This is a genomic window from Chondromyces apiculatus DSM 436 (genome assembly GCF_000601485.1).
Taxonomy (GTDB): Bacteria; Myxococcota_A; Polyangia; order Polyangiales; family Polyangiaceae; genus Chondromyces; species Chondromyces apiculatus.
This window is the reverse complement of sequence record NZ_ASRX01000062.1, coordinates 1-94379: the sequence shown is the minus strand read 5'-3', so window position 1 is coordinate 94379 and position 94379 is coordinate 1. Positions and strand designations below refer to the sequence as shown.

76 protein-coding genes and 1 pseudogene are annotated in these 94379 nt (G+C 70.5%); 44 read left to right on the top strand and 33 right to left on the bottom strand.

Translation table 11 applies throughout. The features are described 5' to 3' along the window. The 12 genes and pseudogenes from CAP_RS52770 to CAP_RS45965 form a co-directional block, all read left to right on the top strand. Positions 1 to 707: pseudogene (locus CAP_RS52770) on the top strand (hypothetical protein); the annotation flags it as partial. 6 nt (positions 708 to 713) lie between these two features. Then, a complete protein-coding gene (locus CAP_RS32080; protein ID WP_044247813.1) occupies positions 714 to 1388 on the top strand; it encodes an OmpA family protein in 675 nt (224 codons plus the stop codon). Then, positions 1385 to 2152, top strand: coding sequence for a DUF2894 domain-containing protein (locus CAP_RS45980; protein WP_052376416.1), 768 nt, complete (start codon positions 1385 to 1387; stop codon positions 2150 to 2152). Before CAP_RS32080 ends, CAP_RS45980 begins: the two co-directional genes overlap by 4 nt. Before the next feature lie 13 nt (positions 2153 to 2165). After that, complete coding sequence (locus CAP_RS32070; RefSeq protein WP_044247811.1) at positions 2166 to 2609, top strand: hypothetical protein; 444 nt, start codon at positions 2166 to 2168, stop codon at positions 2607 to 2609. A gap of 235 nt (positions 2610 to 2844) precedes the next feature. Further along, the gene (locus CAP_RS32065) at positions 2845 to 3720 is read left to right on the top strand and encodes a PP2C family protein-serine/threonine phosphatase (RefSeq protein WP_044247810.1); all 876 of its coding nucleotides are present in this window, start codon (positions 2845 to 2847) and stop codon (positions 3718 to 3720) included. Positions 3721 to 3837: 117 nt separating this feature from the next. After that, a complete protein-coding gene (uvrA, locus tag CAP_RS32060; protein ID WP_044247808.1) occupies positions 3838 to 6759 on the top strand; it encodes an excinuclease ABC subunit UvrA in 2922 nt (973 codons plus the stop codon). A 96-nt stretch (positions 6760 to 6855) separates the two neighbouring features. Continuing rightward, positions 6856 to 8262 carry a GH25 family lysozyme gene (locus CAP_RS45975; RefSeq protein ID WP_052376415.1) on the top strand — a complete coding sequence of 469 codons (1407 nt, stop codon included), beginning with the start codon at positions 6856 to 6858 and terminating at the stop codon, positions 8260 to 8262. Positions 8263 to 8515: 253 nt separating this feature from the next. After that, a complete protein-coding gene (locus CAP_RS45970; RefSeq protein WP_156041327.1) occupies positions 8516 to 10498 on the top strand; it encodes a hypothetical protein in 1983 nt (660 codons plus the stop codon). Between the two features lie 312 nt (positions 10499 to 10810). Next, a complete protein-coding gene (locus CAP_RS32045) occupies positions 10811 to 11695 on the top strand; it encodes a hypothetical protein (protein WP_044247806.1) in 885 nt (294 codons plus the stop codon). A 261-nt stretch (positions 11696 to 11956) separates the two neighbouring features. Beyond that, positions 11957 to 12943, top strand: coding sequence for a fatty acid desaturase family protein (locus CAP_RS32040; RefSeq protein ID WP_044247805.1), 987 nt, complete (start codon positions 11957 to 11959; stop codon positions 12941 to 12943). A gap of 81 nt (positions 12944 to 13024) precedes the next feature. Beyond that, complete coding sequence (locus CAP_RS32035) at positions 13025 to 13378, top strand: response regulator (protein ID WP_044247803.1); 354 nt, start codon at positions 13025 to 13027, stop codon at positions 13376 to 13378. Between the two features lie 88 nt (positions 13379 to 13466). After that, positions 13467 to 14099: a DNA-binding transcriptional response regulator gene (locus tag CAP_RS45965; RefSeq protein WP_052376413.1), complete on the top strand. Its 633-nt coding sequence runs from the start codon at positions 13467 to 13469 to the stop codon at positions 14097 to 14099. Between the two features lie 72 nt (positions 14100 to 14171). On the opposite strand, the gene CAP_RS32025 is transcribed toward CAP_RS45965, so the two are convergent. Both CAP_RS32025 and CAP_RS32020 read right to left on the bottom strand, forming a co-directional pair. Further along, complete coding sequence (locus CAP_RS32025) at positions 14172 to 14777, bottom strand: hypothetical protein (protein ID WP_044247853.1); 606 nt, start codon at positions 14775 to 14777, stop codon at positions 14172 to 14174. 95 nt (positions 14778 to 14872) lie between these two features. Continuing rightward, positions 14873 to 15211: a hypothetical protein gene (locus CAP_RS32020; RefSeq protein WP_044247801.1), complete on the bottom strand. Its 339-nt coding sequence runs from the start codon at positions 15209 to 15211 to the stop codon at positions 14873 to 14875. Positions 15212 to 15343: 132 nt separating this feature from the next. Here CAP_RS32020 and CAP_RS32015 point away from each other — a divergent pair, with 132 nt between their 5' ends. From CAP_RS32015 to CAP_RS31965, 11 genes are all read left to right on the top strand, one after another. Next, complete coding sequence (locus CAP_RS32015; protein WP_052376412.1) at positions 15344 to 16105, top strand: EI24 domain-containing protein; 762 nt, start codon at positions 15344 to 15346, stop codon at positions 16103 to 16105. A gap of 39 nt (positions 16106 to 16144) precedes the next feature. Beyond that, positions 16145 to 17200, top strand: a complete 1056-nt coding sequence (hemE, locus tag CAP_RS32010; protein WP_044247798.1) for a uroporphyrinogen decarboxylase — start codon at positions 16145 to 16147, stop codon at positions 17198 to 17200. Then, positions 17197 to 18720 (top strand): protoporphyrinogen oxidase, encoded by a 1524-nt coding sequence (hemG, locus tag CAP_RS32005; protein ID WP_052376411.1) that lies wholly within the window; start codon positions 17197 to 17199, stop codon positions 18718 to 18720. The genes hemE and hemG overlap by 4 nt, the downstream gene beginning before the upstream one ends. A gap of 55 nt (positions 18721 to 18775) precedes the next feature. Continuing rightward, the gene (locus tag CAP_RS32000; protein WP_044247797.1) at positions 18776 to 19561 is read left to right on the top strand and encodes a class II glutamine amidotransferase; all 786 of its coding nucleotides are present in this window, start codon (positions 18776 to 18778) and stop codon (positions 19559 to 19561) included. Between the two features lie 596 nt (positions 19562 to 20157). Next, complete coding sequence (locus CAP_RS31995; RefSeq protein ID WP_231511802.1) at positions 20158 to 21030, top strand: GGDEF domain-containing protein; 873 nt, start codon at positions 20158 to 20160, stop codon at positions 21028 to 21030. Between the two features lie 39 nt (positions 21031 to 21069). Beyond that, positions 21070 to 22446 (top strand): aspartate aminotransferase family protein, encoded by a 1377-nt coding sequence (locus tag CAP_RS31990; protein ID WP_044247795.1) that lies wholly within the window; start codon positions 21070 to 21072, stop codon positions 22444 to 22446. 129 nt (positions 22447 to 22575) lie between these two features. Continuing rightward, entirely contained in the window at positions 22576 to 23703 is a 1128-nt protein-coding gene (locus tag CAP_RS31985) for a LuxE/PaaK family acyltransferase (protein WP_052376410.1), read from the top strand. Further along, entirely contained in the window at positions 23703 to 24776 is a 1074-nt protein-coding gene (locus CAP_RS31980; protein ID WP_044247794.1) for an acyl-CoA reductase, read from the top strand. Before CAP_RS31985 ends, CAP_RS31980 begins: the two co-directional genes overlap by 1 nt. 48 nt (positions 24777 to 24824) lie before the next feature. Continuing rightward, positions 24825 to 26333: a GAF domain-containing protein gene (locus CAP_RS31975; protein ID WP_081865485.1), complete on the top strand. Its 1509-nt coding sequence runs from the start codon at positions 24825 to 24827 to the stop codon at positions 26331 to 26333. A gap of 385 nt (positions 26334 to 26718) precedes the next feature. After that, complete coding sequence (gene queD / locus CAP_RS31970; RefSeq protein ID WP_044247793.1) at positions 26719 to 27081, top strand: 6-carboxytetrahydropterin synthase QueD; 363 nt, start codon at positions 26719 to 26721, stop codon at positions 27079 to 27081. A 4-nt stretch (positions 27082 to 27085) separates the two neighbouring features. Next, on the top strand, positions 27086 to 27391 hold the full coding sequence (locus CAP_RS31965) for a (2Fe-2S)-binding protein (protein WP_044247791.1): 306 nt from the start codon (positions 27086 to 27088) through the stop codon (positions 27389 to 27391). Here CAP_RS31965 and CAP_RS31960 read toward each other — a convergent pair. Both CAP_RS31960 and CAP_RS31955 read right to left on the bottom strand, forming a co-directional pair. Then, a complete protein-coding gene (locus CAP_RS31960; RefSeq protein WP_044247790.1) occupies positions 27388 to 28212 on the bottom strand; it encodes a class I SAM-dependent methyltransferase in 825 nt (274 codons plus the stop codon). The two genes, CAP_RS31965 and CAP_RS31960, sit on opposite strands and share 4 nt — an antisense overlap. Continuing rightward, a complete protein-coding gene (locus tag CAP_RS31955; RefSeq protein WP_044247788.1) occupies positions 28212 to 28889 on the bottom strand; it encodes a HEAT repeat domain-containing protein in 678 nt (225 codons plus the stop codon). Before CAP_RS31955 ends, CAP_RS31960 begins: the two co-directional genes overlap by 1 nt. A gap of 157 nt (positions 28890 to 29046) precedes the next feature. Between CAP_RS31955 and CAP_RS49000 the strand changes: the two genes are divergently transcribed. Beyond that, positions 29047 to 29850, top strand: a complete 804-nt coding sequence (locus CAP_RS49000) for a M23 family metallopeptidase (protein WP_081865484.1) — start codon at positions 29047 to 29049, stop codon at positions 29848 to 29850. Here CAP_RS49000 and CAP_RS31945 read toward each other — a convergent pair whose 3' ends face one another. Further along, a complete protein-coding gene (locus CAP_RS31945) occupies positions 29851 to 30540 on the bottom strand; it encodes a response regulator transcription factor (RefSeq protein WP_044247785.1) in 690 nt (229 codons plus the stop codon). Positions 30541 to 30692: 152 nt separating this feature from the next. Continuing rightward, positions 30693 to 33005, bottom strand: coding sequence for a hypothetical protein (locus CAP_RS31940; protein ID WP_156041326.1), 2313 nt, complete (start codon positions 33003 to 33005; stop codon positions 30693 to 30695). Between the two features lie 428 nt (positions 33006 to 33433). Between CAP_RS31940 and mgtE the strand changes: the two genes are divergently transcribed. Continuing rightward, on the top strand, positions 33434 to 34828 hold the full coding sequence (gene mgtE, locus CAP_RS31935) for a magnesium transporter (protein WP_044247784.1): 1395 nt from the start codon (positions 33434 to 33436) through the stop codon (positions 34826 to 34828). A 231-nt stretch (positions 34829 to 35059) separates the two neighbouring features. Continuing rightward, positions 35060 to 35713, top strand: a complete 654-nt coding sequence (locus CAP_RS31930; RefSeq protein ID WP_044247783.1) for a single-stranded DNA-binding protein — start codon at positions 35060 to 35062, stop codon at positions 35711 to 35713. Between the two features lie 730 nt (positions 35714 to 36443). On the opposite strand, the gene CAP_RS31920 is transcribed toward CAP_RS31930, so the two are convergent. The 3 genes from CAP_RS31920 to CAP_RS31910 form a co-directional block, all read right to left on the bottom strand. Beyond that, positions 36444 to 36809 (bottom strand): MerR family transcriptional regulator, encoded by a 366-nt coding sequence (locus tag CAP_RS31920; protein ID WP_044247780.1) that lies wholly within the window; start codon positions 36807 to 36809, stop codon positions 36444 to 36446. A 14-nt stretch (positions 36810 to 36823) separates the two neighbouring features. Next, positions 36824 to 37138, bottom strand: coding sequence for an integration host factor subunit alpha (locus CAP_RS31915; RefSeq protein WP_044247778.1), 315 nt, complete (start codon positions 37136 to 37138; stop codon positions 36824 to 36826). A 125-nt stretch (positions 37139 to 37263) separates the two neighbouring features. Further along, positions 37264 to 38820 carry a glycosyltransferase gene (locus tag CAP_RS31910; RefSeq protein WP_044247776.1) on the bottom strand — a complete coding sequence of 519 codons (1557 nt, stop codon included), beginning with the start codon at positions 38818 to 38820 and terminating at the stop codon, positions 37264 to 37266. A 269-nt stretch (positions 38821 to 39089) separates the two neighbouring features. Between CAP_RS31910 and CAP_RS31905 the strand changes: the two genes are divergently transcribed. The 3 genes from CAP_RS31905 (at position 39090) to CAP_RS31895 (ending at position 43114) form a co-directional block, all read left to right on the top strand. Further along, complete coding sequence (locus CAP_RS31905) at positions 39090 to 40112, top strand: hypothetical protein (RefSeq protein WP_044247775.1); 1023 nt, start codon at positions 39090 to 39092, stop codon at positions 40110 to 40112. A gap of 202 nt (positions 40113 to 40314) precedes the next feature. Next, positions 40315 to 42249, top strand: a complete 1935-nt coding sequence (locus CAP_RS31900; RefSeq protein ID WP_052376408.1) for a vWA domain-containing protein — start codon at positions 40315 to 40317, stop codon at positions 42247 to 42249. 37 nt (positions 42250 to 42286) lie between these two features. After that, positions 42287 to 43114: an MYXO-CTERM sorting domain-containing protein gene (locus CAP_RS31895; RefSeq protein WP_044247774.1), complete on the top strand. Its 828-nt coding sequence runs from the start codon at positions 42287 to 42289 to the stop codon at positions 43112 to 43114. A 26-nt stretch (positions 43115 to 43140) separates the two neighbouring features. Here the strand turns inward: CAP_RS31895 and CAP_RS31890 are convergent, their stop codons facing one another. The 5 genes from CAP_RS31890 to CAP_RS31870 form a co-directional block, all read right to left on the bottom strand. Next, a complete protein-coding gene (locus tag CAP_RS31890) occupies positions 43141 to 43500 on the bottom strand; it encodes a response regulator (RefSeq protein WP_044247773.1) in 360 nt (119 codons plus the stop codon). Positions 43501 to 44021: 521 nt separating this feature from the next. Further along, positions 44022 to 44780, bottom strand: coding sequence for an ABC transporter ATP-binding protein (locus tag CAP_RS31885; RefSeq protein WP_044247772.1), 759 nt, complete (start codon positions 44778 to 44780; stop codon positions 44022 to 44024). Further along, entirely contained in the window at positions 44777 to 45604 is an 828-nt protein-coding gene (locus CAP_RS31880; protein WP_044247770.1) for an ABC transporter ATP-binding protein, read from the bottom strand. The genes CAP_RS31885 and CAP_RS31880 overlap by 4 nt, the downstream gene beginning before the upstream one ends. Continuing rightward, the gene (locus CAP_RS55270; RefSeq protein WP_081865482.1) at positions 45601 to 46896 is read right to left on the bottom strand and encodes a branched-chain amino acid ABC transporter permease; all 1296 of its coding nucleotides are present in this window, start codon (positions 46894 to 46896) and stop codon (positions 45601 to 45603) included. Before CAP_RS55270 ends, CAP_RS31880 begins: the two co-directional genes overlap by 4 nt. Before the next feature lie 44 nt (positions 46897 to 46940). Further along, complete coding sequence (locus CAP_RS31870; RefSeq protein WP_052376407.1) at positions 46941 to 47891, bottom strand: hypothetical protein; 951 nt, start codon at positions 47889 to 47891, stop codon at positions 46941 to 46943. Between the two features lie 157 nt (positions 47892 to 48048). Between CAP_RS31870 and CAP_RS31865 the strand changes: the two genes are divergently transcribed. From CAP_RS31865 to CAP_RS31845, 5 genes are all read left to right on the top strand, one after another. Further along, the gene (locus CAP_RS31865; RefSeq protein WP_231511800.1) at positions 48049 to 48972 is read left to right on the top strand and encodes a DMT family transporter; all 924 of its coding nucleotides are present in this window, start codon (positions 48049 to 48051) and stop codon (positions 48970 to 48972) included. Between the two features lie 318 nt (positions 48973 to 49290). Next, the gene (locus CAP_RS31860; protein WP_044247766.1) at positions 49291 to 50664 is read left to right on the top strand and encodes a phenylacetate--CoA ligase family protein; all 1374 of its coding nucleotides are present in this window, start codon (positions 49291 to 49293) and stop codon (positions 50662 to 50664) included. Further along, on the top strand, positions 50661 to 51824 hold the full coding sequence (locus CAP_RS31855; RefSeq protein ID WP_044247765.1) for a glycosyltransferase family 4 protein: 1164 nt from the start codon (positions 50661 to 50663) through the stop codon (positions 51822 to 51824). The genes CAP_RS31860 and CAP_RS31855 overlap by 4 nt, the downstream gene beginning before the upstream one ends. A gap of 173 nt (positions 51825 to 51997) precedes the next feature. Beyond that, positions 51998 to 53263 carry an FAD:protein FMN transferase gene (locus CAP_RS31850; protein WP_081865481.1) on the top strand — a complete coding sequence of 422 codons (1266 nt, stop codon included), beginning with the start codon at positions 51998 to 52000 and terminating at the stop codon, positions 53261 to 53263. A gap of 112 nt (positions 53264 to 53375) precedes the next feature. Then, a complete protein-coding gene (locus CAP_RS31845; protein ID WP_044247763.1) occupies positions 53376 to 54143 on the top strand; it encodes an alpha/beta hydrolase in 768 nt (255 codons plus the stop codon). Positions 54144 to 54150: 7 nt separating this feature from the next. Here the strand turns inward: CAP_RS31845 and CAP_RS31840 are convergent, their stop codons facing one another. After that, positions 54151 to 55272, bottom strand: coding sequence for an alpha/beta fold hydrolase (locus CAP_RS31840; protein ID WP_197041446.1), 1122 nt, complete (start codon positions 55270 to 55272; stop codon positions 54151 to 54153). A 72-nt stretch (positions 55273 to 55344) separates the two neighbouring features. Here CAP_RS31840 and CAP_RS31835 point away from each other — a divergent pair, with 72 nt between their 5' ends. Then, positions 55345 to 56382: a LysR family transcriptional regulator gene (locus CAP_RS31835; protein WP_052376406.1), complete on the top strand. Its 1038-nt coding sequence runs from the start codon at positions 55345 to 55347 to the stop codon at positions 56380 to 56382. A 229-nt stretch (positions 56383 to 56611) separates the two neighbouring features. Here CAP_RS31835 and CAP_RS45960 read toward each other — a convergent pair whose 3' ends face one another. The 4 genes from CAP_RS45960 to CAP_RS31815 all read right to left on the bottom strand — a co-directional run bounded on the left by CAP_RS45960 (position 56612) and on the right by CAP_RS31815 (position 60452). After that, on the bottom strand, positions 56612 to 57304 hold the full coding sequence (locus CAP_RS45960) for a hypothetical protein (protein WP_052376405.1): 693 nt from the start codon (positions 57302 to 57304) through the stop codon (positions 56612 to 56614). Between the two features lie 493 nt (positions 57305 to 57797). Continuing rightward, a complete protein-coding gene (locus CAP_RS31825) occupies positions 57798 to 58439 on the bottom strand; it encodes a Uma2 family endonuclease (RefSeq protein ID WP_197041445.1) in 642 nt (213 codons plus the stop codon). 187 nt (positions 58440 to 58626) lie between these two features. Further along, positions 58627 to 59514, bottom strand: a complete 888-nt coding sequence (locus tag CAP_RS52765) for a LamG domain-containing protein (protein WP_197041444.1) — start codon at positions 59512 to 59514, stop codon at positions 58627 to 58629. Positions 59515 to 59675: 161 nt separating this feature from the next. Then, positions 59676 to 60452, bottom strand: a complete 777-nt coding sequence (locus CAP_RS31815; RefSeq protein WP_044247759.1) for a M90 family metallopeptidase — start codon at positions 60450 to 60452, stop codon at positions 59676 to 59678. A 101-nt stretch (positions 60453 to 60553) separates the two neighbouring features. Here CAP_RS31815 and CAP_RS55265 point away from each other — a divergent pair, with 101 nt between their 5' ends. Next, positions 60554 to 61414 (top strand): GNAT family N-acetyltransferase, encoded by an 861-nt coding sequence (locus CAP_RS55265; RefSeq protein ID WP_052376403.1) that lies wholly within the window; start codon positions 60554 to 60556, stop codon positions 61412 to 61414. A gap of 52 nt (positions 61415 to 61466) precedes the next feature. Here CAP_RS55265 and CAP_RS55260 read toward each other — a convergent pair whose 3' ends face one another. After that, on the bottom strand, positions 61467 to 62354 hold the full coding sequence (locus CAP_RS55260; protein WP_052376402.1) for a LamG domain-containing protein: 888 nt from the start codon (positions 62352 to 62354) through the stop codon (positions 61467 to 61469). 240 nt (positions 62355 to 62594) lie between these two features. On the opposite strand from CAP_RS55260, the gene CAP_RS31800 reads away from it, so the two are divergent. Further along, entirely contained in the window at positions 62595 to 62993 is a 399-nt protein-coding gene (locus CAP_RS31800) for an HPF/RaiA family ribosome-associated protein (RefSeq protein ID WP_044247757.1), read from the top strand. A gap of 119 nt (positions 62994 to 63112) precedes the next feature. On the opposite strand, the gene CAP_RS31795 is transcribed toward CAP_RS31800, so the two are convergent. Continuing rightward, positions 63113 to 64651 (bottom strand): SIR2 family protein, encoded by a 1539-nt coding sequence (locus tag CAP_RS31795; RefSeq protein ID WP_044247829.1) that lies wholly within the window; start codon positions 64649 to 64651, stop codon positions 63113 to 63115. Between the two features lie 138 nt (positions 64652 to 64789). On the opposite strand from CAP_RS31795, the gene CAP_RS45945 reads away from it, so the two are divergent. Next, positions 64790 to 65932: a YdcF family protein gene (locus tag CAP_RS45945; protein ID WP_081865476.1), complete on the top strand. Its 1143-nt coding sequence runs from the start codon at positions 64790 to 64792 to the stop codon at positions 65930 to 65932. A gap of 70 nt (positions 65933 to 66002) precedes the next feature. On the opposite strand, the gene CAP_RS31785 is transcribed toward CAP_RS45945, so the two are convergent. The 3 genes from CAP_RS31785 to CAP_RS31775 form a co-directional block, all read right to left on the bottom strand. Continuing rightward, on the bottom strand, positions 66003 to 67061 hold the full coding sequence (locus CAP_RS31785; RefSeq protein WP_231511799.1) for a hypothetical protein: 1059 nt from the start codon (positions 67059 to 67061) through the stop codon (positions 66003 to 66005). Between the two features lie 73 nt (positions 67062 to 67134). Further along, positions 67135 to 68460: a tetratricopeptide repeat protein gene (locus CAP_RS31780; RefSeq protein WP_044247755.1), complete on the bottom strand. Its 1326-nt coding sequence runs from the start codon at positions 68458 to 68460 to the stop codon at positions 67135 to 67137. Continuing rightward, positions 68457 to 69365, bottom strand: a complete 909-nt coding sequence (locus CAP_RS31775; RefSeq protein WP_231511798.1) for an RNA polymerase sigma factor — start codon at positions 69363 to 69365, stop codon at positions 68457 to 68459. The genes CAP_RS31780 and CAP_RS31775 overlap by 4 nt, the downstream gene beginning before the upstream one ends. Before the next feature lie 231 nt (positions 69366 to 69596). Here CAP_RS31775 and CAP_RS54230 point away from each other — a divergent pair, with 231 nt between their 5' ends. Both CAP_RS54230 and CAP_RS31765 read left to right on the top strand, forming a co-directional pair. Then, positions 69597 to 69791 carry a hypothetical protein gene (locus CAP_RS54230; RefSeq protein WP_052376398.1) on the top strand — a complete coding sequence of 65 codons (195 nt, stop codon included), beginning with the start codon at positions 69597 to 69599 and terminating at the stop codon, positions 69789 to 69791. A gap of 404 nt (positions 69792 to 70195) precedes the next feature. Beyond that, positions 70196 to 71278, top strand: coding sequence for a hypothetical protein (locus CAP_RS31765; protein ID WP_052376397.1), 1083 nt, complete (start codon positions 70196 to 70198; stop codon positions 71276 to 71278). Positions 71279 to 71373: 95 nt separating this feature from the next. Here CAP_RS31765 and CAP_RS31760 read toward each other — a convergent pair whose 3' ends face one another. The 8 genes from CAP_RS31760 to CAP_RS31725 all read right to left on the bottom strand — a co-directional run bounded on the left by CAP_RS31760 (position 71374) and on the right by CAP_RS31725 (position 83546). Continuing rightward, positions 71374 to 71838, bottom strand: a complete 465-nt coding sequence (locus tag CAP_RS31760) for a CoA-binding protein (protein WP_044247753.1) — start codon at positions 71836 to 71838, stop codon at positions 71374 to 71376. 59 nt (positions 71839 to 71897) lie between these two features. Further along, the gene (locus tag CAP_RS31755; RefSeq protein ID WP_044247751.1) at positions 71898 to 72791 is read right to left on the bottom strand and encodes an ATP-binding response regulator; all 894 of its coding nucleotides are present in this window, start codon (positions 72789 to 72791) and stop codon (positions 71898 to 71900) included. A gap of 1 nt (position 72792) precedes the next feature. After that, positions 72793 to 75663: a hybrid sensor histidine kinase/response regulator gene (locus CAP_RS45940; protein WP_052376396.1), complete on the bottom strand. Its 2871-nt coding sequence runs from the start codon at positions 75661 to 75663 to the stop codon at positions 72793 to 72795. Between the two features lie 158 nt (positions 75664 to 75821). Then, positions 75822 to 76682, bottom strand: a complete 861-nt coding sequence (locus CAP_RS31745; RefSeq protein WP_044247749.1) for a sugar ABC transporter permease — start codon at positions 76680 to 76682, stop codon at positions 75822 to 75824. Next, on the bottom strand, positions 76679 to 78949 hold the full coding sequence (locus CAP_RS31740; protein WP_081865475.1) for an extracellular solute-binding protein: 2271 nt from the start codon (positions 78947 to 78949) through the stop codon (positions 76679 to 76681). The genes CAP_RS31745 and CAP_RS31740 overlap by 4 nt, the downstream gene beginning before the upstream one ends. Positions 78950 to 78957: 8 nt before the next feature. Then, positions 78958 to 80061: an ABC transporter ATP-binding protein gene (locus CAP_RS31735; protein WP_044247748.1), complete on the bottom strand. Its 1104-nt coding sequence runs from the start codon at positions 80059 to 80061 to the stop codon at positions 78958 to 78960. Positions 80062 to 80089: 28 nt separating this feature from the next. Continuing rightward, the gene (locus tag CAP_RS31730; protein ID WP_052376395.1) at positions 80090 to 82048 is read right to left on the bottom strand and encodes an alpha-amylase family glycosyl hydrolase; all 1959 of its coding nucleotides are present in this window, start codon (positions 82046 to 82048) and stop codon (positions 80090 to 80092) included. Position 82049: 1 nt separating this feature from the next. After that, entirely contained in the window at positions 82050 to 83546 is a 1497-nt protein-coding gene (locus CAP_RS31725; RefSeq protein WP_197041442.1) for a carbohydrate porin, read from the bottom strand. Between the two features lie 523 nt (positions 83547 to 84069). On the opposite strand from CAP_RS31725, the gene CAP_RS55255 reads away from it, so the two are divergent. The 3 genes from CAP_RS55255 (at position 84070) to CAP_RS31710 (ending at position 92108) form a co-directional block, all read left to right on the top strand. Next, on the top strand, positions 84070 to 87204 hold the full coding sequence (locus tag CAP_RS55255) for a serine/threonine-protein kinase (protein ID WP_052376394.1): 3135 nt from the start codon (positions 84070 to 84072) through the stop codon (positions 87202 to 87204). Then, complete coding sequence (locus CAP_RS31715) at positions 87201 to 90938, top strand: hypothetical protein (protein WP_044247745.1); 3738 nt, start codon at positions 87201 to 87203, stop codon at positions 90936 to 90938. The genes CAP_RS55255 and CAP_RS31715 overlap by 4 nt, the downstream gene beginning before the upstream one ends. A 228-nt stretch (positions 90939 to 91166) precedes the next feature. Next, the gene (locus tag CAP_RS31710) at positions 91167 to 92108 is read left to right on the top strand and encodes a DUF808 domain-containing protein (protein ID WP_044247744.1); all 942 of its coding nucleotides are present in this window, start codon (positions 91167 to 91169) and stop codon (positions 92106 to 92108) included. Between the two features lie 45 nt (positions 92109 to 92153). Here CAP_RS31710 and CAP_RS31705 read toward each other — a convergent pair whose 3' ends face one another. Continuing rightward, positions 92154 to 93017 carry a hypothetical protein gene (locus tag CAP_RS31705; RefSeq protein ID WP_156041323.1) on the bottom strand — a complete coding sequence of 288 codons (864 nt, stop codon included), beginning with the start codon at positions 93015 to 93017 and terminating at the stop codon, positions 92154 to 92156. A gap of 702 nt (positions 93018 to 93719) precedes the next feature. Between CAP_RS31705 and CAP_RS31700 the strand changes: the two genes are divergently transcribed. Beyond that, positions 93720 to 94379, top strand: a 660-nt coding sequence (locus CAP_RS31700) for a hypothetical protein (RefSeq protein ID WP_063748784.1), incomplete at its 3' end; no start/stop codon positions are given.

Sequence of the window (94379 nt, the reverse complement as noted above, 5' to 3'; positions counted from 1 at the left end):
AGGCGGCGGCGCGGGTCCTGGCCGAGGCGGCGGGGCGCGAGGCGGGGCGCGTGGAGGCAGCCGACGCGCGGGAGAAGGCGCGGGCGGAGGCGGAGGCGCTGCGGGATGGGCGGCTCGATGCGCTGATCGCGCGGCTCGATCAGGCGTCGCGCGACGTGGCGGAGAACGCGCGGGCGCAGGCGGCAGAGGTGACGGCGCTCGCGGAGGCGGCGACGGCGCGGGCGGCGGCGTTCGATGCGCAGGCGGAGGCGAGGCTCGCGGCGCTCGCGGAGGGCGCGCAGGCGGCGCTGGCGGCGCAGGCAGCGCGGATCGCGGGCTTCGAGGAGCGGCTCGAACGGGACCGGGCGGAGAACGCGGGGGCCCTCGGGGAGCGGCTCGCGGCGCACGCGCGGGAGCTCGGAGAGGGGCTGCGGGGGACGGGGGCGCTCGTGCACGAGGCGGCGGATCTGCTGCGCGCGGGCGGGGCGGAGATGAGCGCGGTCTCGGAGATGTTCACGGCGGCGGTGGACCGCTACCGCGAGGCGAGCGACAGGTGGCTCGACAGCCTCGGGGCGGTGGAGGAGGCGCTGGAGCACAAGGGGCGCGGGGAGACCGCGGACCTGCTCGGGACCTACCTCGACCAGACCCGCGAGGTGTTCGATCACTCCCTGAGGTTCCAGCGGGAGCTCTTCTCGGAGCTGCGGGCGCTCCGGAACCGGTCGAGCTGACAGGCGATGCTCGATCCCGCCGCCACCCCCGAGGAGGAGTCCTCCGAGCTGTCCGCCATCTGGCCGGTGTTCGGCGACTTGATGGCCTGTCTGTTCGGGCTCTTCGTGCTGTTCTTCGTGTGGGCGGTGGCGTTCCAGGTGGACCTCGCGGGGGACCTGGAGGCCGAGCGCGCTGCGCGCGCCGAGGAGCGCGCGCGGCTGGAGACGCTGGAGCGGGCGCTCGCAGGTCCGCTCGCGGCAGGCAGGATCACCCTCACCGACGGGCGGATCGGGATCCGGGGCAGCATCCTGTTCGGCCTCGGCTCGGCGGAGCTGCAGCCGGAGGGGACGGAGGTGCTGGAGGACATCGCGCCAGCGCTGCAGGCGTACCTCGCGGAGCACGATGAGCTGATCATGGTCAGCGGGTTCACGGACGATCAAGCGGTCGCGGTGTCGGCGCGGAGCTTCCAGGACAACTGGGAGCTGTCGGTGCAGCGCGCGCTCAAGGTGACCCGCGCGCTCGCCGCGGCGGGGGTTCCGTCGGGTGAGCTGTTCGCGGCTGGCTTCGGCGAGGCCCACCCCGTGGCGCCCAACGACACGCCCGAGAACCGCGCCAGGAACCGGCGCGTGGAGATCTCCCCCATTCCCCGGCACCACGCCGCGGGATCGCACCCGGCACCCGCCGGGGTGGACGCGCGGTGAGCGGCGCGGAGAGCGACGGCGCGGAGAGCGACGGCGCGGAGAGCGACGGCGCGGAGAGCGACGGCGCGGAGAGCGACGGCGCGGAGGAAGAGGCACGCGCGCTGGAAGGGCGCCTGGCCCGGCTCGCGGACGAGGGGGGGCGCGCGATCGATCCGCCCGGGTTCCGGTTCGCGGAGGCGCTGCTGGAGCGGGCGCGGGGGCTCGGTGGGGGCGCGGGGGCGCGCCTCCTCGGGCGGGCCAGCGAGCGGCTCGACCTCCTGGAGGCAGCGTTCCTCCGCAGGCGAGAGGAAGCACGCGCAGTGATGCGCGCGCTCGGCGAGGCAGGTCTGGAGACACCGGAGGAGGTGCAGGTCGCGCTCGACCTGGGGGACCTGCCGGAGGCCACGCGGGTGGCGCGCCGACACCTCCGACCGCGGCCTGCCCCGCGGGAAGCACCGCGCCGGCCCTGGCTTGCGAGGCTCCGGGAGGAGGCTGCCACGTCGTTCCAGGAGTCGGTCGGGACCGCGCGCGCCACGCTCGCGGTCGCTCGCGCCGCGGATCGGGTGCCTCCTTCGGCGGGGCCGTACAATCCACAGGCCCTCGCCGTCCGTGCACTGCTCACTGCCGAGGGGCTCTCGCCGGCCTACGTGCACGCCCTGCTGGAGGAACTCGACGACCTCGCGGCGCTGGAGGCGACCATCGCGCCACCGAGTGCATCGGCGAAAATCCGCTCCGACCGAAAGGGGACGGAGAGCAGGCAGCCACGTCGCCGCACGCGTACGTAGTACACTGAAGGACATGCTTCGAACGACAGGCGTGCTGCTCGGCGCCGTCCTCGCGTCGGCCCTCGTCACGCTCGGGTGCGCGTCGGAGTCCCAGGCGCTGCGGCGCTCGGCCCCCAAGCTCGAGCTGAAGCCCTGCGGCAAGGAGAAGGTGGTCCACGGAGAGGGCTACGACGCGGCGGCGCGCGAGTGCATCTGGAAGGCGTACCTCGCCCGCGATGCCGCCGAGTTCACCACCACCCACGTCACCATCGAGGGCGACCCGATCGCGTACACGATCCAGATCAAGCCCGACGTGGTGGTCACCGTCGACAATCAGGATCGTTACGGCCAGAAGGGCGTGTCCACCCACACCTGTCAGGCCATGGAGCGCATCCGTCAGGAGAAGCAGCCAGAACGCTTTGGCTTTGCCCTGACCGGGTGCGTGGGAGGCGGCATGACCCGCCTGGCCGTCCCCTGAGGGCTGACCCTCGGCATGGCGCGCGGCGTCGCCCGACCCTGCATTGCAGCCTTCTCGTGACGTAGACGCGGGCCCTGTCAGGGCCTACTCTTTCGAGATGCTGCCCGCCTTGGGGCCGCCCGAGGAGGTCATCGCCTCCTTGCCCGGTTTCACTCACCCACCCTCGCCCTTCCTCGACGGGAACAGGCCAGGGCGGTGATGCACCCTGGACCATCGAACGCCAGAGGATCCCGCCATGCTCGAGCCTGTCAGAGATGCCACCGATCCGCAGCTTTTCCTCGAAGCTGCGGGATGCACCCACGTGGGCATGATCCGGGACTCGAATCAGGACAGCTTCGCGCTCATCGAGTCGATGGGGCTGTTCCTGCTCGCGGACGGCATGGGTGGGCGCGCCGCAGGCGAGATCGCGTCGCGGATGGCGGTGGATACGGTGCGGGGCTTCTTCGACGACCCCGACGCGACCTGGCCCATCGCGCTCGGTCCTCCGAGCAGCCGGAAGGGCAACACGCGCTACGTGGACCAGGCGCTACCGCTGCTCGTCGCGGGGATCCAGCTCGCGAACGGGCGGATCTTCGCGGCGGCGCGGCGTGATCGGGACAAGCGCGGCATGGGCACCACCTTCGCCGGGGCGCTCGCGCGCGACGGCTTCGTCGCCATCGCGCACGTGGGCGACAGCCGCGTCTACCGCTACCGGGAAGGCCAGATGGAGCTGCTCACGCGCGACCACTCGCTGCTCAACGAGTGCATCCGGCTCGGCCACATCCAGCCCGAGGACGCGGCGTCGTTTCCGCTGCAGCACGTGATCACCCGCGCGCTCGGCACCGAGGAGATGGTGGAGGTGGAGACCCGCATCGAGGAGGTGCGCTGCGACGACGTGCTGCTCCTCTGCTCCGACGGGCTCTCCGGTCCTGTCTCGTCGGACGAGATGGCGGAGATCCTCGACGCGCACGTGGACGTCAACATCGCGGTGCGCCGCATGGTCCAGCGCGCCAACGAGCGCGGCGGGCCGGACAACGTGACCTGCATCCTGGCCCGCTGGAGCGACGCCGCAATGGGCGGCAACCGGGGCCGTCAGGCGACGACGCCGACCACGCCCGCGCCTGCTCCCTGATTTTCCGAGGCAAGCGTTCGCGCGAACACGCAATGCACGAGGTGCACGCGGGCGCGTTCGCGTGAGGCACGCGCCCGATGTTGCGCCGCCGGTCTTCGTGCTAAGCGCCACGCCCCCATGCAGTCTCACCGGCGCGCACCCAACCTTCACGAGGCTGCCCGCGAGCCCGACTTCATCGAGGTCATCGGCTCGCGCGAGCACAACCTCCACATCGAGCGGCTCGAGGTTCCGAAGCGGAAGCTGGTGGTCTTCACCGGCGTGAGCGGGTCGGGCAAGTCGAGCCTGGCGTTCGACACGCTCTACGCCGAGGGGCAGCGCCGGTACGTCGAGACGCTCAGCTCCTATGCGCGCCAGTTCCTGGGGCAGATGCAGCGGCCCGACGTGGAGCACCTCCGGGGGCTGTCGCCGACGATCGCCATCGAGCAGAAGAGCGCGTCGAACAACCCGCGCTCGACGGTCGGGACCATCACCGAGATCTACGACTACCTGCGCCTGCTCTATGCGCGCGCGGGCGAGCAGCACTGCCACAAGTGCGGCAAGCCCGTGCAGGCGCAGACGCCGGAGCAGATCGCGGCCGAGATCCTGGCGCTGCCCGAGGGGGCAAGGGCGACGCTGGTGGCGCCGCTGGTGACGCACCGGAAGGGGGAGTTCCGCGAGCTGTTCGACGACCTCAGGGCGCGCGGGTTCCTGCGGGTCGAGGTGGACGGCGAGGCCATCCGCCTCGACGAGGTGCCCGAGGGGAACCTGAAGCTCGCGAAGCACGTGAAGCACACCATCGGCCTCGTGGTGGACCGCATCCCGGTCACGCCCGACAACCGGCAGCGGCTGGTGGAGGGGGTGGAGCTCGGGCTCCGGGAGGGCAAGGGAGAGCTGCAGGTCGCCATCGAGGGCGGGTCGAGCAAGTCGAGCAAGTCGAGCAAGTCGCAGAAGAGCGCGGGCACGACGCTGACCTTCAGCGTGAACCGGGCTTGCTGCGGGCAGAGCTTCCCGGAGCTGAGCCCGCAGAACTTCTCGTTCAACAGCCCGCTCGGGATGTGCGGGGCGTGCAACGGGCTCGGGACGCGGCTGGAGGTGGATCCGGAGCTGGTCATCCCCGACGGCTCGCTGTCCATCCGCGATGGGGCCATCGCGCCGTGGGCGTCGGCGATGGCGCGCGGGGAGGGGTGGACGTTCCGCATCGCGGAGTCGGTGGCGAAGGCCTGCAAGGTGGACCTCGACGTGCCGTGGAAGCGGCTCGGGGCGAAGAAGCAGCGTCTGGTGCTGTTCGGGATGGAGGGGCAGAAGATCGCGGTGGCGTGGGGGAAGGAGGGGAGCGAGAGCCACGGGACGTTCGGGATGACCTGGGAGGGGGTGATCCCGGGGCTGATGCGCCGCTTCCGCGACTCGACCTCGGACACGGCGCGCGAGCAGTACCGGCGCTTCATGCGCGAGGTGGCGTGCGACGTGTGCGAGGGGCGGCGGCTGCGCCCGGAGACGATGGCGGTCTTCCTCGCGGGCAAGAGCATCGCCGACGTGACGGGGATGACGGTGAAGCAAGCCATGGGGCACTTCGAGGCGCTGACGTTGAGCGGGGCGCGGCAGCAGATCACCGAGGGGGTGCAGCGGGAGATCGCGAGCCGGCTCGGGTTCCTGCTCAACGTGGGGCTCGATTACCTGACCCTGAACCGCGGGGGGCCGACGCTGAGCGGGGGCGAGGCGCAGCGCATCCGGCTCGCGAGCCAGCTCGGGAGCGAGCTGAGCGGGGTGATGTACGTGCTCGACGAGCCGAGCATCGGGCTGCACCAGCGCGACAACGGGCGGCTCATCGCCACGCTGCGCAGGCTCCGGGACCTCGGCAACACGGTGCTGGTGGTGGAGCACGACGAGGAGACGGTGCGCGCGGCAGACCACGTGATCGACTTCGGTCCGGGCGCGGGGCACCTCGGGGGGAAGGTGATCGCGGCGGGGACGCCGGAGGAGATCGAGAAGGACCCGGACAGCCTGACGGGCGCGTACCTGTCCGGCCGCATCAAGATCGAGACGCCGAAGGAGCGGCGCGCGCCAAGGGCGTGGATCGAGATCCTGGGGGCGACGGAGCACAACCTGAAGGACATCCATGTGAAGGTGCCGCTCGGGGTGCTCGCGGCGGTGACCGGGGTGAGCGGGGCGGGGAAGAGCAGCCTGGTGAACGGGATCCTGCTGCCCGCCCTCGGGCGAGAGCTGCACGGGGCGCTCGATCCGGTGGGCGCACACCAGGGGATCAAGGGGCTCGATGCGCTCGACAAGGTGATCGCCATCGACCAGAAGCCGATCGGGCGCACGCCCCGCTCGAACCCGGGGACGTACACGAAGGCCTTCGACCAGATCCGGGAGCTGTTTGCGCAGCTCCCCGATGCGCGGGCGCGCGGGTGGGAGTCGGGGCGGTTCAGCTTCAACGTGAAGGGCGGGCGCTGCGAGTCGTGCCACGGCGACGGGGTGGTGAAGGTGGAGATGCACTTCCTCGCCGACGTCTACGTGACGTGCGAGCTGTGCAAGGGGAAGCGCTACAACGAGCAGACGCTGTCGGTGCGCTACAAGGGCAAGAGCATCGCCGACATCCTCGACACGAGCATCGACGAGTGCCTGAAGCTGTTCGAGGCGGTGCCGGCGCTGAAGCGGATCCTGATGACGCTCGCGGAGGTGGGGCTCGGCTACATGAAGATCGGGCAGAGCGCGCCGACGATGAGCGGCGGCGAGGCGCAGCGGGTGAAGCTGTCCCGGGAACTCGGCAAGAGCCAGACGGGGCGGACGCTCTACGTGCTCGACGAGCCGACGACGGGGCTCCACTTCGAGGACATCCGGAAGCTGCTGGGGGTGCTGCAGCGGCTCGTCGAGGGGGGGAACACGGTGGTGGTGATCGAGCACAACCTCGACGTGATCCGCTGCGCCGACTGGCTGATCGACATCGGGCCCGAGGGCGGCGATGGGGGCGGTCGCGTCATCGCGGAGGGCACCCCGGAGCAGGTGGCCCGGGTGCAGGCGTCCTACACGGGGCAGTTCCTGCAAAAAATGCTGAGCTGATGCGGCGCGGATGCGGCGGGGGCCTCACCGCCCTGCGCGTCCCTCCGCGGGTTCCTGGACTGGGGCCGCCGTCTTCCGCCATGCTGTACGGCGCGCATGTTCCTGCACGCCACTCGCCCGACCCTCGCCGCACGCCGCCTTCTTCATCCGCTCCTCGCCGCCGCGCTGCTGGTGCTGCCGGGGTGCGCCGCCGAGACCGGCGAGGTCGCCGAGACCGGCGAGGTCCCCGGGGGAGAGCGCCTCGGGGAAGGGACGGCAGCGCAGGTGGTGTGCGCGGAGGGGTCCACCGTGCCGGGGATCGACGTGTCGTACTGGCAGCAGGCGATCGACTGGGAGGCCGTGGCGGACTCCGGGGTGCGCTTCGCGATCGCGCGGGTGAGCCACGGGGCGATCGACACGCTCTTCGACGAGAACTGGGCGGGCATCAAGGATGCGGGGCTGATCCGGGGGGCGTACCAGTACTACCTCGCCGACATGGATCCGCTGGAGCAGGCGGAGATCATGGTCGACGCCATCGGGCAGCTCGGGGAGAAGGACCTGCCGCCGGTCCTCGACGTCGAGTCCGACGAGGGGCAGGACACGCAGACCATCCTCGACGGGATCACGCTGTGGCTCGATCGGGTGGAGGAGGCCACGGGGCGCAAGCCGATCATCTACACGGGGAAGTACTTCTGGCAGGACCACGTGGGGAGCGACGCCTTCGTCGACTACCCGCTCTGGATCCCCAACTACAGCAACGAGTGCCCGGACCTGCCGAACAATACGTGGAGCGACTGGACCTTCTTCCAGCACTCGTCGACGGGCTCGGTGCCGGGCATCCAGGGCAATGTGGACCTCGACGTGTTCAACGGGACGTACGAGGAGCTGGAGGCGTTCGCGCGCGGTGAGCTGGCCGCGGCGTTCGTGAGCCAGTCGTTTCCGTATGCCAGCCAGGGGCCGCTGCAGATCGAGGCCGGCGAGGCGGTGGAGGTGTCGCTCGAGCTGCGCAACGTGGGGTCGCGGGCGTGGAACGAGGGGACGCACCTGGCGACGACGGAGCCGCGCGGGCGGGAGAGCGTGTTCGCGGGGGCGGAGTGGCCCTCGGCGAGCCTGCCGGCCGCGGTGGTAGGGACCGTGCTGCCGGGAGAGACGTACCAGTTCACGTTCAAGCTCCATGCGCCGCTGACGCCAGGGGTGCACGACGAGTTCTTCGGGCTCGTGCACGTCACGGACAGCGGGGAGACGTGGTTCAGCGATCCAGGGCAAGGCGGGCCGCCGGACAACCAGCTCGAAGGGATCTTCGAGGTGGTCGCCGGAGAGCCGGAGGTGCCGGAAGAGCCTGAAGAGCCCGAGGTGCCGGTCGATCCGGAGGTGCCGGAGGGCGGCGAGGGTGCGGACACCGAAGGCACGACGGGCAGGGGAGCGCTGTGCAGCGCGCGGCCTGGCGCGGTGGGGCGAGAGGGCTGGATGCTCGCAGCACTCGGGGTGCTCGGGGTGATGCGACGCCGACGCTCCAGGGGCTGAGTAGCGCTTTCGTTGCAGGACAGTAGCGCACGTGGACTTACACGGGTGATGGCGTGTCCTGCACGCGCGGCGCTCGGAGATCATGGCGCCATCGCCACGTCACGAGGCGGTGCGGTGCGGGTGAACCTGCGCTGACACCCGGAGGTTGCGTGAAGCGCTGCCCCCTGTGCCCGTTGTGTTTGCGAGAGCCATTTGGTTACGTTCCAGACGCTGCCGGCTCTCGGCAAGCAACACCGATCGCAAGGAGACACGCGTGCAAGCTTTAACGTTCAGCCGTCTGGTAGGTCTGTCGTGCGCCCTCGTGGGCGGGTTCTCGTGCGTGGCCGACGGGGCCCCGCAGCAGACCACAGGCATCACCTACCGTCTTCCCACCCTCGCCGAAGATCTCGGAGAGGGCGCTACAGTGCCCTCGACGCTCCGCGCCGCGTACATCGCGTCGGTGCAAGCCAGAGCCTCCGAGGCCTACCGGCCCCGGCATGGCGGCGCTGCCATCCACGCCCACAATCCGTCGCAGAGGTTCGACGCTGCCATCACGACCCAGGGCGTGGCCCTCGCGCCAGCGGATGCCAGTGCTGGCTGGAGCTGGTCTGTGTCCACCGTCGCGTATGGCTGCGACGGTGCGCTCGAGGCGGTGCAGGACAGCGCGCCCGAGATCGACGAGGCGCGCGTCACGTACCGGCGGGGTGACCTCGAAGAGTGGTACGTGAACGGGCCCCTCGGTCTGGAGCAGGGGTTCACGCTCGCCTCGGCACCTGTCTGTCGCGCGGCGGGTGGAGGCCTGGTCACCGTGGCGCTGGAGGCAGGGGGCTCGCTCGAGCCGATGCTCGATGCCGACGGCACCGGGCTGGCCTGGAACGACACGGATGGGCAGCCCGTGCTGCGCTACACCGATCTGCACGTGGTCGATGCCACCGGGCGGGTGCTCGCCTCACGCATGGTGCTCGATGACGGTCGGGTCTCGCTGCAGGTCGACGACACCGGGGCGACGTATCCGCTGGTCGTCGATCCGCTCGTCGCCACCCAGCAGGCCAAGCTGCTCCCAGCTCTCGGCGGGGAGACGAACGACTACTTGGGTATGTCGGTGGCCATCAGCGGAGACACCGCAGTGGTGGGTGCCCACGGCGTCAATGAGACCATCCACACTTCCATCTGGGAGCCGGGCGCCGCGTACGTGTTCGTCCGCTCCGGTACCACCTGGACCGAGCAGGCCAAGATCACGACTCCGGATTACGATTACAGCAATCAGAGCGGCCAGTTCGGCCGGCGCGTGGCGATCAACGGGGATACCCTGCTCGTCGCAGCAAGCACGAGAGGGTACCGGCCGGCGTCGACGCCCTACCAGCAGGTGGGCGAGGTGTTCGTCTACCTCCGCTCCGGGACCTCTTGGAGCCTGCAGCAACGGCTGATGGCCTCGGACTGGGCAGCGTTTGCGCGCTTCGGGGAGTCGCTCGCTATCGAGGGGAACACCGCCGTCATCGGGAGCTTCACCGATGACGTCGGCTCGGACTCGGGCTCGGCGTACGTGTTCGTGAGGTCCGGCTCCACCTGGACCCAGCAACAGAAGCTCGTCGCTTCGGACGCTGCCGGAGGAGACAACTTCGGTCGGTCCGTGGCGATCAGTGGGGACAGGGTGCTCGTGGGCTCCGAGTTCGACGACGTCGTCACCAGCACCGACAACAGGGGCTCCGCCTACGTGTTCGTCCGTAGCGGCTCCCCCGCGGCATGGACGCAGGAAGCCAAGCTCACCGGCTCCGACAATGGGCCGAATGGCAGGTTCGGCTACTCGGTGTCTCTCAGCGGCGACACCGCCGCCGTGGGGGCCTTCCTGGTCGTCGCTCCCTACGCCGAATCGGGCGCGGCCTACGTCTTCTCGCGCAACCCTTCCACGTCCGCGTGGAGCCAAGACCAGAAGCTCGTGCCCTCCTCACCGTCGATCTACGAGCGTTTCGGCTCGAGCGTGGCGATCAGCGGCAACACCCTCATCGTGGGCGCCGCCGCAGGCGATGCTCCGAGCACCTCCGATACGGGCTCGGCCTATGTGTTCCGCCGCGCGGGGAGCCCTGCTACATGGACGCAGAACCACGAGTTCTTCGCCTCCGATGGGGCAGCCAACGATCTCTTCGGAGATGCGGTGGCCCTCGACGGGGACACCGCCCTGATCGGCGCCTGGCAAGACGATGATGGCGGCTCAAGCTCGGGCTCGGCCTACGTCTTCACCCTCGCCGACGTGCCCTGATCAGGTCCGCCCACGGGCCCCGAGGCGCTGCCCGCCATGACAGCGGCAACACTTCGGGGTCGTGGGACCCTCCTTGATCACACCACCAACATTCACGCCACCAACATCTCTGTCTTCGGGGCCACGCGGCGCCAAGCAGCAAAGCAGGGGCTTTCGATCTCTCGGGATCGACCTCTCGGGATCGACGGCTTCGTGCCCAGAAGACCCATGGAACCAAGGGGATGGAGTCCCCGAAGACCCACTCCACAGGTCTTCCACACCTGAGCGTCCATCTGGTAGAGAGCCGAGGTCCATCGCCCGAAGGCTGCTCGGATGTCGCGTGCCAAGACCCCCCCGCCGAACACCGCGCCCGCCGCCCGGATGGCGGAGCTGCTGGCAGCGACGGAGCCAGAAGCGGCGGAGGTGCTGGGGGAGCACGCGCGGAAGCACTTCGAGCGCACGCGGAAGAAAGCCGCGCGGGCGCCCGTGCCGCTCAAGGAGCTGGTGCAGAAGGCGACCAAGGGGGCGCAGAGTCGGGCGCAGGACGCGCAGGACGCGCAAACCGAGGTGGCCGCGGGGGAGCGGTCGTACCAGCACGAAGGGCCGACGAAATCGAAGGTGCTGAACGCCTTCGTGCACGAGCTGGGGAGCGAGAGGCTGGTGTCGGTGGACACGGCCGTGCTGCACGAGGAGGTGCTGGCGCCGAAGCTGTTCGAGCTGGCGCGGCGGTACATGGTGCGGCTGCTGATGATCATCGGGCGCACGGATACGGCGCTGGGGGTGGCGCCCATGGTCCGGCCGGTGGTCAACGAGATGGGGGCGCGGCTGCACCTGCGCCAGGCAGCGCGAGAGCAAGGGGCGCTCGGGGACATCGCGCGCGACTACGTGGAGCGGTACGAGCGGCAGGGGAGACCGGAGCGGGACGATCGGGAGGCGAGCTGCATGATGGCGGCGTTCGCGGGGCGGCTGCTCGGGTACGCGGAGGCGAAGCTCGGAGAGCACGTGCGCGACGAGGTGCGGGAGGCACTGCTGGTGATGCTGGAGAGCGGACGCGCGACGTCGCGGCGCAGGAGGACGCCTCCACGGCAGGCCTCCGCGGCAGCATCGCCGGCGGCGTCGGAAGTACGGGCACGGGCAGGAGGCGAGGGGGCGACGGGCGAAGCAGCACCGCAGAGTCTCCTGCCGAAGAAGCTGTCCCCGAGGAAGCGGCCGCAGTGAGGCGCGCTGTGCGCAGCGGCTGGACCACGCGCGCAGCCGGTTGAAGAGGTTCGCGCTCTCCCGGCGATGCGCGTTCCGGTGAAGCGGTACGTGACAGAAGGCAGGTGAAACGCAGGCGAGAGTGCGCATGGGGATGCGCGCTGCGCACGTCGATGCGCACCCCCGTGATCGTGCGTGGACCTTGCCCGCGCGACTCGGGATGGTCTACGAGAAGGGCGCTCTCGTGGGCGCGGTGCGACGCCGCGCCGGAGAATCTGGATCATGGAAGGCAACGAACTCGTTGCAGCGTCTCGGCAGTTCAGCGCCGAGAATCGCGCGCGCAGCACCTGGTACGTCCTGTCTACGTTCGCGCTGCTCGCAGCCGCGTGCGCCGTTGCGGCGACTGCGCCCTGGTTGCCGGTGCGCATCGCTGCGAGCGTGCTGCAGGGATTGCTCATCGTGCGGGCGTTCATCCTGTCCCACGACTTCCAGCACGGCGCCCTCCTGCGCCGCTCGAAGTGGGGGAAGGCGCTGTTCACCGTCTACGGGCTCCTGGTGCTCACGCCCCCCCGGGCCTGGCGGCAGACGCACAACTACCACCACGCCAACACGGCCAAGATCGTGGGCGCGCAGATCGGGTCCTACCCGGTGATGACGGTGGAGATGTGGCGCCGGGCGCCGAAGGGGCGGCGGTGGATGTACGCGGCGGCGCGGCACCCGCTGAACATCCTGTTCGGGTACCTGACGATCTTCCTGTTCGGGATGTGCCTGTCGTCGTTCGTGCGCAAGCCGAAGGAGAACTACGACTCGCTCATCGCCCTCCTGCTCCACGTCGGGCTGGTCGGAGGGCTGACCTGGTTCTTCGGGTTCGACGTGGCGTTCTTCGCGCTGGTGCTGCCGCTGATCATCGCCTGCTCGTTCGGGGCTTACCTGTTCTACGCGCAGCACAATTTCCCCGACATCCACATCGAGCCACGCCAGACCTGGACCTTCCACCGAGCGGCGCTGGAGTCGTCGAGCTACATGCGCTGCGGTCCGGTGATGTCGTACTTCACCGGCGACATCGGGCTGCACCACGTTCACCACCTGAACGCTTCGATCCCGTTCTACCGGCTGCGCGAGGCGATGGCGGCGATTCCAGCCCTCCAGGTGCCGCCCGCGACGAGCCTGCACCCGCGCGACATCGTGGCCTGCCTCAAGCTGAAGGTCTGGGATCCGGTCGCACAGAGAATGGTGCCCTTCCCCGAGGAGCCGAGCCCATCGGCTTGACGCGGTCCCGAAACGGGAGAGACACTCTCTCCCGAGAGGTCGGGCTGTAGCTCGACCTCCTTGGCAGCTAGGGGGCCGACGATGGCGCGTTCGGTGCTGCTGGTGGACGACGACAATTCCAGTCGCGTGGCGCTCATGCTTCTCCTGGAGGAGGAGGGGTTCGTGGTGGAGACCGCCGTTTCCTTTGCCGATGCAAAGGCGCGGATCGGGCGAGGGACGCGCTACGATCTGGTGCTCCTGGACCAGCAGCTCGGGGATGGACGCGGGTCGGATCTCCTGCCGCTGGTGCGCGAGCATTCTCCCGGAGCGCGTGTGGTGCTGGTGAGCGGCAATGCGAAGCACGCGACAGTCGACGTCAGCGGCTTCGATGCGGTGATCGAGAAGGCCGCTGGCTTCCCCGAGATGCTCGCGCAGATGGTGCACGTGCTCGGCTGAGATGCGTGACATGCGCTCGTGGCCCGAGGCCGTGGGCGGACCAGCCGCTGCTTGACCCGCCCAGCACGCACACATAGCCTTCTGCGTCATGGCGGGCCCTGGTTCCACCCCGCGCGGTGCGCAGGGCGCTCACCCGGAGCACTCGAACGGCCCGCCGTCGTCGCGCCGCTTCCGGGTGGTGGTGGTCGACGACGACATCGACGCGCTCCATGACATCTCCACGATCCTGGCGACGGACATGGATGTCGTGACGTGCACGACCGCGGAACAGGCCCTCAAGCTCCTGTCCGCCTCGCGCTTTCACCTGATCTGCGTGAGCCTCGGCGGCTCGGGGACGGGCGGCGTGGAGTTGCTCGATCGGGCGACGCAGCTCCATCAAGGAACGAGCGGGCTGCTGATCACGGCGAGCGAGGGATACAGCCGCGGGCAGAAGCAGAGCCGTCATCACGTGCTCCTTCGGCCCTTCGACGCAGCGCGGCTACGATCGCTGGCGCTGCGGCTCGCGCAGCTCACGGAGATGAAGCGTTCGGTGCAATCGCTCACGGACTCGGTGATGGCTCCGGACTCGTCACGGGCGGCGCCACCCTCGTCGCGGCGTCTGTCCGAGGCTTCGCCCCAGAGCGAGCCCACCGGGCAAAGGTCGTCGCGTCCTCCTGGTGACCCTCCCGAGCGCCCTCACGACGTGCCGCCACCACCCTCCAGCCGCGACGTGCGACGCTGATCTGGCGCTCGCTGGAGAGACTGCGCCGCGAGGGCGCCTGAACGACACCGCTCTGCGGAGAAGGCCGTGCTGTCAGCCCTCTTCGAGGGGGTTGCTCAGCTCGTCGAGCAGGCCAGTGCTTCCTTCGAGGGGAATGGCGCGCGCGAGGGCCACCCGCTCAAGGACGACAGCCAGACCCATCACGTTGCCCACCTCGGGCAACCAGGCGCAGCTCCCGTCCCAGAGATCGAGCCGGATCCCCCGACGCTTGCCTTCTCCAGGAGCTGCCTGGCGCACGTCGGAGGAAGGAACCGCCACCCGATCGATCTGCGACCAGGAGAGGCGCCGCACCCGCGGGAAGCTGAAGCCAAAGAGCTCGCGGAGCTCCACGCCGTCCGGGTGCACGATGACGCCGCGCATCTGCTCGCGAAGGACAGCGGCGATGGCGCTCGTGCAGAGGATGATCGCGCAGACGCTCGAAGGGATGAGGCGGTGGCGATCCCCCTCGACCACGTAGCGGAACAGCCACGAGCTCGAGTTCGCCGCGTGCTGACCGTACAGGATGACGCCGGTGAAGATCGCGGCGAACCCGAGGTACGCGAGTGATGGGAAGCGTTCCTTGATCGGGGGCCCGAAGCTTATCCGCCGCTCGGGCTGGTACGTCATGTCGAAGCCGGGAGGTCTGGAGGGTCGCGCCATGACCTCAGTGTACACGGCTGCGGCGCACGCCTTGGGAGGGGGAATGGCGATTCAGGAGGTGACGAACAGCCGATCCCAGGGACTTTGTCGGGTGATTACTCGCACTTCGACGCCATGAGGGGGTTCGCGCGGAAGTGTTCGAGGCACCAGGGGGAGAGGGTGTCGGTGTAGTCGGCGCAGGGAATGGTGTCCGGAGCGGCTCCCGTCCGGTCCTTGGCGAGGCCCGCTTTGCATTCGACGCAGCACTTGGTGCGCATCTCTTCGGGGGCGGGGGCGGCTCCCGTGGTCGGCTCCGCCCCGCTCTCGGTCGGGGCCATGTCTTCACCGCCTTCGGACTGCACCTCGGGGACATCGGCTTGCTTCGGAGGAGGGGCACACGCCACGAGGGACACGAGGAGGGAGACGGTGAGGGCGGCGATGCACTTGGAGATCATGCAGGCATGCGTTATCGCTGAAAGGGCTGGAAGGCAAAGCCGATGATCCCCCCTGCACGCGCCCCATTGCCAGCGGAACGAGGCGTCCACCCGGGATCACGCGAGGGCGGATCGGCTGCGGGTACAGCGCCGATGGACCGGCCAGGGTTCGCTGCGGGCGTCCGCGCGCTCTTCGGAGGGTTCGGTTTCATCCTGACGAACCCCGACGTCTGGCCTCTCGCGCTGGTCCCCGTGGTGGTCGCCCTGATCGCGACCACGCTCCTCGGCTGGGGCGCCGTCTCCTTCGTCCCGGGACAGGTGCGGTCGCTGATGGGCACGCATGCGGGAGGGTTGCTCTCGACAGCGGTCGAGGTCTTCGCCACCGGCCTGTCCCTGCTCGTGGCCGCGCTGCTCGGCCTCATGCTGGCGCAGCCTCTCTCGGGACCAGCGCTGGAGCGGATCGTGCGGCGCGTCGAGCAACGCCTCGGTGCACCAGCGTGGCCCCCCACGAGCGTGGTGGACGATGTGCTCCGGTCGCTTCAGGCGATGCTCATCCCCTATGCGTTCGGGCTGCCGCTCCTCGCCGCGCTCTTCGTGATCAACCTGTTCGTTCCACCCGCCGTGGTGGTCACCTTCCCGCTCAAGATGGTGGTGACGGCGCTGATCCTCGCCTGGGATCTCGGCGACTATCCGCTGTCGATCCGGGGTGTTCCCATCCAGCGGCGGGTGGTCTTCATGGCGCATCACCCGGCTGCGATGCTGGGCTTCGGGCTCGGGCTCGCCCTGCTCGGCCTCGTGCCGTGCCTGTTCGTGCTGGTGCTGCCGGCTGGCGTGGCGGGTGCCGCCAGGCTGACGGTGGAGATCGAGCGCTGGGAGGCGACGCAGGGGCGAAGCCTGGACCACGCGGCGCGATAAACGTTGCCGTCGGGCGGCTGCACGCTCAAGAAAGCTTCCATGCACGATCGCTTCCTGCGCGCCTGCCGGCGCGAGCCCACCGATGTCACGCCGGTCTGGTTCATGCGTCAGGCAGGCCGTTACATGGCCGAGTACCGTGCACTCCGGCAGAAGTACACGCTCCTCGACATCTGCAGGACCCCTGAGCTTGCGCTCGAGGTGACGCTCCAGCCGCTGCGGATGGGCATGGATGCAGCGATTCTCTTTGCCGACATCCTGCTGCCCCTGGAGCCGATGGGAGCGCCCTTCGAGTTCGCCAAGGGAGAGGGGCCGGTCATTCACGCGCCGGTGCGCGATCGAGGCGCGATCGAGCGGCTGCGGGTCTTCGAGCCCGAGGAAGGCCTGGGTCACGTGCTGCAGGCGGTGCGGTTGATCCGCAGGGAGCTCGACGGGAAGACCCCGCTCATCGGCTTCGCCGGGGCGCCATTCACCATCGCCAGCTATCTGATCGAAGGGGGCAAGTCGAGTGACTACCGCCTCACGAAGCAGCTCATGTGGAGCGATCCCGAGTCGTGGACGCTCCTGATGGGCAAGATCTCGGAGGTGGTCCGGCTGTTCCTGCGGGCACAGGTGGAGGCAGGGGCCCAGGCCGTGCAACTCTTCGATTCATGGGTGGGATCGCTGTCCATCCAGGACTACCGGGAGCATGTCGCGCCCCACGTGCGGTACATCCTCCGCGATCTGGAGACGACTGGCGTGCCGGTGATCCATTTCGGGACCAACACGGCGAGCCTGCTGGAGGAGCAGCGCGACGCCGGAGGTACGGTGATCGGCGTCGACTGGCGCACGCCGCTCTCCCAGGCGTGGCAGCGTGTCGGTCATGATCGCGCCGTGCAAGGGAACCTGGACCCCTTGCTGCTGTGCGCGCCGCGCGAGGTGGCCGAGCGTCGCGCACGCGCGGTGCTCGCGGAGGCCGCCGGAAGGCCAGGCCACATCTTCAACCTGGGGCACGGCATCATTCCGGAGACGCCGGTCGACAACGTGAAGGCGATGGTCGACCTCGTCCACTCCATCCCCACCGCGGAGCTGCACGCTGCCGGAGGTGCGCCCGCGTGACCGTGCGCAAGGTGGTCATCGCTGGCGGGGGGATCACCGGGTTGACCGTGGCCTACCGGCTGCTCGCAGCGGCGCGCTCCGGGGAGTCACCCGCCGTGGAGGTCACGCTGCTGGAAGCGCGACCCACGCTGGGAGGGAACATCCGCACCGAGCGCACCGGAGGGTTCGTGCTCGACGGCGGCCCGGACGCGTGGGTGGTCGCGAAGCCCCACGCCTCCGACCTGTGCCGTGAGCTGGGGCTCGGGGACCGGCTGGTCGACACCGTGGGGCGCAACCGGCGCGTCTACCTCCCGAGGCAAGGGAAGCTTCACGCGATGCCCGAGGGGCTGGTGCTCACCGTGCCCACCCGGGTGCTGCCCTTCGCGGGGACGCCCCTCCTCTCCTGGTCGGCCAAGGCGCGGATGGGGATGGATCTCCTGTTGCCACGCCGCCGTGCCGAGGAGGACGAGTCGATCGGCAGCTTCATCCGCCGCCGGCTCGGAGAAGAGGCGGTGGAGCAGCTCGCAGAGCCTTTGCTCGGCGGCATCTACGCGGGCGACGTGGAGTCGCTGAGCATTCGGTCCACGTTCCCCCAGCTCGCGGCCATGGAGAAGAAGCACGGGAGCATGATCCTCGGGGCGCTCGCGCTGCGGCGAGCACGCGAGAGCGGCCCGGAGCGTGGATCCGCGAGCGCGTTCCACTCCTTGCTCGGTGGGGTCGGGGAGCTCGTCGACGTGCTCGCGAGGCGCGTCGAGCGCGCGGGAGGCCGGATCCTCACGGGGTCTCGCATCGAGGCCATCACGCGCGCGGCCGGGGTGCATGGGGCAGGTCCAGGGGCCACGCCGGAGCTCTCCGCGGAGGACCCCGGCCCTCGCTACCTGGTGCGCGTCGGCGGTCGCGCCGAGCCCGTTCCCGCTGACGAGGTGGTGGTCGCCCTGCCGGCCTACGCCGCGGCGGATGCGGTGAGTGGTCTGGACCTGGACATCGCGGCGGCGCTCCGCCTGATGCCCTACGAGTCCACGGCCACCGTGCTGCTCGGCTACCGGCGCAGCGACGTCCCCCATCCGCTCGACGCCGTGGGTGCCATCATTCCGCGCCCCGAGGGACGACGTGCCCTCGCGCTCACCTTCGCCTCGAGCAAGTGGCCCGGTCGCGCGCCGGACGACGCAGCGTTGCTTCGTGTCTTCCTGGGCGGGCACCGCGACCCTCACGTGCTCGCAAACTCCGATGAAGAACTCATCGCCCTCGCCTGCGAGGAGCTACGGACGCTGCTCGGCGTCACTGCACGTCCGCTCCTCTCAAGAACCTTCCGGTTCGACCGGGCCAGCGCCCAGCCTCTGGTGGGGCATACGGAGCGGCTCGGCGTGCTCCGGCGGCACGTTGCGCGTCACCCTGGGCTCCACTTCGCAGGAGCAGCGTTCGATGGGATCGGCATCCCGGACTGCATCCGTCAGGCGACGGAGGTGGCTCGCGCGATTCTCTCCGGCGGCCCGCGGAGCCCGGAGAAGAGAGAGAACGGCATCCCGCAGCCACGCACCTGAAGCAGCTCTGGCGTAGCGTACTCCGCTCGAAGTGGTGTACGGAGGAGTGTCGACGATGTGCGAACTCCTCGGCATGGACTGCAACGTCCCCACCGACATCGTTTTCTCGTTCACCGGTCTCCGTCAGCGAGGGGGAAACACGGGTCCTCACGCAGACGGGTGGGGTCTCGCGTTCTACGAGGGGCGAGCCGCGCGCGTGTTCCTCGATCCAGGGGCTGCCTGGCATAGCCCCCTCGCGCGTTTCCTCGGTGAGAACCCCATCAAGACGGTCCTCGCCATCGGCCACGTTCGCCGCCGCACCCGAGGGCCGATCTCGCTGGCAAACACCCACCCTTTCATCCGCGAGCTCTGGGGGCGTCACTGGGTCTTTGCGCACAACGGGACGCTTCGCAACGTGCGTCGGCGCAAGCTCGGTCGCTTCCATCCCATCGGTACGACCGACAGCGAGTATGCCTTCTGCTACCTGCTCGAGACGCTGCGGACCACCTTCCCCACGTATCCGCGCAGCCCGCGGGATCTCTGGGAAGCGGTCGCGAAGGTCGGAGGGGTTCTCGGTCGGGACGGCAGCTTCAACTTCCTCCTTGGAGACGGCAGGCATCTCTTCGCGCGATGCGCGACACGCCTCAGCTACATCGTCCGCAAGGCTCCCTTCGGGATCGCCCACCTGTCCGATGACGACGTGGAGATCGATTTTGCCAAGGTGACGACCCCGAACGACCGGGTAGCGGTGGTGGCCACCGCGCCCCTCACGCGCAACGAGGCCTGGAACCAGGGCCGCCCGGGCGAGATGTGGGTCTTTCAGAGCGGAGCGCTGCGCGCCACCCTGCAGTCAGGGACCTAGACCCCCGCTGCACGTCCAGGAGCAGCTCAGCGGGGCAGTCCGTCTACCATCCCGTATGGCCTCATGCGCCGGGGAGACCTGGCGTACAGGGTGCCCTGGTCACTACATCCTCCGGACCACTTACAGACACAGATCCGTGGTTCTCTCGATCATGGTGAAATTCATGATGAATCCACGGGTAGATGTGGCTGAGGGCACCAACCAGGCAACTGCCCGGCCCTTGCAAAGCTCCTCGGTGTCCTCGAAAGTCGGGAGCGGTCGTCGTCAGGGTGGTCGCCAGGGTAGGTGAAGGGGGGAGGGTTCGGGCGGGGCCTCGTAGAAGGCAACGTGCGCTGCTGTCGGTACTGGAAGGCGAAGGAAGCACCGAACGCAGCGTCATGAGGGGAGGGCGCCTTGACGTAGGTCAGGGCGTATCGGTACGCTGAGGCATTAGGCGATCTGGTTCATTTCGAGCCCTTCCGGATCCGTCCTCAGGATCCTGTCCCGGCCAGTCCTATGCAACGAGCCTCGGAATGAGGAAGAATCGATCGCACCAGGGTTCAGGCTCGGGCTGAGAGCGCGTGAGCGACTTCGACGAAAAGACTCGTGTAACGCAGGTGGTCCAGCCCGCACCACCTGGCGGCGGCAAGACGCAGTCCACCGATTGCCTCGTCGTCATTTACACCAAAGAGCCGACGCTGCTGGGAAAGCGGTTCGTGCTCGAGCACAACCCCACCCGGGTAGGGCGCGGAGCCGACAACCAGATCGTGCTCGATGGCGACTCCGTGTCCCGGAGACACGCTCATTTCGAGAACCGTCCCAACCAGCAGGCCTGGCTCATCGTCGATGACGGGAGCACCAACGGAACCTACTGCAACGACGAGCAGATCTCCCGGGAGGTGGTCCTCAAGAACGGTGACCGGGTGAAGATCGGTCCGACGATCTTCAAGTTCCTCTCCGGTGCCGACGTGGAGGCCCAGTACCACGAAGAGATCTACCGCATGACCATCATCGATGGTCTCACCCAGATCTACAACAAGCGGTACCTCCTCGAGGCACTCGAGCGGGAGATCATCCGCGGCCGTCGCCACACCCGCGAGCTCGCGGCACTGCTCTTCGACATCGACCACTTCAAGCGTATCAACGACGTGCATGGCCACCTCGCCGGTGACTTCGTGCTGAAGGAGGTCGCGCGGGTGGTGCAGTCCAGAATCCGTCGTGATGAAGTCTTCGCCCGGTACGGAGGCGAGGAGTTCGCGATCATCCTGCCGGAGACCACCCAGGAAGGCGCCGTCGCGCTGGCAGAGACCCTGCGGCAGAAGGTCGCCGAGCACCTCTTCGTGTTCCAGGCGGACAGCATCCGGGTGACGATCAGCATTGGCGTGGCCACGTTGCTGGAGTCCGACCGCGGCGCGAGCGATCTCATCAAACGGTCGGACGAGAAGCTCTACGAGGCGAAACACAACGGGCGAAACCGGGTCTGCTCCTGAGCCCACCCAGCGCCCCCGCTCCCGCACCTCAGGAAGACCATGCAGAGCACCGAGCTCCCGCGACCCACAGCGGATGCTCCGGGAGATCTACCTCCCCAGGTCGTCGTGCCCCCGCCCGGACCTCTGTCGCGCGCCGCGGCGCTGCGGCTCGAGCAGGTGGAGTGTCCTGCCTTCGGACGTCGGCGAGATAGTCGCGCCAGCATCACGGGGGCAGAGATGCTGCCCATCGTCCTCTCCAGCGGGCGAGGTGCCAACGTCAACGACGTCGACGGGAACCGCTACGTCGACCTGTGCGCCGGGTTCGGTGCCCTGCTCCTCGGGCACACGCCGCCTCCTGTGCAGCACGCCGTGGAAGCGCAGCTGGGTAGGCTCGCGCTGGCGCTTGGTGACGTGTACTCGGCGGATACGAAGATCGGATTGCTGGAGCGGCTGGCCTCGCTGCACCCGGGGCAAGCCCCGAAGGTCCTGCTGGGCCAGAGCGGCAGCGATGGTGTGACCGCGGCGATCAAGACAGCCGCACTCGCCACAGGTCGTCCGGGGCTGCTCGCCTTCGAAGGGGCGTACCATGGCCTTGGTTATGCGCCCCTTCCCGCGTGCGGTTTGCGGGAGAGCTACCGGTCTCCGTTCCAGGCGCAGCTCAATCCGCATGTGGTCTTCGCCCCTTACCCGCGTGGTCCAGACGACGAGGCCGGGACGGCGCGCACACTCGACATGATGGAGCGCTCGCTGCGCGGCGGAGAGATCGGTGCCGTGGTGCTCGAGCCCCTCCTCGGTCGCGGTGGCTGCGTGGTGCCGCCCGATGCGTTCCTGCACGGAGCTTGCGAGGTGGCCCATCGGCACGGCGCTCTGGTCATCGCCGATGAGATCTGGACCGGGCTGGGTCGCACGGGTGCGATGGCCCGCTCGATCGCTCTCGGCGCTGCCGTCGACATCCTTTGCTTCGGGAAGGGTCTCGGGGGAGGGCTGCCGATCTCCGCGTGCATCGCGCCGGAGGCCATCATGGCGTCCTGGTCTGCCGGCATCGAGGTCATCCACACCTCCACGCACTCGGGATCGCCACTCGCGTGTGCAGCGGCGCTGGCCGTGCTCGATGCGCTCCAGGATGGCGCGCTCCCTGCGCGGGCCCAGGCAGTGGGAGCGCGCTGGGTCGAGGAGCTGCGCACCGCGCTCTCAAGTTGTCCATCCGTGGTGGACGTGCGCGGCGTGGGTCTGATGGTCGGCGTCGAGCTGGAATCTGCAGCTCTCGGGCTGCGCGTCATGCGAGGCATGCTGGACCAGGGCTACCTGGTACTCACCGGAGGAACCCAGGGCGAAGTGCTCACCTTCACCCCTGCCCTCGGGATACCGGAGGCACTGCTCTCGGGCGCGACGATGGCACTTCAGCACGTTCTGCAGGACCAGGCGCATCTCGCGTGACGCACGACGGCCTGGCGTAGCGCTCGGGGAACCCAGGTCACAGACGATGGGCACGCTCGGGCGTGGATCGGTACCGCACTCGGACGAGCCCTTCTCCAGCGGTTCGGCCCAGCGTGCTATCTAGCCCCCGTGGGATGGCTAGAGGAGAGCGACGCGCTCCATGCAAGGGTTCAGGACTTCATCGCCGCCACGGGTGGCGGCTCCATGGTCGCACAGGATGACTTCGACACCCTGGCGACGGAGATCGCGCGCTACCAGGCGGCATACTGCGCGCCCGTGAGGCGGTTGTTCCAGGCCCGCGGGACGCTCGCTGAGGTCATCGCCACGGCCGCCCACATCCCCGCGGTCCCCACGGATGCCTTTCGCTTCACGCGGGTGGCGGTACACCCGCGTGAAGCGGATGCATGGGTGTTCCGTACCAGTGGAACCTCGCTCGGACCGAATGCGCGTGGAGAGCACCCGCTTCGTACCGCTGCGACCTACGAGATCGCAGCGCTCACCTGGGGCGCGAAGATGATGTGGCCCGACAGGAAGGCGATGCGGGTGATGGTGCTGGCACCGCCGCTCTCGGATGCCCCCGACTCTTCTCTGAGCTTCATGCTCGACCGTTTCGCGACCCACCTGGGAGGCCACGCGAGCTGGCACTTCCGCGCGCACGGGTCCCGCGCTGAGCTGGACAGCGAGAGTGTCGGGCGTGCTTGTGGTGAAGCATGGGAGGCTGGCGAGCCAGTGCTCGTCCTGGGGACCTCCTTTGCCTTCGTCCACCTTCTGGAGTCGTGCCCGAAGGGGAGCACACGCCTCCCAGAAGGCAGCAGGGTGATGCAGACCGGTGGGTTCAAGGGGCGCTCTCGCGAGGTCGAGGCCAGTACCCTCCGGGCCGAGATCGCGTCGCTCTTCGGCATCCCCGAGCCGCACGTGATCGGCGAGTACGGGATGACCGAGCTGTCCAGCCAGATGTACGAAGAGACGCTGGCGGCCTCGCTCCGGGATGGGCATGCCGCGCCAGGAATCTACCTCCCACCCCCCTGGATGCGCGTCACCGCCGTCGATCCAGTGACCCTCGCAGCACTGCCAGAGGGCGAGCTCGGACTCGCGCGCATCGTCGATCTCGCGAACGTCGACTCGGCAGTGGCCATACAAACGGCGGATCGCGTGCGCGTCACCGGCGCCTCCATCGAGCTCCTGGGTCGCGCCCCTGGAGCGACTCCCCGCGGTTGCTCACTCGCCCTCGATGAGATGCTCGGGGGCAGCTCTTGATGATCGGGGAGGCGGCGCGCCGCGCGCGCCTGGAGTGCGTGCTCACAGCCGCGCAGCGAATCGCCGACCCTTCGGATCCGCTGGGCGTGGAGGCACGGCAGCGGCTGCCAGCGACAAGCGGTCTCTCGCCGGAAGGTGTGGAGCTCGCCCTCACCGCTCACCTGGAGACACACGCCACCGATACCCACCTGCGGTCGCTGCTGTCGACGACCGCGCAGGCACCTCGCTGCCAGGTGGTGCTCTCCGCCAACGTGTGCACCGCCGCGCTCCGGGCGCTCGCCGTCGCCACGGCGACAGCCCCGCGGGTGAGTGCACGTCCCTCGCGGCGAGATCCGGTCGTCGCGGAGCTGGTCGCGAGGGCGCTCCTCGACGACGCGCGGTTCCAGGGGAGCATCGAGATCGTGCAGACGCCCGCCTTGCCAGGGTTGCCGGGTGACGAGTTGCACGTCTACGGAACCGACGCGACGGTGGCCTTGCTGGCCGAAAAGGCGGGGCCGGGTGTCGTCGTGCGTGGACACGGGACCGGGATGGGCATTGCCGTGGTCGATGCGGCGGCAGATGTCGCGGAGGCTGCCCGCGCCATCGCAGACGATGTGGTTCCTTTCGACCAGAGAGGCTGCCTGTCCCCCCGCGTGGTCCTCGTCGAAGGTCCGTCACTGCGCGCGGAGAGCCTTGCCCGTGCCTTGCATCAGGAACTCGATCGCGCGGGAGGGAAGGTTCCCCGAGGACCCCTCGATGACGCTACCCGCTCGGAGATCTCGCTCTACCGCGCGACCATCGAGACCATCGGCACCTGGTGGGAAGGGTGCCATCATGGCGTGGGTCTGGATCCAGACCCGCGAGCGCTGATGCTGCCGCCGCCTGCGCGTGTCGTACACGTCGTGCCCTCCCTGGCCGAGAGGATCGGTGATCTGCTCAAGCCCTGGATGGCGCTGATCTCAGCAGTCGGAGGAGATGGCGACGGCCATCTCCTCGAGGCCGTGCTCCACCAGCTTCCGCATGCCCGCCGCTCTGCGCTCGGACAGATGCAACGACCACCCCTTGACGGGCCGGTCGATCTGCGTCCGCGCTGAACCGGGCGCTGATGCGCTCCACGGCACAGCTATGCTAGCCATGGTCTCATGGCTCCGCGCGCTCCCTCCAGACCACCCCCGCCCCCTCGGGTGGCGGAGGCCCCCGCCCTGCTCGACACGCCGCACGGTGGGCCGATCGCCAGCAGGTCGACACCGCGCCGGCCGGACGTCGCGCACCTTCCGACCGCCACGATCCACGAGCGTGGTCATGCGCGTCTGGACCATGTGCTCGATTTCGTCGGCTTCGTTGCCAAGCCAATACCGCTTTCGTTGCTGCTCGACGAGGCGCCGCGACGCATCGCGTCCATCCTCGGCGCGGATGTGGCGTCGCTCTACCTGCTGGAAGGCGACGGAGATCAGCTGGTGATGCGCGGCAACGTGGGGTTCCCGCGGCATGCGCGCGGCACGGTGCGCCTCGACATCGGTCAGGGGATCACCTGGACGGCCGTCGAACACCTGCGCCCCATCTCGGTCGTGCACGCGCCGGAGCACGAGCGTTACCGAGGTTTCCCGGAGCTCGACGAGGATCGGTTCCCCGTCTTCCTCGCGGCGCCCATCGTTGGCAACGGGCGACCCCTGGGTGCCATCGTGGTGCAGCGCGCCGGGAGCACGGCCTTCAAGCAGCGTGACATCGAGCTGCTCGCCGCGTTGACGGCCCCGATCGCCGTGGCGATTCGCCATGCCCACCTGATCGACGAGTTCAGGGACAGGCGCCAGCGCAATGCCGGGGGGACCCGCAAGGTGACGCTGCCTGGAATGCCCGTCGTCTCGGGCAGGGCCCTCGGCGCCATCGCAGCCCTGCGTCGGCCGGCGACATCCACGCTGGGCACGAGGCCCGAGCACAGCGACAGAAAGCTCCTGCGGAATGCCTTCGACATCGCGGAGCGTGCCCTCGGCGATCTCTTCTCGCGCGCCACCCAGCAGGGCCTCGGCAAGGAGGCGTCCTTCCTCTCGACCTACATGGTGATGCTCGCCGACCAGCGGCTGAAGGAGCGCGCCTTCGAGCTCGTCGCCAGCGGCCACACCGTCGCGCAAGCGCTCAACGCCGTCGCGCGCGAGGTGGCGCGTGCCGCCAACGGCATGGTGGGAGACCCCTTCTTGCAAGAGCGCGCCCGTGACATCGAGGATCTCTGCGATGCGCTCGTGATGCTGGCCTCCCCAGATGCACGCGCCGAGCTTCCGTCGAAGGCGGTGCTGATCGGTGACCAGCTCACCGTGTTCGACCTGCTCATCTCGGCGAGGGCACAGCCAGTCGGAGTGGCCCTCACGGAACGCGCAGGAGCGCGCTCGCGGGTGCTCTTGAAGCTGCTGGGCATCCCCTCGATCGTGGATGTGGTGGGCGGCTTTCGCTGGGCGTCACCAGGAGATGTTGCGCTGCTCGACGCAGAGCACGGGTTCCTGGTGATCAACCCCTCGCGCGCCGAAGTCGCAAGCGTCCGGGCTTTGCGACGCAAGAGCCGAGGCACTCCCTCGCTCCCCGAAGAGGACTCTCCCGAGGAAGAAACAGAGACCGAGGGCGTGTACGTCGTCACGCCTGACGATCTGGCAGGCAGCTAGCAGCGAGCACACCGCCCTCGCCAGCTCGTCCCGGCTCTTTGGCGAGACGCTCTCCGCGAGGGGGATGCTGTGGCAACCGTCGGGAGTGCAGGAACCAAAGGCTCCAGCACTCCGGACACGTAGCGCCTAGCTCTGGGGCTTGGCAGCGTCGGACTGGGGTACAGCCGCCTGCTGGGAGAACTGCTCTTCCTTCTTCGTACGCCACTTCTCAAGGCGTCGCGTTGCACGTCGCTTTTGCTTGGCTCGAACGGCCGGTTTCTGAGGCATGCGCGCTATATAGCGGCTCCGGCCCCGCAGGCCAACACTGAGCTGCTGCCCTTGCGTCCCGACCTGTGGTCTGCTTTGAGCAGACCCTGGCCGACTCGCGGGCCCGGAGATTTTTCAGATGAATACCAGGCTCGTGCACGAGTTTCGCTTCGAGGCAGCGCACCGCCTCCCCAAAGTGCCCCGAGGGCACAGGTGCGAACGTCTGCACGGACACAGCTTTCGCGTGGAAATCGCCATCGAAGGTCGCGTACGCGAAGAGACTGGCTGGGTCATCGATTTTTACGATCTCGAAAAGGCCTGGGCGCCGCTTCACGAGAAGCTGGACCACCACTACCTGAACGAGGTCCCCGGCCTGGAGAACCCCACGAGCGAGATCATCGCCCACTGGATCTGGGAGCAACTGACGCCTTCCCTGCCTGGGCTGTGCCGGGTCACAGTGTTCGAGACCTGCGAAGCCCGCTGCGAATACGAAGGGGGATGACCGGATGAAAACCCTGGTCTGCCGCTGTGAGGACGTCACGCTGCACGAGCTCGACGCCGCCATGGCCCGAGGCTACCTGGATATCGAGTCGATCAAGCGATACACGGGCTTCGGGACCGGCTGGTGCCAGGGGAAATGGTGCCTCGCGCTCTGTGCTCGACTCATCGCCGAGCGGGGCGGAGACGTGCAGAAGCCAATCACCCCGCGCCCGCCGTACCATCCGCTCTCGCTGGCTACCCTCGCCGGGCTCGACGACCTCGATCTGAGCGGCGGCGGCCCGGACCACAGCGCCAAAGACCACGAGCGCTAAGGGCAGCGGCCACTCGCGCAGCCGACGTTCACGGTCAGCTCGAAGGCCCCTTCCGACCAGTACTTGGACACAGCCTCGTGGATGTACCGGACGAGTGTCCCGGAGACAGCGTCCTCCACGTCGATCATCGCCACGAGTTCGGGCATCACCGCCAGACGGGCCACGGGGTCTTCGAGGAACTCTCGCCCGCTGCCGAAGGAAACGGAAACGAGCTGCACGTCGACGTCGATGTCCGTCAACCCGGCAGCCTCGAACTCCTGAACGATCGTCTCGGGCGTCGGCCGCGCTGCAGATGCTGCATCGAGCGCCGCGTTCAGGCTCGTCAGATCCTGCTTCAGCGCACACTCGCGGCCCATGTCACTCAGCTCTGCGAACGAGCCGCGAAGCGGGAGCGCGATCATTGCCTGACCACCGGGCACCAGGAGGCGACGAAGCTCCGAGGTGAGGGCCTGCCTCTCTCCTCGCCTGCAGGTGGGGTGCAAGGAGAAGGCATGCGTGAAGCCATCTTCCGGGAGCGGGACGGGCAGCGCCCCCTCGTGCACCACATAGCTGGTCTGCATGCCGGGCATGCCCGCAGCCTTCGCGCGCGCTGCTTCCAGCACGGCGGCGGAGGAGGTGACGCCGACGAGCTTCCCGCCCGGCATCTTCTCCGCCACCAGCGCGTCGGGGTAGCCGTGCCAGCACCCCAGGTTGACGACGCGTGCCGCATCGTACGGCAGCATCATGTCGAGCAGCAGAGAGGCGAACTGCGACAGATAACGCGGCACCACCACATCTTCGAGGGCCACGGCATCCGCCGCCGAGAGCTGTGGCCCGAACATCACGAGCGCTCCTCCTCCTCATCATCCTCGTACGGAGAGAGCATCCCCAGCGCCTCTTCGGCCAGCTCACCCAGGGTGACGTCCGAGGTCGCGTCCGAGCTGTCGTCCTCCATCTCCACGGTGCGCTTGTCGCCCACGAGGGGTCGCAGCAGCGCGGCGCTGCCTGGGTCACCGATCTCCACCAGAGCCTCGATGGCTGCAGACACCGCGTCGGCATCCGAGTGCTTGAGGAACATCGCCAGCAGCTTGGTCACGCCAGGCTCCGGAACCTCGGCAATGAGGTAGGGCAGCTCGTACAGGGCAGGCGACCCTGCGGGCAGCCGCGCGAGTGCACGCTCGACGCCTTGCGCCACCTCCTTGAAACGGTCGTAGGCGAGCCCCTCCAGCTCCTCTCCAGCAGCGCGGCGCGCCTCCGGGTGCTCCGACGCGAGCACGTCGACGAGGGCATCCACCGCCCGCGGACCTTCATGCTCGCCCAGCAGCGACGACAGGCGGACGAGCCTCAGGACGGCCTCATCCTCGTCCTGCTCTGCCTTCGCTGCCTGGACCGCATTCAGCAGCACATCGAGGGTTTGATCCGGCGGCAGCATCGCCAGCTCGTCGTGGAGCTTGCGCACGGTCCGTTCGGCGTCAAACAGCTTGCCCAGGGTGGTCTCAATGGCTTGGCGATTCGGCACGAACAGGAGCTATCAAGTGGCCGGACCTTTCGCAAGCTGGGCAGTTCTTCGGTGCTGGTATTCCGTCCAGCATCGATGACGTCCGCCCCTTTCCGCGCCCAGAGCACTGCCGGGCGCGGCGCCAGGCGCAGGGACCGGGTAGGCTGACGCCCGAGGCATGCATCCGCTGATCCGAGGCGCTGCTGGCGCTGCCGTCGTGTTCGCTCTGAGTAGCCTGAAAGTGCAGGAGCCTCCTGCAGCGCCCTCGGTCCTCGCCCCGTCGGCTGCCGCACGCACCCAGCGCGCCCTCCTGTCCCCCTCCCCACCGATCCCTGGCCGCGCGGCGCTCTGTCCTCCACACACCTTGCCGGAGAGCGACGCCTGCATCCCTTTGCCTGCAGCGAGCGCGACGCCTGCCCTTCAGAGCGCCCGAGGAGGGGAAAGTCAGGGCCACATCCCCCGTCGCCCCGACCGCCCCGCCGGACCGGAAGCCTACCGGTTCCCCATCGGCCCACCGGACGGCTCACCAGCATTGCTCGGCAGCTTCGAGTTCTCTTCTCAGGGTAGCCCCACGCCAGGCGTGGTGGACCTCGCTGCCGCACAGGGTGAGCCGGTCTTCGTGCTGTCCCTCGACGAACAGGAGGGAGAAGCAGAGGTGGCCTTCGTGGGAGACGTCCACGGCATCACGATCGGCGTGGTGCACCGGGTCCGCGAAGCCGATGGGATCCAGCGCTATCTCCTCCTGTACGGACACCTCGACCGGCCTGGTGCCGGCGTCACCTCCGGGGCGCGCCTCCGCACCGGAGATACCCTCGGATTCACGGGCGACACCGGCAGTCCCGGTCAGGTGCATCTACGCCTCGAAGTCCGACAGCTCCGCGAGGGAGCCCGCCTCGAGCCGCCCGACCCCAGGCGGCTCCTGGAAGCTGCAGTTTCTTTTCCCTGTGACCCGCGCAACGTGCTGCCCAGGAGAGGGCCTTGATCACGGCGCCAGCTTGTAACCGAAGCCGTAGACCGTGAGGATGTGCTCGGGCTTGTCGGGCGACCGCTCGATCTTCTTGCGAAGCTTCACGATGAAGTTGTCGACGGTCCTGTTGGACGGCCCCGCCTCGACCCCCCAGATCTTCTGGAGGATCTCTTCGCGCGACACGGGCTGCCCGAGCCGCTCGTGCAGCAGACGCAAGAGCTCCACCTCGTAGAACGAGAGCTGCTCGCACCGGGATCCCTGAGCCACGGTATGCGCGGTCATGTTCACCGTCACCTCACCGACGGCAAACACTTCAGGGCTTGCCTCCGTGGGTCGTGCGGCCCGCCGCAAGATCGCGCGCATCCGCGCGATCAGCTCTCCCACGCTGAAGGGCTTGGTCACGTAGTCGTCGGCGCCCGAGTCGAGGCCGCGGATCTTGTCGACCTCCTGGCCTCGAGCCGTGAGCATGATGATCGGCACGAACCGATCCCATCGCCGCAGCTCCTCGCACACCTTGAAGCCGTTGGTGTCCGGGAGCATCAGGTCGAGCAGGATCGCATCCGGCTTCTCCTGCCGCGCGAGCAGGATGCCGTCCTTTCCCCGGGCCGCCGAGACCACGGCGAAGCCCTCGAATTCGAGGGCATCGCTCAGGCCGAGCACGATGTGCGGCTCATCTTCGATGATGAGGATTTTCTTCCGCGCCAACGGCTCTCCTCTTACCACAACCGACAGCCGATGCTGTCTCCTCGATCGGGTCAGCCGATCCAGCACAGCCAGGCTGCTACTGCGAGGCTACAAAACAGAAGAGGCCCGACCTCTCGGGTCGAGCCTCCCCTTTACTTCAGCGACCTACGGGATCAGTCCCCGCCAGCCGTACCGGGCTCTCCAGCGCAGGTGATGAACGTCGTCGCGCCCGCAGCCGAATCCGCGTCGCCGACGAAGCGGATCAAGCGGCGCTGGGTCTGCGCACAACTGGCCACGAGTTCCGGCGCTCCGAGAGGCGGCGAGGTCGTGCCGTCGATGTAGCACCAGCCGTTCACCTTGTTCCCCTGCGGATCCTGCACGTCGTCGCCCACCGTGTTCTGGCAAGCCTCGAGGGGCTCCTTGGCGAGCTGCTTGATCTCGCAGAAGCAGTCCCAGCCCGACGCTTGAGCCGACGGGTCGTTGCGAATCTCGGACTCCGCCTGGCGATTCACGTCGGAGATCGGGCCACGCCCCGTGGCCTCATCGCAGCTGCACTGCCCCTGCGAGTTGCGCGCCTCGATGATCAGGCAAGAGACCTGCTTCTCTTTGTTCGGCACCAGCGACCTGGGCAAGCACTGCCCTCCGAGGACCTGCTTCAGACGATCGATGATGGCGCCGATGGCAGGGCGGTAGCCGAAGTCCGACCCCTGGTTGTTGGAGAGCTGCGCCGGGCACACCGAGCCGACGATGCCCTGAGAACCCACGCTCTTGATGAGCTGCAGCTCGCGCAGGCCGGGGTAGGCTTTCGCATAGTTCTGCGTCACCCCGCTGCAGAGCGGGATGTCCGGACTCTTGGCGCAGTCGCAGCCAGGCGCGTTGGTCGAGCAATCCACCGGCTCCGGCAGCTTGAAGATGCAGGCGAACTGCAGATCGCTGTTCGCCACGTTGGGCTTCCACTCCGTCCCGTTGATGGCGTTGTAGACGCTCTCCTGCTGGGCCGTGGCAGCGTCCGTAACGACGATGGCATCGCCGGTGATCGGGTTGGTTCCGTCGCGGGGGATGACGCTCTCCCGCATGAAAGGATCCGCCGGCTGGATGAACTTGTCGGGATCGCCGAGGATCGCTTCCCAGGTGCTCCCCAGGCTGCCGACCGGCGCGCTCAGCTCCTCGGCGGTCTTGAAGCCTTCCGACAGATTGCCCGGATTGCGTGCGATGTCCTGCCAGGGCACGCCGACGATGCCCGCGAAGAACACGAGCCCGGCGTCGCGGATGTTTCCCACTCCGCCCGTCAGATCGCTGAAGATCGGGTTCGGAACGAGTTCGCCCTTGCGGTTCGGGACCTGCTGGTTTTTCAGGGCGTTCGTGTAGCGGCTCATGGGGTAGAGGAAGTCGATGCCGAACCGCCGCTTCTGATCGAAGCAACGCAGGTTCGGGTGATCCTGTTCGGCCGCGACCGGCAGCGGGTTCGAGGACCCGCTCGCGAAGCAGTTCGGATCCGGCTCGCATCCTTCCTTGGTCTGCGCGCAGGAGAAGCAGCATTCGTTGTTCGGATCCGTGGCGCACTCGGTGCGCGCGCGAGGCAGGTGGTAGTTGTTGCCGTACGTCGCGGCGAGGTAGTACTGGCTGCCCTCGCGGATGGAGCAGTCGTTCTCGTCGCTCAGGAGGATGATCGCCAGCAGCGAGTCAGGCCTCAGGAAGTCGGCGCGCTGCTTCAGCAGATCCTGGTCCAGGCCCTGGGGGACGATGTTGGTGCCCTCTTTCACGAGCGACGTGGAGGGCTCCGGGTCGACGAGGAAGCGGTACCAGCTCTCGAGCGCCGCCTCGTAGCCGCAACCTTCCTGGCCAACACCGATGACCATGTCCGTGAGGACCGGGATCAGCGCCGTCGCGTTGAGGTCCAGTTCGGAGTCCGCGTCCAGATCGGCCTCGCCGTCGCCTGGGTCCGCGACCCCTGGCTTGGCAGTAGCGCCAGTGTCCTTCTTCTGATCAGGGTCCCAGGCGAGGAAGCCTTTCCCTTGGTAGGTGTTCTCCACGAGATCGGAGCCTGCGTCGGCGCTGGACCGGGCGAGCAGGCGACCCTTGTCGTTGTTCGACGCAGAACCGGACTCCGTGCATGCGTCGCCGCCGTAGCCGCCGATGCTGGAGCTGATGATGCCGATGTGCACGTCGAGGACCGGCTCGAACTCACGCTCATAACCCTCGGGGCAATCGGTCGTCGGCGTCGCCACCGACTGCTGATCACTGGGATTGTCGGGGTTGATGCAGGGAGGGTTCACCAGACCCTTGATCAGGTCGGGCACGGCGAGCGCGAGGATCGCCTGCTTGTCGGCCATGGACTGCGAATTGTCGATGGCGAGCAGGATGTCGATCTTGTCGACGCCGCTCTGATTGATCCGCTCGATGATGGTGCTCGTCGTCCGGGGTTCAACCGGCTCGACCGGGCGCTGCAGGCACCCGAATGCGCCCGTCGCACCGAGGACCGCCATGGCCCCCACCGCGAGCCCGGCTGCGCCCAGCCGGCCTCGACTCCGCTGAGGTCTGTTCCGCGTCATCTCCGACATCTCCTCTCGGTCAGCCCGCTAGCCCTAACGTTGTGAGCCGAAGCCCGGTAGCGCTGCTGCCTTGTGCAGCAAGAATGCTACGGATCGACGGCCTCTGCCCGCAAGCGTCGTCTGGCTGGAGCAAAGACGGTGCCGCTGCCAGCACCACCGTTTTTCCATCACCCAGCCCCTGCCAGGCGTCAATTCGATTGCGGCCCTGCCAACTTGGTAGACACTTCGACGGACAGGCGCTCAAGTCCCGTGGGGCCCTCACGACCGAAAGCTCGCCCCGCCCTGTAGAGCCCCCTAGCGGAAGCGAAAATCGAGGCGATCACCCTTCCCCGCTGCGCCGAGATGTGGTGTTAGGCGCCGCGATGATGCGCGTTGCGGTGGCCATGGTCCCGGAGGTCCGTCAGCTCCTCCAGGAGGATCCCGGCCAGCTTGGCGCGCTGCTCGAGGAGATCCACGAGGAAGATCTCGCCGACCTGCTCACCCTCCTCGACGACACCGAGGCGGCGCAGGTCCTCAAGTCGCTCAAGGCCGAAGACGCCGCGCCCGTCTTCGAGCGCCTCGACGAGGAGACGCAAGAGGCCCTCGTCGAGGAGATGGGCGTCGAGCAGATCGCCTCGATCGTCTCCGAGATGGCCGCCGATGAGCGGACGGACCTGATCGAGGCGTTGCCCGAACCCGTCGGCGACACCCTCCTCGAGACGCTCGAGAAGGTCGATCCGGAGGCGGCAGCCGAGGTCGAGGAACTCGCCAGGTGGCCCGAGGACAGCGCCGGTGGTCTCATGACCACCGACTACATCTCGGTGCGCCTCGACCTCCGCGTCTCCGATGTCATCGAGCGTATCCGCGCGGTTGGAGAGGATGCCGAGACCGTCTACTACGTCTACGTGGTCGACGCGGACCACTGCCTGCTCGGCGTCGTCTCCTTGCGCGACCTGCTCCTGGCCTCGCCGACCGAGGAGCTCTCGGAGGTGCTCACCGAGAAGGTGTTCTCCGTCGGCCCCGAGACCGACCAGGAAGAGGTCGCGCGGGCCATGGCCAAGTACGACTTCCTCGCCCTGCCGGTGCTCTCGGCGGATCGAAAGCTCCTCGGCGTCATCACGGTCGACGACGTGATGGACGTGCTCACCCAGGAGCAGACCGAGGACGTCCAGCGCCTCGGCGCCGTGGAGCCCATCGAAGAGAGCTATTTCCGCACCGGCTTCTGGACCTTCATCCAGAAGCGCGCCTTCTGGCTGGCGGTCCTCTTCGTGGGAGAGTTCTTCACCGGCTCGGTGCTGCGCCGCTACGATCACGTGATCGCTGCCGTCTCCACGCTCTCCTACTACGTCCCCCTCCTCATCTCTGCCGGCGGCAACTCGGGCTCGCAGTCGTCCACCCTGATCATCCGCGGGCTCGCCATGGGCGACATCCGTCCGGGCGACTGGTGGCGCGTCCTGCCGCGCGAGCTGGCCCAGGGCCTGGTCCTCGGCCTCATCCTCGCCACCATCGGCATGGTTCGCGTATGGGCCTGGGGCGACTCGCTCCCGTTCGTGCTCACCATCGGCGCCACGCTCGTGGTCATCGTGATCATGGGCTGCGTGGTCGGCGCGATGCTCCCGCTCCTCCTGCGCCGCGTGGGCCTCGACCCGGCCACCAGCTCCACGCCGTTCATCGCCAGCCTGGTCGACGTGCTCGGGATCGTCGTCTACTTCTCCCTCGCCCGGGTCCTGCTCGCTGACGTGATCGAGGCCGCCATGAAGCAGCAAGGCGGCGGCTGAGCACGCCAACCACCACGGCAAAAGCGCTCCACCGCCCGGAATGCTGGCCACGATGCCAGCTCCGCGCCGCACGGACAGAGTCGTGCGAGGAGGGCGACATCACCAGGAGCGGACAACCGCGCGAGAGGACGCCGCGACTCTTGACGCACCAGGCTACCCGGGGGAGGGAGTGGTCCCCGTGCGTTCGATGAACGCAGGCTTGAACGCTTCATCACCCTGGGAAAGTGCGCAATGGCCGAAGGCTTGAATCGCGTGATGCTGCTCGGCAACCTGGGAGCGGATCCAGAGCTCCGCTTCACGCAGGGTGGTCAGGCCGTTCTGAACATGCGGATCGCCACCACCGAGACCTATCTCGACAAGGACAAGGTGCGGAAGGAACGCACCGACTGGCATAACGTCGTCGTCTGGGGCAAGCGCGCGGAAGCCCTCGGCAAGATCCTCTCCAAGGGCACGTCGCTCTTCGTGGAAGGCTCACTGCGCACGTCGAGCTACGACGATCGCGACGGCAACAAGCGCTACAAGACCGAGGTCATCGCCAGCAACATCCTCCTCACGGGGGGTGGTCGATCTCGCGGCGGCGGCGTGGATGATGCCGGCGGCTACAGTGGGGAAGACTCCGGCGGCGGCGGGGGTGGTTACGGCGGCGGCGGGGGTGGCTACGGCGGCGGCGGTGCCGGTGGACCCCGCAGCGGCGGTGCCGGTGGGCAACGCGGTGGTGGTTACGGCGGTGGCGGCGGCAGTAGCGGTGGCGGCAGTGGCGGTGGCGGCTACGGGGGTGGACGCGGCGGTGGACGCCCGGCCCCGGCGCCGGAGCCCGCCGCACCTCAGGACGACTACGGCGGCGATTACGGCGGCGGCGGCAACGACGACGACATCCCGTTCTGATGCATGACACCCGGGGCGCACGCACCCCCGCGGCATACGCCAGCGCGCGCCCGACCCCCTTACTCAGCGATGGCGCGGTCGACGCTGCAACAGCACCACAATCCCCGTAACTGCAGCGAGCACGAGGGCTGCCCCCACAGGACGCGGGTGTTCTGCAACCAGCAGCAGACCCCTCACCACAGCCCCGGGCGCGGGCGGTGCCGCGAGTTCTCCCTCCAGCGCTGTCGCCTCCACGAGGCTCTCGCAGCCTGAACCTGCCGCGGACGCCACGGCTGGCTCGGTGCAGAGCACGCTGCACAGGAGCGCACTGCGCTCCTCTCCTTCGAAGCCCAGCAAGATCCGACCCCGGACAGCACGCGAGCCCTCTCCCTGACGGGCGCCCCCCGTGAATCCCTGCTCGAAGCTGCTCCCGGTGCCTGCGGGGGCCGCGCGCACCGCACCCGGCTCCCAGCGCACAATCTCCCCCGGGACCCCCCTCCGGGTCAGCGCCATCGCCCGGTCGAGCACGATCTCCTCGATGCCAGGCACCCACCGATCCGAGGGCGCTGTCGCACACAGGGCCTGCAGCCGCACATGGTCAGGCCCCACCAGGCTGTGCCACGCCACGACGCGCGCGCCCGCGACCGATGACAGCTCGGTGAGCTCCGGCTGTGGATCGGACCCTACGCGTGCATCCCAGCGGGCCCCGAGCCGCAGAGAGACGCCGGGCGCGACCGGCAGCACTGCGCGCTCAGGACTGCCCGAGCTCATCCAGGAGTGCGACGAGCTCGACGCGGATCTCGAGGAGCGCCTCACGCATCCGCTGCACCTCCGCGTGGGTCGCCACCTGGTCCACGGGCGGTGGCTCGATGCCTCCCTCGCGCAGCTTGCGCTTGGCCCCGGCGATGGTGAACCGGTGCGCGTAGAGCAGCTCCTTCACCTTGAGGAGCGTCTCCACGTCGCGGCGGCTGTAGATCCGCTGCCCTTTCGCGGACTTCTGCGGCCTGACGGAGCGGAACTCCGTCTCCCAGTACCGCAGGACGTGGGGCTCCACGCCGACGATGCTCGCCACCTCGCCTATCCGGTAATAGAGCTTTGCCGGTAGCTGGGGGCGCAACGAGAAGCCTGCTCCTACTCGGTCACGGCGGTCGCCACGACCATGTTGTCGCGGGGATTGAGCGCCTGTTTGAGGATCTGGCTCGCCTTGAAATTCAGCACGCGTCGCTCGGTGATCAAGATCGGTTCACCCGTCTGCGGGTTGCGACCCTGACGCTGCCGCTTGTCGCGCAGGACGAAGTTGCCGAAGCCCGAGATCTTGATCTTCTCGCCACGCCCGAGCGTCTCCTTGAGGGTCTCGAAAACCAGATCCACGAGCTCTGCGGATTCCTTCTTCGAGAACCCCCCCAGGCGAGAGTAGACAGCCTGAACGATTTCGGACTTCGTCATGACACCCCCACGCCTCGACGTTCGCGGGGCCCTCGACGGGCCCCTAGCTGAATGCTTACGGGAGGATGCCAGCGTGCGTCAGGAAGATCCAGAGGGTCGGCAAGGCGACCCTTGCCCGGAGAAGATCAGGCAGCAGCGTCCGTGTACGGGCGCTCCTCGGTGGTGCCGCGCCAGGCAGCCGTGGTGGGGCCGCTGACCCGCGCACCGTCCCAGACCTCGCCCGAGGTCGCCGCCACATCGCGCCGACGCGCCGACTGCTCCTGGGCGACCAGCAACGCCACGTAGCCGTACCCGAGCGTGAACAGCACGGCGAAGGGTGCTGCCACGTAATGACCGGTCTCGATCGACGCGACCACCGCCGAGAACGAGATCAGCGCGAGCAGCGTCTCGACGAGGGGCAGCTCGGTCCGAACGCGGTAACGGCCCTTGTTGTCACCGTGCTTGGGCGTGCGCACGAACTCGCCGGCCATCTGCCGGCACCCCTCGAGGACCGCCTTCGACAGGTGCGGCGCGAGCCCGGTCCCCAGCGCGATCAGCATGGGCAGGCGCAAGAGGGCGCCCCAGCGCGGCCGCCCCTGCGCCGCCTCGGCCATCATGTAGAAGGCCGCGAGCGATCCCGTGGTGGCCACGCAGAGCGGCAGGTCGATGGCCAGCATCGTCATCGCGTCGGCGGCGGGGAACAGCACCAGCGCAGGCATGAGCAGCACGCTCAGCAGCACCATCAGCGGGTACGCGAAGTGCGGCGTGAGGTGGAAGAACGCCTCGACCCGCTGGTTCAGCGTGAGATCCGCGCTGAGGATCGTGCTCATCAGCTTGCGCGCCGTCTGCACCGTCCCCTTGGCCCAGCGGTACTGCTGCGCGCGGAGCGCCGAGATGTCCTCGGGCAGCTCCGACGGCGACACCACGTCCTCCCGGTACACGAAGCGGTAGCCTTCGAGCTGCGCCCGGTACGACAGGTCGAGATCCTCGGTGAGGGTGTCGTGCTGCCAGCCACCCGCCTTGCGGATCGCCTCGGCCCGCCAGATCCCGCCGGTCCCCGAGAAGTTGAAGAGCAGGCCCGCGCCGAACCGCGCCCGGTTCTCGACGAGGTGGTGGCCGTCGAGCATCTGCGCCTGCACCTTGGTCAGGATCGAGGTGTCCCGGTTCAGGTGACCCCAGCGCGTCTGCACCATCGCCACCCGCGGGTCCTCGAAGTGCCCCGCGATGGAGCGCAGGAAGCTCGGCTGCGGGATGAAGTCCGCGTCGAACACCGCCACGAGATCGCCCTGCGCGACCTTCAGGCCCGCGTCGAGCGCGCCGGCCTTGTACCCCACCCGGTCGACCCGGTGCAGGTACACCATGTCCACGCCGCGCTCGCGGATCTCCGCGACCTTCGCCCGGACGAGCGCCTGCGTCTCGTCGGTCGAGTCGTCGAGCACCTGGATCTCCAGCTTGTCGGCCGGATAGTCCATCGTCGAGACCGACTCCAGCAGGCGCGCCGCCACCGTCGACTCGTTGAAGAGCGGGAGCTGGATGGTGACGCGCGGCAGATCGGCGTCCGTGAGCGCAGTGACCTCCTGCGCGGACGCGATGTGCTTGCGGTGTCGCCAGCACAGGAACACGAGGTGCAGGCGGTGCAGGCCGTAAGCGCTCAGCCCTGCGAGGACACCGAAATAGAGCAAACCGAGTGCGAGTGAGAGCATCAGGTCACCTGACGCCGGCAAAACACAGCCGCCGGCGAGCGCCTCATCGCTACCACCTGCCGGCGCGGAAGTTGTCACGCACTTGTAATTCGTTGCAACCGTGTGTAACGAGCAGCGAAGAAGTTGACAGGGATCGCAGCACTGTGCGGAAGCGTGACAGCAGGCGCGTCTACCCACGGCAGCCCGCCGCGTGCCTTCATTATCGCGGCGGACATGACTGAACAACCGCCCCGCCTCGCGCCCCGCTTCAGCAACCCTCTGGAGGCACCATGAGCCGAGCCTTGTGGGAGCAACTGAAGACGAAGCAGACAGCCTTCCTGCGCGCGCGGCTCGTCTCCGCGCAGGCCGAGCGTGAGTTCCGCGAACGGCTCCCCGAGGGCTGGAAGGCGCTGCTCGCGACGCCTTTCGGTCAGCTCACCGATCCTGCCGCACTGAACCGCGCCCTCGACGTGGCCCTCGCCGGCCCTGCCGCCGCGCGGGCCGTCAGGCCTGCGGCGTCGGCCCTCCTGCAGAGCCTCCTCGATACTGCCCGCGCCGACACCTCGCTGGCTGGTGACCTCCTCCCCAGGGGAGCGCAACCGAAGCTCGAGCGCCTCGTCTCGCGGCCGAAGATCATCCCCGAGAAGCTGCTCCGACAGGTCCTTGAGAACGACGCCATGGACGAGGTGATGACCGACGTCCTCTCCGCCATGCTGCGTGACTTCTCGCTCCGCGTGAACCCGCTCGTCGCCGAGTGGGGCCTCCCCTCGCTCCTCAAGAAGATCTCCCTCTTCGGCCTCGGCAAGGGCCTCGAGACGGTACGCGCCGAGTTCGAGCGGCGCCTCGATCCGGAGATCCACAGCTTCCTGCGCGCCTCCTCCCGCAAGGCGCTCCGCGAGACCGCCGACGCGCTCATTCACCGCGCCGACCAACCGAAGCACATCGCCCTGCGCCGGCACCTCGCCGCGTGGACGCTGAAGCAGCGGCTCTCCGAGCTACTCGCCCCCCTCGACACGGAGGGTGCAGCGCTCCTCCAGGAGATCGCACTCGACACCCTGGAGCACGGCTTCTCGCGCCAGGATCTCGCAGAACGCCGGAGAGAAGCCGTCACCGCCTTCTACATCGAGCACCGGACTCGACCCGTCGGCGAGGTGCTCGATCGCCACAACATCACCCTCGAACCCGACTTCGACGCGCTCGCGGGCGCGCTCTGGCCTCTCCTCCGCGCCGCGTGTGAGAGCGCACCGGTGCAGGCATGGCTCGAAACCATGGTGGCAGAGTTTTTCGACGCCCTTCCTGACGACCTCTCCTGAACACCTTCCCTCCCGAAGGGCTTGGGTTCTTCGGTGAGCGGAGCGATGATCCCAGCCTCGGCGCACGGTCCACGTCTTCTTCGAGCGTGCATAGAACGGATGCGCGCGCCGTCCGTCTGAGCGGTGGCACCTCTCCTCCGCTGGCCCGCGCCAGCAGCGGATCTCTCGGTGCACACCCCGTGACCGCGGGAGGGAGTTGAACATGCGTGGACTGGAGCAGCAGAGGTCTTGCCTGTGGCGACGCGGCGGCATCGCCGTCCTGATCGGCGTCATGAGCGTCGGGGGGGCCTGCACCAAGCGGGAAGCCGATGAGCAGGCAGCGGTCCAGCAGGAAGCCGCCAAGCCCGCGGATGGTGCTCACAAGGAAGCGGAAGCCCCTGCCCCGGTGATCCCCCAGGCAGCCCCGGAGTCACCGTCCGACGTGGTTCTCTCCCCGCCAGGCTCCATGAAGGGCTCCTCGGCAACGAGCAGGGGCTCGGGCCACCCCAAGGGCCCCGACACCGTGGGGGGGAGGGCTCACGGCGACGAGGGCTCCATGGGTGTCGCCGGCGCTCCCCCTCCCTCACCCGCAGCCACGGCGCCTCCCGGAGGCGCCGCGCTCTCCGTCGCTCCCCCTTCCATCGCCCAGACGGCCATCGATCCCAACGGCCGCTTCGCCACCACCTACCGCCCCGGCGGCGGACACCTCGCCGCGTTCGAGTCCGCCGTCGCGCGCGGCATCATCCCCGCCGGCGAGCGCGAGCTGGTGAGTGACGTCGGCGCCCGCTACACCCCCGCCGTCGAGGCCCCCACCACGGCCGCCCTCACCGTGCGGACCGAACTCGAACGCAGCAAGGTCTCTCCCTCCGGCGGCGAGACCCACCTGCGCATCACCCTCCGGTCCACCACCAAGCGAGCCGTGTCCAGGCCCCACCTTTCCGTGCACCTCGTCCTCGACGTCAGCGGCTCCATGCGCGGCGAGCCCATCGTCCGCGCCCGCGAAGCGGCCCGCGCCCTCGTCGAGAAGCTCCATCCCGCCGACGACTTCTCGCTGACCACCTTCTCCAGCGACGCCCAGGTCAAGGTCACCGACGGCCCCGTGGGCGCGCGGCGCACGAGCATCCTCCAGACCATCGACGCCATCACCGAGGGCGGCGGCACCAACATCGGCCGCGGCCTGGAGCTCGGCTACGAGCAGGCGAAGCTCGCGAAGGGCGTCCCGGCCGACGCCGTGCGGGTGGTGCTGCTCATGTCCGACGGCCGCGCCAACTCGGGGATCCTGAACGGCGAGCAGCTCTCGCGCATGGCGCTCGGCGCCTTCCAGGATGGCATCCAGACCAGCTCCTTCGGCCTCGGCGCCGACTACGACGGAGCGCTGATGAGCTCCATCGCCAGCGACGGCGCCGGCGGCTACTACTACCTCCGCGACGCCGACCAGCTCGCGCCGGCGCTCACCACGGAGCTCGACAAGCGCCTCGATCCGATCGCCACCGCCGTCGAGCTGCGGGTCCGCCTCAAGCCCGACGTCAAGCTCTTCCACGTCTACGGCTCGCGCCGCCTCAGCGACGCCGAGTCCGTGCGCGTCCGCGCCCAGGAGGTCGCCGCCGACACCCAGGCCGAGCGCCGCGACAAGATCGTGAGCGACCGCAAGGACGACGTCGCGGGGGGCATGCGCTTCTTCATGCCCGCCTTCGCACGCGACGACAGCCACACCATCCTCCTCAAGCTCGCCTTGCCTCCTGGCACGGGCACGCGCGACGTGGCCCTCATCGAGCTGAAGTACAAGGACCGCGTCGCCAAGAAGAACGGCATCGACGAGCTGCCCCTCAAGGTCACGTACGGGAACAGCGACGCCGAGAGCGCAGGCAGCGCGAACGCCTCCGTCACCCGCACCGTCCAGGGCTTCGCCGCCGGGGAAGCCCTCGCCGAAGCCTCACGCCTGATCGCACTCGGCGACAGGGCCCGCGCCGTGGCCATCCTCTCCGAGCGCGAGGGCATCCTCCGCACCGCCGCCACCACCCTCGGCGAGCCGCTGTTCTTGAAGGACGCCGACCGCCTCTCCCGCCTCGGTACCCACGCTGGCTCCTACGTCGGCGTCGGCGACCCCCTCGTCCTCGCCATGCTCCTTGAGACCGCAGCGCGCACCCACCTCCACTGAAGCGCCGCCGCTTGGCGTACGCTGCGCGAGCGCCACCATGACCCAGACCCGCATCCTCCCCCTCGATCAGGCCGCCACGCCCATCGCCGCCTCCCCTGGCCAGGAAGTCGTCCTGAAGGGCGTGTTCGTCTCGAAGCACGACGGCTCGATGATCGACGCGGCGACCACCACCTGGCCCAAGGACGCGCCCGGTGGTGCCTCCGTCGACTCGGGGGGCCTCGTCGACTGGGAGGCGGGGGGCCTGCACATGAACAGCCGCGACCCGGTGACCCACGAGGTTCACGCCATCGTCACCGGCGACGCCGCGCCTGCCTGCAGCGCCGCCGGCGTCTCGGCCCCCTGCCTCGTCCTGCGCACGCTCCCCCAGGCGCGCAGCCGGCTCATCACCAGCAGGGAGTGGGTCGACTCGCTCAACGGCCGCATCAGCATCGAGGTCCCCGAGCCAGCCCTCGTCGCCGTCGCGCCGAGCACCGTCCCTTACCTGCAGGGCGCAGCCGTCCTCCTTGGCGTCGCCCTCCTCGGCGCCCTCGCCTGGACTGTGCACCGACGCCGTGCGCGCTCCGCTGCCGGACAGCTCCTCGCCCTCGCGGACCGCGTCCGCACCAAGCTCAAGGCCGCCGACCCGGTCCTCGCGGCCACCCTCACCCCCGCCGTGGAATCTGCAGCCCAGGCCGTGCGCAAGCGGCGCGTTGCCCCTGAATCCAGAGAGGCCCAGCGCGTCGCCGAGGCCCTCCGCCGCGTCGAGCAACGCATCGAGGCGGCGTCCGCTGCCGAGGAGCAGCAGGCCGCCGACGAGTTGCTGCAGGAGGTCGAGAGCGCCCTCGAAGCCGCCGACGAGATGGTCCCCGCCCCGCGCCGAATGTGACCTGCGTGCGTCTGCGGGCGTCTGCGTCAGCAGATCGCGCTGGCTGCCTCGACCGCGGAGGCGATGCTCGCGAAGTTGCGCGAAGGTCGCGCCGGCAGCGTCGGCGCGAACGCCTCCACGTCCAGGATCAGCTCCGGACCGTCTGCCAGGGTCACCACCACCACCGGGATGCGCGGGAATGCGCGGCGGAGTTCCTCCAGCCGCTCGTGGCGCTCGGCCTCCTGGGGAGGAACGAGGACGAGGACGTGTGGACGCCGCTGCGCGACGGCCTCCGACGCACCCCTGATGCCTGCACACGAGTCCACCTGATACTCGCGTGAAGCAAGGAAACCCGTGAGGACCTGCGCCCTACGGACATCATCATCGATCACCAGCACACGAGTCATACAGAGAACCCTCCATGGGTGACCGCTGCTCGTTTCACGGCAGCGTCACCCGTCATCCCTCACCCACTGGCAAAGTCCGGACCTGTCCACGTACGGATCGGTCGAGTCCTGGACAGCAAGGTCCAGACCTGCAGAGCGGCGGCGTTCTCACGCCCTGCGCCCGCGCATCCTACGCGATACCGGCGAAGAGTGAGACATTCGCTGCGCAGCACGCATCGCGTCGTTACGCGGTCCACCGCCATCACGCCTTCGCGCTGCCGTTGCCTCTGAACGCGCTGCGTCCATAACGGAGCCTCGTGTCATGGAGTCCCGCGCCACCCTGCGCAGGAACGTCACGCATCCGACTGGATGTGTCCTCTGGACGGGACAGCGTGTCATCCTTGCCGCAGCGCTCCTCACCGACGCCACTGTGCATCGCACCGTCGGTATGACATGCCGATCAGGGAGGGCGCCCTCCCTTGCATAGCCGCGTGCAGCCGCGCCTTCACGTGCTTCCGCGCGCGACGCCTCCGGTCAGCCCCTCACCCCCCGAGGTAGGCTGCGCGAATTTCCTCGTTGTTCGCCAGTTCCTTCGAGCTGCCCGACATCGCAATCTCACCAGTGCGGAGCACGTACGCGCGCGTCGAGTACTTCAGCGCGAGGCGGGTGTTCTGCTCGACGAGCAAGATTGTCGTCCCCGACGCCGCGACGAGCGCCACGGCCTCGAAGATGTCGGCGACGAGGCGCGGCGCGATCCCGAGCGACGGCTCATCGAGCAAGAGCATGGCTGGACGCGCCATCAATGCCCGCCCGATCGCGAGCATCTGCTGCTCCCCGCCGGACAGCGTCCCGCCCTCCTGCTTCATGCGCTCCCCGAGCCGCGGGAACAGCTTCACCACGTCCTCCAGCGTCTCCTGGATGGTGCGCTGGTCCTTGTGGTTCCAGGCCCCCAGCTCGAGGTTCTCGCGCACCGTCAGGTTGACGAAGATCGCGCGCCCCTCGGGCACCAGCGACACCCCGCGCGCCACCACCTCCTCCGTCGCCACCCCCGCGAGGTCTTGCCCGTCGTAGGAGATTCGGCCCGCCGCGATGGGCAGGAGCCGCATGATCGTCTTCAGCGTGGTCGTCTTGCCGGCGCCGTTCGCGCCGATCATCGCCACGATCTCCCCGCAGCGCACCTCCAGGCTCACGCGCTTCAGCGCCCTGATCCCGCCGTACGCCACGGCCAGATCGTGCACCTCGAGCAGCGGCGCCCCGAGCGCCGTCGACGGAGGCTTGCGGGTAGGGTGCGCAGTCTTCACGACGCCTCCTCCGCTGCTCCGCCACCCGCGGCACCCGCGCTGTCCGCGCTCCCCCTCTCCTCCTCCACATCCTCGCCCAGGTACGCCGCGAGCACCCGCGGGTGACGCCGGACGACCTCCGGGGTCCCCTGCGCCAGCGTCTCGCCGTGATCCAGCACGTGGAGGTGCTCGCACACCGACATCACCACCTGCATGTTGTGCTCCACCAGCACCACCGTCAGCCCGAAGCGCTCCCGCAGCCACAGGATCTGCTTCTTCAGCCCCTCGGCCTCGCCGTAGTTCATGCCGGCGGCGGGCTCGTCGAGGAGCAGGAGCTTCGGCTCCAGCATCATCGCCCGCGCGATCTCCAGCCGCCGCTGGTCCCCGTAGGACAGCGACGTCGAGATCTCGTCCGCCACCCCGTCGAGGTTGAACACCTCGAGCAGCTCCATCGCCCGGCGGGTCATCGCCGCCTCGTCCCGGTAGAACGCCGGCGTCCTGAGGAGCGCCGCGACGAGCCCCGACCGACGCTGGCTCTCGCAAGCCACCAGCGCGTTCTCCAGCACCGTGAGCTGCCCGAAGAGCCGGATGTTCTGGAACGTCCGCGCCACCCCGAACCGCGCGATCTGGCTGGGTTTGAGCGGCCCGAGGTCCGTCCCCTGGAACCGGATCGACCCCTCGTCGTGCTTGTAGACCCCGGTGATCAGGTTGAACACCGTGGTCTTCCCCGCCCCGTTCGGTCCGATCAGCCCGAAGATGGACCGCTCGGGCACCGTGAACGACACGTCGCCCACCGCCCGGAGCCCCCCGAACCGCTTGGTCACATGCTGCAGTTCCAGGCTCACGAGCGATCCTTCCCGAGCGGCTGCTCCTCACGCTCGATCGCCGTGCCCTCGGGTAGCGCGCCCTTGGCCATCGCGCCTTCAGCACCTGCGCCTTCAGCACCTGCGCCTCCGGCCTCTGCGCCTCCAGCCTGCCCCTCTTCGGACCGCTCCGCCTTCACCTCGGCCTCGGTCCGCGCCGGCACCGGCTGCGCGGGCCCTGCGCCCGTCACCTTCACCCGCGACTTCCTCCGGAAGATCTCCCGCTCCCCGAGCAGCCCCTCCGGCCGCAGGATCATCAGCCCCACCAGGATCGAGGCGTAGATCACCATCCGGAGCGCGTTCAGATCCAGGCTCGGGTACACCGCCTTCAGCGCCTGCACGCTGTCGAGCCCCTGGAGCTGCTCGATCATCTTCACGGTGAACGTCACCAGGACCCCGCCCAGCACCGCGCCGCTCACGCTCCCCGAGCCCCCGAGGATCACCATGGTGATCGCATCGAACGACGTGGCGAAGCTGAACTGCTCCGGCTGCACGGTGGGGTTGCCGTCCCGCAGCGAGGCCATCAGCCCCCCCGCGATCCCGGCCCCTGCTGCCGACAGCACGAACGACGTCACCTTGTACCGCGTCGGATCCACCCCCACCGCCGCCGACGCGATCTCGTCCTCGCGCAGCGCCCTCAGCGTCCTCCCCCACCCCGAGAACTTGAGCCGCCACGCTACGAGCGTCGCCACCGTCACCGCCCCGAAGATCCAGAACGGCCCTGCATACTGGGGCACCCCCGTCCCATCCGGACCGGCGTACCCCTGCTGTCCCCCGAGCGATGCCAGCGCCTGATTGATCGCCCCCTCGGTCCCGCCCCCGGTATCCGCCGTCCCGATGACCAGCCGGAAGATCTCCGCGAACCCCAGGGTCACGATGGCCAGGTAATCACCCCGCAGCCTCAGGCTCGGCAGCCCCACCACGAACCCGAACACCGCGGCCACCAGGCCCGCCGAGAGGATCACCACCGGCATCACGATGAACGAGCGCTCGAACGGCGTGTCTCCCCCGCCGAGCATCTGGTGCAGGTTCCCCGCGACGATGGCCCCCGTGTAGGCGCCGATGCCCAGGAACCCGGCGTGGCCAATGGAGAACTGCCCCGCCATCCCGTTGATGATGTTGAGCGACAGGGCCGCGATGACGTTGACCATCGCCAGCAACGCGAGCTGCCGCCAGGCCGCATCGGGGATGATGTGCTCGAACGAGAACTCGAGGCCGACGACGGCCGCGACGAGCAGGAGCGCCGTGAGGACGCGCTGGACCGCGCTGGGCATGCCGGCCGACCCTCGCGTGTAGGGGCCCAACCGTCAAGCGTGAGCTACTTGATCACCCGCAGGTAGGGCGGCAGCTCGCGCTTCGGCTTCCCGCCGCCCTGCCGCGCCCCGGACTTGTCCCGCGCCTCGTCCCCCTCCGCGCCGGCCTCGCCCTCCGCGCCAGCACCGCCAGCACCGCCAGCATCCCCGTCGACCGGCGCCTCGTCCTCCCCCTTGCGCTCCGCCACGGCTGCAGCTTTCCCCCGGGCAACCTCACGCGGCGCCTTCTGCGCCTCACGCGGCTTCTGCGCCTCACGCGCCTCGTCCTCTGCCGCCTCGTCCCGGCGCTCCGAGAGGTCCACCGCCACAAGCCGCACCGGCGCCCTCACCTCTGCCGCCGCAGGCTTCTCCCCCTCGCGTTTCTCCTCGGCCCGGTCCTCGTCGGCGCGCGCCTCTCCATCCCGCGCCTCTCCATCCCGCGCCTCTCCATCCCGCGCCTCTCCATCCTGCGCCTCTCCGTCCCGCGCTTCCCCCTCCCGCGCCCCCTCAGCCTCGTCACGCTTCGCGGCGCCCGGCTCTTCGGCGCCCTTCCCCCGCTCCGGGCTGCTCCCCACCGCCGCCAGGTGCGGACGCGGACGCTTCGCGGGCGGCTTCTGCGCCCCGGCCTGCGCCTGCTCCCGCACCACCTCCGGCGGCACGTCCTCGGGCCACACCACCCCGCGGTGGCTCTCCCCCACGAGCCCCCACACCGAGGCCCAGGGCATCCGGCACCAGAAGGGCGTACGCTGGAACGAGAGCGTGCACGAGATCCCCTCGTCGTCGATCTTCAGATCCACGATGGGGATGGTCATGTTCATCCCGATCTGCAGCGTGAGCTGCGACTGGTTGGCGAACCACTTCGGCACGAGCACGCCAGGACGGCGTGGATCGATGTGCACGAAAATGCTCGGCTCCCGCTGGAGAAGCGCGAGCGCGACCTCCTTCTTCGGGGGCAGCGGACGCGGCGCATCGGGCATGACGCCCAGCCCATACCCCGGACACGCCTCCGGTTCCACATCAACATACGCAGCGCTCCCACCGAGCCGCGGTCCTCGCGCACCTCACCGTCGCGCTCGCTCCAGCCGCCTCTCCACCCACCTCACCGCCCTTCACACCCCATGCTAGGCGCTGGGCGTGCCTCCCCCCACTGCCCGCGGGGCCGCGCTCTTCCTGCTGATCAGCAGCGCAGCCTTCGCCTTCTCCGGTCCCCTCGCGCGCGCCGCACGGCCCGTGCACCCGCTCGTCATCGCCTTCGGGCGCGTCGCCCTCGCCGCGCTCATTCTCGGCGTCCTCAACGCCGGCGCCATCCGCCGCACGCTCCCCACGCTCTCCACCCGCCAGCGCGCCATCGTCCTCGGCGCGGGCTCCCTCCTCGCCGCCCACTTCGCCCTCTTCCTCTGGGGCCTCGACCGCACCTCCCTCCCCGCCGCGCTCTCCCTCGTCGCCCTCGAACCGCTCAGCATCGTCCTCTGGGCCTGGGCTCTCTTCCGCATTCGCCCGAGCCGGCCCGAGCAGCTCGGCCTGCTCCTCGCCACCCTCGGCGCGCTCCTCGTCGGCCGCGGCGGCGACGCCGGCGAGCACCACCTCGAAGGCGACCTGCTCGTCCTCGGCGCCGTCATCCTGTACGGCGCCTACCTCGCCGCCGCGCGCGGCATCCGCGATGCGCTCCCCGCCCACACCTACGCCGCCGTCGTCTACGGGAGCGCGGCCTTCGCCCTGGCCCTCGTCCTCCCCTTCGCCCCTGGTGCCCTCGCCACGGCCTCTCCGCTCCCCGCCCACGGCGCCGTCTACATCATCCTGCTGGCGCTCATCCCCACCCTCCTCGGCCATACCGCCGTGCAATGGGCATCGCGCCACATGCCCCCGACGCTCGTCGCCCTCGTCTCCCCTGGCGAGACCCTCGGCGGCATCGCCCTCGGCATCGTCTGGTTCGGGACGATACCCACCCTGACGGAGAGCCTCGGAGGCCTGCTCATCCTGAGCGGAACCCTCGTGGCGCTCTTCAGGTCATCTCCCCCCGCGACCCCGGCAGGGGAGCCTCTTTCATCGACCCCATGACCTGACGATACTCACGCGCCTGCATGCGTGACCCCTGGCGCAATGGCTCGACCTGCGCGCGAGGAATCGAGGTAACAGCCTCCGCGCTCCTCCCGACCACGACCACGCAGTCCTCCACCAACGCGCGCATCCAACGCGCGCATCACGCGATGCCCCCAGACGCTCGGGGCGGACCCGACTCCATCAGAGATCACCGCAGGTTCGTTCATCCCCGCTGGAACGTGCATCACCCCCCGGAGGGCATTCGACGACCACGACGAACGGAATCGCCGCGCTCGGCTTGACTGTCCGCGAATCGGGAGAACGCTTTGCTCAGCAATGTACGCTTCCCTCTTCCGCCACGTCCTGTTCCCCCTCTATGAAACCCGACTGCGTGGCAGGGAAACCCTGACCCGCCTCCAGGAGCTGGAGAGATCGCAATGGCGCTCCGAGGCTGATCTGCGCGAGCTGAGCTTCCGACGCGTCGTCGAAGCCATCCGCTACGCCGAGCAGCACGTCCCGCTCTACCGCCGAAGGTTCGCCGACCACGGCGTCCGCGCCCGCGACGTCCAGTCCCCCGACGACCTCCTGCGCTTCCCCGTCCTCACGAAGAGCGACATCCGCAAGCACGGCAAGGAACTCATCGCCGAGGGCTTCCACGGGAAGATGTACCAGAGCGGCACCGGCGGCTCCACTGGCGAGCCGATCCAGTTCTCCTACGACCACCGCACCTACGAGTCGCGCATCGCCGCCGCCATGCGCGCCGACGGCTGGGCGGGCGCCTCGCCCGGCGAGCGCGAACTCCACATCTGGTCGCGCGCCACCACGCCCGAGACCCCTCTCCGCAAGGCCAAGCGCCGCGCCCACGAGACCATCCTGCGCAAGCGGATGATCTGCGCCTGGGAACTCGGGCAGGACCAGCTCGCGGACCTGTGCGACACCATCGAGGACTTCCAGCCCAGGGTCATCATCAGCTACCCGACGCCGCTCTACCACCTGTCGCGCTACGCCCTAGAGAAGGGCCGGCGCCTCCCTTCGCCGCGCGGAATCGTCACCTCCGCCGAGCGCCTCTTCCAGCACCACCGCGAGGTCATCGAGCGCGCCTTCGACGCCAAGATCTTCGACCGCTACGGCTGCCGCGAGGTGATGCTCATCGCCTCCGAGTGCGAGCGCCACGAGGGCAAGCACCTCAACCTGGAGAACGTGCACGTGGAGATCGTGCGCAGCGGCCGTCACGCGGGCGCCGGCGAGCCCGGCGAGGTGATCCTCACCGACCTCAACTGCCGCTCCATGCCCCTCATCCGCTACAAGAACGAGGACGTCGCCACGCTCGCCCCGAAGCCCTGCTCCTGCGGCCGCGGCATGCCCATGCTCTCCTCGGTCGAGGGCCGCATGCTCGACATGATCGTCGGCCCCGAGGGCCAGCTCCTCGCCGGCGAGTTCTTCCCGCACCTGCTCAAGGACTACCGCGACGTCGCCCGCTTCCAGGTCCACCAGGACAAGAGCCGCGCCATCACCATCAAGCTCATGCCGAACGAGGGCCTCGCCGCCGAGACCCCCGCCCGCGTCGAGCGCTCCATGCGCGAGTTCCTGGGCGAGCGCGCGTCCATCAAGGTGGAGGTGGTCGACGACATCCCCCTCACCAAGGGCGGCAAGTACCGCCTCACCGTCTCCGAGGTCCCTGTCGATCTGGAGCGCGAGGCCACCGCGTGAGCGCCCCCGCGCGCATCGCCCACCTGGTCCTCGCCCTCCGCGTCGGTGGCCTCGAACGCGTGGTCCTGCGCCTCCTCGAGCGCACCCCCCGCGACCGCTTCACCCCCGTCGTCTGCGCCCTCGAAGAGCCCGGCGCCCTCGCCCCGGAACTCGACCGCCTCGGCGTGCCGCTCACCGTCATCCGCCGCCGCCCCGGCCTCGACCCTCGCCTCCCCGTGCTCCTCTCCCGCTGGATGGCCCGCGAAGGCATCGATCTCGTCCACACCCACAACCCGAACCCCCACTTCTACGGCGCCCTCGCCGCCATGATGACGCGCACCATGACCGGCATCCCGGGCCGCAAGCGCACCCCGCGCCTCGTGCACACCAAGCACGGCCGCAACACCCCCGGCGCCCGACGCAAGGTCCTCGTCAACCGCCTCGCCTCCTCGCTCACCGACCGCGTCATCGCGGTCAGCGAAGACGCCCGCAAGGTCGCCGTGGAGATCGAGGGCGTCGACCCCCGGCGCGTTGTCACCATCCTGAACGGCGTCGACACCGAGGAGTTCCGCCCTGGCGACCCCGCAGAGGCCCGCGCCCGCCTCGGCCTCCCGCAGCGCGGCTTCCACATCGGCTGCGTGGCCCGCCTCTCCCCCGAGAAGGACCACGCGACGCTCCTCACCGCCTTCTCCGCCCTCCTCGCGCGGCGCGCAGACGCCCACCTCACCCTCATCGGCGACGGCGCCCTCCGCCGCGACCTCGAAGCCCAGGCTGCATCTCTCGGCATCACCTCCTCCGTGACCTTCACCGGGATGCGCAGCGACATCGCCGAGTCCCTCCCCGCCTTCGACGTCTTCACCCTGACCTCCCGCACCGAGGGTATCTCGCTCACCCTCGCCGAGGCCGCCGCCTGCGGTCTGCCCATCGTCGCCACCCGCGTGGGCGGCAACCCGGAGATCGTGCGCGAGGGCGAGACCGGCCTGCTCGTGCCCCCGAACGACCCCGCCGCCCTCACCCTGGCCTTCGACACCATGGCCAGCCGCGACGACCGCGAGGCCCTCGGCGCCCGCGGCCGCGCCTGGGTCGCCGAACGCTTCAGCGCCGCCCAGATGGCCCGCGCCTACACGACGCTCTACGCCGACGTCCTCGCCGACGTCCTCGCCGACGTCCCCACCCCCTGACGGACAGCCCCCGGCACCGACGTCTCGCCGACGCCCTCACGCCCTGACGGACAGCCTCCGGCACCGACGTCTCGCCGACGCCCTCACGCCCTGACGGACAGCCCCCGGCACCGCCCGTGGTATACCCCCGCCCACCTCCGGCACGGCCCACGGCGCCGCGCCCCCGCAGCCCGATGAACCGCCTTTTCCGCCTCGCCTTCCCGCTCGCCGCGCTCGCCGCGCTCGCCTTCACCGCGTGCACCCGCGGCGCCGCCCCCGAGCCCGCCCCCGACCGGTCGGCCTCCCTCCCGCCCGCGGACGCACTCCCCGCGAGCGCAGCCCCCTCCGCGCAAGCTCCCGCAGGCACCACGCCCGAAACGCCTGCCTCCGCCGCCCCCGCTTCCTCCACGCCCGACATCACACCCCAAGGGAGTTCCGCCGCCGCCGTCGCTGTCCCCGGGACGCCCTCGGCCGCAGGAAAGCAGGCCGGCCGCAGGGTGGCGCTGGAGACGAAGGTGATGGGCACGCAGCTCACGCTCGCGACCTACACCACGGCCGAGATGGACGAGCACGCGCTGCGTCCGCCCCTCGAGAAAGCCGTGAAGGAGCTGCGCCGGCTGGAGTCGCTGATGACGACCTGGCGCGACGACAGCGAGATCTCCCAGGTGAACCAGCGCGCCGGGAAATCCGCCGTGGAGGTGAGCCCCGAGAGCCTGGAGGTGATCCAGAAGAGCCTGTGGATCAGCCGCCTGTCCCGCGGGGTCTTCGACATCACCTTCGAGGCGATGCACGGTCTCTGGAAGTTCGACGAGGACCTCGACGACAACATCCCGAGCAAGCCCGACGTGGACCGCGCCCGCAAGCTCATCGACTACCGGCAGATCCAGGTCGACCCCGCGAAGCGCACCGTGAAGCTCGGCAAGCCGGGGATGCGGATGAACCTCGGGGGAATCGCGAAGGGCTACGCCGTCGACGCCGCCGCGCGCGTGCTGCGCGCCGAGGGCCTGAAGGCCTTCTTCATCCAGGCCGGCGGCGATCTCTATGTGTCCGGCAAGAAGCCCGATGGCTCCCGCTTCCGGGTGGGCGTGCGCGACCCGCGCGGCAAGAACGCAAACGACTTCTTCGCGATGATCGAGGTGGAAAACCACGCCTTCTCGACCGCCGGCGACTACGAGCGCAGCTTCCTCAAGGACGGGAAGCGCTACCACCACATCATCGACCCCCGCACCGGCTTCCCCGCCACCGCGAGCCGCAGCGTGACCATCTGGGCCGCCGACGCGCTCACCGCCGACGCCATCGACGACGCCGTGTTCATCCTCGGCCCCGAGGAGGGTTTGAAGCTCGTCGAGTCCATCGACGACTGCGGCGCCGTCATCGTCGACGCCGACAACAAGGTCTGGATCTCCCGCCGCCTCGAAGACAAGGTCCACAAACTCCGCGAGCCGACCCCAGGTCTTTAAGCCCAGGGACCCAGGGTCCCTACGCTCCCGATGGTCGCTACCCCCTTGTTCCTGGTACGCCGTCGCGCGAAGGACTGCGGCGGTATCAAGTCTGGCCTCCTTCGACACCTGCATGCCTTACCCTCTCGGCGCGCTCTTCCAGCTCGGTCCGTTCTTCATCCCCGGTCTCCGGCCGCGGCACGTGCGGGTCTTCATCCCCCCGGAGGCCCGCTACCGCGACCGTCCCCCGGCCACCCTCTTCCTCTTCGACGGCCAGAACGTCTTCGATGACGCGCCCTCCTTCGCAGGCGGCTGGCGCCTGCACGAGACCGTGGGCAAGCTCTCGCTGCGGCGCCACCGCAGGCCCATCCTGGTGGGCATCGACCACGGGTACGAGGACCGGATCAAGGAACTCTCCCCCTGGCCGACCCGCCACGGTCCCGGCCACGCCGACCTGCTGATCGGCTGGATCTGCGGCGAGCTGGCGCCGTTCCTCGCCCGCGAGATCGGCCTCGCCCTCACCCCCGAGCACGTCGCCATCGGCGGCTCGTCCATGGGCGGCCTCGCCGCGCTCCACGCCCACTTCACCCGCCCCGAGCTGTTCGGCGCCGTGCTCTCCATGTCCCCCTCGCTGTGGCTCGGCGAGGGCCGCATCTTCCAGGACCTCACCGCGCGCCCCCGCCCCCTCACCTCCACCATCTACCTCGACGCGGGCGGCAAGGAGTCCAGCGGCAAGATGCTGCAAGCCGCCACCCACCTCGCCGACGCGCTCCAGCGCCGCGGCTACGGCCCCGAGGCCCTCCGCTTCCGCGCCGACCGCCGCGGCGCCCACAACGAACTCGCCTGGCGCCGCCGCACCCCCGGCGCCCTCCGCTTCCTTTTCGCCAACCGCACCCGCTGACCGCGCGTCACTTTGCCACGAAGCGCACGAACGCCTCGAGATCCGCGTCGAAGTGCGTCGCATCATCGACGAACGGAGCATGACCGAGCCCTGGATAGACGAGGAGCTTTGCCCCAGGCACGAGCTTCGCGGTGTGCTCGCCCATCGCCACCGTCAGCATCCGGTCCGCGTCCCCCTGCATCACCAGCGTCGGCACCCGCAGCCCCCGCAGCGTCTCGTCCCCGCGCGGGGTCGACATGTTCCGGATCGCCTCCGTCACCTCCGCCGGCAGCACCCCGGCCGCCGCGCGCACGCGCGCGAGGTTCGCCGCCGGAGGAGGCACCGCGAAGCAGGCGTCGAGGAAGCGCCGCGACCCCTCCGCCCGCGCCGCGTCGTCCTTCACCACGAGCGAACGCATGAACCCCTCGTTCTCCTTGGTGAAGAACTCCGGCTTGAACGCCGTGACCGCGTCGACGAACACCGCCCCCGCGATGCCCTTGTCCCCATGGTCACGCAGGTAATTGATCATCACCACGCCCCCGAGCGACCAGCCCACGATCACCGGGCGCCGCACCTTGGCCGCCGCGATCACCGCCGCGAGATCGTCCCCCCACCGCCTCCCCTCGGTGTACGCCGCCTCCTCGCGCGGCCGGTCGGAGGCGCCGTGCCCCCGCAGATCGTAGGTGATCAGGCGGAATTTCGTGGCGAGCGCGCCCTCGATCTGGCGCATCCAGGCGAGGTGGGTGAGCCCGAGCCCGTGCACAAGCACGATGGCGGGCGCATCCGCCGGGCCGACCTCCTGCGCCGCGAGCGAGAGCCCATCCGGCGTGCGCACCGAGAGCCTGCGAAGCCCCGCCATTGCCCCTGGCCCTGCCGCGCCGCCCTTCGCCGCAGGCGCAGCCCCCGTGCCCGCCGCACCCTCACCCGGCGCAGGCGCAGCCCCCGTCGTTGCAGGCCCAGCTTCCCTGGACCCGTCCCCCGCAGCCGCTGCGGCTCCTTGCGCGACGGGGCTCTCCTGCGCCCCTGCTGTCCGAGCCCCCTCCCCGCCCTGCTCCGGCGCCGCTGGCGCGCCCGCGCAGGCCGCCACGGTCAGCCAGGCGATGAGACCCAGGAAAGAGCCACCACGACCGATGCGTTTTTCAATGAGCATCCAGCGCGCCTCCTCGATGCGCATTGCGCACCGTAATCGGCGGTCGCATCATGACGCCAACCGGTTGTCGTAATGACCCTCATCAACCACACGCATCTTGCTCGCCTGGACCTCAACCTGCTCGTGGCGCTCGACGCCCTCCTCACCGAGCAGCACGTCACCCGCGCCGCGCTCCGCATCGGCGTCGGTCAGTCGGCCATGAGCCACAACCTCGCCCGCCTGCGCGACTTCTTCGGCGACGACCTCTTCGTCCGCACTGCCGAGGGCATGCGCCCCACCCCCCGCGCCCAGCGCCTCGCCATCGAGCTGCGCCCGGCGCTCGCGCAGATCCAGGCCGCCGCCTTCGGTGGCGCCCCCTTCGACGCCTCCCGCGCCGAGCACACCTTCCGGGTCGGCATGTCCGACGGCCTGGAGAGCGCGCTCCTGCCCCTGCTCGTCGCCCACACCACGCAGCGCGCCCCTGGCATCCGCGTCGACGTCGCCCCGATGCCGCCGTCTGCCGCGCCGCGCGCTCTCGATGCCGGCGACATCGACCTCGCCGTCGGCACCTTCGGCGACGACACCGTGCACCACAAGCGCCGCGTGATCTGCGCCGCGGGCGGCCACCGCGTGCTGTTCGATCGGCAGCGCGTCCCCGCGGGCCGCGACGGAGACCTCGACCTCGACGTCTACACCGCCCTCCCGCACGTGCGCATCGCCTCCCACGAAGCGCTCGAACAGGTCATCGACGATGCCCTCGCCCTCGCCGGCCGCACCCGCCAGATCGCGGCCTCCACCCCGCACGCGCTCGCCGCGCCCTTCGTCCTCCTCGCCTCGGCCACCGTGGCCACGCTCCCCCTGCGCCCGGCGCTGATCGTCGCCCAGGCCTTCGCCCTCGCCCTGAGCGCAGTGCCCGTCCCCCTCGGCGGCTACGACGTGGTCATGCTCTGGCACACCGGCAGCGACCGCGACGCCGCCCACACCTGGCTACGCGAGGCGATGGTGGCGGCAGCCGCCGAGGAGCAGGCCCTGCGTCCGAGCCCCTCCCCCGTCCGCAAGGTGGCTGGACGCGCGCCCTCCACCCCGAAGAGCAAAGCGCGGCGACGCGCGACGGCCTCGCGATCCGTGTGAGCGTTCCGGCGTTGTGAGCGTTCCGGCGTGCAGAAGCTCACGGGTGCAGGCCCCACGCAGAGAGGACAGGAAGAGGACAGGAAGAGGAGCGCCGCACGCGCGACGCCACGGAAGGAGAACGGCCAGGCACCCCCTCGGCCCCCGCCGCGCGGCCATCCATCGGGCCGACCAGCGGTGGTCCGGCGCCCGGGAGCAACGCCGCGGGAGTGCCTGGCCTGCGCTCTGCGACTCAGGGCGCAACCGGTGACGGCTTCACCGCAGACGGCGCCACGGGAGGCGGCTTCGCGACCGGCGGATGCGCCGTCGTCCCGGCCTGCGCCCCCGACGCGAGAGGGACCGTCGCGGGCGTGACCACCTGCGGCGCCCCGGAGGCCGCCTTGCCCCCACTCTCCTTGTCCGGCGTGGGCTTGGTGGGCCCTGGCTGCGACGCGTTGCGCTTGGCCCGCGCCGCGCGCTCCACCGCCCGCTGCTCGTCGAGCTGCGCCTCGTAGGGACCGAGCAGCTCGCGCCGCGTCGCCTCGTCGTGCTCGTAGTCGAGCAGCACCTGGGCCGCGAACCGCTTGAACGCCTCGTGCCAGGCGTGGCTCGCCTTCTCCACCGCGCTGCCGGCCGCTCCCGCCTCGTGCCCGAGCGCCTGAGCGTACAGCGCGATGTGCCCCAGGAGGTGGGCGGCCACCGGCCACAACCCCTGCCTCTCGATCGCCTCCATGACGGCGGGATCCTCGACCACCTCGCGCACCTCGCAGAGCGCCGGCCATTCGAGGTCCATGCTCCTGCGAATGAACTGCGTGCCTCTCCTGAAGACGCGGGTGCGAATGAGCTGCAGCCGGCTCGCCGCCATCTGCTGCTCTTCATCGAGCGGCACCACGCTGTCGAGCAGCGCCCGCTCCTGCTCCGCGACCGCGCGCCCGAAGGCACTCACCAGCGCCGCTGACCGCTTGCTCCACCTGCATGCAGCGACGCTGTGCCCTTGCACACTTGCACGCAGCGACGCTGGCCGCTTGCCCCACCTCACCCCGGCAACGATGGCCGCTTGCTCCGCCGCATGCGGACATGAAGGCCACTTGCCCGGCTGCACCGGGGTGACGCTACCCGCTTGCCTGACCACGACGCGGGAACACTGGCCGCTTGCTCCGCCGCATGCGGAAATGCTGATCGCTTGCCCGACTGCGGTCAGGGGACACTGGCCGCTTGCCTGACCGCGACGCGGGCACGCTACCCGCTTGCTCCGCCGCATGCGGAAACGCTGGCCGCTTGCCCAACCTCACCCTGGCGACGCTGACCGCTTACGACCAGTGAGCTGGTTCCCTCAGGCGTCCGGATCGATGCCCATCGCCCGCAGCTTGCGCGCAAGCAACTCCGCACGCTGCTCGGCGCTCTCCGCACGCTGCTCGGCGCTCTCCGCGCGCTGCCTCTCATCCTGCGCCTGGGCGGCGAGTTCCTCCGGCGGCGAGTTCCTCCCCCGCAGGGAGCAGCGCACCAGCGGGGGTGAAGAAGCGGAGCTTGCCCTCGTGCACGCCCAGGAACAGACCGAGCTGTGCACTCCAGAGCCGCCCCGAAGCGTCGGGGGCGATGGGTTCGTAGCGCGCATCCTGGAGGCGAAAGCCGGCGAATTCGAGAGACTCAGGGTCGAACCAGAAGTAGTCGGGCGTGCGAAACACGTCCTGGTAGATCTGCTTCTTCTGGCCGCGATCCATGGTGTGGGTGCTGTCCGAGAGCACCTCGACGATGACGTTGGGGTACTTGCCGTCCTCCTGCCAGACGGTCCAGCTCCTTCGCGGCCTCTTCTCCGTGCCGAGCACGACGAAGAAATCGGGGCCGCGGAAGTGCTCCGATTTGAGCTGCCGTTGGCTGTAGAAGATGGTGCGGTTGCCGGCCGCGAAGTAGTCGGTCCGGTCCTTCCAGAACAGATCCAGGCTCTGCAGCAGCAAGAAGAGCTGAAGCAGGTGAAGGGTCGACTCCATCTCGGGTTCGTCGCTCGGAAGCTCGGCCGGCAGCGCCTCGATGCCGCCCTTCGCGCTGGCTGGCTCGTGCATCTCAGGTGCAAGCGCGGACATGGTGAAAGCGTGCCGCAGAACCTCTGGCAAGGCTTCATCACGTTGAGCGATGCGCGCCGGTGCGCAGGGGAGCCCGCGAAAGCAGCACGGAAACCAGGGCGTCGAGAGACGCCCGCGCGTTACCTGGAACAGGCTCTCGACGTACGACGCGCGCAGAGAGGTTGGCCGCGCGCGTCGACACCCCGGCTCACGGCGGGCAATCGGTGCGACCCGCAGCAGCGCAGATCTGCGCGGGAGTGCGCGCCACGTTGAACACGCGCACGTTGTCGAGCTGGCCGACGAAGGGATCCCCGTCGGGCGCGTTGCCGCCGATGGCCACGGTGCCGTTCGAGGGCGTCGCCATGCCGGCGTCTCGCGCGTCGAGAAGCTGTCCGTTCTTGTAGATCTGCACCGTGGTGTTGGTGCGCACGCACGCCACATGGGTCCAGGTGTTGAGCGGGACATCACCTCCAACAGGCTCGACCCCTTGCGAGGAGCAATTGAGGTGCGCGGCCTCGTCGCGGATCCAGATGCCCACCCGACCGTCACTGTCGAAGATCCCGGCTCTGACTCCGTCGTTGGGGGCATCCTCGATCCTGAACCACGCCTCGATGGTGTACGTGTCGCTGTTCCACACCGGAGAATTGCCGAGGTGGATATGGGACCCGTTGTCGACCTGTACAGAGCGACCATCCTCGTGATCCTCGAAGTCGAGGTTACTCTCGTCGACCTCGTGCCCCACGGATGACTCGTCCTCGGCGCTGTCGTTGTCGAAGGAGAAGCACGCGACGAGCGTAGCGTCGGTCGGATCGCAGACGGGCTCCGGGTCCACAGCACCGCCACCCGCACCGCCTGCGCCGCCTGCACCGCCCGCGCCGCCCACGCCTGGGTCACCCGCGCCCTGGCCCCCGGCGCCACCCACGCCGCCTTCACCGCCCACGGAGGTGGTGCTGGTGGTCGTGCCGGTCGTCGTGCTCGTCGACGTGGTGCTGCCGGTGGGCTCCTCGCTGTCCGGCAGGGTGCCGGCAGTGCTGAGCACGCAACCAGCGAGCAACGTGCCACCAAGAAAGAGCCAACCCAGACGGTGCCCGATCATGTCCGGATCGTACACGAGGCGCGGAGGCGCTTGCACCTTTGCGGCGCGCTTCTCCCGCGCTCCGATCTGGCGACACGGTGGCGCCATCGTGACCCGACGCGACCTCGACGCGACCCCGGCGCGACCTCCGCCATCCGGTGGCGCCCTCGCGACCGGCGAGGTCAGCCTTCGTGGCCCGGGTCCTGGTTGTAGAATTCCTTGAGCAGCTCGTACAGCTCGGGGTGGCAGGCGCGCAGCTTGCGGGGGCGCTCGAAGAAGGCCTCGGTGATGACGGCGAAGAACTCGGCCGGGTTCGTGGCGCCGTAGGGATCGATGACGGTGGGGCGCATCCGGGCGTCGTCGCGCTGGAGCTGGTGGTACTCGCGGCCGAGGATGCGCGCCCAGGCGGCGTACATGGAGCGGCGCGGCAGCTCGGGGGCGCCGTCGACCGCGCCGCTCTCCTGGTCGAGCTGGTGCGCGAACTCGTGGAGGACGAGGTTGTGGCCGTCGCTGATGTCGGCGGCGCCGGTGAGCACGCCCTCCCAGGAGAGGACGACCATGCCGCGCGTCCACGACTCGCCGAGGCGCGACTGGTCCCCCTCGATGACCACGCCCCCCTCGACGATCTCGCGCGCAGGGGCGCGGTAGCCGGCGGGGTAGACGAGGATGATCTCCAGGTCGGGGTAGTAGTCGGTCTCGCGGTGAAGGAGCAGCAAGCAGGCCTGGGCGGCGATGGTGACCCGGATCTCGTCGGTGATCTCCAGGCCGCCGCAGCCCTCGAAGGTCTTCTCGGCGAGGAAGACTTGGAGGTGGCCGCGCAGCTCTTCCTGGTCGGCCTCGTCGAGGCGGCGCAGGTAGTAAGGGACGTTCTGCTCGAGGATCTCGCGCCAGGCTTCGGGGAAGGGCTGGCTGCGGATCTCGTCGCGCTTCTGCGCCCTGGTCTTCAGGAAATCGAGCATCGGGGCATGCTGGCACGGCGCGCGAGCATGGGCGAGGCGGGCACGCGACGGGTGCGCGGAGAGGTTGGGAAACGGGGTTTCAGCCCCTAGAATGCGCGCCCATGCAGGAGCAGGAGTCGCCAGACCGCGCGCTGGCGCGCCGGGTGGAGGAAGCCGACGCGCTCGCGGGGGAGTGGTGCCACGAGGCGCTCCGGCGGCTGCGACCCGGGCTGGAGACGGTGGTCGAGCGCATCGCGGGCGGCGTGGTGGGGTTCTTCGGGGCGCAGTCGCCGTTGACGCAGGGGCGGGGGCTGGGGCTCGCAGGGGCGGTGTCGGCCGAGGAGATCGACAGGCTGGAGGCGTTCTTCCGGCGCCGCGGGGTGACGGCGACACTGCAGGTGAGCCCGTACGCGGATCAGGGGCTGGTCGACGCGCTGGGGCGCCGGGGGTTCTCGCTGTCGCTGTTCCTGAACGTGCTCGTGCGGCCCCTCGCGCGGCGCGGGGAGGGCTGGGAGAGCGGGGAGGGCTGGGAGAGTGAGGAGGCCGCGCCGTCACCGCCGGACGGGGTGCGCGTGAGCCGGGTGGAGGCCGGCGATGCGGAGGCGTGGGCGCGCCTGGTGGCGCAGGGGTTCGCGGGGGACGAGGAGGTGACCGAGGACGGGGTGGACCTGAACCTGCTGCTGTTCCAGGAGCCGCGCGCGGCCTGCTTTGTGGCGCACGTGGACGGGCGCCCCGTGGGCGGGGGCTCGGTGGCGGTGCAAGAGGGGCTGGCGTCGCTGTTCGGGATGTCGACGGTGCCGGGGTTCCGGCGGCGCGGCGTGCAGCGGGCGCTGCTCGAGGCGCGCCTCGCCTACGCGGCGGCGCAGGGGTGTGACCTGGCCTCGGTGGTGGCGCTGCCCGGCTCGGGCTCGCAGCGCAACGCGGAGCGGGTGGGGTTCCGGGTGGCGTACACGCGGGTGATGCTGAGCAAGCGCTATCCGTGAAGGCAGCGGGGCAGCCGCTGGGCCCTGCGCGGCGCTGCGGGGTTGCCTCGACTCAGGGGGCTGGACAGTCGGTGCGACCGGCGTCGGCGCAGATCTGCGCATCGGTGCGCGCGACGTTGTAGACGCGCACGCCATCGAGGAGGCCGAGGAAGGGGTCGCCGGAGGGCGCGTTGCCGCCGATGGCCACCGTGCCGTTCGACGGGGTGAGCACAGTCGTGTCGCGGGCATCCAGAAGCACGCCATTCCTGTAGAGGAGCATCTGGACGCCATCATGGACGCAGGCCAGGTGCGTCCACGTGCCGAGCGGGACATCCCCACCGCTGAGCTCCGTGCCTTGTCCCGCGCAAGAAACGTGTGCGGCCTCGTCACGGATCCACATGCCCATGCGACCGTCACTGTCGAAGAGCCCCGACCTGGCCCCGTCGTTCGGGGTATCCTCGATGCGGAACCACATCTCGACGGTGAACGCCGAGACATTCCAGTCAGCGCTGGCACCGAGGCGGATGTAACTGCTCGCGTTCATCCTCGCAGCTCGCCCGTCAATGCCGTTCTCGTAGGCGAGGTTGCTCTCGTCGACGGCGCGGTGGAAGCTCGATGCATCCGCAGCGTCATCATCGTCGAAGCTGAAACAGGCGAGGAGAGTAGGGTCGACGGGATCGCATCCCACGTCTGGGTCGACGATCCCCCCACCCCCAGCGCCACCCGTACCGCCCGCAGGCTCCTGCCCTCCTGTACCCCCTCCAGACGCGCCCACGGTGGGGAGGAAGCCTCCACCTCCGGCACCCGAACCTCCACCTCCGGACGCGCTGGACTCCGCCCCGATCTCGTACCCGTCGAGCCCCGAGAGCACGGCGCACGCACCGACGCCGCCGGCCAGCGCCATCCAGCCAGCAAGCGCGAGAGGCTTGAGGACGCGCAAGGCAGAGGTGTCGGGGAGCATGGAAGGCGATGCTATCGCAGGCCCTACGGAGCCACCAGGCAGCGTCCGTCCCTCCGAGAAGCGTGCGGGAGAGGCAAGGCGATGGGACACAGGGGAGCTGCGCGCGATGAAGACGCTGCAAATCTGCGCAGGGGCTCCCGGGGCTCCGGGTGCTTCCAGGATGCCAGGGTACGCCAGGCACGGAGCATGTATCGGGTTCTCCCTATCGGGCGCGCCGAGGCGACCCACGGGAGACAGCATATGAACGAGGTTCAGGTCACGTTTCGTAACATGGCAGTGTCGCGAGGGATCGAGGGGCTGGCCCGCGAGAAGGCAGCCAAGCTGCAGCGGTTCTTCCCTCGCCTGCAGAGCTGTCACGTCGTGGTGGAGAGTGCCAATCACAAGGGTGGAAGGAGCGCCACGTACCACGTGCGAATCGATGTGACCGTGCCGGGCGCCGAGCTCGTCGCGAACCACGAGCCGGCCGGCAACGTCCACGATGACGCCTATCTGGCCGTCAGGGACGCGTTCGACATCATGCGGCGGCAGATCCAGGACTACGCGCAGCGGCTGCGCGGCGACGTGAAGTCGCATGTGTCAGACCTGCCCGCGCCGGCGGCGTTCGGGCCCGAGCTGAGCACGGAAGGTACGGCCTACTGAACGCGGCCGTATCCTGATCGCCCGGGGCGCGTGACGCGCTGGTGCGCCCCGCAGGCACGCCCGGCAATCGCTTTCAGCAACAGCTCCCCGCAGGCGCTCGCGGTCGGGGCGCGTGCAGTCTATCGACGCAAGCCTGACAGGCCCTTGCTCTGAAGGCCTTTGACGAGCGTTCGCAGCTCCTGCGCGATCTCATTGAAGGCCTCTTCCCGGTCGGCCGAGCGGGTGACCGGGATCTTGCTCCTCGGCAGGACGACCAGCTTGCCGAAGCGGCTCTCCTCCCAGGTGCACGGGCGGAGGAGGATGGGGACCACGCGCGCGGTGCCCTGGGTCTGGCGTTCGAGGGCGCGCGCGATTTGCAGGTCGAGCTCCTCCGAGGCGAGCAGCTCGGCGCTGATCAGGACGAGGATGAGCTGCGCGGAGTCGAGGTGCGCCTGGATCTGTGGCTCGACTTCCTCGCCGCCGAGGATGTCGCCGTGGTGCCAGGGGGCGATCAGCTTCTCCCGCTTCACCATGGGCGCCATGTGGACCTGGAGGCGCTTGAACAGGTCGGCGTCGCCCTCGGCGTAGCAGATGAAGGTGTCGATGGGCCCCGCCGCACCGGGCGCAGGGGACGCCGCCGATGCCGTGGCTGCAGGCGTCGCGGGCGCCGCGGGGGATGCGGACGGTGCGGAAGGAGCGGTTGGCGAGGTGGAGGTCGACACCGCGGGCAGGGGCGCTGCGAGGTCGGGGATGACGGGGGAGGTGCTCGCCGTCGGCGTGGCGTTCGCCGGGGTGACCGCGGGCGCGGCGGGCACGGCGGGCACGGCGGGCACGGCGGGCACGGCGAGGCCGGGCAAGGGGGTGCCGTCGGGGGAGGCAAGCCATTGCAGGATGTCGGTGATGTCGGTGTGGCGACCGTCGGCATTGGGGTATTCGATGAGGCGAATGCCGGCGTCCTCCAGCTTGCGGCGGCGTGAAGGGCCAGTCATTCCCTTGGGGAGGAGCGCGTAATGGGTGGGCGGCTGCCCGCCGGAACGGGCGCGCACCTGGCCGAGGGTGAGGTCGATGTTGTCGTCGGCGAGGCCGAAGCCGAGGAACAGGAAGGGATGGGTGCGGTAGAGGGCGCCGATGGTGTCCTGAAGCTGGGGGGACGCGAACATGGCCCGGTCGTACTGGTCGCGGGTGAAGACCCAGGTGCGGGCGTCGCTCAGGGTGCCGTGGATCTTGAGGATGTAGTGGCTGTCCTGGGCGAGGTGGCCGGGAGGGTCGGTCAGCTCGGGCCACCTGCCGCGGAAGGCGCGGACGAGGAGCTGGTCGAGGTTGGTGGTGATCACCGCCCAGAGCTTCGGGGCGAGGGCGGCGATGGCCCTGGCCGCGGGGGGTTCGTCGTCGAGGTGGCGGTCGTCGAGGGACCTGCGGACCTCGCGCTCGAAGTCGGGGCCGAGGAGGGGCTTGGCGGCGGAGACGGCGTCGAGGAGCTGGTTGCCGTCGATGAGCGCGTCGAGCTCCTGGAGGGACGCGGCGTCGGCGCCGCGTTCGAGGGCGCGCCTCTGGAGGTTCTTCGCGAGCTGCTTCCAGGTGGGAAGGCCCGCGCCGACGGAGACCCCGGCGCCGACGAAGGCGATGAGTCGGCCAGAGGCGTGAGCCTGTCGCAGGTCGGTGAGGGCCGAGGTGTCCATGATCCACATCCTAGCGTCGAGGCGCGCGGAGGGCCTGGAACTTCCCTCACGCGCACGGAGAACTGCGGCGATGAAGGCGCGGAGGGAATGCGCTGGCGCCACGGGGCGTAAGGATGCCGCGGGGCGTAAGATCGGGCGATGGCTCCGTCACGGGTGTCCCCCGTATCCCCAGTCCCTGCGCTGTCTCGCCTGCACCGCGCGCGCCGCGCGCTCCGTGTGCTGCGCGGCTGCGTCACGGACCGCACGGCGGTGTCGCTCGCCGTGTTCCGGGGGTTCGCGGTGGCGGTGCTGGCATTCGCGGGGATCAATGCGGTGAGGGCGCTCGGGCCAGGGGGGTCGTCGGTGGCGTGGCACCTGTTCTACCTGCCAGGTGTCCGGGGCGGGGCGGATGCGTGCCTCGCGCTGCTCGCGGTGGTGCTGGGGTGGAGCGCGTTCGGTGGCGTGGGGCGGCGCGGGGTGGCGGTGGCGCTCGGGCTGGGGCTCGCCGCGCTCGCGGTGGTGGCGGGGTACAACGCGCTGGCGTTCGCGGACCTGGCGCAGGAGGGGGCGATCCGGTCGGCGTTTCCGGTGCCGCTGTCGGCAGGGCTCGCGGTGGTGCTGGTGCTGCACGGGGTGCTCTGCCTGTGGCCGCGGCACGTGGCGGCGCGTGGAGAGGTTGGAGGGGAGGTCGGGGAGAAGGCTGGCGCGAGAAGGGCCATCGGGGGTGCGGCCGTGGCAGCAGGGGTGGCGGCGGGAGTGGCGTCGCTCGGGTGGGGGATGCTCGCGGTGGTGCTGCACATCCATGCGTTCGGGTTGACGGATTACCGGCGGCCGGCGGACGCGATCGTGGTGTTCGGGGCGCGTGCGTACGCGGACGGGACGCCGTCGGAGGCGCTGTCGGAGCGGGTGATGACGGGGGTGGCGCTGTACAAGCAAGGGCTGTCGCCGCGGCTGGTGATGAGCGGGGGGGTGGATCCGAGCGGGGTAAGCGAGCCCGTGGTGATGCGGGAGGTGGCGGTCGCGGCGGGGGTGCCCGCAGAGGCGATCGTGCTCGACGAGCTGGGAGTGAACACGGAAGGGAGCGTGGAGAGCGTGGCGGGGATGGCCGGGCGGCTCGGGCTCGGGCGGGTGCTGGCGGTGAGCCACTACTTCCACCTGGCCAGGATCAAGCTGCTGTTCGAGCGGCGCGCGCTGCGCTGCTTCACGGTGCCGGCCGACGAGGGGGAGACGCTGCTGCTCGGGACGCCGTACTACGTGCTGCGCGAGGCCGCGGGGCTGATGTTCTACTTCGTGCTGGGCTGAGGTGCATCGTGGCGCTTCCCGGCTACGCTCACGCACGCGGGGCACGAGGGAGGCACCGATGCGGTGTGCCTCAGGGCGCCGCGGAGAGGGCTTCGGCGGTGAGGCTGAGGCCGAAGCCGAGCCAGGCGCCGGCGATCTCCTGGGAGGCGCCCGCGGCGTCCTGGTAGGGGGCGGCGCGGAGGACGGCGCCGGGTTCGAGGTGAAGGCCTAGCCAGAGAGGGCCGCCGATGCGGGTGTCGATGGCGGCGAGGGCGCCCGCGCGGGCCGACCAGGTGTCCTTCTCGCCCGGGAGCGCGTCGACAGCGCGCGCGCCGGTGATGCGTACGGAGGCGAGGGCAGCGGAGGCGCCGAAGCTCAGGCGCACGGAGGGGTGGACCCAGATGCGGTAATCGGCGGCGAGCCCGGCCTCCAGCCAGCGGAGGGTGCCATCGCCGAGGGGAGAGGCGAGCCAGCGGGCGAAGAGCGTCTGGTCGACGCGGTGGCGGCGGAGGCCGAGGGAGATGGCAGGGCCGGCGAGGAATGCGGCGGAGGCAGGGAGGAACGCGGCGTCGGGGCCGGCGGCGAGGTCGAGGGCGTCGAGGTCGCGGGAGGCCAGCTCGACCTCCTCGGGGGTGGGGCGGCGCGGCGCAGGGGCGCGGCGGGGGAGGCGCAGGCGGCGAATCTCGGCGCGGACCATCTCGCTGGTGGCGATGGCGACGAGGCGGGCGGCGACGTCGGCGGTGAGGCCAGAGATGGAGATGCCGCGGCGGACCACGGGGCGGGTGTCGAGGCGGACCTGGATTTCGAGGCGGGCCTCGGTGGGGCGATCGATCCAGACCCGGGCGGCGGAGACGTCGAGGGGGCCGGCGGCGGCGGCGATCTGGGCGGTGTCGCCGAGCTCGATGTCGATGAGGCGACGGAGGCGCGCCTCGGAGAGGGTGCCGCTCGCAGCCGCGGAGAGGGCGACGCGGACCTCGACCGGAGGCGGGGCAGGCGCAGGCGCAGCAGGCGCAGCAGGTGCAGGCGCCGCAGACGCGACAGAGACCGCAGGTGCGCGGGCCGCAGACGCCGGGGATGGGGTGGTGCGGCGCTGGGTTGGCGAGGGCGTGGATGCGGGGGAAGGGGCCGCGTGGGCGATGGCAGGAGCCACGAGGAGCGCGGCGGCGGCAAGGGCCGAGGCGAGCCGCGCGCGGGACCCGGATCCGAGGGACGCGGTGGCCAGATCAGGGAGCGGGAGCGGGGGCGTCCGGAGAGGGCGAGGCGGTGTCACGCTGGGCCGGGGCGGGCGCAGGCTCGACGTCGCGCTCTTCGACGACCTCGGCCTCGTCCGCTTTCTCGCCCGCGTTGATTCGCTGGACTGCCTCGCACCGCCCATCGGGGTACTTGCTCACATACTCCTGCGCCATCCGGATTGCTTCCTCCTTGTGACCAGCAAGGACTTCGGCGCCGATGCGCTTGCAGAAGGAGTCTTCGGCCAGGTTGCCGCCGGGCGAGAGGTTGCCGGCGCGCTCGTAGTACTTCGCGGCCTTGGCCTGGTCGCCAGCGCGGGCGTAGAGGTTGCCGAGGGTGAAGGCGGCGATCTCCGCGTTGGGGTCGCCGGGGAAGGCGTCGACGACGCGGGAGAGCGCGCGGATGGCGGCTGCCTGGTCGCCGCCGCGGCCGCGGAGCAGATCGTTGAGCTCCATCAGCTCCTTCGCGGTGCGCGCGGAGGCGATGGCGCCGTCGATGCCGCCGCCCTGCTGCCGGAGCATGTCGAGGGCGCCGGAGTCGTCGCCGGCGTTGAAGCGGGCGCGCCAGTCGGGGGCAGCGACGGCCACGGGCGCGGGCTCGACGGAGGGCACCTCCGCCACCGAGGGCGCGGGGGGCGCGTTGCGGAGGACCGGAGACGAGGTGGGCGGAGGCGCGACGAGCGTGGTGGTGCGCTGGCGGATGGGCACACCGGCGGCGCTGTCACCGCGACCGAGATCGCGGGAGCCGACCGGAGAGGTGACGCGCACGGAACCGTCGCTCACGTCGATGTCGATGTCGTCGACATTGTGACGCACGCGGAAGCTGCCCGCGGCGGCGGTGGAGACCTGGGCCTCGCCGGCGACGAGCGCGATCTCGCCGCTGCGCGTGACGCCGACGGTGTCGATGGCGGCCTCGCCCTGCACGAGGCGGAGCTTGAGCGCGCCGCCCTCCGCGCGCTCGAGCTCGATGGTGGAGCCGGGGGCGAGGGAGATGGCGCCGCCGCCGGGGAGCGGGTAGGTGCGCTCGCTGGTGCCGGCTGCGATGATCTCGTTCGCGGCGCGCTGGTCCTGCGAGGGCAGGGCCTCGAGCTGCGCGGCCTCACCTGCGGGCTCCATGAGGCGGCCGCAGAGGATGCCGCCACCGAAGGCCGCCATGGTCGCCGCGAGCAGCGCCGCCGCGAAGCCCGCGCGCCGCGGAGAGGCGGGCTCGCGGATGTCGAGGTCCTGGTCGATGCGCGCCCAGACGCGCGCGACACGCTCGTCGGTGGCGTGATCGCGCAGCGCGGTGGGGTCGATGCGGGGCACGTGTCGGCGCTTCATGACGCTACCTCGGAGGTGGCTGGATCGACGAAATGCTCGTCGAGGAACTGCTGCGCGCGGGTGATGCGGCGCTTCACGGTGGCGAGGGAACAGCTCACCATACGCGCGACCGTGTCGAGATCGTGTCCCTCGACGGCGCGGAGGATCCACGCGATCCGGTCGTCGGCGGGCAGGGTCTGGAGGAGCGCGTAGATCTGGGCGATCTGGGCGCGCGTGTGCGGGGAGGCGTCGGGGCTCGCGAGCGCGTCGAGGTCCACCGGCTCGCTCGAGCGGCCCATGCCGAGCAGGTTGAGGAGCCGGCCGCGGCGCATGCGCGAGCGGACCTTGTGCACGACGATGGAGCCGAGCCACGACTTGAACGCCGCGGGGTCGGAGAGGTCGTTGAGGCGCTCGAAGGCGCGGACGAAGGCGTCATGGGCGATGTCCTCCACGTCGCGCGCGGAGCCCTCGATGCGGGTGGCGAGGTTGATCGCGAACGCCGCGTGCCGCCGGTAAAGAAGCGCGAGGGCCGCGCGATCACCGCGCTGGGCGAGGGGGACGAGCTGCGCGTCGGGCAGGGTGTCGAGCGTGCCCGACACCTCGGGGAGGCGGCGGTGACGGCCCCGCGCGGGCGCGTCGGAGGTGTCGGAAGCGTCCGAAGTGACCGGCGGCGGGGTGGGCGTGCCCGGGGTCACCCCCGTCTCCAGCTCGGGGGCCGAGTCGCGCCGGGGGAGCGGGTAGAGAGAGTCGCGCCGGGACGCCTTCCCGCCTGCACCTGCACTCCCCAGCGTCCCACCCGCGTCCTGCGTGGGCGGGACGTTGGGGAGCGACGCGAGCGACGCGCGCCCGGACTCCTCCCCTTCCGGGGAAACTCCGGGCGACGGCTCGACCAGGCGCAGGCGCCCTCGCTGTGCTCTCGCGGTCATGGTGTGCAGCATAACGAAGTCCCGGGGGGGCGCCCTGATTGTCCCGCCCGGACCAAGCATCTCGGCCGGGTGGACGCGGGCGCGCCGCGGGACTTCGCCTGGATTTAGGACGCCCGGGGGGGGCTGGATGGCTCAACGAAGAAATTGGTGAGCCGTTCTTCGGAGGTCGGGCGTCTCAGGGGGTGCCGCGGGAGATTCCAGCGGTATTCACCGAACCTGGAGGATACGACCATGACCAAGCTCGCCATCTCGCTCTGCGCTCTCTCCCTCTTCGCGGTCGCCTGCGGCGGCGCCCCGGCCGAGCCCGCAGTCCCCGAGGCCCCCGCGGCCCCCGAGGCTCCTGCGGCTCCCGAGGCTCCCGCGGCGCCCGACGCCCCCGCTGCCCCCGACGCCCCCGCGGCGCCCGAGGCTCCCGCGGCGCCCTGATTCGGGCCCGCGCCGGACGTTCATCGGGTCGAAAGGCCTGGAGAACGCTCGGTTTGCACGAAGAGGCGATGCCATCCGTGGTGTCGCCTTTTCATTTTTTGTCCTCCCGCACTGCGCGCTCGGGCCGACGGCCGGCCTCTCGTCCCGGTGAGGCCTTGCGGTCCGTCGAACGTGCCGCGAACGTGCCGCCGCGAACATCGGCGTTGGCTGGGCCCCCCGGGCCCTGATGGAGGTATTCTGCGAGCGATTCTGCACCCTCGCTGAAACGCTGAACGCCTGACCGCGCGCTGCAGAGCCCTTCCTTCCACCTCTCGCCGACAGAGCCCCGCATGACCGCCCATCTTCCTTCCTCCCGCGGACCTTCGCGTGACCCTGCCGCCCCGCGCCTGACCTCGGGCCGGATCGTGGCGACCTTGATCGCGGCCGTGCTCGCCTCGATCACCCTCGCTGCCGGATGTGGCCGCACCGGTACCTGGGACGACATCGGCATCGAGGGGCAGCCCCCGGCGTGTGGCGACCGGCTGTGTGCAGCGGGCGAGGACTGCGCGTCCTGCTCCCCGGACTGCGGGCTCTGCGCGGGCTGCGGGGACGGGACGTGTGCCGCGACGGAGAGCTGCTCGTCGTGCTCCCTGGACTGCGGCACCTGCGCGGGTTGCGGGGACGGCACCTGCAGCGCCACGGAAAACTGCGGCAACTGCGCCATCGACTGCGGCTCCTGCGGCGGCTGCGGGGATGGGTTCTGCGACGTCACCGTGGAGGACTGCAGCAACTGCGCCCTGGACTGCGGGATGTGCGGCGCGTGCGGGGATGGGTTCTGCGACGCCCAGGCCGGCGAGGACTGCGTGGCCTGCGCGGCCGACTGCGGCTTCTGCCCGTCGTGCGGCAACGGCGCGTGCGATCAGGGCGAGACGTGCGCGTCCTGCCCCGGGGATTGCGGGGTGTGCGCGGCGTGCGGCGACGGGACCTGCCAGGGGTCGGAGACCTGCCTGTCCTGCGCGCCGGACTGCGGGGCGTGCTCGTCCTGTGGCGACGGGGTGTGCAACGGGAGCAACGAGAACTGCTTCGCCTGCCCCGCGGACTGCGGCACGTGCTCGCAGTGCGGCAACGGCGTGTGCAACACCAACGAGACCTGCGCCTCCTGCCAGCAGGACTGCGGGGTGTGCTCGGTGTGCGGCAACGGGGTGTGCCAGAGCTTCGAGACCTGCTCCATCTGCCCGCAGGACTGCGGCCAGTGCCAGCCGCTCGGGTGCCTGGAGGTGGTGGGCTGCGCCCTGCAATGCATCGACACTTCGCAGTTCCCGCCGGGCTTCAGCATCGCCTGCATCTCGAACTGCGTGTCGCAGGGGTGCGCCAACGTGCAGTTCTTCGTCGATCAGTTCCTGACCTGCGCGATCAGCGCGCTGCCCATGTGCGGCGGAGATTTCGGGTGCGTGCAGGGGGAGTGCGACGCGGAGCTCGCCGCCTGCATCGGCGCCACCTGCCAGTGAGCCTGCGCGGGGGGACGGGCGCGGCGCGTGGTGCGCGCAGCGTCGCCGCGCTGCCGGTCGGCGCTTCAGCCAGCGCCGGCCGCGTGACAGGCACGTCAGCCAGCGCCGGCCGCGCGGCGGTGCTCCACCATGAGGCAGGAGTCCTGAACGACCTCGATGCCGGCGGCGGCCAGGCGCGCGGCGGCGGCGTCGTTGCGGATGCCGCTCTGGAACCACACCGCCGCGGGGCGCGCGGCGAGGATGTCGTCGACGTGGGCATCGATGTCGGCGGGCCGCCGGAAGACGTCGACGAGATCGATGGGCCCCGGCACGTCGGCGAGGCGTCGGTACACGGGTCGCCCCAGGATCTCGCGCACATCGGGGTAGTAGACGGGCACAGGGATCACCTCCACGCCGACCCGGGCGAGGTACTCCGCCACGTAGAACGCCGGCTGATCACCCTGGGCCTCGGTCTTGATGCCGAGCACCGCGACCCGCTTTGCTCCCCGCGCGATCGCGGCGATCCGCGCGCGGTCCGTCACCAGCCCCCCGCGGGGCTTCGCTGCTGCATCTCGCTCCATGCAGGCGTTCTAGCACCGCGCCTGCCGGGTAGCCCTCGGCGTCAGCCCTCGTCGGGGCTTCAGCCGTCGTCGGGGGGGCGGCGGCGGAGGATCAGGGTGATCTCGTTGCCGCGGCTGTTGTGGGTCACCTCGTCCATGAAGGTGCGGACGAGGAGCAGCCCGCGGCCACTCGGCTTCTCCAGGTTCTCGAGATCCAGCGGGTCGGGCAGGGTGGAGGGATCGAAGCCGGGGCCCTCGTCGGTGACGACGTAGGTGGCCTCCTCGCGGGTCTCGCGGGCGGTGAGGCGCACCCGGCGATCGCAGTAGGGCTGCTCGCAGCGGCGCTGCCGCACCAGCTCGTCGAAGTGGGCGCCGTGCTCGAGCAGCGCGGAGCTCAGCTCCAGGTTGCCGTGGTAGATCGCGTTCACCAGCACCTCGCGCAGGGCCACGGCGACCTGCAGGCTCATCGCCTCGTCGCACAGACCGAGGCGCACCACGCTCTGCTCCAGGTGACCGACGACGGCGGGGATCTGGGAGACGTCGTTGTCGAGCTCGAAGTGCCACTCGGCCGCGTGGAGACACGCGCGCAGGATCAGCTCCTGGCGCTCGCGCCGGGCGACCTCCAGGATCTGCTGCACGGTCGACACCAGGGTGTTGGCGAGATCCCGCTTGGGGACGTAGCTCGCCGCGCCGCGCCGGAGCGCCTGCACCGCGATCTCCTCGCTCCCGTGCGCGGTCATCAGCACCACGGGCAGGCCGGAGTGGCTGCGGCGGATGGCCTCGACCAGCTCGAGGCCGTCCATCTCCGGCATCTGCAGGTCGGTGAGCACGATGTCCGGGGCCTCGCGCCCGATGCGGTCGAGGGCGTCGGCGCCGTGCTCGGCGTGCACGGCCTCCATGCCGGCGCGCCGCAGGAATCCGGCCGCCAGACGGCGGTCAATCGCGGAGTCGTCGACCACGAGGACCTTCACCATGTCACACCCCTCTCTGCTGCGCGGGCGGCGCGTCCCCGCCCTGCAGCTCGGTGAGCAGCGCGCGAAGCTCGGCGGCGAGGCGGCCGAGCGACGCATGAAGGGTCGCTGACGCCTCGGGCGCGGCGCCGAGATCACCCGCGCGCGCGAGCTGCTCCAGATGGAACGCCGCCGACCAGGTGGGCGCGGCGCCGAAGTTGTCCACGGCTCCCTTGATGGTGTGCGCCGCCCGCTGGAGCCGCTTCGCGTCGCCTGCCACGAGCGCCGCGTCGAGCTCTCCAACCCAGCGCGGGCGCTCCTCCAGGAACACCTCGAGCAGCTCGCGGAGCAGCTCGTCGTCGCCGCCCACCCGGGCGCGCGCCTTGGCGCGGTCGAAGGCTGGCGGCACCGGCGGCACCGCAGCCACTGCGGACACCGCAGCCACTGCGGACACCGCAGCCACTGCGGACACCGCGGGCATTGCAGCCACCACGTCCACTGCGGGCGCCGAGAGCGCAGCGGCCGCGTCTGCGCGGGGGGAAGAGGCTGCGGCCGGGGCCGCAGCCGCAAGGGGAGAAGGCAGGGTGGGGGCGGCCTTCGGGCCGGGGGACGGCTCGGTGGCCCGCGAGGGTTCGGCGGGATGAGGCTCGGCGCTGGCGAGCGCGGCGGGGCTGAGCGACATGACCGGCTCGGCCTCGTGGCTGGTCTCCTGCGCGGGCGCAGCCAGGTGATCGATGGCCTCGTACAGCTCTTCGAGCTGGACGGGCTTGGTGACGTAGGCGTCGAACCCCGCGGCCATGCAGCGCTCGCGGTCTCCCTTCATGGCGTAGGCCGTGACCACGATGAGCGGAACGCGCCGGGAGCCCTCGCGCTGCTCGCGGGCCCGCACCGCGCGCGCCGCCTGCAGGCCATCCATCTCGGGCATCTCCACGTCGAACAGCGCCACGTCGAAGCGCTCCCTGGCGAGGGTCTCCACGGCGACCCGTCCATTTTCTACCACGTGCACTCGGTGGGACTGGGACTCCAGCCAGCGGCGCATGAGCTTCTGGTTGATGACGTTGTCCTCGGCCACGAGCACGCGCAGGCCCTGGGCCCTCGGGCCGGCCCGACGGCGCTCCTCACCCTGCAGCGACACGGGCGCCCGGATGCCGAGCGCCTGGAGCGAAGCATCGAGCAGGGCCGAGGGCTTGATCGGCTTGGTCATCACCGAGAAGACCCCGAGCTCACGCGCCCGCGCGGTGTCCGCGGTGACCGCCACCGAGCTGAGCAAGAGGATGATCCGGGCCTTCGGGCCGTGCAGCTTGCGGGCCCGCTCCGCCACCGCGAAGCCATCCACCCGCGGCATCTTCGCGTCGATGAGGAGCAGGTCGAAGGGCGGCTCCCCCTTCGCGCGCCCGGACGGCGGCGGAGCTTCGAGCGCCGCGATCGCGGCCGTCCCCGAGTCGACCAGCGAGGGCTGCATGCCCCAGCCGCGGACCATCGGCTCCAGGATGGCGCGCGTCGTCGCGTTGTCGTCGGCGATGAGCACCCGCGTCCCCGAAAGCTCGGAGGGGATGGGCGCGCGCATGGAGCGCGCCGGGCGGTCCAGGGTGCGGAGGCGCGCGGTGAAGTGGAAGGTGCTCCCGCGACCGAGCTCGCTCTCGATCCAGATCGCCCCGTCCATCATCTCCACGAGCCTGGCGCAGATGGTCAGCCCGAGGCCGGTGCCGCCGTATTTGCGGGTGGTCGAGCCGTCCGCCTGGGCGAAGGCCTCGAAGACGCGCTGCTGCTTCTCCTGCGCGATGCCGATGCCGGTGTCGCTCACCCGGAAGTGGAGGACCACGTCGTCGCCGAGGTCCCGCTCGTCCACGCCGGCCACGGGAAGCTGCGGGCCCTTCGGCGGGGGCAGCCGCTCGTCCACCCCCACGCGCACCACCACCTCGCCCGCGGGGGTGAACTTCACCGCGTTGCCGAGGAGGTTGATGAGCACCTGGCGGATCCGGAGCGCGTCGCCGATGAGCACCTCGGGGACCTCGGGGGCAAGGTCGTAGGCCAGCTCCAGCCCCTTCTCGTGGGTGCGGAAGGCGAGCGTCTTCGTCGCGTCGCCGACCACCTCCGAGAGGTCGAAGGGCATGGGCTCGAGCTCCATCTTGCCCGCCTCGATCTTCGAGAAGTCGAGGACCTCGTTGATGATGGTGAGCAAGGACTCGGCCGAGACCTTGACCATCTCCAGGTACTCGCGCTGCTCGCGGGTCAGATCGGTCTGGAGCGCGAGCGCCGTCATCCCGATGATCCCGTTCATGGGCGTGCGGATCTCGTGGCTGACGCTGGCGAGGAACTCGCTCTTCGCCCGGCTCGCGGTCTCGGCGGCCTCCTTGGCGCGCGACAGCTCCTCCTCGGCCTGGCGCCTCCGTTCGAGCAGGGCGCGCAGGCTCGCCGAGTGCTCCCGCTCCCGCTGGAGCGACTCCTCGCCCATCGCGTCGGCGCGGCGCTTGGCGATGCCTGCCATGAACGCCATGGCCGGGGTGGTCACCAGGGTGACGATGACCCGGAGGAGGTTGTCCTCCGTGTACGTGTAGACGAACGGCTCGCCGGAGTCGGAGAAGTACGAGGCGAGGTAGAAGCTCGAGATCGCCGCGGTGACGAGGCCGCTGCGCATGCCCCCGAGGAAGGAGGCGAAGACGATGAGCATCGACAGGATCGCTGGCGGGTTCGGGACGTGCCAGTCGATCTTGTCGAGCGCCGCGATGAGGAGCGCCACGACCGCGGTCACCGCGGGCCCGATCACCTCGCGCGCCCTGCGGCTCAGGAGCACCGCGCGGAAGACCCGCGTCGCCGGGCCCCGGCTGGTCACGGGGGGCTCGATCGGGCCGCTGTCGGCGACGGCGCGCGCGGACGGATCGCTCACCTCGGGCATCGCCCGCCATCGTTAGCGGCTCCAAAGAGCCGCGTCCATTCTCCGCGAGGCTTCTCCGAACTGTCCTCAGGCCCCTGGCGCGGCGCCACGAACGGCATCGGGGGTAGCGACCATCGGGAGCGCGGGGGCCGCAGGCCCCTGTTTCAGGGTACGCAGTACTAGCCTTTGACGCCGCCGGAGGTCAGGCCGGAGACGAGGTGGCGCTGGGCCACGTAGAACAGCGCCATCACTGGAAGCGACACGATGAGGGCGCCGGCGGCGAAGCGCTCCCACTGCGCGTCGTACTCGCCGATGTAGCTCTGGAGGAGGACCGGCAGGGTGAACATCTCTTCCTTCCCGAGCAGCGTCGCGGCGAGGATGAACTCGTTGTAGGCGCTCATGAAGGCGAAGAGCGCGGTCACGGCGATGGCTGGACGGGCGGCGGGCAGGGCCACCTTCAGGAAGGCCTGGAAGCGTGTTGCCCCGTCGACCATCGCTGCCTCTTCGAGGTCCACGGGGATCGACTCGAACACCGCGCGGAGCTGGAAAATGGCGAAGGGGACCGAGGTCGACGCGTAGCAGACCACGAGACCGGTTCGCGAGTTGAGCAGCCCCAGGTAGTCGAGCAGGAGGTAGAGCGGGATCGCGCTCGCCACGGTGGGGAACATCTGCGTCGCGAGCAGCGACCGCACCCCGGCCTCCTTGCCCACGAAGCGGAACCGGGCCAGCGCGTAGGAGGTCGGGATGGCGATGAGCACCCCGGCGGCGGCGGTCGCGGTGGCCACGAGGATCGAGTTCAGCGCCTGCCGGGCGAAGAGGTAGATGGTCTCGTCGCCGACCTTCTTCGTGCTGAGCACCACCGCTTCCAGATGGGCGAGGGTCGGATCGTGCGGCACCGGAAACACCCGCGCCTCGGGCGGCCGCGCGCCGGAGAATGCCAGCGACACCACCCACAGCACCGGGTAGAGCGCGAACGCCACGGCCACCACCAGCACCAGGTGCGACGCGATCGACTCGGCGAGCGAGGGCTTGCGGTTCACGCGGCCTCCGTGTGGATCTGCGCCGCGGCGTCCCCGGGCGCGGGCTGCGCCTCCTTGGCGCTCTCGGCGGGAAGCTTCCTCCGGTTCAGGGTCCGCGTCGCGCCCACCAGCAGGAGGAAGATCAGCACCGAGTAGGCGGCGGCGTAGCCGTACTGCCCCTCGCGCGTGAATGCCCAGCGGTAGGCCTCGGAGATCAGGATGTCGGTGGTCCCGTCGGGGTCTCCGCCCGAGACGAGGAACACCACGTTGAACATGTTGAAGGTCCAGATTGCGCCGAGGGTCACCGAGGGGGCCAGGGTCGGCCGGATCATGGGCAGCACGATCAGGGTGAGCCGCTGCCAGCGCGACGCCCCGTCGACCCACGCGGCTTCGAGCACGTCGTCGGGCACCGCGGTGAGCGCGCCGAGGGTGACCACCATCATGAACGGGAAGCCGAGCCAGATGTTGGTGACCGCGTTGGCGGTGAAGGCGGTGGCGAAGCTCGAAAACCAGGAGATGGGCTCCAGGCGCGTCCCGAAGACGCCGTTCAGCCACTCGAGGAGGCCGGTGACCGCGCCGTACTGCCGGTGGAACATCCCCTTCCACGACAGCGCGGTCACGTAGCTCGGCACGGCCCAGGGCACGATGAGCAGCACCCGGTAGAGCGCCCGCAGCCGCAGGGTGGGGCGGTGGAGCACGAGGGCCAGCGCCCCGCCGAGGGTCACGTGAAAGAACACGTTCACCGCGGTCCAGAGCAGCGTCACCGCGAGGACCAGGTAGAACGAACCGCTCGCGAAGAGCGGCCCCCCGCGCGCGGTGAGGATGTCGATGAAGTTCGCGAGCCCCACGTAGCGCTGCGGCTCCTCCTGCCGGCTGGCGAAGAGCGAGGTCGCGGCGCCGACCACGAGCGGGGCGATGACCAGCACCCCCACCACCAGCACCGCGTGCAGCACGTACTTGTAGGCGGGCAGGGAGCGCTTCAGGGCCGGCCCCAGCTCGCCGGAGCGCGCCTGCCGGAGCCAGCGCATCGCGCCGAACAGGCAGAGCACCCCGAGCACCAGCGCGAGCGGCGCGGGCGACGCGGGGGGCGGCAGCGGCCGGCGCACGTCGTCGAAGCGGTGCTTCGCCTCGTCGAGCGCCTCCTCGGGCGTGGCGACCCCGCGCAGCACCTTGCGGATGGCCCGGTCCATCGGGTCCCACACCGACCGGCTCGCCGGTGAGCTGGACTGGGGGACGGCCACCTTGGCCTGCTCCACGAAGGCGCTCACGAACGGATCGTCGGCCGGCACCTCCACGTCGGCGCGCGCCGGGGGGATGCCCGCGATGCGCAGGCGCACCTGGGAAGCGGCGGCGCTGGCGAGGTGACGCGCGAGGGCCCGCACCTCGGGGCGGCGCGCGCCTTCCGGGGTGATGAACACCGCCTCCACCCCGAGGAGCGGCCGCATCGGCTGGCCCGTGGCCCGCACCCTGGGCAGCGGCACCACCCGGGTCCGCTGCTTCACCGCCTCGGACAGGCCCCCCGTGAACCAGGGCCCGCTGATCGCGAACGCTGCCTGCCCGGCCTTGAACAGATCGCCGACCAGCGCGCCCTGCGCGTCCTCCGGGATCGCCTTCTGGTCGAGGAGCCAGCGCACCAGCGTGAGCGACCGCGCCGCATCGGGCCCCACCACCCCGAACTGCTCGTCCGGGGTGAGCAGGGGGACGCCGAACGCGCCCAGGATGGCGGCGTGCGCGTAGAGGCCCTGGGCCTCGTAAACGAGCGGGTAGACGCCCCGCGGCAGGGTGCTCTTCAGCTCCGCGATGCCTTCGAGGTCCGCGGGCACCTCGGGCGCGAGCGCGGTGTTCACGAAGAGCGCCAGGCACTTCTGCCCGATGGGCAGGCCCCAGATCGCCCCTTGCGCGCGCACCGCGTCGAGCGCGGGCCCGATGAACGCGGCCTCGCCTTCGAGCGCGTCGCCCACCGGCGCCACGATGTTCCGCCCCCGGAAATTGCCGAGGCGGTCGTGCTGGTCGATGAAGAGATCGGGCCCGTCGCCGATCGGCACCGACGCTTCGAGCTTCCGGGCAAAGGCGTCGTAGGGGATGGGCAGCACGTCGAGCGTCGCCCCCTGGTAGGTCGCGAGCACCTCCCCGAGCGCGCGGGCCTCGGCGTCGCGCTTCGCGTGCCACACCCGGATGGGGCGCTCCTCCGCGCGCGCCGGGGCCACGAGCCCGGGACACCGCGCACTCACGAGGAGCGCGAGGAGGACGAGGAGGGCGGTGAACGAGGCGAGGATCCGTGACCTCATCGCCCGCCTCACGCTTTCTTGGCTGGGGCCCGGAGGGAGAGGCCGGTGTCGGCGTCGAAGAGGTGCACGTGCCGGAACAGGATCCGGACCGTCTCCCCCTTGCCGACCTTCGCCGTGGGTTCGAGCCGCGCCACGAAGTGCGCGCCGGCCAGCGTGCCGTAGGCCAGGGACTCGACGCCGAGCGCCTCGACGATGCTCACCTCCAGCGCAGCGCCGCTCCCGTCCTGCGACAGCTCCACGTCGTGCGGGCGCACCCCGAGCATCACCCGGCGGCCTGCCTGCAGCTCCTCGCCGAAGGCCTCGGCGTCGAGCGCGACCTGCACGCCGCGCGCGTCGCGCCCGAGCGCCGCCATCCACTGGCCGTCACGCTGTTCGAGCCGCGCCTCCAGGAAGTTCATCGCGGGGCTGCCCAGAAAGCCCGCCACGAATTTGGTGCGCGGGTGCGCGTAGATCTCGAGCGGCGGCCCCGCCTGCTCCACCACGCCCTTGTTGAGCACGAAGAGCACGTCGGCGAGCGTCATCGCCTCCACCTGGTCGTGGGTGACGTACACGCTCGTCGCCCCGAGCCGGTCGTGCAGCTTGCGGATGTCGACCCGCACCTGCGCGCGCAGCGCCGCGTCCAGGTTGGAGAGCGGCTCGTCGAAGAGGAAGAGCTGCGCCCGCCGCACGATCGCCCGGCCCATGGCCACCCGCTGCCGCTGCCCGCCCGAGAGGGCCTTGGGGTAGCGGTCGAGCAGCGGCCCGAGGCCGAGCATCTCCGAGGCCTCGCCGAGGCGCTTGTCGATCTCCGCGGCGGGCGTCTTGCGCAGCTTCAGGCCGAAGGCGAGGTTCTCGCGCACGGTGAGGTGCGGGTAGAGCGCGTAGGACTGGAAGACCATGGCGATGTCCCGCTCCCTTGGTTCGAGGCGGGTCACGTCGCGGTCGCCGAGGAAGATGTGCCCCTCGTCCGCCTCTTCGAGGCCCGCGAGCAGGCGGAGCAGCGTGGATTTCCCGCAGCCGCTCGGCCCGACGAGCACCGCGAACGCGCCGTCGGGGACCTCCACGGAGACCCCCTTGAGCACGTGCGTGTCGCCGAAGCGCTTGTTGAGTCCCGTTACCTTGACCGAGGCCATCGCGTGCTCCTCCGGGCTCGGTGCTGGCTCAAAGGCCGGAGACGATCTGCTCCCGCGGGACGAGGATCGCGCCGCTCATCGGCGGCAGGGTCACCGCCACCGTCCCGCCGGGGCCCACCTCGTAAGGGGTCTGCGCGTCCGACAGCACATCGACGAGCACCGAGCCCTGCTCGCGGCCGGTGGCCATGGTGACTCCTCCCGCCGCGGTGGTGCTCTCGTTCGAGGTGTGGGTGTTGAAGACGACGAGCGCGTAGCTCGTGTCCACCTGGCGCGAGAAGGCGAGCATCCCCGCGTCCTCTTCCCCGCCCGTGGCCTCCGTCGACCAGCGCACCGTCAGGTCGCCGCGGGTGAGCGCGGGGTAGCCGCGGCGCAGCCGGGTGAGGCGCCGGGTCCAGGAGAACAGGTCGCCCGAGGTGTCGTAGGCCGGCAGGTTCAGCATGGGGTTGCCGTCCCACATCGGCTCGCGGTTGGCCGGATCGTTGCCGCCCTCGAAGCCCTGCTCGGTGCCGTAGTAGAGGCAGGGGATGCCGTCCTCGGTCATCAGGAAGAGCAGCGCGTTCTTGAGCGCCAGGTAGCGATCACGGCCCTCCGGCAGCTCCGGCGCTCCGGCGCCCGTGTACAGGAAGCGCGCCACGTCGTGGTTGTCGATGAAGTTCACCAGGGTCTGCGTGGGCGCGAGGCCCGTGCCGTCCGCGTGGGGCTCGGTGCCGTAGTTGTCGCGGCGCGCGTTCCAGAGGGTCTCGACGTTCCGGGTCGGCCCGCCCTGGCGGAACACGTCGCGGAAGGCCTGGAAGTGCTGCGAGAAGTAGAACACGCCGTCGAGCGTGTCGCCGGTGAGGGGCGGGCCCTCGCCGGGGCACTCGGCGTTCTCGCGCGCGAGGTCGCCGCCGAGCGCCTCGTCGTTGGGGTGGGAGGGGACGCTCTTTTTCGTGAAGCTGCCGATGAGGGCGTCGTTGCCGTCGAAGGCCTCGCCGAACATGAAGAAGTTCGTCTTGCCCTTGGCGGCGAGGCGCTGGCGCACCCGCTGGGTGAAGAAGCGCCAGAACTCGTGCTCCACGTGCTTCAGCGTGTCGATGCGGAAGCCGTCGATGTCGGTCAGCTCCACCCAGCGGGCGAAGACGTCGACCATGGCGGTCTTCACCTCGCAGCGCCTGGTGTCGATGTCCTTCAGCCCGCCGGGGAAGTCGCCGTGCACGAGCTGGTCGAGGTCGTCGAAGTTGAAGGTGCGGCCCTTGCGGTTGTAGGCGTCGGGCGTCTGGAAGAAGGGCAGATCCGGCGGCACGTGGTTCGAGGCCGGGTCGTACTGGAACACCACCTTGGCCGGGCCCGACTCGCCGAGCGAGGTGCGCGCCTGCACGCCGCGCGGATCGAACTCGGGGTCGTACTCGGTGACGTTCACCACGATGTCCTGACCCGGCTTGCCGCCGCCGAAGGTCTGGATGTCGGGCTGACCGTTGCCGTTGATGTCGTAGTAGAACATCTGCCCCATGTGGTTCGTCACGATGTCGAGGATGATCTTCATCCCCCGATCGTGGGCCGCGTTGACCAGGCGCCGGAGCGCGGCGAGGTCGCCGAAGTGGGGGTTCGTCTCCAGGAACGCCTGGGTCCAGTAGCCGTGGTAGCCGTCGAAGCCCGCGTCGGTGTCGACGTTCTTCACGGCCGGCGAGATCCAGAGGGTGGTGACCCCGAGTTCCTCCAGGTAGGGCAGCTTCTCTTCGAGGCCCCGCCAGTCGCCGCCGTGCCACTTGCCGAGCGCGGTGCGGTCGACGCGGAAGTTGTTGCCGGCGTCGCCGTCGGCGAAGCGGTCGACGAGCACCTGGTAAATGATCTCGTCGCGCCAGTCGGCCACGTGCGGCTGGAGGGGAACCTCGCCTGCCGCGAGCTCCTCGTCCATCTGCATGCAGCCCGTCGTGGCGAAGGGCAGCGGGAGCGCCAGGGCGAGCGCCGTGAGCGGCGCGAGGAAACGGTTCGTGCGCTGCTTCTTCATCTCACCCACCGTAGCTCCAGGTGTTGTTGAACCACCACTCCGCCCCGATCCCGAAGAAATGCTCCACCTTGCGCAGGCCGAACACGTCGTCCTGCGGGTAGAGGGCGCGCGCCCCCGCGTCGCGCAGGGTGATCACGTACATGGCCCGGATCTGGGGCCGTACGTAGTCGCCGCGCCCCGCGGGCGACAGGAAGGGGATGATCCCGAACCGCGCCAGACCCGCCGAGTGCAGCCCCGCCGGCCCCTCGCCCCCGAGCGTCCCCTCGGGCGAGGGCGTGAGCACCCCGCGCTGCTGCGCCTGGTACGACGCCTCCACCGCGATGCCGCCCTTCTCCCCGATGAAGTAGTGGGGCCGGGCGATGACGATGCCCTCGTCCACGTCGTTGAGGTCGAGGTCGGGGTTGGCGTTGCGGAACGAGCGGAAGTACGCGCCGAACATCACCCCGATGGGCCCCTTCTCGTAGTTCGCGCCGAGCGCCACCCGGAACTCGTGCGCGCCCGAGGTGGTGTACTCGGTGATGCCGTCGTCCGCGGTCTCGATGGCGAGCTGCCCCGGCGCCGCGAAGTCCGGGTAGGCCGCGAGGCCGCGCGCGTAGCGGACGAAGAGGTTCACGAAGGTGTCACGCTCGCCCGTCCAGGCGCCGACCTGGCCGCCGACGACGTAGCCGCTGTCCGAGGAGAGCCGGTCGAAGCGGCCCGCGTCGGTCTCGCGCTGCCCGCTCGGAAGCTGGTGGGTCTCGGCGTAGAGGATGCCCTTCGCGCCCGCCTTCTCCCCGAGCTGGATGCGGTGGTTCAGCTTGAGGCTGCCGATGAACTTCTGGCGCGAGAGGATGTCCACCTGCGCCGCGCCCACCTGGTTGAGCGGCAACGGGCGCTCCACCGTCTGGCCGAAGAAGCCGTCCTGGGGGCGCGTCAGGCCCCCGTGCAGCGCGACCACCGTGCGGTCCTCGTTGAACTTGTACCAGGCGCCCGCGCCGAGGGTGTTCAGGTTGTCGAGCGGCCACCAGTCGAGCAGGTAGATGTCGTCGCCGCGGTACATGCGCGAGCCGGCCCAGAAGGCCAGGCCCTTGGTGAGCAGGTCGCGCGACTCCAGGTAGAGGTTGCGCATCGCCACCACGCCGTCGAACACGCCGTTGTAATGGAAGATGGGGTGCTGGAAGGCCAGCGTGGCCACGATCTGGGTGTTGGAGTCGGTCTTCTTCCAGTAGTCCTCGCGACGGAACTCCAGCTCCAGGTACGTATTCTCGTCGAGGCGCGATCCGCGGGCGACGATGTCGGTGTCGCGGCCCGGGCGGCCGGTGAGGTCGCCGCCGAGCATGACGCGTCCATAGGAGCCGAACTGGAAGCTCCCGCTCGGCGGAGCCGGCGTCGGCGCGTCGAGGGGCGGAGTGACATCGGGCTTCCTCGCGTCTCCGAGGGGCGCCTCCGGCGGGAACGGGCTCGTCGCCGCGCCACCAGGAGGCGGAGGCGTGGGCGGCGCGTCCGGGTCACCCGGCACCGCAGACGCGGGCGCAGGCGCAGGCAGTGCGGGCGCGTCCTCCGCGGCCGGTACCACGGGCTGCGCTGACGTCGCGGGCTGCGCAGAGGGCGTCGACGTTGCGGGCTGCGCGGGTTGCGCGGGTTGCGCGGGCTGCGTCGGCGCTGTGGGAGAGGCGCCAGCCGCGGGGGGCACTCGGGGAGGCTCGGGAGGAGGAGCTGGCTGCGCTACCGCGCTCGAAGCGTCCACCAGGAGAGAGATCGCGGTCCACAGGCCGAGCAACGCTCGTCCCACCGTCCGGTTTGCTCGACGCACGGCGGCGCACGCTACCTCAAGCGCGACATCCATGGCCAGAAAGCACACACGTGAACCACACTTCGTGTGCACGCATTTTTGTGCACGCACTTCAGCCGAGACCGAGCGCTGACGCGTTGCGCTGCGTCGCTGTGAACAGCGTCAACTTTCGCGCCTCTCGCGGTCAACCCATGTATGCTCGCGCTGGGGCTGCCAATGCCCCGCGTGTCCACAGCTCGAGGGCTCCGGGATGACCTCCCGCTGCGCCCCGAACTCCGGGTTCATGGCCCACCCGACCATCCAGCCCCCACCGGAGCCGACCCTGATCGACGCAGCGGCGAGCCGCGTCGGCACCCCCCTGAATGCTTCCTGGATCCTCAACGAGGTCCTCGGCATCGGTGGCATGGCGGCCGTATTCAGCGGAACGCACGTGAGCGGCCGCCGCGCGGCGCTCAAGGTCCTCCACGCCGCGCTCGGCCAGGATCCCACGACGCGGGCGCGCTTCCTCCAGGAGGGCAAGCTCTCCAACCAGATCGAGCACGCGGGCCGGGTCCGGGTGCTCGACGAAGGCGTGAGCGCCCGCGGCGAGCCCTTCCTGGTCATGGAGCTGCTCGTCGGCACCACCCTGCGCCGGCTCCTCCGCCGCCCTGGCGACACCCTGCCCCTCGAGCAGGCCCTCGCGGTGTTCGACGCGGTGCTCGACCTGCTCGAATGCTGCCACGCCCTCGGCATCGTCCACCGCGACATCAAGCCGGCCAACGTCTTCATCACCGCCGACGGCGAGGTGAAGGTGCTCGACTTCGGCCTCGCACAGCAGGGCGAAGCGGACCGCCGCCTCACCCGGGTCGGCCTCACCTACGGGACGCCGGCCTTCATGGCGCCCGAGCAGGCCATGGGCCTCGGGACCGTGGACGGCCGCGCCGACCTCTGGTCGGTGGGCGCCTCGCTCTACGTCACCCTCTCCGGACAGCCGCTCCGCAAGGGCCGCACCGAGGCCGAGGCGTACCTGCTCGCGGCGACGCAGCCCGCGCCCTCCCTCGCGCCGGCCGCCCCGCGCTTGCCCGTGGAGGTCGTGGCCTTCGTCGACCGCGCCCTCGCCTTCGACCGCAGCCGCCGCTTCCAGACCGCCACCGCCATGCGCGCCGAGCTGCGCGGCCTGCTCGCGGCCAACGCGGCGGGCCGGCTCACCCCCGGCACCCCGGTGCGCGGCCCCGGGGTCATCGTCCGCACCAACGACGTGTTCAGCGACGCCGAGGGCGGCCCCCTGCGCGAGGGCCAGCCCTCCCGCGAGGAGACCATGCAGCGCGTCGCGAGCGCCTGGAAGCAGCTCGCCGCGGTGCTCGGCAGCGCGCGCCAGTACGGCTTCAGCCACCCTTACGTGGCGCGCGGGCTCGCCGCGGTGCTCGAGGAGATCACCCGCATGCTCGCCGAGGACCCCACCGGCATGCGCTGGGACGTGGCGCCCGGCGCGTTCCTCGTCGGCGGCCAGCCGGTGTGGCAGCCCGATCGCGCCCCCTTCGACCGCATCCCCTTCCAGCTCTTCGCGGACGGCATCCGCCACATCCAGCTCAAGCCCGGGCTCACCGACCTCGAGCTGCGCGACTTCGCCGCCATCCTCCTCCGCGATCGCGCCTTCGGCAGCGACGAGGACTCGATCACCGCCCTCTGGGACCGCCGCTTCGAGCACATCGCCTACCTCGCCGTCGACTCGTTCATGGAGGGCGACCCCCAGGCCGTCGACGAGGCGAGCCTCGACCTCTGCCTGAACCTCGCCCGCATCGACCGGCTCTGGAACGAGGACTCGCTCGAAGGCCGGGTCATGCAGCGCAACATGGAGGCGTCGCTGCGCGACGGCCCGGCCACGGCCTCGCCCGGGATGCCCGGGAGGGCACTCGCCTTCGGCGCTGTCGACCGCATGACCCTCGGCACCCTCGGCGCCCAGATCTCCCCCCCCTTCGAGCAGTGGCGCGACCGCTTCCTCGACGCCTTCGTCGACGCCTACCTGGAGGCGGCCCGCCGCGGCGACGCCCCCTCCCTGCTCGCCGCGCTCTCCGAGTGGACCCAGGACCAGATCGCCCTGCACAACCTGGCCCTCGCCTTCGAGGTGCACGCCGCCCTGCGCCGCGCCTTCTCCGTGCGGGCCGAGGGCCGGCACGATGGCTTGCCCGGCTCGCTGCCCGGCGTCCACCGCGCGCTCACCGCGTCCATGTTCCCGCCCACCGCGTTGCGCGCCGTGTTCGAGGAGCTGACCACCTACGGCCCCGACGAGCCCGCAGCCGGCGACGACGCAGCCTACGGCCGCCAGGCCGCCGGCCTGCCTCCCCCGCCGCCTCCCGTGGCCGCCGGCGTCGCCGAGGGGCTCGGGCTCGCCCTCGAAGCGCTCCCCGACGGCTCCCTGTTCCTCGCCGCCTGCGACGCTTACGGCCGGGTGCAGTCCGACCGCGTGCGCGAGGTGCTCCTCGGCTTCCTCCACCGCTGGCTCCCGGGCCGCGAGGCCGAGCTTGCGGAGATCCTGCCCCGCGCCCCGGAAGCACACGCCCTGACCATCCTCCGCCTGCTCTCCAGCCTGCGCACCCCCGAGGCCACGGCCGCCCTCGAAGCGGCCCTCGGCAACCCCCACCTGGAGGTGCGGGTCAGCGCCCTCGCACTCCTGCCCGATCCGGCGCGTGACACGCGTGACACGCGTGACACACGCGACAGCCGCATCGACCCCCGCGACCTGCGCGATCCCCGCGATCCCCGTGATTCTCGCGACCTTCGCGACACCGAGGCGGCGGCCAACCCGGCGCGCACCACCGGCTCCGGCGACCGCATCCGCGAGGAGCTGCAGCGGCTCCTCGACGAGCCCCAGACCGCGGCCCGCCTCGAAGCCCTGCGCACCATCGCCCGCCTCAGCCTCCTCGCCGCGGGCCCCACCCTGGTCCGCCACATCCAGGCCACGAGCTTCCACGACCGCTCCGTGGAGGAGCGCCGCGAGTGGCTGGAGACCGTGGTCCGCCTGAACCCCGCACGCGCCGAGCGCCTCGCCATCGAGCTGCTCGAAAAGAGGCACCTCCTGCCCTCCGAAGCCCTCGAACAGACCCGCGAGATCGCCGCCCAGGTGCTCGCCACCTTCGCCTCCAGCGAGGAGGCCCTCACCGCCGTCAAGGAGGCCACGAAGCCCCGCTGGGGGAGCAACCCCGCCGTGCGCGACGCCGCCGCGCGCGCCGTGCCCTCCATCGCCGCCCGGCACTCCCGCCGGAGGAGCGCCGAGCTGGCCTCCGAGGGCAGCTCGCCCCTCTCCCGCCGCGCCTCGACCATGCCCCCGCCGCCCAGCGCCCCGCCGCCGGGCAGCGGCCGCAACAACTCCAGCCTGCGCCCGCCGCCCTCCGGGAGAAAGCCTTGACCACCGGGCAGTCTCGCTTCGACGCCCCGAGCAGCGGCGCTGGCGACGTGCGCCGCGTCGCCGCCGCCGCCGCCGTGCAGGGCCTCTACCGGGTGGTCAAGGCCTGCCTCCTGCACAGCGACTCCAACCAGACCGTCGCCTCGCTCATCCCCGCCGCGTGCGGCTCGGTCACCGACCTCTGCGCCGTCGCGGGCGTCGACGCCGTCTCGTTCGTCTTCGCGGAGGAGGGCATCTTCGTCAACGGCCAGGTCCTCCGCACCTCGCGCGAGGGCTACGATACCGCCCGCGAGCTCGGCGCCCTCCTCAACGGCTGCGGCCTCAACGAGATCACCCTCGACAAGGCCGTCTCCCGCACCGACCTCGCCGTCTTCGCGCGCATGCTCGCCGACGCCCAGCGCGACCGCGCCGCCGTCGAGCGCCTCACCCGCAGCGAGCTGCGCGGCGTGCGCGCCCGCAGCGTCCCCTCCCCCATGGCGAGCGCCACCGTCGCCCCCGACCTGCCCCTCCTCACCCGCTCCATCCGCGCCTACGCCGCCTCCATCCTGGTGATGCGCGCCGCCCACGCCGAGCTGCGGGCGGGCGAGGACGTGGCGCTCGACCGGGTCCGCCGCGCCGCGCAGAAGCTCGTCTCGCTCGTCGAGGAAGATCCCCGCCCCCTCCTCACCCTGGCCATCTCCACCGAGTCCGATCCGGACGAGGCGGTCCTCTCCGTCGCCACCGCCGTCGTCGCCCTCTCCATCGCCCGCCAGCTCACCGTGGAACGTCGCCCCCTCTCGGCCCTCGCCACGGCGGCCTTGCTCTACGACGCCGGCCGGAGGCGCCTGCTCCGCCTCCCGTCGCGCCTCCCGCACGCCCGCGTGCCCCGCATCGACGAGCCCCGCGCCGAAGGCCGCGCCACCTCCGACCCCCCGCACAGCACGCCGGAGCCGCCGCCGCGGAGCGTCGCCCCCACGTCGGTCCCCGCGCCCCCGAGCGTCGCGACCCGCACCTCCCTCCCCCCGCCCGGCCTCGACCGCGCCCTCGACGAGGACGAGCTGCAGCGCGTCCCGGCCAGCGCCGCCGCGGCCCTCACCGCCCTCGGCAAGCTGCACACGCCCTCCATGTCGCGCACGGTGATCCTCTACGAGGCGCTCACCCTCCGGCCTGGCGTGAAGCGCGCTCCCCTCTACGCCGGCCGGCGCCCACCGACGCTGCTCGCCCGCGTCCTCGGCGTCGCCCGCGCCTTCACCGAGCTGCGCGCCGTGCCCCCCTTCGGCGCCGGGGCGATCCCCCGCACCCCACTCGACGACGTCTTCCTCCGCCTCCTGGAGTACTGCCAGCCTGCCCCGAGTGGCGCGTCCCCCGCCGCCACCGCGGCCAGCCCGGCACCTGCGGGCGCGGCGGCGACAGGCGCCTCCGTCGCGAGCACGACGAGCACCGTGCCCCCCGGCGCCATGCCTGGAGGTCCGCCCCTCGCGCCCGCCGCCCCCAACGCAGGCGCCCACGCAGCGCGCCCCGGCGCCCCCGGAGGCACCGCCCTCGGCGCGGTGCAGATCGGGGTGATCGGCAATGGTCCCCAGAGCAGCGGCCCATCGAGCACCTCGTTCCTCGGGATCTGGAGCACCACGGAGCGCACCCTGGTGAAGCTCCTCCTCGGCGCCCTCGGCTTCCTCCCCACGGGCACCCTCGTCGAGCTGAGCACCTCCGAGGTCGGCGTGGTGGTCACCGCGCCCGAGCAGCCCTCCCGCCTCACCACCCCGCGCGTGCGCGTGCTCTACGACGCCACCGGCGCCCTGCTCGAGCAGCCCTTCGAGATCGACCTCGCCGTGCGCGCCGAGGGCGAGCCCGAGCGCGCCATCGCCCGCATCATCGACGCCGATCTCGGCCAGACCCGCGCCCTGCGCATGGCCCTCGCCGGAGCCGCCGGAGCCCCGGCCCCCGCACGCGCCCCGGTCTCCGCCCGGAACACCCCTTTCCCTGGCACCGCCCCTGGCACCGCCCCTGGCACCGCCCCTGGCACCGCCGCGTGGACGACCCCGAAGGCGACGCAGAGCACGCGCCCCCCCGCCGCGCTGCAGATGCAGCCCCCGCCCTCCTCGCGGCGCAAGCAGAGCAGCCCGATCCCGCTGCCCGCAGCGAACCCGACCACCCAGCCCCTCGGGCAGCTCGCGCGGCGCATCGAGCGCGGCGTGCGCGTCACGCCCGCGAGTGGCGACGACAGACCCCCGCCCTCCGGGCAGCCGGTGGTCGCCGCCTGGATGGGCCGCCCCCTCACCCCACCGCCGGGCGCCGCGGCCGTCGATCCTTCGCGGGGAACCGCGCACGCAGACCCCTCACGCAGCGCCACCCTCTCCGATCCTCCCCGCGGCGTCGCCATCTCCGATGCTCCGCACGCCTCACGAGGCGCGGGGCTCGCCGATCCTCCCCGCGGCATCACCGTATCCGACGTGCCGCAAGCGCCGCACGCGCCGCACGCGCCGCACGCGCCGCACGCGCCCAGAGGCGTCGCCATCTCCGATCCCCCGCGCCACACCGCCATCTCCGACCCCCCGCGCCACACCGCCATCTCCGACCCCCCGCGCCACACCGCCATCTCCGACCCCCCGCGCGGCGTCGCGCTTTCCGAATCCCCGCACTCCCCCCACCTCTCGCGGGGCGCCGTGGGTGCCGATGCACCGCGCAGCGTCCGGCGCCCTCCCCAGGTCGACCGCGCCGCACTGCTCGAGAAGATCCGCGCGGAGAACCTCCACTCCACGCTCCCTCCGCCGGCCGCCGAGATCGAGCAGCCTCTCGTCCCGCCGCCCCCTCGCCTTCCCGCCGAATCCGGGCGCCCTGGCCACCTCCCCGCGCGTGCCGCCCAGGCCGCGGGCTTCCTCTCCGCGCAGACCGCGGCGCCTGCGGTCGATCCCCGCCTGCGGCCGACACCTCCTGCCAAGGTGAGCGCCGCCCCGGCTGCGCAGCCCACGCAGCCCGCGCAGCCCCTCTACACGGCGCGCTCGGCGCCGACGGCGCAGCCTTCGCCGCCCGCGACGGCAGCCCGCGCGCAGCCCGCACTTCCCCTCACGGCCAGGGCGCCCGTCGCGCCGACCAGCCATGCCGACGCGCCGGTCGACTCCCGCGCCCCCCGCGCCCCCGGCGACCCCCGCATCCCTCGCGATCGCCCCACGGATCCGAGCAACACCCCCATCGACGACGCCGACACCTGGGCCGACGATCAACCCACCATGGTCCCGCCGCGCGCGCGACCCACGGCGGCACCGCCTCCGCTCCATCCCACGGCGGAGCCCCCGGCGCCCCTCTCCACGCAATCCCCTCCGGCGCCCTCGTCCCGGCACGGCATCGACACCATGGACATCCCGCCCGCGCCTCCCACGTGGCCGGCGGGCCTCGAAGATCATTTCACCAGCACCGGGAACTGGACCGACTTCGACGACATCACCACCGCCGCGCCGCCCGCCGTCACCCTCGTCGAGCCCAGCGTGCGGCCCGTGCGCGAGGTGCAGGAGCACGCCTCGCGCCGCCCCGATCCACGCCAGGAACCCGGAGACGAGCCCCCCTGGACCGATCGCCTCCCCACCCTGCCTCCCATGCCTGCCTCGGCCCTGCTCCGCGACCGCCTCCTCGCGGAGTACCTCGCCGAGGTCGAGGAGGGACCCCCGCCTTCCTCCGGCGGCTCCACCCGCGCCACCCGGCCCGCGCCACGCCGCGACCCTGCGGACGACCCTCCGTCCAGCAGACACCGCAACGGGAGCTGAACCCCGGCCGCGCACCGCCGCGCTGCCGCGCTGCCGCGCTGCCGCGCTGCCGCGCTGCCGCACCGCTGCACCGTTGCACCGCCGCGCTGCCGCGCTGCCCACCACCGAGCACCGCGGCGCACCGCCGCGCATCGCCGTGCTGCACGCTCTCGACACCGGCCGCTTTACGGGCCACACCACGGCGCGGCAACATCCGCCCCTCCCTCTCCGCGAACGAGGAACCCTCTCATGGCCGGTAGCAGCCTCCTCACCTTGATCGACGACATCGCCACCATCCTCGATGACGTGGCGTTGATGACCAAGGTCGCCGCGAAGAAGACCGCCGGCGTGCTCGGCGACGACCTCGCGCTGAACGCCGAGCAGGTGAACGGCGTCCGCGCCGAGCGCGAGCTGCCTGTGGTCTGGGGCGTCGCCAAGGGCTCCTTCGTCAACAAGTGCATCCTGGTCCCCGCGGCGCTCGCGATCAGCGCCGTCCTGCCCTGGGCCATCACCCCTCTGCTCATGTTCGGCGGCGCCTTCCTGTGCTTCGAGGGCTTCGAGAAAATCGCCCACAAGTTCCTGCACGCGAACGAGGAAGACTCCGAGCACGAGGGCCGCCTGAACGCCCTCGCCAACCCCGAGGTCGACATCGTCGCCTTCGAGCGCGAGAAGGTGAAGGGCGCCATCCGCACCGACTTCATCCTCTCGGCCGAGATCATCACCATCACCCTCGGCACCGTCGCCGAGGCCTCGTTCATGAAGCAGGTCGTCGTCCTCACCGGCATCGGCTTGCTCATGACCGTCGGCGTCTACGGGCTCGTCGCGGGCATCGTGAAGCTCGACGACGCCGGCTTCTACCTCAGCAAGCAACCCAGCGCCGTCCTGAAGAAGCTCGGCCGAGGTCTGATCCTCGTCGCCCCCAAGCTGATGAAGATGCTCTCCGTCGTCGGCACCGCCGCGATGTTCACGGTGGGCGGCGGCATCCTCACCCACGGCATCCCCCCGGTGCACCACGCCATCGAGGGCGCGGCCCACGCCGCCTCCGGCGTGCCGGGCATCGGCGGCCTGCTCGCCGCCCTCATCCCCACCACGCTGAACGCGCTCTTCGGGGTGCTCACGGGCATCCTCGCGCTCCTCCTCGTCACGGGCGCGCAGCGCGCCTACCGCGCCGTGAAGAAGCAGCCGGCGTGACCACGCTCCGCGGGGAGGGTCAGGCCCCGCGGAGCTGGTCCTCGATCACGCCGGGGCGGCGGCAGACGCTGGCGCGTCGACCTCGTCGTCCTCGACCTCGCCTTCGTCAGCGCCCTCGTCGCCTTCGTCGGCCTCGTCGACCTCGGCGCCCTCGTCGGCCTCGCCCTCGTCGGCCTCGCCTTCGTCAGCGCCCTCGTCGATCGCTTCCTCGACCTCTTCCTCGTCCTCCTCGCCCTCGCTGGGCTTCGTGCCGCGCAGGAAGAACGACTCCACGAAGTCGCGCTGCCCCGGGAACTGCGCCCCGAGCAGCCGGTGGGTCTTCTCCAGCTCCAGCCGCAGCCGCTGCTTCGCGACCGTCTCCCGGGAGCGCCCCTCGCTCCACTCCTCGCGCGCGGCAGCGCTCGCGGTGACCGCCGCCTTGGCGCTCACCGCCACCGTGCGGAGACGCTCGGCAAGCTCCGCCTTCTCCGGGAAGGCCACCTGGAGCCCTTCCAGCCGGCTCGCCGCCTTGGTGGCGGCCGCTGGACGCGCGGTGATCTTCTTGCCGGTGATGGTGGCCTGCAGCTTGGGCAGGAACTCCCGCACCGTCGGGTGATCCTTCGAGCTGTGGCCAGCCCGGATGCTCACCATGGCCTGGGCCTCACCGGCCGTGCGCCTGAGGAGCGCGAGCCAGGCGTTCTGCCGCGCCCGGGCCGCGGGACGCGCGAACATCACGTGATCCTCGGTCGCGCGTGTCTCCGTGAGGAGGTTGTCGATGCGGGTGCGCAGGGCAACCGCGAGGGCCAGCAAGGCGGTGCGGTCGGTCTGTGGCAAGGCCGAGAACTCGGACCAGGCTTCGAGAGACGACCAGGTGAAGCTCGCGAACGACGCGTGAACGCGCGACGACGCGCTGTCTGACGGTAACCTCATGACGTTGGTCTCCACTCCGGACAGGTTGGAAAGTCCGGGCGAAGCTCACGTTAAGAACGGTCCAGAGCCTGTCAACGAGCGGGCTACATCATGAGCACGCTTTTGTGGCGACATCGCTCCCACATACTCCCACGTGCCTGCAAGATTCCCCGCCGCGCGCCTCGTCACTGCCCCCGCTGCGCGCCTCGTCCTGCCCCCGCCGCGGTCCTGGCGCGGGCCCACCTCCGCCGTCCTGATCTCGCCGCGGTTCTGGTGCGCGCTCACCTCCGCTGCCCTGCTTGCGCCGAGGCTCTCACGCCGGCGCACCCACCCCTGCGCAGGCCCGCCCCATGGCCACGCGAGCTTGCTTCGACCGTCCTGACCCGGAGGAGGTCTCCGCGCGGGCTCACTCACATCTACGTAAGCTCGCCAAACGGCCACGCGGCGTTACCCACGCGGGATCAACGCCGAAAACGCGCCACGCTGGCTCACCCCCGCGGCACGGGTGGCGCGGGTGTCATGGCGGAGCGCCTGGCACTTCACGGTGATCTTCTTCACCAGGAGCAAGCACGGACTTCCGCACGCCCCAGAAGACCGCCGCCGGGCTCCGACGGCATGACCCGAGTTCCAAAAACCCGCCGCGCCGGGGCTCCTGCCAAAACTCCTTGCCGGCTCACGGCTCCGGGCGGAGCGTGCGCCCATCTCTTGCATCCTGGGTCCTTCATGCGCGCGCGCCCCCTCGCCTCTCCAGGCGCTGTCCTCCTCCTGCTCCCTCTCTGCGGCCTGATCGCGGGGTGTCCCGACGACCCGAAGCCGCCGCCGGATCCCGAAGGACCGAGCTGCCTGTTCGAGCCGGTCGGCGACGTGAACGCGCCCATCGAGCTGGAGATCATCGCCCTCGATCCCGACTACCAGGCCTATCCGGTCGAGGAGGGGAGCGTGGTGCACAACATCTTCCCGCCGCAGGGAGGGCGGGTGGTGTTCGCGGGGGTGCGGGCGAGGAACATCGATCCCTGCGCGGTGCTGCTCGCGGGCGCGCTCCGGGATCCGGTGAGCAAGCAGGTGAGGCCGGAGTCGCGCACGGTGAACCTCAGGCCCGGGGAGGACGGGTGGGCGTCGAGCGTGCCGACGGACATCTCGACGTTCTCGAACATCCCCACCTGCCCCAACCAGTGGGCGTCGCAGGACCTGTACGGGGTGCCCTACGAGCTGATCGTGGAGGTCACGGAGCGCTCGGGGCGCAAGGCCTCGGCGTCGTTCACGGTGCAGCCGGTCTGCGAGGAGGCGGGGTTCATCGAGGAGTGCCGGTGCATCTGCCAGGGCGGGTACGAGCTGGGGGAGGTCTGCACGGAAGGCACCGGGGGCGGAGGCGGGGCCGGGGGT

Excerpts from the sequence above, each read along its gene's own strand:
- CAP_RS32080 (WP_044247813.1), top strand. The coding sequence starts at position 714 with ATGCTCGATCCCGCCGCCACCCCCGAGGAGGAGTCCTCCGAGCTGTCC.
- CAP_RS32070 (WP_044247811.1), top strand. The coding sequence starts at position 2,166 with ATGCTTCGAACGACAGGCGTGCTGCTCGGCGCCGTCCTCGCGTCGGCC.
- CAP_RS32065 (WP_044247810.1), top strand. The coding sequence starts at position 2,845 with ATGCTCGAGCCTGTCAGAGATGCCACCGATCCGCAGCTTTTCCTCGAA.
- uvrA (WP_044247808.1), top strand. The coding sequence starts at position 3,838 with ATGCAGTCTCACCGGCGCGCACCCAACCTTCACGAGGCTGCCCGCGAG.
- CAP_RS45975 (WP_052376415.1), top strand. The coding sequence starts at position 6,856 with ATGTTCCTGCACGCCACTCGCCCGACCCTCGCCGCACGCCGCCTTCTT.
- CAP_RS32045 (WP_044247806.1), top strand. The coding sequence starts at position 10,811 with ATGTCGCGTGCCAAGACCCCCCCGCCGAACACCGCGCCCGCCGCCCGG.
- CAP_RS32040 (WP_044247805.1), top strand. The coding sequence starts at position 11,957 with ATGGAAGGCAACGAACTCGTTGCAGCGTCTCGGCAGTTCAGCGCCGAG.
- CAP_RS32035 (WP_044247803.1), top strand. The coding sequence starts at position 13,025 with ATGGCGCGTTCGGTGCTGCTGGTGGACGACGACAATTCCAGTCGCGTG.
- CAP_RS45965 (WP_052376413.1), top strand. The coding sequence starts at position 13,467 with ATGGCGGGCCCTGGTTCCACCCCGCGCGGTGCGCAGGGCGCTCACCCG.
- CAP_RS32025 (WP_044247853.1), bottom strand. The coding sequence starts at position 14,777 with ATGGCGCGACCCTCCAGACCTCCCGGCTTCGACATGACGTACCAGCCC.
- CAP_RS32020 (WP_044247801.1), bottom strand. The coding sequence starts at position 15,211 with ATGATCTCCAAGTGCATCGCCGCCCTCACCGTCTCCCTCCTCGTGTCC.
- CAP_RS32015 (WP_052376412.1), top strand. The coding sequence starts at position 15,344 with ATGGACCGGCCAGGGTTCGCTGCGGGCGTCCGCGCGCTCTTCGGAGGG.
- hemE (WP_044247798.1), top strand. The coding sequence starts at position 16,145 with ATGCACGATCGCTTCCTGCGCGCCTGCCGGCGCGAGCCCACCGATGTC.
- CAP_RS32000 (WP_044247797.1), top strand. The coding sequence starts at position 18,776 with ATGTGCGAACTCCTCGGCATGGACTGCAACGTCCCCACCGACATCGTT.
- CAP_RS31990 (WP_044247795.1), top strand. The coding sequence starts at position 21,070 with ATGCAGAGCACCGAGCTCCCGCGACCCACAGCGGATGCTCCGGGAGAT.
- CAP_RS31980 (WP_044247794.1), top strand. The coding sequence starts at position 23,703 with ATGATCGGGGAGGCGGCGCGCCGCGCGCGCCTGGAGTGCGTGCTCACA.
- CAP_RS31975 (WP_081865485.1), top strand. The coding sequence starts at position 24,825 with ATGGCTCCGCGCGCTCCCTCCAGACCACCCCCGCCCCCTCGGGTGGCG.
- queD (WP_044247793.1), top strand. The coding sequence starts at position 26,719 with ATGAATACCAGGCTCGTGCACGAGTTTCGCTTCGAGGCAGCGCACCGC.
- CAP_RS31965 (WP_044247791.1), top strand. The coding sequence starts at position 27,086 with ATGAAAACCCTGGTCTGCCGCTGTGAGGACGTCACGCTGCACGAGCTC.
- CAP_RS31960 (WP_044247790.1), bottom strand. The coding sequence starts at position 28,212 with ATGTTCGGGCCACAGCTCTCGGCGGCGGATGCCGTGGCCCTCGAAGAT.
- CAP_RS49000 (WP_081865484.1), top strand. The coding sequence starts at position 29,047 with ATGCATCCGCTGATCCGAGGCGCTGCTGGCGCTGCCGTCGTGTTCGCT.
- CAP_RS31940 (WP_156041326.1), bottom strand. The coding sequence starts at position 33,005 with ATGGCGGTCCTCGGTGCGACGGGCGCATTCGGGTGCCTGCAGCGCCCG.
- mgtE (WP_044247784.1), top strand. The coding sequence starts at position 33,434 with ATGATGCGCGTTGCGGTGGCCATGGTCCCGGAGGTCCGTCAGCTCCTC.
- CAP_RS31930 (WP_044247783.1), top strand. The coding sequence starts at position 35,060 with ATGGCCGAAGGCTTGAATCGCGTGATGCTGCTCGGCAACCTGGGAGCG.
- CAP_RS31915 (WP_044247778.1), bottom strand. The coding sequence starts at position 37,138 with ATGACGAAGTCCGAAATCGTTCAGGCTGTCTACTCTCGCCTGGGGGGG.
- CAP_RS31910 (WP_044247776.1), bottom strand. The coding sequence starts at position 38,820 with ATGCTCTCACTCGCACTCGGTTTGCTCTATTTCGGTGTCCTCGCAGGG.
- CAP_RS31905 (WP_044247775.1), top strand. The coding sequence starts at position 39,090 with ATGAGCCGAGCCTTGTGGGAGCAACTGAAGACGAAGCAGACAGCCTTC.
- CAP_RS31900 (WP_052376408.1), top strand. The coding sequence starts at position 40,315 with ATGCGTGGACTGGAGCAGCAGAGGTCTTGCCTGTGGCGACGCGGCGGC.
- CAP_RS31895 (WP_044247774.1), top strand. The coding sequence starts at position 42,287 with ATGACCCAGACCCGCATCCTCCCCCTCGATCAGGCCGCCACGCCCATC.
- CAP_RS31890 (WP_044247773.1), bottom strand. The coding sequence starts at position 43,500 with ATGACTCGTGTGCTGGTGATCGATGATGATGTCCGTAGGGCGCAGGTC.
- CAP_RS55270 (WP_081865482.1), bottom strand. The coding sequence starts at position 46,896 with ATGCCCAGCGCGGTCCAGCGCGTCCTCACGGCGCTCCTGCTCGTCGCG.
- CAP_RS31870 (WP_052376407.1), bottom strand. The coding sequence starts at position 47,891 with ATGCCCGATGCGCCGCGTCCGCTGCCCCCGAAGAAGGAGGTCGCGCTC.
- CAP_RS31860 (WP_044247766.1), top strand. The coding sequence starts at position 49,291 with ATGTACGCTTCCCTCTTCCGCCACGTCCTGTTCCCCCTCTATGAAACC.
- CAP_RS31850 (WP_081865481.1), top strand. The coding sequence starts at position 51,998 with ATGAACCGCCTTTTCCGCCTCGCCTTCCCGCTCGCCGCGCTCGCCGCG.
- CAP_RS31845 (WP_044247763.1), top strand. The coding sequence starts at position 53,376 with ATGCCTTACCCTCTCGGCGCGCTCTTCCAGCTCGGTCCGTTCTTCATC.
- CAP_RS31840 (WP_197041446.1), bottom strand. The coding sequence starts at position 55,272 with ATGCTCATTGAAAAACGCATCGGTCGTGGTGGCTCTTTCCTGGGTCTC.
- CAP_RS31835 (WP_052376406.1), top strand. The coding sequence starts at position 55,345 with ATGACCCTCATCAACCACACGCATCTTGCTCGCCTGGACCTCAACCTG.
- CAP_RS31825 (WP_197041445.1), bottom strand. The coding sequence starts at position 58,439 with ATGTCCGCGCTTGCACCTGAGATGCACGAGCCAGCCAGCGCGAAGGGC.
- CAP_RS52765 (WP_197041444.1), bottom strand. The coding sequence starts at position 59,514 with ATGATCGGGCACCGTCTGGGTTGGCTCTTTCTTGGTGGCACGTTGCTC.
- CAP_RS31815 (WP_044247759.1), bottom strand. The coding sequence starts at position 60,452 with ATGCTCGATTTCCTGAAGACCAGGGCGCAGAAGCGCGACGAGATCCGC.
- CAP_RS55265 (WP_052376403.1), top strand. The coding sequence starts at position 60,554 with ATGCAGGAGCAGGAGTCGCCAGACCGCGCGCTGGCGCGCCGGGTGGAG.
- CAP_RS55260 (WP_052376402.1), bottom strand. The coding sequence starts at position 62,354 with ATGCTCCCCGACACCTCTGCCTTGCGCGTCCTCAAGCCTCTCGCGCTT.
- CAP_RS31800 (WP_044247757.1), top strand. The coding sequence starts at position 62,595 with ATGAACGAGGTTCAGGTCACGTTTCGTAACATGGCAGTGTCGCGAGGG.
- CAP_RS31795 (WP_044247829.1), bottom strand. The coding sequence starts at position 64,651 with ATGGACACCTCGGCCCTCACCGACCTGCGACAGGCTCACGCCTCTGGC.
- CAP_RS45945 (WP_081865476.1), top strand. The coding sequence starts at position 64,790 with ATGGCTCCGTCACGGGTGTCCCCCGTATCCCCAGTCCCTGCGCTGTCT.
- CAP_RS31780 (WP_044247755.1), bottom strand. The coding sequence starts at position 68,460 with ATGAAGCGCCGACACGTGCCCCGCATCGACCCCACCGCGCTGCGCGAT.
- CAP_RS31775 (WP_231511798.1), bottom strand. The coding sequence starts at position 69,365 with ATGACCGCGAGAGCACAGCGAGGGCGCCTGCGCCTGGTCGAGCCGTCG.
- CAP_RS54230 (WP_052376398.1), top strand. The coding sequence starts at position 69,597 with ATGACCAAGCTCGCCATCTCGCTCTGCGCTCTCTCCCTCTTCGCGGTC.
- CAP_RS31760 (WP_044247753.1), bottom strand. The coding sequence starts at position 71,838 with ATGGAGCGAGATGCAGCAGCGAAGCCCCGCGGGGGGCTGGTGACGGAC.
- CAP_RS31755 (WP_044247751.1), bottom strand. The coding sequence starts at position 72,791 with ATGGTGAAGGTCCTCGTGGTCGACGACTCCGCGATTGACCGCCGTCTG.
- CAP_RS45940 (WP_052376396.1), bottom strand. The coding sequence starts at position 75,663 with ATGCCCGAGGTGAGCGATCCGTCCGCGCGCGCCGTCGCCGACAGCGGC.
- CAP_RS31740 (WP_081865475.1), bottom strand. The coding sequence starts at position 78,949 with ATGAGGTCACGGATCCTCGCCTCGTTCACCGCCCTCCTCGTCCTCCTC.
- CAP_RS31735 (WP_044247748.1), bottom strand. The coding sequence starts at position 80,061 with ATGGCCTCGGTCAAGGTAACGGGACTCAACAAGCGCTTCGGCGACACG.
- CAP_RS31730 (WP_052376395.1), bottom strand. The coding sequence starts at position 82,048 with ATGAAGAAGCAGCGCACGAACCGTTTCCTCGCGCCGCTCACGGCGCTC.
- CAP_RS55255 (WP_052376394.1), top strand. The coding sequence starts at position 84,070 with ATGACCTCCCGCTGCGCCCCGAACTCCGGGTTCATGGCCCACCCGACC.
- CAP_RS31710 (WP_044247744.1), top strand. The coding sequence starts at position 91,167 with ATGGCCGGTAGCAGCCTCCTCACCTTGATCGACGACATCGCCACCATC.
- CAP_RS31705 (WP_156041323.1), bottom strand. The coding sequence starts at position 93,017 with ATGAGGTTACCGTCAGACAGCGCGTCGTCGCGCGTTCACGCGTCGTTC.